This window comes from Nostoc sp. FACHB-152, assembly GCF_014697475.1.
In the GTDB taxonomy this organism is placed as follows: domain Bacteria; phylum Cyanobacteriota; class Cyanobacteriia; order Cyanobacteriales; family Nostocaceae; genus Nostoc_B.
The window spans coordinates 173,015-288,357 of the sequence record NZ_JACJRV010000002.1 but is presented as its reverse complement, the minus strand read 5'-3'; the positions used below and the strand labels follow the sequence as shown (position 1 = coordinate 288,357).

93 protein-coding genes, 1 tRNA gene and 2 pseudogenes (2 of these 96 running past the window's edge) are annotated in these 115,343 nt (G+C 40.6%); 54 read left to right on the top strand and 42 right to left on the bottom strand.

Annotated features, from left to right (window positions below):
* A protein-coding gene (locus H6G76_RS03340) for an AAA family ATPase (protein ID WP_190695297.1) crosses the window boundary here: on the bottom strand, positions 1-1,238 show its beginning. Its footprint begins 4,633 nt before the window's first position; 1,238 of the gene's 5,871 nt are visible here — the first part of the coding sequence; it begins with the start codon at positions 1,236-1,238; its stop codon lies off the left edge, out of view.
* A gap of 144 nt (positions 1,239-1,382) precedes the next feature.
* Here H6G76_RS03340 and H6G76_RS03335 point away from each other — a divergent pair, with 144 nt between their 5' ends.
* Positions 1,383-1,655 carry a hypothetical protein gene (locus H6G76_RS03335; protein ID WP_190695294.1) on the top strand — a complete coding sequence of 91 codons (273 nt, stop codon included), beginning with the start codon at positions 1,383-1,385 and terminating at the stop codon, positions 1,653-1,655.
* A gap of 182 nt (positions 1,656-1,837) precedes the next feature.
* Here the strand turns inward: H6G76_RS03335 and speB are convergent, their stop codons facing one another.
* Positions 1,838-2,875, bottom strand: coding sequence for an agmatinase SpeB (gene speB, locus H6G76_RS03330; protein ID WP_190695595.1), 1,038 nt, complete (start codon positions 2,873-2,875; stop codon positions 1,838-1,840).
* 1,053 nt (positions 2,876-3,928) lie between these two features.
* Here speB and H6G76_RS03325 point away from each other — a divergent pair.
* A complete protein-coding gene (locus H6G76_RS03325) occupies positions 3,929-6,466 on the top strand; it encodes a calcium-binding protein (RefSeq protein ID WP_190695291.1) in 2,538 nt (845 codons plus the stop codon).
* Between the two features lie 188 nt (positions 6,467-6,654).
* Here H6G76_RS03325 and H6G76_RS03320 read toward each other — a convergent pair whose 3' ends face one another.
* The gene (locus H6G76_RS03320; RefSeq protein ID WP_190695287.1) at positions 6,655-7,695 is read right to left on the bottom strand and encodes a DUF2157 domain-containing protein; all 1,041 of its coding nucleotides are present in this window, start codon (positions 7,693-7,695) and stop codon (positions 6,655-6,657) included.
* Positions 7,696-7,967: 272 nt separating this feature from the next.
* The gene (locus H6G76_RS03315) at positions 7,968-9,770 is read right to left on the bottom strand and encodes a WD40 repeat domain-containing protein (protein WP_242056299.1); all 1,803 of its coding nucleotides are present in this window, start codon (positions 9,768-9,770) and stop codon (positions 7,968-7,970) included.
* A gap of 1,486 nt (positions 9,771-11,256) precedes the next feature.
* Here H6G76_RS03315 and H6G76_RS03310 point away from each other — a divergent pair.
* The 7 genes from H6G76_RS03310 (at position 11,257) to cysE (ending at position 18,063) form a co-directional block, all read left to right on the top strand.
* Positions 11,257-11,664: a hypothetical protein gene (locus tag H6G76_RS03310; protein ID WP_190695285.1), complete on the top strand. Its 408-nt coding sequence runs from the start codon at positions 11,257-11,259 to the stop codon at positions 11,662-11,664.
* A gap of 59 nt (positions 11,665-11,723) precedes the next feature.
* Entirely contained in the window at positions 11,724-12,638 is a 915-nt protein-coding gene (locus H6G76_RS03305; protein WP_190695282.1) for a tyrosinase family protein, read from the top strand.
* A gap of 208 nt (positions 12,639-12,846) precedes the next feature.
* Complete coding sequence (locus H6G76_RS03300; RefSeq protein WP_190695279.1) at positions 12,847-13,527, top strand: SDR family oxidoreductase; 681 nt, start codon at positions 12,847-12,849, stop codon at positions 13,525-13,527.
* A gap of 17 nt (positions 13,528-13,544) precedes the next feature.
* The gene (locus tag H6G76_RS03295) at positions 13,545-14,174 is read left to right on the top strand and encodes a GNAT family N-acetyltransferase (protein ID WP_190695276.1); all 630 of its coding nucleotides are present in this window, start codon (positions 13,545-13,547) and stop codon (positions 14,172-14,174) included.
* A gap of 54 nt (positions 14,175-14,228) precedes the next feature.
* Entirely contained in the window at positions 14,229-16,565 is a 2,337-nt protein-coding gene (recJ, locus tag H6G76_RS03290) for a single-stranded-DNA-specific exonuclease RecJ (RefSeq protein ID WP_190695590.1), read from the top strand.
* Positions 16,566-16,632: 67 nt separating this feature from the next.
* Positions 16,633-17,124 (top strand): hypothetical protein, encoded by a 492-nt coding sequence (locus H6G76_RS03285; protein WP_190695273.1) that lies wholly within the window; start codon positions 16,633-16,635, stop codon positions 17,122-17,124.
* Between the two features lie 174 nt (positions 17,125-17,298).
* A complete protein-coding gene (gene cysE / locus H6G76_RS03280; RefSeq protein WP_190695270.1) occupies positions 17,299-18,063 on the top strand; it encodes a serine O-acetyltransferase in 765 nt (254 codons plus the stop codon).
* Between the two features lie 171 nt (positions 18,064-18,234).
* Here cysE and H6G76_RS03275 read toward each other — a convergent pair whose 3' ends face one another.
* A complete protein-coding gene (locus H6G76_RS03275; protein WP_190695267.1) occupies positions 18,235-18,813 on the bottom strand; it encodes an Npun_F5749 family FMN-dependent PPOX-type flavoprotein in 579 nt (192 codons plus the stop codon).
* Positions 18,814-18,933: 120 nt separating this feature from the next.
* On the opposite strand from H6G76_RS03275, the pseudogene nrdJ (H6G76_RS03270) reads away from it, so the two are divergent.
* From nrdJ (H6G76_RS03270) to H6G76_RS03255, 4 genes and pseudogenes are all read left to right on the top strand, one after another.
* Positions 18,934-20,163: pseudogene (nrdJ, locus tag H6G76_RS03270) on the top strand (ribonucleoside-triphosphate reductase, adenosylcobalamin-dependent); the annotation flags it as partial.
* Positions 20,164-20,448: 285 nt separating this feature from the next.
* Positions 20,449-21,522, top strand: a pseudogene (gene nrdJ / locus H6G76_RS03265) (ribonucleoside-triphosphate reductase, adenosylcobalamin-dependent); the annotation flags it as partial.
* 132 nt (positions 21,523-21,654) lie between these two features.
* Positions 21,655-21,876: a hypothetical protein gene (locus H6G76_RS03260; RefSeq protein ID WP_190695264.1), complete on the top strand. Its 222-nt coding sequence runs from the start codon at positions 21,655-21,657 to the stop codon at positions 21,874-21,876.
* 458 nt (positions 21,877-22,334) lie between these two features.
* A complete protein-coding gene (locus H6G76_RS03255; RefSeq protein WP_190695262.1) occupies positions 22,335-22,634 on the top strand; it encodes an RNA-binding protein in 300 nt (99 codons plus the stop codon).
* A gap of 63 nt (positions 22,635-22,697) precedes the next feature.
* Here the strand turns inward: H6G76_RS03255 and H6G76_RS03250 are convergent, their stop codons facing one another.
* Entirely contained in the window at positions 22,698-22,871 is a 174-nt protein-coding gene (locus tag H6G76_RS03250) for a hypothetical protein (RefSeq protein ID WP_190695258.1), read from the bottom strand.
* Between the two features lie 289 nt (positions 22,872-23,160).
* Between H6G76_RS03250 and fbp the strand changes: the two genes are divergently transcribed.
* The 5 genes from fbp to H6G76_RS03225 all read left to right on the top strand — a co-directional run bounded on the left by fbp (position 23,161) and on the right by H6G76_RS03225 (position 29,911).
* Positions 23,161-24,210 (top strand): class 1 fructose-bisphosphatase, encoded by a 1,050-nt coding sequence (gene fbp, locus H6G76_RS03245; protein WP_190695255.1) that lies wholly within the window; start codon positions 23,161-23,163, stop codon positions 24,208-24,210.
* 250 nt (positions 24,211-24,460) lie between these two features.
* Positions 24,461-25,606 (top strand): transaldolase, encoded by a 1,146-nt coding sequence (gene tal, locus H6G76_RS03240; RefSeq protein ID WP_190695252.1) that lies wholly within the window; start codon positions 24,461-24,463, stop codon positions 25,604-25,606.
* Between the two features lie 90 nt (positions 25,607-25,696).
* Positions 25,697-27,226 (top strand): glucose-6-phosphate dehydrogenase, encoded by a 1,530-nt coding sequence (gene zwf / locus H6G76_RS03235; RefSeq protein ID WP_190695249.1) that lies wholly within the window; start codon positions 25,697-25,699, stop codon positions 27,224-27,226.
* 87 nt (positions 27,227-27,313) lie between these two features.
* Positions 27,314-28,678: a glucose-6-phosphate dehydrogenase assembly protein OpcA gene (opcA, locus tag H6G76_RS03230; protein WP_190695247.1), complete on the top strand. Its 1,365-nt coding sequence runs from the start codon at positions 27,314-27,316 to the stop codon at positions 28,676-28,678.
* Between the two features lie 378 nt (positions 28,679-29,056).
* Positions 29,057-29,911, top strand: a complete 855-nt coding sequence (locus H6G76_RS03225) for a DUF5602 domain-containing protein (RefSeq protein ID WP_190695245.1) — start codon at positions 29,057-29,059, stop codon at positions 29,909-29,911.
* A 3-nt stretch (positions 29,912-29,914) separates the two neighbouring features.
* Here the strand turns inward: H6G76_RS03225 and H6G76_RS03220 are convergent, their stop codons facing one another.
* The gene (locus H6G76_RS03220; protein WP_190695243.1) at positions 29,915-30,064 is read right to left on the bottom strand and encodes a hypothetical protein; all 150 of its coding nucleotides are present in this window, start codon (positions 30,062-30,064) and stop codon (positions 29,915-29,917) included.
* A 57-nt stretch (positions 30,065-30,121) separates the two neighbouring features.
* Between H6G76_RS03220 and H6G76_RS03215 the strand changes: the two genes are divergently transcribed.
* Both H6G76_RS03215 and H6G76_RS03210 read left to right on the top strand, forming a co-directional pair.
* Positions 30,122-31,516 (top strand): cobyrinate a,c-diamide synthase, encoded by a 1,395-nt coding sequence (locus H6G76_RS03215; protein ID WP_190695241.1) that lies wholly within the window; start codon positions 30,122-30,124, stop codon positions 31,514-31,516.
* 18 nt (positions 31,517-31,534) lie between these two features.
* Entirely contained in the window at positions 31,535-31,699 is a 165-nt protein-coding gene (locus H6G76_RS03210) for a DUF4058 family protein (protein WP_190695588.1), read from the top strand.
* A 9-nt stretch (positions 31,700-31,708) separates the two neighbouring features.
* Here H6G76_RS03210 and H6G76_RS03205 read toward each other — a convergent pair whose 3' ends face one another.
* Positions 31,709-32,143, bottom strand: coding sequence for a cyclic nucleotide-binding domain-containing protein (locus H6G76_RS03205; protein ID WP_190695239.1), 435 nt, complete (start codon positions 32,141-32,143; stop codon positions 31,709-31,711).
* A 154-nt stretch (positions 32,144-32,297) separates the two neighbouring features.
* Between H6G76_RS03205 and H6G76_RS03200 the strand changes: the two genes are divergently transcribed.
* The 8 genes from H6G76_RS03200 (at position 32,298) to H6G76_RS03165 (ending at position 46,727) form a co-directional block, all read left to right on the top strand.
* On the top strand, positions 32,298-32,783 hold the full coding sequence (locus tag H6G76_RS03200; RefSeq protein WP_190695236.1) for a GNAT family N-acetyltransferase: 486 nt from the start codon (positions 32,298-32,300) through the stop codon (positions 32,781-32,783).
* Between the two features lie 93 nt (positions 32,784-32,876).
* Positions 32,877-35,867 carry a UPF0182 family protein gene (locus H6G76_RS03195; RefSeq protein WP_190695235.1) on the top strand — a complete coding sequence of 997 codons (2,991 nt, stop codon included), beginning with the start codon at positions 32,877-32,879 and terminating at the stop codon, positions 35,865-35,867.
* 75 nt (positions 35,868-35,942) lie between these two features.
* The gene (locus H6G76_RS03190) at positions 35,943-36,644 is read left to right on the top strand and encodes a cyclase family protein (protein ID WP_190695233.1); all 702 of its coding nucleotides are present in this window, start codon (positions 35,943-35,945) and stop codon (positions 36,642-36,644) included.
* A 133-nt stretch (positions 36,645-36,777) separates the two neighbouring features.
* The gene (gene ssuD / locus H6G76_RS03185) at positions 36,778-37,938 is read left to right on the top strand and encodes an FMNH2-dependent alkanesulfonate monooxygenase (protein WP_190695230.1); all 1,161 of its coding nucleotides are present in this window, start codon (positions 36,778-36,780) and stop codon (positions 37,936-37,938) included.
* A gap of 28 nt (positions 37,939-37,966) precedes the next feature.
* Positions 37,967-38,572, top strand: coding sequence for a carbonic anhydrase (locus H6G76_RS03180; protein ID WP_190695229.1), 606 nt, complete (start codon positions 37,967-37,969; stop codon positions 38,570-38,572).
* Between the two features lie 30 nt (positions 38,573-38,602).
* Positions 38,603-39,169 (top strand): NADPH-dependent FMN reductase, encoded by a 567-nt coding sequence (gene ssuE, locus H6G76_RS03175; RefSeq protein WP_190695227.1) that lies wholly within the window; start codon positions 38,603-38,605, stop codon positions 39,167-39,169.
* Between the two features lie 419 nt (positions 39,170-39,588).
* Positions 39,589-45,051: a PAS domain-containing protein gene (locus tag H6G76_RS03170; RefSeq protein ID WP_190695225.1), complete on the top strand. Its 5,463-nt coding sequence runs from the start codon at positions 39,589-39,591 to the stop codon at positions 45,049-45,051.
* A gap of 2 nt (positions 45,052-45,053) precedes the next feature.
* On the top strand, positions 45,054-46,727 hold the full coding sequence (locus H6G76_RS03165) for a response regulator (protein WP_190695223.1): 1,674 nt from the start codon (positions 45,054-45,056) through the stop codon (positions 46,725-46,727).
* On the opposite strand, the gene H6G76_RS03160 is transcribed toward H6G76_RS03165, so the two are convergent.
* Positions 46,719-47,591 (bottom strand): shikimate dehydrogenase, encoded by an 873-nt coding sequence (locus tag H6G76_RS03160; protein WP_190695222.1) that lies wholly within the window; start codon positions 47,589-47,591, stop codon positions 46,719-46,721. The genes H6G76_RS03165 and H6G76_RS03160 overlap by 9 nt on opposite strands.
* 73 nt (positions 47,592-47,664) lie before the next feature.
* Positions 47,665-48,324: a Uma2 family endonuclease gene (locus H6G76_RS03155; RefSeq protein ID WP_190695220.1), complete on the bottom strand. Its 660-nt coding sequence runs from the start codon at positions 48,322-48,324 to the stop codon at positions 47,665-47,667.
* A gap of 136 nt (positions 48,325-48,460) precedes the next feature.
* Between H6G76_RS03155 and H6G76_RS03150 the strand changes: the two genes are divergently transcribed.
* The gene (locus H6G76_RS03150; protein WP_190695218.1) at positions 48,461-49,396 is read left to right on the top strand and encodes an alpha/beta fold hydrolase; all 936 of its coding nucleotides are present in this window, start codon (positions 48,461-48,463) and stop codon (positions 49,394-49,396) included.
* Positions 49,397-49,506: 110 nt separating this feature from the next.
* Here H6G76_RS03150 and H6G76_RS03145 read toward each other — a convergent pair whose 3' ends face one another.
* Positions 49,507-50,232 (bottom strand): hypothetical protein, encoded by a 726-nt coding sequence (locus H6G76_RS03145; RefSeq protein ID WP_190695216.1) that lies wholly within the window; start codon positions 50,230-50,232, stop codon positions 49,507-49,509.
* A 501-nt stretch (positions 50,233-50,733) separates the two neighbouring features.
* Positions 50,734-51,693, bottom strand: a complete 960-nt coding sequence (locus H6G76_RS03140) for an aldo/keto reductase (protein WP_190695214.1) — start codon at positions 51,691-51,693, stop codon at positions 50,734-50,736.
* A gap of 79 nt (positions 51,694-51,772) precedes the next feature.
* Between H6G76_RS03140 and H6G76_RS03135 the strand changes: the two genes are divergently transcribed.
* Positions 51,773-52,363 (top strand): DUF1802 family protein, encoded by a 591-nt coding sequence (locus tag H6G76_RS03135; RefSeq protein WP_190695212.1) that lies wholly within the window; start codon positions 51,773-51,775, stop codon positions 52,361-52,363.
* A gap of 634 nt (positions 52,364-52,997) precedes the next feature.
* Entirely contained in the window at positions 52,998-53,264 is a 267-nt protein-coding gene (locus H6G76_RS03130) for a hypothetical protein (protein WP_190695210.1), read from the top strand.
* Positions 53,265-53,445: 181 nt separating this feature from the next.
* Here H6G76_RS03130 and ggt read toward each other — a convergent pair whose 3' ends face one another.
* A complete protein-coding gene (ggt, locus tag H6G76_RS03125) occupies positions 53,446-55,245 on the bottom strand; it encodes a gamma-glutamyltransferase (protein ID WP_190695208.1) in 1,800 nt (599 codons plus the stop codon).
* Between the two features lie 155 nt (positions 55,246-55,400).
* Here ggt and H6G76_RS03120 point away from each other — a divergent pair, with 155 nt between their 5' ends.
* The gene (locus H6G76_RS03120; RefSeq protein ID WP_190695206.1) at positions 55,401-55,637 is read left to right on the top strand and encodes a hypothetical protein; all 237 of its coding nucleotides are present in this window, start codon (positions 55,401-55,403) and stop codon (positions 55,635-55,637) included.
* Between the two features lie 145 nt (positions 55,638-55,782).
* Here H6G76_RS03120 and H6G76_RS03115 read toward each other — a convergent pair whose 3' ends face one another.
* The 7 genes from H6G76_RS03115 to H6G76_RS03085 form a co-directional block, all read right to left on the bottom strand.
* Positions 55,783-56,523, bottom strand: coding sequence for a phytochelatin synthase family protein (locus H6G76_RS03115; RefSeq protein WP_190695204.1), 741 nt, complete (start codon positions 56,521-56,523; stop codon positions 55,783-55,785).
* Positions 56,524-56,575: 52 nt separating this feature from the next.
* Positions 56,576-57,490: a glycine betaine ABC transporter substrate-binding protein gene (locus H6G76_RS03110; protein WP_190695202.1), complete on the bottom strand. Its 915-nt coding sequence runs from the start codon at positions 57,488-57,490 to the stop codon at positions 56,576-56,578.
* Between the two features lie 3 nt (positions 57,491-57,493).
* Positions 57,494-58,126 (bottom strand): ABC transporter permease, encoded by a 633-nt coding sequence (locus H6G76_RS03105; protein ID WP_190695200.1) that lies wholly within the window; start codon positions 58,124-58,126, stop codon positions 57,494-57,496.
* Positions 58,123-58,881 carry an ATP-binding cassette domain-containing protein gene (locus H6G76_RS03100; RefSeq protein WP_190695199.1) on the bottom strand — a complete coding sequence of 253 codons (759 nt, stop codon included), beginning with the start codon at positions 58,879-58,881 and terminating at the stop codon, positions 58,123-58,125. The genes H6G76_RS03105 and H6G76_RS03100 overlap by 4 nt, the downstream gene beginning before the upstream one ends.
* 155 nt (positions 58,882-59,036) lie before the next feature.
* Positions 59,037-60,737: a hypothetical protein gene (locus H6G76_RS03095; protein WP_190695584.1), complete on the bottom strand. Its 1,701-nt coding sequence runs from the start codon at positions 60,735-60,737 to the stop codon at positions 59,037-59,039.
* A gap of 94 nt (positions 60,738-60,831) precedes the next feature.
* Positions 60,832-62,742 carry an ABC transporter permease subunit gene (locus H6G76_RS03090; protein WP_190695197.1) on the bottom strand — a complete coding sequence of 637 codons (1,911 nt, stop codon included), beginning with the start codon at positions 62,740-62,742 and terminating at the stop codon, positions 60,832-60,834.
* 34 nt (positions 62,743-62,776) lie between these two features.
* The gene (locus tag H6G76_RS03085; RefSeq protein ID WP_190695195.1) at positions 62,777-63,727 is read right to left on the bottom strand and encodes an ABC transporter ATP-binding protein; all 951 of its coding nucleotides are present in this window, start codon (positions 63,725-63,727) and stop codon (positions 62,777-62,779) included.
* Between the two features lie 289 nt (positions 63,728-64,016).
* Here H6G76_RS03085 and H6G76_RS03080 point away from each other — a divergent pair, with 289 nt between their 5' ends.
* Entirely contained in the window at positions 64,017-64,628 is a 612-nt protein-coding gene (locus H6G76_RS03080; protein WP_190695193.1) for a hypothetical protein, read from the top strand.
* A 3-nt stretch (positions 64,629-64,631) separates the two neighbouring features.
* Here H6G76_RS03080 and H6G76_RS03075 read toward each other — a convergent pair whose 3' ends face one another.
* Together H6G76_RS03075 and crtD are read right to left on the bottom strand one after the other, a co-directional pair.
* On the bottom strand, positions 64,632-65,000 hold the full coding sequence (locus tag H6G76_RS03075; protein ID WP_190695191.1) for a Dethiobiotin synthetase: 369 nt from the start codon (positions 64,998-65,000) through the stop codon (positions 64,632-64,634).
* 159 nt (positions 65,001-65,159) lie between these two features.
* Positions 65,160-66,698 carry a C-3',4' desaturase CrtD gene (gene crtD, locus H6G76_RS03070; protein WP_190695189.1) on the bottom strand — a complete coding sequence of 513 codons (1,539 nt, stop codon included), beginning with the start codon at positions 66,696-66,698 and terminating at the stop codon, positions 65,160-65,162.
* Between the two features lie 199 nt (positions 66,699-66,897).
* On the opposite strand from crtD, the gene H6G76_RS03065 reads away from it, so the two are divergent.
* From H6G76_RS03065 to H6G76_RS03035, 8 genes are all read left to right on the top strand, one after another.
* Positions 66,898-67,224 (top strand): hypothetical protein, encoded by a 327-nt coding sequence (locus tag H6G76_RS03065; RefSeq protein WP_190695187.1) that lies wholly within the window; start codon positions 66,898-66,900, stop codon positions 67,222-67,224.
* 464 nt (positions 67,225-67,688) lie between these two features.
* Positions 67,689-68,918, top strand: a complete 1,230-nt coding sequence (locus H6G76_RS03060) for a calcium-binding protein (RefSeq protein WP_190695185.1) — start codon at positions 67,689-67,691, stop codon at positions 68,916-68,918.
* A 311-nt stretch (positions 68,919-69,229) separates the two neighbouring features.
* Positions 69,230-70,513: a pitrilysin family protein gene (locus H6G76_RS03055; protein ID WP_190695183.1), complete on the top strand. Its 1,284-nt coding sequence runs from the start codon at positions 69,230-69,232 to the stop codon at positions 70,511-70,513.
* Positions 70,514-70,572: 59 nt separating this feature from the next.
* Positions 70,573-71,439 carry a fructosamine kinase family protein gene (locus H6G76_RS03050; protein WP_190695181.1) on the top strand — a complete coding sequence of 289 codons (867 nt, stop codon included), beginning with the start codon at positions 70,573-70,575 and terminating at the stop codon, positions 71,437-71,439.
* A gap of 533 nt (positions 71,440-71,972) precedes the next feature.
* A complete protein-coding gene (locus tag H6G76_RS36865) occupies positions 71,973-73,118 on the top strand; it encodes a type IIL restriction-modification enzyme MmeI (protein ID WP_242056297.1) in 1,146 nt (381 codons plus the stop codon).
* The gene (locus H6G76_RS36860) at positions 73,103-74,983 is read left to right on the top strand and encodes an Eco57I restriction-modification methylase domain-containing protein (RefSeq protein WP_313934738.1); all 1,881 of its coding nucleotides are present in this window, start codon (positions 73,103-73,105) and stop codon (positions 74,981-74,983) included. The genes H6G76_RS36865 and H6G76_RS36860 overlap by 16 nt, the downstream gene beginning before the upstream one ends.
* A 58-nt stretch (positions 74,984-75,041) precedes the next feature.
* Complete coding sequence (locus tag H6G76_RS03040) at positions 75,042-75,281, top strand: hypothetical protein (RefSeq protein ID WP_190695179.1); 240 nt, start codon at positions 75,042-75,044, stop codon at positions 75,279-75,281.
* Positions 75,282-75,807: 526 nt separating this feature from the next.
* Positions 75,808-79,194, top strand: coding sequence for a helicase-related protein (locus tag H6G76_RS03035; RefSeq protein ID WP_190695177.1), 3,387 nt, complete (start codon positions 75,808-75,810; stop codon positions 79,192-79,194).
* 56 nt (positions 79,195-79,250) lie between these two features.
* Here H6G76_RS03035 and H6G76_RS03030 read toward each other — a convergent pair whose 3' ends face one another.
* Positions 79,251-80,390 (bottom strand): lipopolysaccharide assembly protein LapB, encoded by a 1,140-nt coding sequence (locus H6G76_RS03030; RefSeq protein ID WP_190695175.1) that lies wholly within the window; start codon positions 80,388-80,390, stop codon positions 79,251-79,253.
* A 90-nt stretch (positions 80,391-80,480) separates the two neighbouring features.
* Positions 80,481-81,119, bottom strand: coding sequence for a sigma-70 family RNA polymerase sigma factor (locus H6G76_RS03025; protein ID WP_190695172.1), 639 nt, complete (start codon positions 81,117-81,119; stop codon positions 80,481-80,483).
* Positions 81,120-81,315: 196 nt separating this feature from the next.
* On the opposite strand from H6G76_RS03025, the gene H6G76_RS03020 reads away from it, so the two are divergent.
* Positions 81,316-81,912, top strand: coding sequence for a glyoxalase-like domain protein (locus H6G76_RS03020; RefSeq protein WP_190695170.1), 597 nt, complete (start codon positions 81,316-81,318; stop codon positions 81,910-81,912).
* Between the two features lie 93 nt (positions 81,913-82,005).
* Positions 82,006-82,194: a hypothetical protein gene (locus tag H6G76_RS03015; protein ID WP_190695168.1), complete on the top strand. Its 189-nt coding sequence runs from the start codon at positions 82,006-82,008 to the stop codon at positions 82,192-82,194.
* Between the two features lie 179 nt (positions 82,195-82,373).
* Here H6G76_RS03015 and lysS read toward each other — a convergent pair whose 3' ends face one another.
* Entirely contained in the window at positions 82,374-84,059 is a 1,686-nt protein-coding gene (gene lysS / locus H6G76_RS03010; RefSeq protein ID WP_190695166.1) for a lysine--tRNA ligase, read from the bottom strand.
* Positions 84,060-84,168: 109 nt separating this feature from the next.
* Here lysS and H6G76_RS03005 point away from each other — a divergent pair, with 109 nt between their 5' ends.
* Positions 84,169-84,726, top strand: a complete 558-nt coding sequence (locus H6G76_RS03005; protein WP_190695164.1) for a Uma2 family endonuclease — start codon at positions 84,169-84,171, stop codon at positions 84,724-84,726.
* A 73-nt stretch (positions 84,727-84,799) separates the two neighbouring features.
* Here the strand turns inward: H6G76_RS03005 and H6G76_RS03000 are convergent, their stop codons facing one another.
* The gene (locus H6G76_RS03000) at positions 84,800-85,222 is read right to left on the bottom strand and encodes a hypothetical protein (protein WP_190695162.1); all 423 of its coding nucleotides are present in this window, start codon (positions 85,220-85,222) and stop codon (positions 84,800-84,802) included.
* 26 nt (positions 85,223-85,248) lie between these two features.
* On the opposite strand from H6G76_RS03000, the gene H6G76_RS37615 reads away from it, so the two are divergent.
* Positions 85,249-85,371 (top strand): hypothetical protein, encoded by a 123-nt coding sequence (locus H6G76_RS37615; RefSeq protein ID WP_277883071.1) that lies wholly within the window; start codon positions 85,249-85,251, stop codon positions 85,369-85,371.
* Between the two features lie 227 nt (positions 85,372-85,598).
* Here the strand turns inward: H6G76_RS37615 and H6G76_RS02995 are convergent, their stop codons facing one another.
* Complete coding sequence (locus H6G76_RS02995; protein ID WP_190695161.1) at positions 85,599-86,561, bottom strand: M48 family metallopeptidase; 963 nt, start codon at positions 86,559-86,561, stop codon at positions 85,599-85,601.
* A 151-nt stretch (positions 86,562-86,712) separates the two neighbouring features.
* On the opposite strand from H6G76_RS02995, the gene H6G76_RS02990 reads away from it, so the two are divergent.
* Both H6G76_RS02990 and H6G76_RS02985 read left to right on the top strand, forming a co-directional pair.
* Positions 86,713-88,269: a helicase C-terminal domain-containing protein gene (locus tag H6G76_RS02990; RefSeq protein ID WP_190695158.1), complete on the top strand. Its 1,557-nt coding sequence runs from the start codon at positions 86,713-86,715 to the stop codon at positions 88,267-88,269.
* Positions 88,270-88,461: 192 nt separating this feature from the next.
* A complete protein-coding gene (locus H6G76_RS02985; RefSeq protein WP_190695156.1) occupies positions 88,462-88,677 on the top strand; it encodes a DUF2839 domain-containing protein in 216 nt (71 codons plus the stop codon).
* A gap of 340 nt (positions 88,678-89,017) precedes the next feature.
* On the opposite strand, the gene H6G76_RS02980 is transcribed toward H6G76_RS02985, so the two are convergent.
* Positions 89,018-90,271 carry a VCBS repeat-containing protein gene (locus tag H6G76_RS02980; protein ID WP_190695153.1) on the bottom strand — a complete coding sequence of 418 codons (1,254 nt, stop codon included), beginning with the start codon at positions 90,269-90,271 and terminating at the stop codon, positions 89,018-89,020.
* Positions 90,272-90,847: 576 nt separating this feature from the next.
* Between H6G76_RS02980 and H6G76_RS02975 the strand changes: the two genes are divergently transcribed.
* Entirely contained in the window at positions 90,848-92,164 is a 1,317-nt protein-coding gene (locus tag H6G76_RS02975; protein ID WP_190695151.1) for an aminopeptidase P N-terminal domain-containing protein, read from the top strand.
* 90 nt (positions 92,165-92,254) lie between these two features.
* On the opposite strand, the gene H6G76_RS02970 is transcribed toward H6G76_RS02975, so the two are convergent.
* The gene (locus tag H6G76_RS02970; protein WP_190695149.1) at positions 92,255-92,797 is read right to left on the bottom strand and encodes a hypothetical protein; all 543 of its coding nucleotides are present in this window, start codon (positions 92,795-92,797) and stop codon (positions 92,255-92,257) included.
* Positions 92,798-92,876: 79 nt separating this feature from the next.
* Between H6G76_RS02970 and H6G76_RS02965 the strand changes: the two genes are divergently transcribed.
* Both H6G76_RS02965 and H6G76_RS02960 read left to right on the top strand, forming a co-directional pair.
* On the top strand, positions 92,877-95,822 hold the full coding sequence (locus H6G76_RS02965) for an EAL domain-containing protein (protein WP_190695147.1): 2,946 nt from the start codon (positions 92,877-92,879) through the stop codon (positions 95,820-95,822).
* A gap of 371 nt (positions 95,823-96,193) precedes the next feature.
* Positions 96,194-96,487 (top strand): DUF4278 domain-containing protein, encoded by a 294-nt coding sequence (locus tag H6G76_RS02960; protein ID WP_190695145.1) that lies wholly within the window; start codon positions 96,194-96,196, stop codon positions 96,485-96,487.
* A gap of 261 nt (positions 96,488-96,748) precedes the next feature.
* On the opposite strand, the gene ftsH2 is transcribed toward H6G76_RS02960, so the two are convergent.
* From ftsH2 to H6G76_RS02905, 11 genes are all read right to left on the bottom strand, one after another.
* The gene (gene ftsH2 / locus H6G76_RS02955; protein ID WP_190695143.1) at positions 96,749-98,635 is read right to left on the bottom strand and encodes an ATP-dependent zinc metalloprotease FtsH2; all 1,887 of its coding nucleotides are present in this window, start codon (positions 98,633-98,635) and stop codon (positions 96,749-96,751) included.
* A 609-nt stretch (positions 98,636-99,244) separates the two neighbouring features.
* Complete coding sequence (locus tag H6G76_RS02950; RefSeq protein WP_190695141.1) at positions 99,245-99,739, bottom strand: hypothetical protein; 495 nt, start codon at positions 99,737-99,739, stop codon at positions 99,245-99,247.
* A gap of 200 nt (positions 99,740-99,939) precedes the next feature.
* On the bottom strand, positions 99,940-101,379 hold the full coding sequence (gene gltX, locus H6G76_RS02945; RefSeq protein ID WP_190695139.1) for a glutamate--tRNA ligase: 1,440 nt from the start codon (positions 101,377-101,379) through the stop codon (positions 99,940-99,942).
* Positions 101,380-101,611: 232 nt separating this feature from the next.
* Positions 101,612-101,685, bottom strand: a tRNA-Asp gene (locus tag H6G76_RS02940).
* A 151-nt stretch (positions 101,686-101,836) separates the two neighbouring features.
* Complete coding sequence (locus H6G76_RS02935; protein ID WP_190695137.1) at positions 101,837-103,363, bottom strand: protein kinase domain-containing protein; 1,527 nt, start codon at positions 103,361-103,363, stop codon at positions 101,837-101,839.
* Positions 103,364-103,407: 44 nt separating this feature from the next.
* Positions 103,408-105,003, bottom strand: a complete 1,596-nt coding sequence (locus H6G76_RS02930; protein ID WP_190695135.1) for a serine/threonine-protein kinase — start codon at positions 105,001-105,003, stop codon at positions 103,408-103,410.
* A 346-nt stretch (positions 105,004-105,349) separates the two neighbouring features.
* Entirely contained in the window at positions 105,350-106,519 is a 1,170-nt protein-coding gene (locus tag H6G76_RS02925; RefSeq protein WP_190695133.1) for an esterase-like activity of phytase family protein, read from the bottom strand.
* Between the two features lie 292 nt (positions 106,520-106,811).
* Positions 106,812-107,255, bottom strand: a complete 444-nt coding sequence (locus tag H6G76_RS02920; RefSeq protein WP_190695131.1) for a GNAT family N-acetyltransferase — start codon at positions 107,253-107,255, stop codon at positions 106,812-106,814.
* Positions 107,256-107,282: 27 nt separating this feature from the next.
* Positions 107,283-108,671 (bottom strand): AtzE family amidohydrolase, encoded by a 1,389-nt coding sequence (locus H6G76_RS02915; RefSeq protein WP_190695129.1) that lies wholly within the window; start codon positions 108,669-108,671, stop codon positions 107,283-107,285.
* 3 nt (positions 108,672-108,674) lie between these two features.
* Complete coding sequence (locus tag H6G76_RS02910; protein ID WP_190695127.1) at positions 108,675-109,298, bottom strand: DUF4328 domain-containing protein; 624 nt, start codon at positions 109,296-109,298, stop codon at positions 108,675-108,677.
* Between the two features lie 99 nt (positions 109,299-109,397).
* Positions 109,398-109,586 carry a DUF4089 domain-containing protein gene (locus H6G76_RS02905; RefSeq protein WP_190695125.1) on the bottom strand — a complete coding sequence of 63 codons (189 nt, stop codon included), beginning with the start codon at positions 109,584-109,586 and terminating at the stop codon, positions 109,398-109,400.
* Positions 109,587-109,860: 274 nt separating this feature from the next.
* On the opposite strand from H6G76_RS02905, the gene mnmA reads away from it, so the two are divergent.
* Positions 109,861-110,916 (top strand): tRNA 2-thiouridine(34) synthase MnmA, encoded by a 1,056-nt coding sequence (gene mnmA, locus H6G76_RS02900; protein ID WP_190695123.1) that lies wholly within the window; start codon positions 109,861-109,863, stop codon positions 110,914-110,916.
* A gap of 821 nt (positions 110,917-111,737) precedes the next feature.
* Here the strand turns inward: mnmA and H6G76_RS02895 are convergent.
* A complete protein-coding gene (locus H6G76_RS02895; RefSeq protein ID WP_190695121.1) occupies positions 111,738-112,388 on the bottom strand; it encodes a response regulator in 651 nt (216 codons plus the stop codon).
* Between the two features lie 244 nt (positions 112,389-112,632).
* Here H6G76_RS02895 and lipA point away from each other — a divergent pair, with 244 nt between their 5' ends.
* Entirely contained in the window at positions 112,633-113,556 is a 924-nt protein-coding gene (lipA, locus tag H6G76_RS02890; protein WP_190695119.1) for a lipoyl synthase, read from the top strand.
* A gap of 193 nt (positions 113,557-113,749) precedes the next feature.
* Entirely contained in the window at positions 113,750-113,887 is a 138-nt protein-coding gene (locus H6G76_RS02885; protein WP_190695117.1) for a photosystem I protein PsaX, read from the top strand.
* Between the two features lie 21 nt (positions 113,888-113,908).
* On the opposite strand, the gene H6G76_RS02880 is transcribed toward H6G76_RS02885, so the two are convergent.
* Complete coding sequence (locus tag H6G76_RS02880) at positions 113,909-114,775, bottom strand: branched-chain amino acid ABC transporter permease (RefSeq protein ID WP_190695115.1); 867 nt, start codon at positions 114,773-114,775, stop codon at positions 113,909-113,911.
* 192 nt (positions 114,776-114,967) lie between these two features.
* On the opposite strand from H6G76_RS02880, the gene hrmK reads away from it, so the two are divergent.
* Positions 114,968-115,343 carry the beginning of a hybrid histidine kinase/response regulator HrmK gene (gene hrmK, locus H6G76_RS02875; protein ID WP_190695114.1) on the top strand. Its footprint extends 1,421 nt past the window's final position, so the window shows 376 of its 1,797 coding nt (coding positions 1-376); the start codon lies at positions 114,968-114,970; its stop codon lies off the right edge, out of view.

The window sequence follows — 115,343 nt, the reverse complement described above, 5'->3', positions numbered from 1 at the left end:
AGAGCTTCGATAATTTTGGTTTTCCATTCTTGAATTACCGCATCTGGTTCTGTTAATAACTGCCCCATCAAATTGCGGAATGCTTGTACAAATGCCGAGAAAGGAATATTGCGATTGAATTGGTCGAATTTCCCTTTGATAAAGTAGCCACGCTGTTTGACTATGGGTTTTTGGACTTCGTTAACAACAGCAGTTTTGCCAATTCCTGAAAAGCCTGCTACTAGCATTAATTCTGATGTGCCATCTGCAACTCGCGCAAAAGCGTCTAGTAATATTTCAACTTCTTGCTCTCGACCATAAAGCTTTTCTGGAATAATAAAACGGTCTTGAATATCTCTTTTACCAATCTCAAAAACTGAGATTTCCCCGGTTTCTTTTAAGCTATGTAAGCAAGTTTCTAAATCATATTTTAAGCCTAAAGCACTTTGATAGCGTTCCTCAGCATTTTTCGCCATTAGTTTAGTAATAATTTGCGAAATTACCACTGCAATCTCAGGATTAATTTGATGAGGTGGTGTAGGTAGTTTTGCAAGATGGGCGTGAACTAACTCCATCGGGTCATCTGAATGGAACGGTAATTGTCCAGTTAATATTTCATAGAAAGTTACACCAAGAGAGTAAAAATCTGTACGATAATCAACTCCTCTGTTCATACGTCCAGTTTGTTCAGGAGATAAATAGGCAAGAGTTCCTTCTAAAACATTGATACTTTGGATTTCTTGCACTTCTCGCGGTAAGGGCGAGGCAATACTAAAATCTATCAGTTTTACTTGATGGGTTTCTGGATTAATTAAAATATTGGCTGGTTTAATATCTTTATGAATGACACGTAAGCGTAGCCCACCGCAGGCATCGCTATGTAGTTGGTTTAAGATATCTGCAATAGGAATTGCAACTTGTAAGAAATTTTTGATGGAAAGCGTATTTCTCTGTTCTATTCCCCATTCTTTTAGAGATATTCCGCCAAAATCTTCCATAACTAAAGCATAACCGTTATGGTAAGTTTCTAAGCTGTAGGGTTTAACTATACCAGGTATTTCGAGATTTTTAGCAATGACGTACTGGTTACGAAATTGTAGAAGTTCGTGAAAGCTGGGGTATTCTAAACGCATCAGCTTAATCACCACAGGTTTTTGATCTTGCTCCCTAATGCCTCGGTAAACTAGTGTTCGTGTACCTGAGTAAATTTTGTCTTGAATAATATAACCAGGGAGTTGAACCTCAAATGTGCTGACCATAGCTGCAATCTCTTACTAACCTGGAGTTAGTGTTCCCGAATCATGGGAATTTGTATCGAAAATTCTTGATTAATAGCTATGCCTGCGGCGGGCTAAGACTACACATCATCAGATGTAGTATAGGTTTAGAGTTCGGTCTAGCACATGAACATCGGAAGAATTGAGCCTTATAATAGCGGATTTCTAGAAATTATACCGGAGGGTGAAGGCAGCGATTATTGGCAAATTGCTGCCGTACACATCAATGGCGCAGTTGTTTGTCCCAGTCCTCGACTTTATCGTTCTGAACAGGCGGCATTAGCAAAAGCTGCCCAAATTTATGATTGGATAGCTGACCAAACACATCAAATTATGGCTGAGAGTTGCTACTGCTCAGGGTTAAAATTATCTTTGTGCTATCAACCCAAATTACCTTAGTTTGTTTTAGCTGTGGGTTTATGGCAGGGCAAACGCATCTAAAGTATAAGAATCCTTTAATAACAAGGGTTTCCGCGTTTTATGATTTATCCTCTTTTTTCGTCAATATCCTGACCTAGTAAGGGTTTCAGACATCCTCTGCGTTCGCCCTGGGGTTTATGGCAGAATGCGATCGCCTGTGATTATCTTTGAGATAAATCCATGAAATTCGCTAGTTTGTAAACAATTCGCGCCCCAACATTACCATCCCACTCCGCATCACCAACTTCACACAAATCAAAGCCAATAATTTTTCTGCCACTATTCACTAATTCCCGCACCAAACAATAAGCTTGTTCTAATTCCAGCCCTCCAGCAACAGGTGTACCTGTATTTGGGCAGAGTTTCGGATCTAAACCATCGGTATCAAAGCTAATATAAACGTTTTCTGGTAAATGATTAACTATTTCCCGGCAGATATCAATCCAGGTAGTTCCAGAATATAGCTTTTGCTTAATCGCTGGGTCGTAATAAGCGACAATGCGACCATGAGATTCATTAATCATTTGCACTTCATCATGGCTAATGTCGCGTAACCCTACCTGCACTAACTTCGAGATTTGCGGTAGTTTTAAGGCATTATACATAATAGATGCGTGGGAAAATTCAAATTCCTCATAGGCAACGCGTAAATCTGCGTGGGCATCAAAATGTAAAATGCCGTAATTATTATATTTAGTTGCTAATGCTTGCAAATAACCTAATGGTGAACTATGGTCGCCACCAATAACGGCAACTCGCTTACCTTTATTTATGGCTTCTTGAGATTGTGTAAATAACCATTGATTTACTTGTTGAGAAGCTTGATTAATTTCATTCAGGACAGGTGTTAAATCTGGCGCATCTGTTAAGGCTTTACCTTGTGCCTGCCTTTCAATAATTTGTGCTGCTAAAGTGCGATAGTAATTATTTTTATCTAAAATATCTTGCGGAATTTCTACTAAGAAAATTCCTTGTTTCCAACCATCGGGGTTATCAAAATCAAATAAATCTAATTGAATAGAAGCATCAAGAATCCTTTGCGGCCCGTTAGCTGTACCTGCACCGTAAGAAACAGTAACTTCCCAAGGTACAGCAAACACAATTAAGTTTGCCGACTCATAATCAAACGGCAAGCCAAAGAGGTTGCCATTAATCTCACCTACACCGCTAGGGTTGTACTCTTGGAGTTGGTTCATCATAGATGTATCTGCTACTGCCTGTTGGACTTCTTTCTCATTGGACTTTACCATCAAAGCTTAATTACTTACTCTTACCAAAGTGCGATCGCTCCCTTGCTTAATTTATAGTTTATATGTCAATACAGTTTAGTTAAACATAACTGTAGGTTGGGTGGAACGAAGTGTAACCCAACAAAACATCCTGAATTTTGGGTTTCGTTCCTCAACCCAACCTAAGTAGTTTAAGGTTTGTGGCACTAACTGAACCGTATTGGTTTATATGTACTACTTTGTCAATATTTAGATGCATAACTTTACTACTAAACGCCATACCTCTTCATATTCTTATTTTGGCAATGGTAGGGTTTAAAATTACCTATTTAGCTAATTATTTAAATAATTTTGTGTTAGTAACTCTTAATCTTTGTTTTGCCAAATTTTAAGTTCAGCATAACCTAATGATTAAAAAATTTTGAATTTTTTGTTGCATATACTGCGTGTAAAATTCAGTGATTACTGAGTAGCAGATGTTGACCGTATAACTGTTATATTCTTTTTTTGCTAGTAGATAGTAGTTCTTTTATGTAAAGTTTTAACAATATTTCCGAAATAATAACATAGCGAAGTGGAAGTAAGTTTGAATCTCTTTAGATAGGTGTGTTTATTTAAAAATGTCTACCTACTTAGAAAGGTGAGCCTACAACTGATACCAATTTGAAAAATGATTGCGACAGATGGATAGCTCAAACGGTCATACAACAAATGTTTTACAATCCAAAATCCGTCTTGAAAAGTTTGCTCAAGTCGAGCCACTTGCTTCTCCTAATTGGAGACGCTACGCGAACAACGCGGGAAACCCGCGCAACGCAGTGTCTCAACTTTTCGCAAAATCTAAAATCCAAAATGGTATGAGTCTGTTGTTTAGTCAGTGCCTAGACTAAGGAACCAGTCTGAGTAGATGCTGTATTTATTTAAACCACTTATCTAAGGTTTCTTCTACTGGCAGGGCTACTCATAGAGGACACCTCTGCCAGCGAATATCTCTGAACCAAACTTATAACCGAGGGGAATGATATGGCAGACCTTATTGGAGACAACAGGAATAACACTCTAATTGGTACCTTTGAGAATGACGCTATCCTTGGTCAGGGCGGTGATGATAATCTCTTTGGTCGGGGCGGCAATGATGACATCTTGGGTGGCACAGGCAATGACTCGCTTGAGGGCGAGGACGGCAATGACCTTCTCAATGGTGAAGACGGCGAAGACACCCTGCTTGGTGGGTTCGGCGATGATACCTTGCTTGGTGGGTTCGGCGATGACCAACTTGATGGCGGGTACGATGACGATCAACTCCTTGGCAGGGGCGGTGACGACACCCTGCTTGGTGGGTACGGTAGTGATACTCTTCTTGGTGGAGCCAATAATGACCTTCTCGAAGGCAATGAAGGAAGTGACCGACTCTCAGGAGAAGACGGTGACGACCAACTCTTTGGCGGAGAAGGGTTTGACACCCTCAATGGCGGGGCTGGCAATGACCAGATCGATGGCGAGAATGGCAATGACAGCTTGATTGGTCAGGCTGGTGACGACACCCTGCTTGGTGGGGCTGGCGATGACCTACTCGAAGGCGGAGACGGAGATGACCAAATCTTTGGTGGGACTGGCATTGATACTGCTGACTATTCAAATACCACTGCCGGTGTCACCGTCAACCTAGCAACTGGAAAAGTCAGTGGAGGGGCTGGCAATGATGTCCTGTTTAATATCGAACAAGTCTTTGGTTCTGGTTTCAACGACTCCCTAACTGGCGGGCGCGGTAATGACACCCTCTTTGGTAGAGGTGGCAATGACACCCTCGATGGTGGAGTTGGCAATGACCTGCTTGATGGCGAGGAAGGCAACGATATTATCAGTGGTGGGGCTGGCAATGACACCTTGCGTGGTGGGACTGGCAATAACCGACTCGAAGGTGGAGCTGGCGTTGATACTGCTGATTATTTCAGTGCTACTGCCGGAGTTACGATCAACATTGGCACTGGAACCGCTACTGGAGAAGGTAGGAATGATGTCCTGTTAGGCATTGAAAGAATCGTTGGTTCTAGGTTCAATGACACCATCTTGGGCGGGGCTGGCAGTGACTTCTTCCTCAGTGGTGGGGATGGTAATGACTCTGTTAATGGTGGTGCTGGCAATGACCGGCTCTTTGGCGATAACGGCAATGACACCATTCTTGGCGGGGCTAACGACGACTTTATAAATGGCGATAACGGCAATGACTCCCTGCTAGGCGGCAGTGGCATCGACACCCTGCTTGGTGGGGCTGGCAATGACTTTCTTGATGGTGGGGACGGGAGTGATACTCTCATCAGTAGAGAAGGCAATGACACCCTACTTGGTGGGGCTGGCAATGACACCCTGCTTGGTGGCAGTGAGAATGACATACTTGAAGGCGGAAGCGGGGATGATCAACTCTTTGGTGGGACTGGCACTGATACTGCTGATTATTCAAATGCCACTGCCGGAGTTACCGTTGACCTTAGCACTGGAACTGCCAGTGGAGGAGCCGGGAATGATGTCCTGTTCAATATCGAGCAAGTCTTTGGTTCTAGTTTTAACGACTCCCTGATTGGAGGAGTCGGCCGTGATACCCTCTTTGGCAGAGGCGGCAATGACACCTTGCTTGGTGGGGGTAACAATGACTTTCTTGATGGTCAGGAAGGTAATGACCTCGTATTCGGTGAAAATGGGAATGACAGCCTGTTTGGCGGGGCTGGCAATGACCGAGTTGAAGGAGGGGAAGGCGATGATACCCTCAATGGCGGGGTCGGCAATGACACTCTCCTTGGCGGGCCTGGAAACGATGTTCTCATAGGCGTTGATACTCAAGGTTCTGGTTCTCCTGGATTAGGGGAGATTGATATCCTAACTGGGGGGCCTGGAGAAGATCAGTTCTTACTTGGAGACGCTACTAATGTCTTCTATGACGATAACAACAGTGCAACTAGTGGTTTGACAGACTACGCTACTATCAGTGGCTTCAATTCCAACGAGGATACAATCCAGCTCAAAGGAACACTGGGAGACTATCGCTTGCAGACGGTTGGAGCCGATACAAGGGTATTTCTGGACAACTCAGGGGGAGAGCTAGATGAACTAATTGGTGTTGTGCAAGCTTCGTCTCTGAGGCTTGATAGTGACGACTTCCTGTTCTACGAAAAAGAAAATGCTCGACAAGGGACAAATAACACATTAGCCACTGCTGAGAAGCTAGGTACTTTAACATCAGGTTCAGAAGTTAATACCTCTGCTCAACTGGCAACACTTCCAGGGAACAATCCTGATTTCGACTTTTTCACATTTTCTTTAGCCAATTCAGGAACTGTAACTATCAACACAGGCAGTTATAGCAATATCTATCCCGTTCTCGGCATATTTAATAGTGCCGGGAACCTACTGAGTTCTGGCAATACATCAATCACCGCTTCACTAGGAGCAGGTACTTACTCCATTTCAGTAAGTGATTATGATTACTTCCCTCAAAATGGCGGGACTTTCTCTGCTGGCTCTTTTAATCCTGGTTCTTATACGCTAGGAGTCACTGTAGTCTAAAGACACAGTTAATAGGACGATCAGCCGAACACAATATCACTAATGACCAAAATTAGGGTGTAGGGGGTGGCTGAGTGGGGTTAGGGAGAAAAGGAAAATCATGTCGTTGGGATACACAATCTACTCCCTTCACAAAGGGAAGCCCCTACTGATTTTCCCTACACCCTACACCCTTCTTTTTGACAACCTTACTCTCTGGGTAAGAGGCGTTTCACAGTATCTGGTAATAAACGTTCTAAGAAAAGCTCAATATTAGTACTGTTGCGTTGATATACAGTTCCTAAATAAATAATGAATATTCCCAAAACTGTGAGCGCGATCGGAAATAAAATTGCATTCTGGAAGATGCTGTAAGCAAGGTGTCCTAGATAAGCAAAAACTCCCAACGCGCCAAAAACAATAAAAACTTTGCGTTTTAACAATACCGATAGTAAGATTAACCCTACATTAATTAAACAATAGATAAATTTTTGGAATTCATTGCTGTCTCCCATTAAAGTTAGACCAAACCAAAAGGCGAGTAACCCAAACAGATATAACCAAAAAGCAAAATCGCCATTGCGTCTACGAATGCGGATATCTACTAAATAAGCGACGACAATACAAGCGATTCCAAACCACAAGGAAACTAATAGTCTTAGTTGCCAATTGTACGTTTTTTCACCAAACAATAATGGTGTGATATCCATCGACATGAAGTATAGCGAAAAGGCGATGGGAGCAGTTAAAAAGGGAAAACGCACAAACATCAGGGCAATTAAACCTGTAATGATAGTTCCCAATTCCATCAAAAACCAACTGCCTTTAATCCAGATATAAAAATCTCGATATGTACCAGGATCGCCTTGAGTCCAAAATCCTGTAGCGCGTTGCAGCCCGTAAATTGCCAAAGGGGTTAACGAAACTGCAATTGTAAATAGCAACCCTCCTGGAATTTTCATGTCTCGTTGCTGCCAAAGATTGCTACCTGCAAGTACAAAGCAGAAGGCATAAATAATGGCTAACCAAAAAATCCCACCACCACCAACTGATTCCCAGGCTAATGTCATGAACCAAGTCATGGCTGAGATGACTATTAAGGCCCCAAAGTAAAAACTAACATTGACAAAATTAAATTGCGGGCGATCGCTGTTACGCTCAGATAGTGCATTCCATAACGCGCTGGCTTGTTCTGCGGTAATTAAGCCTTGGGAAACCGCCCAGTCTAAATCTTCAGGGTAAATTTTCATACCATTTATCTCGACTAGCTCGACTCAATCATGACTTGACTTGAGGAAATAGTCGAGATTTTGCGTTTTGGCTTAAAAATATATTGCACTTATGGCTGTAGTCACATAAATTAGGACATTTTGAGAGAGTATAGCGTTTCTCAGTTTTGTGCAGTACACATTTCAAAGGGAGAGAGGCTAGAGACTAGAGACTAGAAAAATGGATCTCATCCAGATGAAAAATGCTGTAAATGCCAGAAATAGTCATGTTTTACCTCCTGCCTCCTAATATATTAACTACGCTGCCAAATTTTAATGGTTTTATCTAAGCTGGCACTGACCAACATATCGCCCGAAGTTGTAAAGGCTAAGGCTGTAACTATATTGCTATGACCTGTAAATGTGCCTAGCAATTCTCCTGTATTTAAATGCCACAACTTGATAGTTTTATCAGCACTACCACTGGCGATGATTTGCTCGTCTGGACTAAGAGCGATCGCATATACTCTATCAGTATGGCCTTTAAAGGTGCGAACTAATTTTCCTGTCTCTAAGTGCCAAATTTTAATTGTATGATCCCAGCTACCACTAATTAGCCATTGCCCATCATCACTAATTGTTAAGGAACGCACAATGTGAGAATGTCCAGTCAAGCTGTGTAGTGGTTCTATTTCTTGGAGGGTTTTACATTCGCTGAATTGTTCTGTGTGCCAAACTTTGATTTTGCGGTAACTACCAGTTACGAGAGTTTTACCGTCTCGACTTAAAGCTAGGCAATGGGCAGCTGTATCATCTAACGATAGCGCGATCGCTACCTGACGTTCCATCAAATCCCAAAACAACACTTTTCTATCATCCCCACCAGTGGCTACCATACGACCGTCAGGGGTGAAGGCAACACACCGCACTGCACCATTATGCTTGTGTAAAATATCGAGCAGTTCTAATGCGCCTACGTGCCAAATTTTAACTTTCGAGTCTGCGCCAACACTGACTAAAGTATGCCCATCAGGACTAAAGGCGATAGAATTGACATCATCTACTAAACCAGAAACTATCCAAGGATACTCGGATAAAGTATCAATTAATTCGCCTTTGCTTAAATCCCAAAGTTTGGTTTCACCACGACTGCCACTAGCCAAAATTGGTGTAATGTAACCATTATGGCAACGCGAAGCAAAACTTAGGCAATAAATACCTTTAGTGTGTCCTTTTAATGTCTGCCAACATTCCCAATCACCAATAATTTCCTTTCGGGGATGGTCTGATGAGACTATTTGAATAATTTCCGCGATCGCTTGTTCTTCAACTGCTGGCAATGTATCCTTTTTAGGATTCTTTTTAGCAGTTAGGAAATCTAAATACCAACTTAAACCTCCCGCATATAACAAGTTACTGGGAGTTACATAAGATTTTGTTTCACTAAATTCGACTTGATTACTAGGTAAAAAACCAGCAATTACCGCGTGTTTTTCGTAACCCAATTTACCATTAGATGGATAAAATAGACACAAAAATATTAATACTTGGTGGTTACGTAAATCATCTTGGGTAACTGACCACTTAATTTTATCTTTCTTTATACCATTAAAACTTTCTCCATCTGCTGCATAAACTTGAATACTTAACTTTGGGTTATCTGTTAGTAAGTATGTAAATTTACTCTCACCACGTAAATTGCCCTCATCATCTAAAACCATATTTTGTATGGTGTCTTGGGGCAATTTTTTCACCAATTTACCCAAACGTTCAACCATCACTTGCTCAACAATTTGCTCTCGCAAAAGGTAATCTTCTGCTTGCTGTTGGAAGTGTTTGGGAAATGGAATCACCCAGTCTGGCGGTTCGGGATATTCTGGCGGCATGGGTGGCGGATTTTTGGCAAGAACTTCGGCTTTTTGGCGCGAAAATTCGCGGATTTTTGCCAATGGTTCACCCCAAAATGCCATAATTTCGCTGTGGCAACCTTTAACTTGACTGTCTAGCAAAGATAAGTCGTAAGTTTTAGGTTTTTTAACACGTTGAAGGAAATCAGCTTGCTGCGCTTTTAGTAAGCTAATCCAATCCATCTGCATTTCTGCGGCACAATGTTGCATACCTACGGTAAGCTATACCAACGTAATTACTCAAGTTTATAACCTCTAGTAAATTAGAAATTCGGTGATCTTCGCAGTCTAACAGAACACATTTGTAAATTTACGTTTGTGAATTGTATACCCGTGAACATCACACAAAATTCTGCTTGCAACTAATTGATACCAAACGAGACTAACATAAGCCTGTCGTGAGATTGTGAAGTATTCTTTAGGCTAGACTTTTAACCTAAAATTTCAAATCTACAATTGGTATGAGGTATTTAGAATTAAATGATGTTAAACAATTCTAACTAAACTAGAGTCGGAGATACTGTTGCTCCAGAAACAGTAATATTTGTAAACAAGAGTATGATTTAAGAGAAGCTTGCAGTTTATTAGCAAGATTGCTCAAATTAAGGCTAATGTTAACTATTTTTGCTAATTTTTAGAACCTACGCTCTAAAAGTTATCCCACCAAAAATGATAAGCTGTTAAGCACCTAAGAGAGCAGTTTAGACCGCTCTTGTGCAGGAAAGGCAGCGCGTTGCGGGGGTTCTCCCCGTTGTAGCGACTGCCGTGAGCAGAGGGGCAGAGGAGAGGGTTTAAGTCATTTATTCACAATTTCAATAGTGCAGCTTAAATTTTGATTTTAAATTTTTCTAAATCAACATAAGCCTGTGTTTCAAATAAATCTTCAATCTCTGTGATTTACCTGAAAATCAGTATAAATTGTTGCTAGTACCGTTATCCCCATACTGTATGATTTACCGCCAATGGTATGTATCATAAGTTTACCAGGGAAAATTGTTTGTGTAAATTGCTATCAGTGCTGTTATCCCTTATGCTGTATGATTTACCTTCGCTGGTATATATCATCAGCTCGTTAGGGAAATCTTTATGTGTCTATTAATATAAATGCAAAAATTTACTCTCCTAGGTTGATCATTAGTTGAGCAGATGCTGAAGAGAGTATCAATGTGAAGCAAAATTACTACATATATGAATCCGGTTTGATGACTGAACACACTTGTGTAGGGAAGGAACAGGCAACAGAGAATGTCAGCCTCCTTCTTGGACAGTACTTACTACTCTGCAAGAAACGGCGCAGAGTGCAACTATAAACAGGGAAACCCTTCCAATGCAGTGGACAAGTTTGCCGCGAGGTTAGCGCAGCGATATTCTTCCCAGCGGAGACGCTACGCCAACAACATAATAGCTTCTGAGCGACTGACATTAGCGATCTGAAAGCGTTCCCGTAGACACGTAGCGGTTTGCCACAGGCTAGGGTAGGACAATAAATAGCAAATAGGGGACGCATAAATATACCGAATTATTCCAACTCAATCTTATTTTTATAGATATTTTATAGAGAAATTTACTAAAAGGATTAAATTATAAAAATCTTATTAGGATAATTTACAATATTATCCTTTTAAATTAATTTGACTTTAGAATGTTTCAACTAGAAACTATCTTCAAACTCAATTAAATCCAATGGAAAAAAATTATGTTTTCTAGATTTTCTCGTCGGCAAATTATCAGTTTAATTAGCTTTACAGTTGCTGGAGCAGCAGTGACCAGCAGTTTTCCTTTTATGAACAATTTTTTCATTAGGAAAGCCCAAGCTCAGGAAATACCAGATAAGTTATATAAACTCAGAAAATATAAGATCATCACCAAATCCCAGTTCCAGCTTTGGAAAGAAGGATTAATAGACGATATATTTGATGCATCTACAGAATTACTTATTGATAAAAAAGTAATTAAAATTCTTCGACATAAGAAAAGTAAAAAATATGTAACGCCTCTTTTCTTTTGTGATTTTGACAAGCCTGAAGATATTGCTAAAGCCATAATAGATTTAAACTTAGTTTTTCCTGATCAAGAAGTAAAAACAGATCCTACTCTTGATTAAAAAATTAATATAAGCACTTAAATCTGCCAACGAATTCGTGTTATTAACATTAGGAAAATATGACAAATATTCGTAAAAATGTTAGAGATTTAACTAGTTTTGAAAAACAATGCTTCATCCAGGCAATCAAAGGACTAAAAACCAAAATTAGTCCTATTACTGGTCGTAGTATCTATGATGAATATGTGCTTTGGCATATTAACGCAACTCAGCGTAGTGATCCCAGTGATAGTAGAGGATTACGCAATACTGCACATGGCGGGCCTGCGTTTCTTGCTTGGCATCGTTATTACCTTTTGAGATTTGAAAAACAATTGCAACAAGTCGTGCCAGGTGTAACAATTCCTTATTGGGATTGGACTCAAGATACAAACGATCCTTTGAACTCACCAATTTGGGCTGCTGATTTCATGGGTGGTACTGGTGATCCTCTGGCAAATAACGTAGTCAAGACGGGGCCTTTTGCTGCTGGTCAATGGGTAACTATTAATCTGAATGGCAACCCAAAAGGAGGTTTACAACGTCGGCTTGGTCAGTCTACCTCTGCTCCTACCTTACCAACTCAGACAGATGTAAATATATCACTTGGTGAAATTCCTTACGATAAAGCTCCGTGGAATGCAGGCAGTAGCCCTAGTTATCGGAATCGCACAGAAGGCTATCTGAATGCACAAGGTGTCTTTGGTAAACGACAATTACACAACCAAGTACACGCTTGGATTGGTGGTGATATGAGTAGTCCCCATATTTCGCCAAATGATCCTGTTTTCTTTATACACCATGCTAATGTAGACAGGCTTTGGGCAATATGGCAAGCCAAAAACCCGGCTCAACAATATGCACCTACTGGTGGAGGCCCCTCAGGACATAATCTTTACGACCTAATGTATCCTTGGGACGGAACCACCACCAGCCTCACAGCTAGACCTGTAGACGTTCTCAATCTTAGTCAACTCGGCTGTACTTACGTTTAGCTAAAAGCTTTTGATAGCGGACAAAGCATTTTAAGAAAGAGGTGATAGCAGAGTGTAAATTTTGCTATCACTGCTAAAAGATATAGGAATCCGGTTTAATTACTGAACATACTTGTGTATAAGAGAATAGGGTACAGGGAACTGCAACAACTATGAAATTCTGATAAAATCCCTGGAGCGAAAGTAACCAGTAGTTCAGTAATTAATTATGACAAGTGCATCTAGTATTTTTTTAGCAGGAGCAAGTCGGGGTGTTGGTAGAGAAATTGCCAAATGTCTAACAGCACAAAAACTGAAAGTGAAAGCACTCCTGAGGAGTGAATCTACTGCTGCGGAATTAACAGCCTCAGGTGTTGATGTAGTTGTAGGCGATGCGATGAATGTCAGTGATGTCGAAAAAGCAATGCTGACAGATGAACCTATCGACGCGGTTATCAGTACTATTGGCGGGTTACCCACAGATACAGAAAGACCCGATTATCCTGCAAATAAAAATCTGATAGATGTCGCAGTCAAAGCAGGGGTACAAAAGTTTATTCTCGTAACTTCCATTGGTACTGGTAATAGTGTTGCTGCATTGTCTCCGCAAGTATTGGCTGCGCTACAATTAGTTCTATTAGAAAAAGACAAAGCCGAACAACATTTAATTACTAGCGGGCTGATTTACACAATTATCCGTCCTGGTGGATTAAAATCAGAACCAGCAACAAACAACGGTGTGTTAACAGAAGATACACGTATAATTGGTAGCATCCACCGTGCAGATGTCGCCCATTTAGTTTGTCGCTGTTTAAATAACACTCGCACCAATAATAAAATATTGTCAGCAGTAGATAAAAATATGCTGTTTGGAAAACCCGAATTTACCGAATTTAGTTTGGATGAGTAATCAAACCGGATTCCTATATGACTAACTTTGATGACAGCGATGCAGTTTATGTCCGCGAATTAGGAATTGATGATATCGCTCCCGTCTACCATTTAGGAGAAGAATTATTTACCAGCGATTTATATCCATATCTATATCGAACTTGGGATGAATGGGAAGTAATTGGACTTTATAACACAGACCCAGAATATTGCTTAGTTGCTGAAACTAACGGAGAAATCGCAGGATTTATTTTAGGAACTATTATTACCAAAGCATCCTGGACTTATGGTTATATTGTGTGGCTAGGTGTTAGCCCCAAATTTCAAAGACAAGGGGTGGCTGACAAACTAGTTGATAAAGTTGTTGCCCGGATGATTGAAGATGGGGCAAGATTTATGTTAGTAGATACTGATCCCACAAATGTACCAGCAGTTAAATTTTTTAATCGCAAAGGTTTTGGTAATATCCGCCAGCATATTTTTTTGTCGATGAATTTAAGCAAGCACCCATATTATGGCAGACTAATAGATTACGAACACCAAAAAGCAGAAAGAGCAGGTTATAGGCGATCGCGTCCGGCAATTCGCGCTCGGAAAGTTGAAGGTGTGATCAATGAAGTAGTGTTAAATCCCTTAGTAAGTGAACAGCAAATCAGTGAAGATTAGGGGCTAGAGGTTAGAGAGTGAGCAAATAACCAATGACCAATGACCAATGACAAAATGCAATGGATTCTTGCAACAACTGAACAACCACCAGATTGGTTTATTCAAGCAGTAAAAGAGTATACGCCTGCATCAAGTGGTATTTATGCAGCGCAATTATTATGGCAACGGGGAATTAAAGATACTCAACAATTAGCCGCTTTTGTTAACTATCAAACTTATCAACCAGCTTCTCCTTTTGAATTTGGAGAAGAAATGCACTTGGCAGTAAAAAGACTACAACAAGCGCGCAATGCTGGTGAAAAAGTGGCAATTTGGGGAGATTTTGATGCTGATGGTATTACTTCTAGTGCTGTTTTGTGGGATGGTTTAGGGCAGTTTTTTCAGCAAAATGTTGGGTTAACTTATTACATTCCTAACCGCCTCAGAGAATCTCACGGACTCAATAATCAAGGAATAGATAATTTAGCAAAACAAGGCTTTACATTAATAGTTACTTGTGACACGGGTAGCACAAATATTGATGAAATTATTTATGCCAAACAATTAGGTATAGATGTGATAGTCACAGATCATCACACATTACCAGCCCAACGCCCACCAGTTACAGCAATTATTAATCCGCGCTATTTACAGGGCGAACATCCTTTATTTAACCTTTCTGGGGTAGCGGTTGCCTACAAATTAGTAGAAGCACTTTATCAAACTCTGCCGCATATTCCCAAAGACCCATTGGAGAATTTATTAGATTTAGTTGCAGTTGGGTTAATTGCTGATTTAGTGCAGTTAAAAGGTGATTGTCGATATTTGGCACAGTTGGGAATTCAACGACTGCAAGCAGATTTTAAACAACCAGCATCAGCCAGAAGAAGGCCAGGGGTAGGACGATTATTAGAATTGTGCCAAAAAAGTGGCGATCGCCCCACAGATATTTCTTTCGGTTTAGGGCCACGCATTAACGCCGTCAGCCGGATTCAAGGCGATGCAAGTTTTTGTGTTGAATTGTTAACTAGTCGGGATACTAAACGTTGCAATGAACTAGCAGAAGCAACAGAACTCGCCAACACCCGCCGCAAGTCTTTACAAAAAGATGTACAAACCCAAGTCGCCCAAAAGCTGAATCAACTAGACTTATCCACCACCAGCGTCATCGTTCTGGAAGATTCTCAGTGGCCAGCAGGTGTTTTAGGTCTAGTCGCAGGACAAGTTGCCCAAGAAACAGGCAGACCGACTATCCTACTAAGTACAGAAGGGAATGGCGGCTTAGAAACACTCCCAACTCCCAACTCCCAACTCCCAACTCCCCTAGCCAGAGGTTCCGCCCGTTCTATTAATTCTGTTGATTTATACCAATTAGTCAAAGACCAAGCATATTTATTGCATCGCTTTGGTGGGCATCCCTTTGCTGCTGGTTTGAGTTTACCAGTGGAAAATATACCCTTATTTACACAGGCAATAAATCAGCAATTGCGGCAATCTTTGGGTAGTACAAATTTAATGCCCACAGTCCAAGCAGATTTAAAAGTAACTGTAGCAGATTTAGGCAAAGAATTATTTTTAGAACTCAAACTATTAGAACCATGTGGTATGGGAAATCCTGTACCAAAATTAATCATTCAAAACTGTTGGTTTGAAAATGCTTGGCATCGCAATCAACAAGATTGGCAAGGTAAAAAGGTACAGTATATTAAAGCCGAATTTGATATTCGGGATGAATCAACGAGAAGCCCTTTTCCTGGTGTGTGGTGGGGTCATTACAAAGATGAATTACCTCCTGGTCGATGTGACTGCATTGCAGAATTAGATTACAACAGTTTCAAAAAACGCTACGAAATTCGATTAATTGCCGTCCGTCCTAGTGAGGAATTAGAACTCCAAAAACAACACTCAGCACAAATCTTAGATTATCGCCATTTACCCACTCCCTACTCGCCACTCCCCACTCCCACATTCATCTTAGAAGAATGCCCCACTAGTTGGGATAATTTGCGTGCTTGGTGGCAAAGAACGCTCTATAATAATCAACAATTAGTCCTTGCTTGGTCTAAACCTATCCACCAACCACCACAAGAAATTTGGGTCACTCTTGTAGGAATTGCTAAATATTTTAGTCGCACAAACCAACCAGTTACCCGCAGCCAACTTTTAGACAAACTAAAGATAAGCGATCGCTCCTTACTTTTAGGCATCAAAGCTTTAAAATATTGTGGATTCATAGTTATCAGAAACGACCGTTCTTTACAAATCACCAGCAATACCAGCAATGTTTCTCAAACTGATGCTGATACAGCCATTGCCCAATTTTTAGCCACCATCAGCGAAGAACAATTTCAACAACAGTACTTTGCCGAAGTACCTTTATCTACTGTTGTCGCTATGGTTAATGACTATTAGTTATTACGTTTGAGGAACAACCTAAATTGTCGTTTCGTCGTTGATGGCAATACTAATAATTAAAGTTATGCTTAATTACTCTAAATTTATTGCTTTTACTTTAACAAGTTTCAGTTTCTACACTGCAAGTGTATCAATCTTATTAAAGCCTGCATTTGCTGGAGAACCAATTATCGATAGAAACTGCAACCGTCATGAAAGAACGCCAGAAGTATTTCGCAAAATCCTACCACAAAATCAAGCTGTAATCTTACAGTCGTCTCATTTTAAAGTTAATAATCAAAAATACACTCTCCAACTACTAAAATTTCCCAACTCTACAAATGTTTTATGCCTCTGGAAGCCCAATAAACGGCTACCAGAAAGATTAAAAAATGTGTCGATTATTCAAGACAAGGTGATTGAAAAAGTTGGAAGGGAGAACCTTCAAACAGCAAATTTTATAATTACAGTCAAAGGCAAGAAAACAGAAGATATATTAAACACAGCTTATAAATTAGACCTAACTAATCCCAATCAACCAAAGCTGACACCGTTAATTAGAGTTTACAAGAAATAAACGGGTGAATTACGAACAACCGCACAAGCCCACGACGAAGGAAACAAACTACTCAAACCCTTTTCCCTCCTGCCTCCTGCCTTGTTTCTTGAGACATAAAGCAAGAAAATCTAAATAGCACTGAAAAAGATAATATGGTATGGTACTCGTTTTGCTTTCCGAGGGTACTATTTCGTGCTATCTACACTACGTGCTGATTTCCGCATTATCTTTGAACGTGACCCAGCCGCCCGTAACTGGTTAGAAGTATTGGTTTGTTACCCTGGTTTGCAAGCCTTGCTTTTTCATCGGCTGGCGCACTGGCTACATCATCTTGGTTTGCCTTTTATTCCCCGTTTCATTTCCCACCTATCGCGGTTTTTGACGGGTATTGAAATTCACCCAGGCGCAACAATTGGGCAAGGCGTATTTATTGACCACGGGATGGGTGTAGTTATTGGTGAAACTGCGATCGTTGGGGATTATGCTTTGATTTATCAAGGTGTGACTTTAGGGGGTACTGGTAAACAAAGCGGTAAACGTCACCCTACAGTCGGTGAAAATGTTGTAGTCGGTGCTGGTGCAAAGGTACTGGGCAATATTCACATTGGTAATAACGTCCGCATTGGCGCGGGGTCAGTCGTTCTCAGAGATGTGCCTTCTGATTGTACTGTTGTGGGCATTCCTGGGCGGATTGTCTATCGTTCTGGAGTCAGGGTTGCGCCTCTTGAACACAACAACTTACCTGACTCAGAAGCCGAAGTCATTCGCGCTTTAGTCGATCGCATTGAAGCATTAGAACAACAAATTCAAACTATACAAAGCCGACAACCTGCTGCGAAAACACCTGTTTTAGTTGGTGCTTTTGCTGACAATGAACCAGAACCAAAACAAGAAGCTCCTTTATGTAGCCTCAGAGATAAAGCTATACAAGAATTTCTTGATGGTGCAGGTATTTAAACGCCTAAACCCCTTGCTTTAAAACATGATTTTTTGTATCACTGGAAAAGTCCTGTGTTTTTCAATACACAGAAGTTGGCAGAGAAAACTTACAATAGTGGTTTATGTCAATTCTAGAGTTAACTAAAAAGCTCCCCTGCCCCCCTGCTCCTCTGCTTCCCTAGCCCCTTCTTAAGGATTAACCTCCTCACAAAACCATTGTTGATTTTCATCAAGCTGATAAATGCTTCTATTTTGTGGTTCGCCCCGCAACTCTAAATGATCAACCTGCACGGGATCAAGTAATAGTAAGCAAAAGTTTGATACTGGTTGCAAAGGGTCGGGTGCTGGTGGTGTAAAAGCTTCTGGTGCTGCGTCCCTAGGTTTACCAGGATGAGGCCAAGCAAATTGTAACCTAGCCGCATCACTTAATTCTTGCCAAGTAGTGAGGCGGGCTGATTGTAGTACATCGTTATCACTATCTACCAAAGTCAAGCGGCCTGCAATACGAAACTGTTCGCGCGAGTTGGGGAAATACCAGCAGGCTTCCGCCCAATGTTGGGTTTTTATTTGGTCAATTTTATCGCTACGCGTATCAGTGATAAATTTTAGCTGATTGGTATCTTTGAGAAAGTCACGAAAGACAACAGTTCGATTAGCAGGACGATTATCTGCCCGGACTGTAGCCAATTGTAGGTAACGAGCGTATACAAGACTACGGTTGCGATGCAGAGCGCGAGCGATCGCACCTCGCCAAGGAGCAAGAGACATTGTGTGCGTTGCAATTGGTACAGCTACAGACCTAGCGCAAAGTGGAAAATTTTGCAATCTTTTATCCTCAACCTACTTGGCGTATAGTCGTAATCTGTTCAAAACCAACAAGACTTGATTATGGTTCGAGAGCTTGAAAAAAAACGTCAGGGTGCAACGTTTCCCGAAACCGCGCCAGCAGCGAATCCTGTATTTTTTAGGACTTATAGCCGCCGAACTGCGGCAGGTCTGAGAGAATCTTGGGATGAGGTGTGCGATCGCACCATCCAAGGCTTAATCGAATTAGGTAAACTTAGCCCTGAAGAAGTAGCCCTTCTAGAAAAGACACAACGCCAACTCAAAGCTTTACCTAGTGGCCGTTGGTTGTGGGTAGGAGGTACAGATTGGATCACCAAACCCAAGAATTTCTCCGGCGGATATAATTGCACCTCCACCAATCTCCAAGACTGGAAAGCCTTCGGTTTGATGATGGACTTGGCCATGATGGGCTGCGGCACAGGAACCATCATCGAACCACAGTATATTGATCAACTGCCTGCCATCCGTAATCACCTCAATGTCACTGTACAAGGCGAAATCGGCAGCACTCCGAAAAACTTACGTCGTGAATTTACACAAACCGATATAGAAGGCAACCGCGTTACCATTCATGTTGGCGATAGCCGGGAAGGTTGGGTTGCATCTTATCAAACCCTCTTAGAGCTTTCCACGGATGAAAGATTTACTGGTGAAGTAGAAGTATTTATTGATCTGAGCGATGTCCGTCAAGCTGGCGAAACCCTTAACGGTTTTGGCGGTGTTGCCAATCCTGTGAAATTACCGGGACTTTATCAGCGTTGTGCTGACATCTTAAACAAAGCTTTAGGCAGACAATTAAATTCTGTTGAATGCTGCTTATTAATTGATCAAGCTGCTGTAACAATTGTTGCAGGTAACATCCGGCGATCAGCTGGTATGCGTCAGTTTACTGCTGAAGATCAATTAGGAGCTACAGCCAAAGATAACCTCTGGCAGCAAGATGAAAACGGTAACTGGCGCATTGATCCTGAGCGTGATGCTTTACGGATGGCGAATCATACCAGAGTATTTCACCGCAAGCCAACCTTAGAAGAATCGATCGCAGCTGTTCAGAAACAATATTATAGTGGCGAAGGTGCGATTCAATGGGCTGGGGAAGCTGTAGCGAGAGCTAACATTGATTTGCTTTCTACCCAAGCATTGAAAAAAGAGTTTTTACAAGCTTACGAGCAAGGAAAAGCTAAAGATTGGTTACAACAACGCTATCCAGAAATTGATGCTAATGAATTAGAACATCGTTTAGCTCGTTTTGGTTTAAATCCGTGTGGTAAGTAATTTTGCCTCACGTTAAACACCGGGGAAAATCGGTGAACCCTGCGATTGGGAATACCGAGGTAATCAAAGGAACTAAAAAGCCTTAGATACTGTACAGACTAGAGAGTGAAACTTTTTAAGCCCGTGGTTTAAAAAGAATATAATCTAGGTTTTACCTCCGTTCTAAAAACGGCTCCACGAGTCTCCGGCTACTAAATTTTTAGTAGAAAATATAGTCGGATCTACGAGGAATAAAGAACTCGTAGAACTAGAGGATAAAGAGCCTCTGGGTTAACAAAAATGGAAATTATTGGTAGCAATTTTCACTGTAATCTTTCAGAGATTCATCTCAATCAAATTGACCCATTTAACTATAAAGAACAAGAGGAAGCTTTCACTGCTGGGGCGTTATCTGTAGCCACACTTTTGAATCATAAATTTTTAGAACCGCGCTATCAATACAGTCGAGAATTAGACCCAATTGTGGGAGTTTCTTTTACTGGTTTATTTGATTTCTTTGTCCATGCTTTTGGTGTGGACTGGTTGCGCTGGTGGGCAGAAGGTAGACCTGCAACTCCCCAAGGGTTAGCATTTAAGCACCAAGAAGAAAAATATCTCAGCTTTTGGAAAGAAGTAGTACATAAGGCAGTGTGGGATTATTGCGATCGCCATCATCTCAAACGTCCTAATCGTTGTACTACAGTCCAACCCAGTGGAACTAAATCTCTGTTATCTGGTGCTAGTTCTGGTTGGCATCCACCCAAAGCTCAAAGATTTATTCGCCGGATCACTTTCCGCAAAAATGACCCAGTAGCCTTAGCTTGTATTGACTATGGGTATCATGTCATTCCCTCCCAATCTGACAAGGATGAACAGGGAAATTTATTAAATGATCCCTTCGATCCCCGCGTCAGTGAATGGTTAGTAGAAATTCCTGTCGCCGTACCTTGGGCTGATTTACCTGGTGCTGATCAAATTGATGTTTCTAAGTTTTCTGTCTTAGCTCAATTTGATTTTGTTATGCAAGTTCAGCGTCATTACGTCACCCACAACACATCAGCTACCCTAGAACTACGTGCTGATGAAGTTGAACCTTTGGGAGCGCGAATTTACGAAGTCATCCAAAATGATGAGGGCTATATTTCCGCCGCACTGTTAGCACGATTTGACGATTTACAATCATTTCCCCGCTTGCCATTTGAGCCAATAGACAAAGCAACTTATGAGCGTTTATCTCAAGAAGTGCTAGCGCGACGCAAAACTGATGATTTCTGTGCTGTACTCAGTCGCTACGATTCCGGCGAGTTAACAGAAGCCGGCCCCAGTGGTTGCGATTCTGATAAGTGTATGTTCCCAGATCAACAACCAACTTCTTAATTAGGGAGTGGGGGTGGTGAGTGGGAGTAGTAGAAATTACCCTATTCCCTACTGCCTACTCCCTATTCCCCTTCCCTACGTTACGATTGATAAAAAAGTAATAATTTTTATGGCAGTGCCAGGAGATTTTTAATGTTTCTTGATGAATTATCACCCATCTTTAAAGAATTCATTCAGCACCCAGCCTCATTCTTAGGTGGCTTTGCCTCTGGTGTTCTGCGACTCAACCTTAAAGACGATCCCGTCAAAAGTTGGCTAGATCAACAGAGAGGCGTGACTAGCCTTACCACCACTACAACAACTGGAGGTGCTAACGGTAGAGCTACTGGCCCACAAAGCATTTCCATTGAGTAAATTTATTGCTAATTTCAATTCTCATTGCTAATTAAAACCTGCAACTTCTTTTCTCTTAGGTTAAGGGGAGTTGCAGGTAATTTTTTTGTGTTTTCTAGAAAATACCAGTATTTATAAATAGCTATTTTTAATCTTAAATCCTATTAAAAATAATCTAAATTAACAAAGTATCTTAACATAAAATCTCTATTTAAAAAAATATATAAGATTGGCTTATTTTATGTTATTGAGGATTGTAATATCCCATACTTTGAAAAATGTCACAATCAGTTATCATATGAGCGTAAGCGTAAGTTCAGCCGCATGGACAGTTTAGTTGAAGTTATGCCAGCACCACGACTGCTGCCCTACAACATTCGCCATCAATGAATCAGAAGCGACGATGCAAGATTTGCAGTTTGTTTAGATCTGTTTTCTCGCTGAACTAATCGCTGTTTGTTGAAAATTACGTGATCCACATGACTATTTACGTTGGTAATCTCTCCTACCGTGCTACTGAAGCAGATTTAAAAGCAGTCTTTGCAGACTACGGCGAGGTCAAAAGAGTAGTCTTGCCTACCGATCGTGAAACAGGGCGGATGCGAGGCTTTGCTTTTGTGGAAATGGAAGAAGACGCTCAAGAAGATGCAGCTATTACTGAGTTAGATGGTGCAGAATGGATGGGCCGTCAACTTAGAGTGAACAAAGCCAAACCGCGAGAAGACAACCGAAGAGATGATAACCGACGAGGTGACTGGGCGAAAAAACAAGAAATTTAAACAAGCTGGATGCTAATAATAACAAATTGTCTTCTAGTTACGCAAGAACTTTATTTGCTGGAGTTAACTAGAACTCATGGCAGCAGGCTTAATTAGTGAAAAACTGCTGTAAGTATTAAGCAATAATAACGACACCCGACTGGTTTTGAGTAAAAAACTGATCTCATGGCTAGTCGGTTTTTTCCGCATGGGTGTGATTTGGGTGCGTAATATCGTGTCCGGTGAAAGACTTGTCATTAAGACTGCAAGGGGGTAGGGGAGAAAGTTGTACTATTTCTGCACAGATGTATCAAATTACAACTGATTAGCCGGACATAATGTAAGTCCTATGTGCGTCTACGCTTCAAGACGCAACTTTACTTTTTTGCTTTGGAAAACTCAGCCAAAATTTATCCATTTCTTTAGTTTATCTAAAGTCATATCCAGGTTATCTAATTACCTTTCTAAGATAGAAGCAGCAGCTATCAGTTGCTACGGACTATTTTTTCAACCCAACTATTTAGCTAATCACTAGGGAGAAACAAACATGGCTCAAGCGCCAGAATCTCTGGAGTTGTCAATCGAGCATAATACGGACAAAGCTCTAGATCGCGATTGTACAACCTTATCTCGTCACGTACTCCAGCAACTTCAGAGCTTTGGGCCTGATGCCCAAGACTTAAGCGCACTGATGAATCGCATTGCCTTAGCAGGTAAATTAATTGCCCGTCGTCTTAGCCACGCAGGTTTAATGGAAGGCGTTCTCGGTTTTACTGGGGATGTGAATGTTCAAGGCGAGTCCGTCAAAAAGATGGATGTCTATGCCAACGATGTATTTATCTCGGTGTTTAAGCAAAGTGGCTTAGTTTGCCGCCTTGCTTCCGAAGAGATGGAAAACCCCTATTATATCCCTGAAAACTGCCCTATAGGTCGTTATACCTTGCTTTATGACCCAATAGATGGTTCTTCTAATACTGATACTAATCTCAGTTTGGGTTCAATTTTTGCCATTCGCCAACAAGAAGGTACTGATACGGATGGTTTAGCTACCGATTTATTAGCTAGTGGCCGCAAGCAAATTGCTGCCGGATACATCCTGTATGGGCCTAGCACCATGCTGGTTTATAGTATCGGTAAAGGGGTTCATTCTTTTGTTCTCGATCCTAGCCTAGGTGAGTTTATTCTGACCGAAGAAAATATCCGCATTCCTAACCACGGTTCTGTTTATAGTGTCAATGAAGGTAATTTCTGGCAGTGGGAAGAGTCAATTCGGGAATATGTTCGCTATGTTCACCGTACAGAGGGTTACACAGCTCGTTATAGCGGCGCGATGGTAAGTGATATTCATAGAATTTTAGTTCAAGGTGGTGTGTTCCTTTATCCAGGCACAATTCAAAAGCCAGAAGGTAAATTACGCTTGTTATATGAATCTGCTCCTCTAGCGTTTTTAATTGAACAAGCAGGCGGTCGCGCTACCACAGGATTAGTAGATATCTTAGATGTCGTGCCGAAAAAATTACACCAGCGCACACCTCTGATTATTGGTAGCAAAGAGTCAGTTGCTAAAGTTGAGTCTTTTATTCAAAACGGTCACTAGGTTTGGCAAAAAAATAGGCAAGGGAGAATCACTCTTGACTATTGACCAATGACCAATGACCAATGACTCAGTTAATCTTCACTTGGGATGAGGTCTGAGAAATATCGCTACTTACAACAAAAGAAGTAGAGATTATCTCAGCAGGTCGATGTAATAAGTGATGGGCAAAGCCACAATGCAAAAGTCACTATCACACTGATGGATTTGCCAAGTTCGCTTGGAAACATCATTAAACGGAGGAAGTATAGCTATGACCACTAATCATCTACAAGAGATTAAACAATATGGTCAAAGTATCTGGATGGATAATTTGACCCGTGACCTTATTCAATCGGGGGAACTCAAGAATTTAGTAGAAAATCAAGGAATCGCGGGAATTACCTCCAACCCAGCTATTTTTGAAAAGGCGATCGCCGGTAATGCAATTTATGATGCTGATATAGAAGCGGGAGTACGTGCGGGATTACCAATCGATAAAATTTACGAATCTTTAGTTTTTGCAGATATCCGCAATGCTTGTGATATTTTACGCCCCGTATATGAAGCCTCGAATGGACTTGATGGTTATGTGAGTATCGAAGTACCACCAACTATTGCTCATGATACTCAAGCCACCATCAACGAAGCCCGTCGCTATTACCAAGAAATTGGCCGGGAAAATGTCATGATTAAAATTCCTGGTACAGAATCCGGTTTACCCGCCGTAGAAGCAGTAATAGCTGATGGCATCAACGTTAATGTTACTTTGTTATTTTCTGTACAAAGCTACATAAATTCAGCTTGGGCTTATATTGGAGGTTTAGAAAAACGTGCAGCCGAGGGGAAAGACGTTAGCAAAATTGCTTCTGTAGCTAGCTTTTTCCTCAGTCGGATTGATAGCAACATTGACGGTAAAATCGATGCCAAATTGGCGCGTGGCGCGGATGATATTAACTTAGAAGCCAGACTGCGAGCCGTCAAAGGTAAAGTAGCGATCGCTAATGCCAAAATAGCTTATCAAGAATACAAGAAAATTATCAATGGCGAGCGTTGGCAAGCAATAGCCGCTAAAGGAGCAAAAGTTCAACGATTACTTTGGGCTAGTACCAGCACCAAAGACCCCCACTACAGCGATGTCATGTACGTCGATGAGTTAATTGGTCACGATACCGTTAACACCTTACCACCCTCGACAATAGCAGCTTGTGCCGACCACTGCGACGTAGGCGATCGTGTAGAAACAAACGTTGAAGAGGCTTATCAACTTATCGAAAGCTTGAAAGACCCTGACATCAATATTGATATTGATGCCGTAATGGATGAACTATTAGTTGAAGGTATTGATAAGTTCGTTCAACCTTTCAAGTCCTTGATGAACTCTTTAGAAAATAAAGTCAAGCTATTGTCACCTGTATAAGGACTAAGAAGTATGAAGTGTAAAGTCTGAAATTTCATACTTCATACTTCCCTCCTATCCAAACTTCCCAAACTAACATCCGAAATTGTTATGGTCAGTCTGCTAGAAAATCCCTTGCGCGTTGGCTTACAACAACAAGGGATGCCCGAACCCCAAATTATAGTTATCTTTGGCGCGTCTGGTGATTTAACCTGGCGTAAACTAGTTCCAGCATTATACAAACTACGGAAAGAACGGCGCATTCCCCCAGAAACTACCATTGTCGGTGTTGCGCGTCGGGAATGGAGTCATGAATACTTCCGTGAGCAAATGCGGAAAGGTATGGAGGAAGCACACGGTGGTGTTGACCCCGAAGAACTTTGGCAAGATTTTTCGCAAGGTTTGTTTTACTGTCCCGGTGACATAGACAACCCCGAAAGTTATCACAAACTAAAAGATCTACTGGGCGAATTAGACGAAAAACGGGGAACACGTGGCAACCGGATGTTCTACCTCTCCGTCGCTCCCAACTTCTTCCCCGAAGCCATCCGGCAATTAGGCGGAGCCGGAATGCTAGAAGACCCCTACAAGCATCGTTTGGTAATTGAAAAACCCTTCGGTCGAGACTTAGCTTCTGCCCAAAGCCTCAATGTTGTTGTACAGAAGTATTGTAAAGAAAACCAAGTCTACCGCATTGACCACTACTTAGGTAAAGAAACCGTACAGAACTTGCTCGTGTTTCGCTTTGCCAACGCGATTTTTGAACCATTGTGGAACCGTAGGTTTGTTGACCACGTACAAATTACCGTTGCGGAAACCGTAGGTGTAGAAGACCGGGCAGGTTACTACGAAAAAGCTGGCGCACTGCGGGATATGTTGCAAAATCACTTGATGCAACTGTACTGCTTGACAGCAATGGAAGCACCCAACTCAATGGATGCTAATAGTATCCGTACAGAAAAAGTTAAGGTGCTACAAGCTACTCGCTTGGCTGATGTTCATAATTTGTCTCGTGCAGCTATTCGTGGGCAATACAGTGCAGGTTGGATGAAAGGGCAACAAGTACCAGGGTATCGAGAAGAACCAGGAGTTGCACCTAACTCTAGTACACCTACTTATGTAGCGATGAAATTTTTGGTAGATAACTGGCGTTGGCAAGGTGTGCCTTTCTACCTCCGGACTGGCAAACGGATGCCGAAAAAAGTCAGCGAAATCTCCATCCATTTCCGCGAAGTTCCTTCAACTATGTTCCAGTCCGCCGCCCAACAGAGAAATGCCAACATTTTGGCAATGCGGATTCAACCTAATGAAGGAATTTCATTACGCTTTGATGTGAAAATGCCAGGGGCAGAATTCCGTACTCGTTCCGTAGATATGGATTTTAGCTACGGTTCTTTCGGTATCGAAGCCACCTCTGATGCCTACGATCGCCTATTTCTTGATTGTATGATGGGCGACCAAACATTGTTCACCAGGGCTGACGAAGTGGAAGCAGCTTGGCAAGTAGTTACCCCTGCCCTTTCTGTTTGGGACGCGCCCGCAGACCCAGCCACTATTCCTCAGTATGAAGCTGGCACTTGGGAACCCGCAGAAGCAGAACTGTTGATTAACCAAGATGGCCGTCGCTGGCGCAGACTTTAAAAGTATGAAAGCTGAAGGCTAAAGTATGAAAAAATTACAGCCTTCACACTTCATATTTCATATTTCACACTTCATACTTAAATAGCTATGACCCAAGCTCCTACCATATTTTCACTTCAAGCCCCTAAAGATGTTTCGCTTAATGAAATCGAAGCGGAATTGAATCAAATTTGGCAAAGTTATGGCATCACTGGTGAAGATGGCGCACTACCTGCTGCCACTCGTGCTACAACTTTTACCTTAGTGGTTTACGAACCCGAAGAAACTCAATATCTATTAGCATCTCTGGGATTTTATAACGGCCCCATTGATGGCATTTTAGGGCCGCAGACAGACACAGCCCTACGGGAAGCACAAAAGAAATATCAACTGCTAGAAACTGGCACTGCAACACCAGAAACTTTGGCGAAATTGCGAGAAGAATATGCTAAACGCCAAGGTAATGGAGTTGTCAACAGTAATGGTGCGTATAGCCTCAATACCACCAGCCCCACAATTGCTGATGAAATTGCTCTACGTAACCCTTGCCGCATTATTGCCCTGTGTCCGATCGCAGGTGAAGATGAAGGTGTAAAAGCCCAAGTTTCTGCTTACTGTCCCATCCAAAAGCAGACTTCCAGTACCCTTGTTTGTTGCGAATACATCACTCTCTCTGGTACGACCTCGGCTTTAGAAAGAGTTGGTGGGATGATTCCGGCACTATTAATTGGTGGTCTACCTAAGTTCTTGTGGTGGAAAGCAACTCCCGACCCCAACAACACATTATTTAAGCGATTGGCAGCAGTTTGCAACAACGTGATAGTTGATTCTTGCAACTTCAACGAGCCAGAAAATGATTTACTCAGCTTACAAGAGTTGATAGAAAACAGTGTACCTTTAGCTGACCTCAATTGGCGGCGTTTGGCTGCATGGCAAGAATTGACTGCGGAAGCTTACGACCCACCCCATCGTCGTGACGCACTCACAGAAATTGACCGTGTAATGCTTGATTATGAAAAAGGCAACTCTACCCAAGCACTTTTGTTTATTGGTTGGTTGGCCAGCCGCTTAGAATGGATGCCCATTTCCTACCAAAAGGAAAGCGATGATTACGATATCACTCGTATTCGCTTTGTTGCCCAAGACCAAAAACAAATCGAAGTCGAGTTAGCTGGCGTTCCCGTGGCTGATGTCGGCGATGTAGCGGGTGACTTAATTGCTTTGCGTCTGAGTTCCACTAATCCCAAGGCAGACTGTAGCACTGTAATTTGCACAGAAACTGGCGGTTGTATGCGGATGGAAACCCAAGGCGGCGCTCAGTCTGCTGGTTTGTACCAACAAGTAAGTTCACTGTCAGAACAAAAAGCGGAAGCACTGCTGAGTCAGCAAGTACAACGTTGGGGACGCGAAACTCTGTTTGAAGATAGCTTAGGAGTTATCGCTCAAACTCTGAAATTGGCAGCGAAGAGTTAGATTCAACTGAGTCAATTTTTCAAAAAAGCCTCCCTATTGTGGAAATTGGGAGGTTTTTTGCGTTCATTATACTACTTCATTGATGCTTTCTATTTTTATATAAATAAGTCGGTGAGAAAAAACTAACTATGTTACGAAAGATTAACTAAGCTCAAAGCTTCTTCCCTCCTGCCTTCTGCCTCCTGCCTTATCCTGACGGTAAATATTCACAACGACCTACTTAAATTACGTGTTTCTGCGTATGATATTATCTGCCATAGATTTTGAAGAAAATCAGTTTTGAATAGAGGCTAGTAATTAACAAGAATCTATTACTAAATATTTAAGACAGCCTCTATTTTGAAAAATTACCAATGATAAAACAGCTAATAAGCAGCTATGAACATAACAAGCATGAAGAATTTATCCCTGGCTTCTTTGGTAACAACAATAGTTAGTTTAGGAATGAGTGGTGTAGTTCAGGCTGCAACTTTTAGAAGTGTTTCACAAGCAGTAGGACAAGGTACTGTTAGTGCTTATGTGAATGTGGATGATAATAATAAGCCTTCAGAAATTGGACTTACTATATCTGAAGATGCTCTGTTAGGTTTACCAACAGAGAACATTGAGTACGAATTTTCTTTACCAGGACAGGCTTCTGAGACTGCCATTAACCATATTGGTTTCGGCTGGAACCCCCAAGGACATGGGCCAACAGGAATATACAACGTTCCTCATTTCGACTTTCACTTTTACACCATCACACCTGAACAAAGAGAAGAGATTACCGTCACAGGTGCAAATGAAGCTATAGTTTATAAAACTCCTGCACCAGAAATTGTCCCAGAAGATTATGTTCTTGCACCAGGTAGTGGAGAAGAAGGACAAGGCGCACATTGGATTTATCCTGGTTCAGATGAATTCCAAGGGAAGGGTTTTAGTAAAACTTTTATCTACGGTTTTTATGACGGAAAATATTCCTTTTTAGAACCGATGATTACAAAAGCATTTTTGGAAAGTAAACAAAGTTTTACTGAAAATCTCAAACTACCGCAGTCGTATCCAACAGATGCTTATTACCCAACCAATTATAATATTTCATTCAATGAAAATACTCGTGAGTATACAGTTTCTTTGGGTGGGCTGACTCCAAGAGGTTTAGCAAATATTCCTGAACCAACTGCTACATTAGGTATTTTATGGTTTGGTGTGATTGGTGCAGGTTATTTACTCAAAAGAAAGTGTGTAGTTTAACTTTCACCACATAACTAAAGATAGATTTTGGCGATCGCCTCTATAATTCCTGGGTTTACACGCACCTAATGAACGGTGCTGAACAAGGTATGGAGTAGCTTCAGGAAAAATGCGATCGCTTTCACTATTCCTTCCTACACAGCGTATTTTCACGGTGACGGTATACTAATCTTTTAAGATTTAAGCTAGTCACAACCTCTTAACCTTCTTATGGCTTTAGTAATTGCAGGAGAACGTAGTGGGGTGGGTAAGACAACAGTTACACTCACCCTTTTAGCATCTTTATGTCGTCGTGGTGGTAAGGTGCAATCTTTTAAGGTAGGGCCAGACTACATTGACCCAATGTTTCATCAGTATGTCACAGGTCGTGCTTGTCGTAACTTAGACCCAGTGTTGACTTCGGAAGCTTACGTTCAGAAATGTTTTGCTAATCACAGCCAAGCTAGTGAATATGCTTTGGTGGAAGGGGTGATGGGGTTGTTTGATGGTGTAATGGGAAGTGGAGAGTGGGGAGTAGGGAGTGGGAAAGAATTTCCTCAATACCCATTTACTTTTGCTAGTACGGCGCATATTGCGCGGTTACTGGATTTACCTGTAGTCTTGGTAATTGATTGCAGTCGCTTGTCGGGTTCTGTGGCTGCGATCGCTCACGGTTATTGTTCGTTTGACCCTAGAATCAAAATAGCTGGTTTAGTCCTCAATCGCGTTGGAAGCGATCGCCATCTCTCGTTACTCAAAGATTCTTTAAAATCTCTACAATTACCTATTCTTGGTGTATTGCGTCGTCAAGATGATATCACAATTCCTGACCGTCATCTGGGTTTAGTCCCCACAGCAGAACTCAGCGAATTAGATGCGGTGATAGAACGCTTGGCTGATTTAGGGGATACTTGCTTCGATTGGCAACGTTTATTACCTTTGTTGAAGAATGGGGATAATAGGGAAAATCAGGTCTTATCTGCTATAACTTCTCCTGTAGTGAGGATTGCAGTTGCACGCGATCGCGCTTTTAATTTTTATTACCAAGACAATCTTGATTTATTGCAACAATTAGGTGCAGAGTTAGTTTTCTGGAGTCCACTAGAGGATGATTTACCCCAAGGTGTGCAAGGAATATATTTTGGTGGTGGCTTTCCCGAAGTTTTTGCCCAAAAATTAGCAACAAATAGCACCGCCCGTGAATCAGTAAAAACAGCGATTTTGCAAGGTATGGCGACAATTGCTGAGTGTGGTGGCTTAATGTATTTGTGTGAAAAAATTATCGATTTTGCTGGTAATTCTTACCCAATGGTGGGAGTAATACCAACCTCTGCTTACATGGATAAACGTTTAACTTTAGGTTATCGTCGAGCAGTAGCTTTACAAGATAGTCTGTTAGTAGACGCAGGTACAACTGTTTACGGACATGAGTTTCATCGTTCCAGCTTAGAATTAAATTCCTATCAGCCTTTGTTTGAAACTTATCGCTATGATTGCGAAGAAAACATGGGATATGAAGGATGGAATATACCTGTTAATATTCATGCTTCTTATGTGCATTTACATTGGGGGGCGAGTGTCGAAATTCCCCAGCGATTTATTCAGCAATGTCAAAAAAATTGCTGAGATTTTAACCAATATCTCATTCCTCTGCGTAAGGGAGAACCAGAACCATTGTTAGAATTACAACCTTTATTAAATCGGGTGTATGACTGTGCTAGGTTGGAACTGGCTATTAACTACACTCAACCTTGTATTCCTAAGTTATCTCCAGAAGATGAAACTTGGCTGCAAAGTTTGATCAATTAAATTATGATTTTATGAATGATTCACGTCGATACTGTCATTCAATTTACGAATTAGACGCGATAGTTCACGAATAATATTGACAGCTATTTCAGGAGTTTCTTCAATAGCATCATAGAGTTGTTCTTGGGTCAATTCTAGACATTCACAAGGTTCTAGGGTGGTGGCGGTAGCAGAACGGGTTTGAGTATCAAATACTGCCATTTCACCAAAGTATTTACCCTGTTCAACTTCTGCCAAAAGTTTATTGCCAATATGAACTTTAACTCTACCTGATACCACAATGTAAAGCGATCGCCCTTCTTCACCCTGTCTAAAAATGGTATAGTTAGCCGGAAATGACAACTCATGCATCACTGAAGTCAGGCGCACAATAAAATCATCCCGTAATTCCTTAAAAATCGGGACTCGTCGCACAAATAACAAACGGTCAACACTACTGAGCATAATTTAGAGTTAAGTCTCACACCTTAAAAATATCAGGCAATTTTGGTATCTTGAGTATGCGATCGCCATATTAACCGATAAAGATTATAACTAAGTAACTAATTCTCCAAATAAATACTCTGCGCCTAACTTTGCGTAACTCTGCGTTTAAATTATGAAAATCAGAACAGCTACTCCCGATGATGTATCGCTAATTTTCTCATTTATCCAGAAAAAAGCAGAGTTTGATCGCAACATTGGTGCTTTCACTGGCGAATTGCAAGTATCAGAAGGAAAAATACACAAAACCCTGTTTGGCGCAATTCCTTTTGCTTACGTTTTGTTCGCCGAAACTTCCCTGTGTGAGGTTGGGTTTGCTTTATATGGATTTCGCTACTCATCCTTTGCAGGACAACCTAGCATTTGGCTTGATGATTTGTATGTCGATGCAGAAATGAGAAGTCAAGGCGCAGGAATCGCATTAATGATGCGACTAGCTCAAATTGCTGCTGAAAATGATTGTACTCACCTAGCTTGGAATGCTGATGCGCGCAATATTCGGGGACTAAACTTTTACCATCGTCTGGGTGCAGAAATCACACAACAGGAAGGTAATCGTTGTTTTTTAAGATGGGTTCCGAATGATTTAGGTGACAGGTAACAGGTTACAGGTGACAGATGATAAGTAAAATTCTTCCCTGTTCCCTATTCCCTGCTGTAAGATGTCCTGTGCAGATAGGTTAGCTACCGAAAGATGTTAAAAAAATGGTGCTGGCGAATCATAATAGTCCTCCTAGGGCTGTGGTTCTTGTTCGATTTAGGTTCCCGTCTAGGAGCGGAAATTTTTTGGTTCCAAGAAGTCGGCTATCTGCAAGTATTCTTATTGAGGGTGGTAACTAAGGTTGCTTTATGGTTGGTAGTAACTGGTATCAGTGCAGCCTACTTGTTTGGCAATTTATTTTTAGCCCAACGGCTGAAATATTCTCCCACTTTGAAAACAGAAGAAATTGTTTTTGAAGAAGGAGGGCTGAAGGCTGAACTAAAAAACTTCCTCAGTCCTCAATATGCAAAAATTCACGATCGCCACATCACTTATACACACACCCTGCCTTTAAATTTGCGGTGGTTACTAACTCTAGTTTTGATATTGAGCTTGTTGGTAGGGTTAATGCTGGCTCACTACGGTCAGATTGCTGTGGTATATTGGCAAGCTTCTGTCAAAAAAGTTGAGCTACCTGTTTTGTCTGTATTCCGGCTAGAAACAATTTGGCAGTTAGGAACGCAGATTTCTAGTCAAGTTTTATCTATTGGCTTGGTTGCAGGAGTAGCGATCGCTATTTTAATTTATCCCCGACTTTTACTGACAGCGATCGCCTGTGTATTCAGTCTCCTATTTGGTTGGATAGTTGCCCATAACTGGGCAAAAGTCCTGCAATATTTTCATCCTACTGCTTTTAACTATTCTGAGCCTTTATTTGGACATGATATTAGCTTCTATATCTTTTCTCTACCAGCCTGGGAATTACTCGAACTCTGGTTGATGGGTTTATTTCTATTTGGTTTTGTAGCCGTTAGCCTTACTTACCTACTCTCAGCAGACAGCTTAAGCCAAGGGATTTTTCTAGGGTTTTCCTCCCAGCAGCAGCGTCATTTGTATGGTATGGGTGGCTTATTGATGTTGTTGGTAGCCTTGAGTTATTGGCTGAGTTGTTATGAGTTAGTGTATTCCAGACAGGGCGTGAGTTATGGTGCTAGTTATAGCGATGTCAATGCTCAGTTACCAGCCTACACCGTTTTGTGTGTTCTGGCAGTTGCGATCGCCTTTTACCTCCTATGGCGCACAGTTTTTTGGCGATTTACATCTCGTTATCGTTACTTGGTAGTTTATGGCTTAGGCATTTATTTGGTAGTTGGTGTGGCTGCTGGCGTAGTCTTACCAACTGTAGTGCAATATTTAATCGTCTTGCCTAACGAATTACAGCGAGAAGAACCTTACATTCAACGTACTATTGCCTTAACTCGCCAAGCATTTGATTTAGAGATTATTGATGCTAGAACCTTTAACCCTCAAGGAACTTTAACTGAAGCTGATATCCAAGCTAATGCCTTGACAATTCGGAATATTCGTCTGTGGGATCAGCGACCCCTATTAGATACTAACCGCCAATTGCAACAAATCCGCCCCTACTACCGCTTTCCTGATGCTGATATTGATCGGTATACTCTAGCAACTGATGCAACTTCAGACAGATCAATAGCACCTGAAGCAACATCAACCTCAGCAGAAAAACGACAAGTATTAATTGCTGCAAGGGAATTAGACTATACTGCTGTACCGCAGCAGGCGCAGACATGGGTAAACCAGCATCTAATTTATACACATGGCTACGGATTCACAGTTAGTCCTGTGAATACAGTCGGGCCGGGTGGATTACCAGAATACTTTGTCAAAGATATTGCTAGTAATGAAGATAGCGCACTTACAACCTCTAGTGAAGGTATTCGGAACAGCATTCCAATTGGACTACCGCGAATTTATTACGGTGAGATTACGAATACATATGTAATGACTGGCACCAGAGCCAGGGAATTAGATTATCCCAGTGGCAGCGATAATGCTTACAACATCTATGATGGGCTAGGTGGCGTTTCGATTGGAACTGGGTGGCGACGCTGGTTATTTGCCATGTATTTGAAAGATTGGCAAATGCTGTTCACCCGCGACTTTTTGCCTGATACAAAAGTGTTGTTTCGACGCAATATCAATCAACGGATTCGAGCGATCGCACCTTTTCTGAAATTTGATAGTGACCCTTATCTAGTCGCTGCCGATGCTAACTCTGATTTTCCCAGGATCAAAAATAATTTGTACTGGATTATTGATGCTTATACTACCAGCGATCGCTATCCTTATTCTGACCCTGGCAAAAATAGCATTAATTACATTCGCAACTCCGTCAAAGTAGTGATTGATGCTTACAACGGCACTGTTAATTTTTATATTGCTGACCCCAAAGATCCAATCATTAATACATGGGCCAGCATCCTTCCTCAGATGTTTAAGCCCCTGAGTGCGATGCCAGCCACTCTCCGCAGTCATGTCCGCTACCCGGTTGACTTTTTCCAAATCCAAGCCGAGCAGTTGATAACTTATCACATGACTGACCCCCAAGTATTTTACAACCGGGAAGACCAGTGGCAAATCCCCAACGAAATCTATGGCAACCAAGCGCGCCCAGTCGAAGCATATTATTTAATCACCAGCTTACCTACCGTACCTTTTGAAGAATTTCTTTTACTGTTACCTTACACCCCCAGGCAACGCACAAATTTAATTGCTTGGTTAGCAGCGCGATCGGATGGTGACAATTACGGTAAGCTCATGTTATATATATTTCCTAAAGAACGCCTCGTTTACGGGACAGAACAAATTGAGGCACGCATTAACCAAGACCCAGTAATTTCGCAGCAAATTTCTTTATGGAACCGCCAGGGGTCTAGGGCAATTCAAGGCAATTTATTAGTCATTCCCATCGAGCAATCTTTATTGTATGTTGAGCCTATTTACTTAGAAGCCACACAAAACAGTTTGCCCACCTTAGTGCGGGTAGTTGTGGCTTATGAAAACCGTATTGTGATGGCGCAAACTCTAGAACAAGCATTACAAGGCATCTTCCAACCAAAAATTACACCCACACCGCCTATTGTGCGTCCTTTTGAAGATGCAACCGCACCTAGTCAGTGATAAGAAAGGGCGTAGAAGTGATAAGTAAGAAAGATAAATCATACATGACAAAGGACAAATGACCATTGACCATTTATGCACATTACCTACTCACGAGTTATCCACCTTAGCCATGTCATTGACAGAAATATCCCTCAATGGCCAGGCGACCCGCCAGTAGAATTTACGACTGTTGCCGAAATTCCTGATGATGGTTATTATTTGCGGCGTTTTTCTTTGGGGGAACATAGCGCGACTCATATTAATGCCGCCAATAGTTTTTTCGCTGATGGTGCAAGTATAGACAAATACTCTGCTGAATCGTTGATTGTGCCGACGGTTGTTATCGATATCTGCATAGCCGCAGCTAAAAATTCTGATTACGCTTTAACTATTGCCGATATTTTGGCTTGGGAAGCAGAACATGGCGAAATCGCCAGCGGTAGTCTAGTGTTACTTTACACTGGCTGGCAACACAAGTGGGGAGATAGACGCGCATTCTTTAACCAGGATAGTCAAGGGATGATGCACTTTCCAGGGTTTAGCAGCGATGCTACGCAGTTTTTACTCAACCAACGGCAAATTGTCGGCGTGGGAATTGATACTCATGGAGTAGACCCTGGACATGATAGTAGTTTTGCTACTAACCGTCTGGTATTGGCACAGTCTGGTATTGTCCTAGAAAATCTCTCCAATTTAGACCAACTACCACCCAAGGGTACTACATTAGCGATCGCACCTCTAAGACTACGTGGTGGTTCTGGTTCTCCTGTGGGCGTGTTGGCTTTTGTGCCTTAACTTTTATAATTCCTAACCCCTAGCCCCTATTTTCAAAAATCTCTTGCTTACCTAAGTAGGATATGCAATACTCTTATCCAAGATAAAATACGGTAATTCGATAGAGATACCGCTTTTAATAAGGATAGGATTCATGCAGCTACTATGGTTCATCCCTACCCACGGCGATGGGCGTTACTTAGGAACAGCCACAGGCGGCAGGTCTGTTAGCTTTCCATACTTTCGACAAATTGCACAGGCAGTGGATGACCTGGGTTATACAGGGGCTTTGTTACCAACGGGTAAGTCTTGCGAAGATGCCTGGGTTGTGGCATCAACTTTAGTATCTTTAACCCAACGGATGCGTTTTTTAGTGGCGATACGTCCGGGGTTGATGTCGCCAACTTTAGCCGCAAGAATGGCGGCGACTTTTGACCGCCTTTCTGGGGGCAGGTTGTTGATTAATGTTGTGACTGGTGGCGATCCTGTGGAAGCGGCCGGAGATGGCTTGCATTTGAGCCATGATGCGCGTTATGAATTAACAGATGAATTTTTGACGGTATGGCGATCGCTTGTCAATAGCGAAACAGTTAACCTCAAAGGTGACTACCTAGATATTCAAGATGGCAAAATTCTGTTTCCACCTGTGCAGAAACCCTATCCGCCATTGTGGTTTGGTGGTTCCTCGGCTATTGCCCAAAAAATCGCCGCCAAGCACGTCGATGTTTACTTAACTTGGGGTGAACCTCCCGCGCAAGTTGCCGAGAAGATTGCCGCAGTTCGCAGACTTGCAAAGATTGAAGGTAGAAGTTTGCGGTTTGGCATTCGTCTGCACGTAATTGTGCGCGAAACCGAGAGTGAAGCTTGGGACGCAGCCAATCAATTGATTCGCTATGTAGATGATGAAGCCATTTCCAAAGCCCAAACAGTTTATGCGAGGATGGATTCTGAAGGGCAACGCCGCATGAGTCAGTTACACAAAGGCAGTCGGGAAGCTTTAGAAATTAGTCCGAATTTGTGGGCTGGTGTGGGATTAGTCCGGGGTGGTGCAGGTACAGCTTTAGTAGGCGATCCCGATACAGTCGCCGCCAGAATGTTGGAATATGCAGACTTGGGTATTGATACTTTTATTCTTTCCGGCTATCCGCATTTAGAAGAAGCCTATCGCGTTGCTGAATTATTATTTGGGCGTTTACCGTTAGAGAACTTGCCCAAAGTCGAGGAACAACACGTCTTAAGTCCCTTTGGCGAGATTGTCGCTAATGAAGAATTCCTTAAGCAGCAGCGTCAGCCAAAAGCTGCGTCCATATCCTAATGAATAAAGGAATGGGAGATTAGCCGCTATGTTGCATCAACAAATTGACGAAAAACTTGCCCAAAAAGAAGCTTGGGCATTGCGGCGGCAGTTAGGCATACCCAACAATAAACGCTTGTGGGTATTAGCCTGCATGGATGAACGTTTACCAGTCGAAAAAGCCTTAGGCATTGCGGAAGGAGATGCACATATTTTCCGCAATGCTGGCGGGTTAGTTACAGATGATGCCATTCGGTCAGCGATGTTAACCACACAGTTTTTTAACAGCAAAGAAATTATTGTGATTAACCATACCGAGTGCGGCATGATGACAGCTTCCGGAGACTTGTTGAGTGAGATTTTACGCAGCCGAGGTATTGATGTGGATGAAGTTGCAGTCGATCCCGCCTTACCAGAGTTGAAACTACCAAAAGGCGTTTTTTCTAGATGGATTAAAACGTTTACCGATGTGGACGAAATCTGCAAACAGCAGGTGGAATTACTACGTAAATCTCCCTTGATTCCCGATGATGTGGTGATTCATGGCTACATCTGGGAAGTCGAGACTATGAGTTTACGCCGTCCCTACGAACGACTGAGTGAGAAGGTCAACACAGCCGAGGCTATGCAGACCAACAAGACAAAATCACCGTGAATTAATTGTATAAATTAGGAGTTTAATTACATGACTCGGATTCTAGCGATCGCTGGTAGTCCTTCCCATCCTTCAAGAACCTACGGTATTTTGGAATATGCCGCCAAAATCTTAGAAACAGAAGGCTTGCATATAGACATTATTTCTGTGCGCGATTTACCTGCGGAAGATTTAGTGTTTGGCAAGTATGACAGCCCTGCCTTAGAACAACCCAAAGCTTTATTAGCCCAAGCAGACGGTGTAATTATTGCCACCCCAATCTACAAAGCTGCTTACACAGGCGTACTTAAAGCATTTTTAGACCTACTCCCGCAAAAATCATTGACCGGAAAAGTTGTGTTACCTCTGGCGACTGGTGGCACAATTGCCCATTTGTTAGCTATTGAATATGCCCTGAAACCCATCCTTGGGGAGTTAGGTGCAAGGCATATTCTCGCCACCGTGTATGCAGTAGACAAACAAATTCAAAAGCAACCTGATGATAGCGTCCAGCTAGATGAAGAACTCGAACAACGGCTGAAAGATGTGCTGCAAGAATTCGTCAAAGCTGTGAAATTTTCTGCGATTGAATCTCCACAACTAGCACACGCTAATTAATACACAAGTTTATACCTCCGCTTACTAGCTACAGATGGGTAAATTTTATCCATCTGTTTTCTTTTTGAGGATGTGGTGCGATCGCCCCACCCTAACCCTTCCCTTGTAAAGCTACCGTGTACACACAAATCCTCTGATCCCCCTAAATCCACGCCAGTCGCCTCAAGTCGGGAAACCCGCCCACGGCGCTGGCTGCCCTTAAAAAGGGGGACTTGAAGAAAAATTCCCCCCTTGAAAAGGTAGGGGGGATCTAGGTTTCAGGCTTCAGTGCGTAAGTCCTAGCCTATTCCCTCTCCCGCAGAGGGTTAAGTTTTCAAATTTTCACATCCAAGTACAAAACCCATCAAGTTAACATAAGTGGCATAAACGCCTAATCTTCCTTAAGATTGACTTCTGTTGCCCAATAACCACTGATTGAGATGGATATTGCTGAACTGTGTCTCTTGGATGAAAACTATCAACAGTTATTGCTAAAAGTTTCCCATAATACATCTGTATTTGATGTCATCCAGCTGATGAATCAAGCGCAAACTAGCTATGCGCTGGTTTTTCAGCAAGAGAAATTAGTTGGCATTTTCACAGAACGAGATGTTGTGCGATCGCTTGCTAATAATATATCTTTTGCGGACATGGCAATTGCTCAACTCATGTCTCAACCTGTAATCACAGTCAGTCAAGAAGAGGCAGAGAATTTTTCGTCTATTCGGCAACTATTTCACCAGCATTGCATTCGCCACTTACCTGTAATCGACAATCAAGGACAAGTGCTAGATGTGATCACACCTAATGCATTAGGGATCATCAACGCCATTGAATTGTCTACTGTGGTTGAAAATCTCCAGCAAACGATTGATGCTAAAACCGCAGAGATAGAACGAGAAGTCTCTCTGTGTCAGGAAATGACGAAATTGCTGTTAGAAAGGGAAACTACGTTAAATGATATTCTCAACAGTGCGATCGCTACATCAATTGTTAGTTTTCGACTGTTCCCTAATCGTCATGCAGAGTATATTTATCAATCTGTCGGCAGTGAGACTCTCTTTGGCTATACACCCAAAGAAATTATGTCCGATACAAACTTGTGGATGTCGCGCGTGCATCCACAGGATATGGAAACAGTAATCAAGCCATTATTTACCGATATTTTTGCTGGACGCACAATCAAAGTCGAGTATCGATTTGCTCACAAAGATAACTCCTGGCGTTGGATTGGTGCTACCTATGCCTCTCGCTATGATGCACAAGCTAACTGCTGGATTGTTACAGGTACTAGTGTTGATATCACTGAACAGCAAGCTGCGCTACGCGATCGCATTCAAGCAGAAGAAACCTTGCAGCGCAATGAAGAACGTTGGCAATTAGCGATCGCCGGTACAGATGAAGCCATTTGGGATTGGGATATATCGACTAATCAAACCTTCCGGTCTGATCGTTGGTATGAGATGTTAGGATATCAACGCCACGAACTGAGCAATAGTGATGATGAATGGAGCATCCGCATTCATCCTGAAGACTTAGAAAGTGTCATAGCACAACAAGAGGCTTATCTGTCGAGACAAGCTCCAGATTATCATGCTGAATATCGGCTGCGTCGCCAAGATGGCAGTTATGGTTGGTTTCGCTCACGGGCAAAAGCTATCTGGGATGAAGAAGGTAATCCAGTCCGCCTCATTGGTTCTCTAGGGGACATTACTGAGCGAAAACGTATAGAAACAGCATTGGCACAATCAGAGGCACAATACCGTTTGCTGTTTGAAAATAATCCTAATCCTATGTGGATTTTTGATCCTGACACTTTGGTGTTTCTGGCAGTAAATCATGCAGCAACCCATAAATATGGCTACTCTCAGTCAGAATTTCTCTCTATGACATTAGCTGACATTAGCCCGCCGGAAGAGGTTCCTGAACTGTTGCGTACTGTGTTAGATCCGATAATTTTATCCCCTTGTGTTTATCTGTGCGAAGCAAAACATCAAACGCGAGACGGTAAGGTGATTGATGTCGAAATTAACTCGCATCCTATCTCATGGTTAGGTAAGACAGCCAGATTTGTGCTAGCAAAAGATATTACAGACCGTAAACAGGTAGAACAGGCATTACAAGAACGGGAAGCCTTGTTGCGGCGGATTGGTGATAACTTGCCTAACGGTGCAATTTATAAGGTAATCCGCGAACTAGATGGGAGCGATCGCTTTTATTATCTGAGTGCTGGGATTGAGAATTTGATGGAAGTTAAAGCCGAAGATGCACTCAAAGATTCCAGTTTGCTATATCGCCAGTTTATCGCTGAGGATGTCCCCCGCCTCCAAGCAGCAGTTGACCAGTCTATGCGAGATTTATCGGTATTTGATATTCAACTGCGAATCTGCACACCTAGTGGTCAACCCAAATGGTTTCATTTTCGTTCCTCACCCCGTCATTTAGAGGATGGTCGCGTGGCTTGGGATGGGCTGGTAGTAGATGTAACAGACATCAAGCGCACAGAAGAAACGCTCCGCCAGAGTGAAGCTCGGTTAGAAGAATCACAGCGAGTCGCTCGTCTTGGTAATTGGGACTATGATCTTGCTACTGGGAAAATTACTTGGTCAAAAGGGCTGTTTGACTTGTTTGGTAGAGATTTATCCTTACTAGAGCCAAGCTATGAAGAAAATTTAGATTTATATCACCCTGAAGACCGCCAAAAATTAGCACAAGCTGTAGCGCATACCATCTCAACTGGTGAACCTTACAAACTAGTCCTGCGCGCTACCCGGACTGATGGCCGGATGATTTATGTTGAAGGCGTAGGGCAAGCAGAATTTAACGCCGATGGCCAAGCGATTCGTCTTTTTGGTACAGCCCAAGATATTAGCGAACAGCAAACTGCGCTGCGCGATCGCATTCAAACAGAACAAGCTTTACAAGAAAGTGAGCGCAGATTTCGCGCAATTTTCAACAACACATTCCAGTTTACCGGGCTGCTGAGTGTTGAGGGAATTCTGCTAGAAGCAAACGAAACCGCCCTGATTTTTGCTGGACTGACCCCTGAAGATGTAATGAATAAACCTTTTTGGGAGACACACTGGTGGACGATTTCATCCCAAACTCAAGCAGAACTTAAACAAGCAATTTCCCAGGCAGCACAAGGAAACTTTGTCCGCTATGAAGTGGACGTTCTGGGGGCTAATAATCGGGTAGCTACGATTGATTTTTCCTTACGTCCACTGCATGACGAGAATGGCCAAGTTGTTTTGTTAATTCCCGAAGGTCGAGATATTAGTCAACAACGAGCTGCACTGCGCGATCGCTTTCAAGCCGAAGAACAACTGAGGCGTAGCGAAGCACTGTTAGCTACTGCTCAAAAGATCGCCCATGTAGGCAGTTGGGAATGGAACCTAGGTGATGAAAGGCACATTTGGTCAACGGAAACTTTTCGCATATTTGGTCTCAGTCCGGTTCAATTAGCACCAACCCAAACAGAATTCCTGTTAATGGTTCATCCAGAAGATCGCCCAACTTTGCAATCCCAGTTTTTATGGGCAGTTATTGAAGGAACCCACTTTAATGTTGAGTATCGCATTATCCGCCCTGATGGTTCATTGCGCTATGTTGAGTCTAAAGCCGAGGTAGCTTATAACACTCAAGGGCGAATAATTAAGCTATTTGGGGCTATTTTAGATATAACCGAGCGTAAACAAATCGAATTAGAAATCACTCATAGTCGAGATTTCAGAGAAACCATCTTTAATGAATCTACTGATGCCTTGTTTTTAGTTGATGCAGAAACATTACTAACTACAGACTGTAATCAGCGAGCAGTAGAATTATTTGAGGCTTTTGGTAAGGCAGAACTGATAGGGATTGATGGTAGCAGCTTACAAAAACAAAAGTTTACTCCTCAAGAGCGAACAGCCATTATCGAGGAAATTAACCAGCAAGGCTTCTGGAGTCGAGAAATTGAATATGTTACCAAACGCTGTAATTTCTTTTGGGGAAATATCGCAGCAAAACCGATTATCGTTGGCGAACGGGTGATGCAATTAGTACGGGTAACAGATATTACTGCTAGGAAGCGTGCCGAAGCAGAACAGCAACGTATAGAAGCAGCCTTAGCCAAAAGTGAAGAGCAACTGCGCCTCACCTTAGAATTTAACCATATCGGTCTTTGGGATTGGGATATTGCCACAGATGAACTTATTTGGAACGACAACCACTTTCTTTTACTAGGTTTAAACCCAGAAATATCTAAAGCAAATTATCCATTATGGCGTAATGGTGTTCATCCAGAAGATATAGGCCAAGTTGAACAGGCAATATCTCAGGCTTTAAAAAACCATACTAATTATGAGGCTGAATACCGAGTCATCTATCCTAATGGAGAAATTCATTGGTTAGCAGCTAAAGGACAAGCAATTTACAACCCAGCAGATCAGCCAATCAGAATGCTAGGTATAGTCATTGATATTAGCGAACAGCAAGCTGCGCTACAAGAACGCAAACGAGCCGAGCAAGCACTTCAAGAAAAAGAACATTTCTTACGCAGTATTTACGATAGCGTCGGACAGTCGATTTTTGTTGTCGATGTTGTAGATAATGATTTTTATTGTGTGAGTGTGAATTATACCCACCAAGAATTAATAGGCTTACACATAGATGAATTGCAAGACACAACTCCTGAACAGGTTTTTCCTCCTGCTGTAGCAAAAGTAGTCAGACAGCATTATCAGGATTGTGTAACTGCTGGAAAAACCATTACTTATGAAGAGTGTCTACCTTTTAAAGGTCAAGAAACTTGGTGGATTACTAGCTTAACTCCCCTCAAAGACGAAAATTCCCACATTTACCGCATCGTCGGTAGTAGCCTCAATATTACTGCACAAAAACGCGCCCAAAAGATGTTGGAATTGCAAGCAGTTATTACCCGCAACATGGCAGAAGGAATTTGCTTAGTGCGGGTAGTGGATGGCATTTTTGTCTATACCAACCCAAAATTTGAGCAGATGTTTGGCTATGAACCTGGTGAATTAATCGGTCGCCATGTATCAATAGTCAACTACAGAGATGAAAATACTACCCCAGACGAAGTTACTCAACGGATAACGCATACTATCCTGCAACATAGTGAGGCGACTTACGAAATCCATAATGTCAAAAAAGACGGTACTGGGTTTTGGTGCCAAGCGACTGCATCTGTTTTTGAGCATCCTGAATACGGTACAGTTTTAGTGGCTGTACAACAAGATATCACCGAACATAAGCTAGCTGAAGAACAAATTAAAACATCTCTCAAAGAAAAAGAGGTGTTACTCAAAGAAATTCACCATCGCGTGAAAAATAATTTAGGCATTGTCAGCAGTTTATTACAAATGCAGTGCCGACGCACTCAAGACCCACAAGCAACGGCAATTCTACGTGACAGCCAAAACCGCATTGCCTCTATAGCCTTAGTTCATGAAAAACTCTATCGCTCAGCTGATCTAGCAAATATTGATTTTGCACAATATATTCCAGACCTGACAACTCATTTATTTGATTCTTACAATGTTAGTTCAAATTTTATTAAACTAAATATTCAAGTTGATAATACCAGTTTAGACATTGAAACTGCTATCCCTTGCGGATTAATTATCAATGAATTAGTCTCTAACGCTTTAAAATATGCTTTTCCTGATAACCGGACTGGTGAAATTCAGGTCAGCTTAAGTCAACAAAACAAGTGCGATGTAATATTGATAATTCGGGATAACGGCATTGGTTTACCTGCTGACTTTGATACTAAAAAGATAAAGACGCTGGGTATAACTCTTGTTCAGGGATTGGTTAAGCAGTTAAGAGGAACCCTTGAGATTAACTCTCATCAGGGAACAGAATTTAAAATCAAAGTTACAAAAAGCAGGGCATGAATATGATAAACAACTCTTCAAATATTAGCAATAAAAAGATTAAAGTTCTTATTGTTGAAGATGAGTATATTCTTGCCATAAACTTACAAGAAAGTTTAGAATCTTTAGGATATATAGTTGTTGATATTGCAGATTCTGGAGAAGCAGCGATTGAGAAAGCCAACGAGCTGCACCCGAACTTGATTTTGATGGATATCCGATTGCGGGGTGAGATAGATGGTATTGACGCGGCAGAACAAATCTGGGAGCAATTGCAAATTCCTGTAATTTACGTCACCGGACACTCTGATCAAAGTACTGTAGAGCGAGCTACCCTAACATTTCCCTTTGGTTATATTCTTAAACCTGTCAGAGAACAAGAACTTTATGTTGCTATCCAAACGGCACTGAATCGCTATGAACGTGAGCAATTTTTGAGTACTGTTCTTAAGGGAATGGGAGATGGGGTGATTGTGGTTGATTCCCAGTTGCAGGTAAAGTACATGAATCAAGTTGCAGAAGCACTCACAGGGTGGCAATTAGATGAAGCCAAAAATCAGGAGGTAAGCCAAGTTTTGCCACTCATCGAAGAGCAAACTCAACTTCCGCCAATCCATCCGGTTACTTTAGCCTTGCAACAACAACAAACTGTATATTTAGGCGATCGCATTTTACTGCTGACTAAAGACGGAAAAACTATTCCTGTGGCTGATAGTGCCGCTCTTTTGCGTGATAACAACGGCACAATCACAGGTGCGGTGATGGTATTTCGAGATGATACGCAACGCAGATTGAAGGAAGAACGCAACCTAGCTGCGGAACGCACCCGTCAACTAGAAATTCAAATGGCAGAAATGCAACGGCTGAATCAGTTGAAAGAAGATTTTTTAGCAGCCGCTTCCCACGAAATGCGAACGCCCTTGTCAAATATTAAAATGGCAATTACGATGCTTGAAAGTATTCTAGATAGACGACGCATAAACAAAACAGGCAAACCTCCAGAAATAAAATCTGTAGCACATTACATTAATATTTTGCGTTACGAATGCGAACGCGAGCTAAATTTGGTAGACGATTTATTAAATATGCGCTTCCTTGATGCAGATATCTATCCTATAGAATTAACTTCTATTCGTCTCCAAGACTGGTTACTGCATATTACAGAAGGCTTTCAAGAAATTGTGCAAGCTCAACGGCTGATTTTAAACGTTGAGGTAGCCAAAGATTTACCAAATTTAGTAACTGATTTGGAAATTTTAACTAGGATTGTCTCAGAGTTGCTGAATAATGCCTGTAAATTCACTCCATCGGGAGAAAGGATAGCCATTACTGTTGGTCTAAATTCCTTAACTAATCTCTCTATCCCTAAAACTGAATCACCTGAACCAGAAATTTCTTATATCCAAATCACAGTTAGCAATTCTGGAGTAGAAATTCCCGCAAAAGAACAACAACGGATATTTGACCCTTTTTACCGGATACCTGAAACTGAAAGTCAAGATAAAACTTCGATTTTTGACGCTAATCAACAGATTCCTGTGGCGGAATCTGTACAATATAGCGGCACAGGATTAGGTTTGGCTTTGGTAAAAAAGTTAGTAGAATACCTCAAAGGTGCGATCGCAGTTAGTAGCGGTCAAGGTTGGACAAGATTTACCGTTGAGTTACCATTAACTTTGTCGCCAGATTCAAACTAAGCCTAAATGCTGGCTTAGTGCTTCGCGCATCACATCTACAGGTACAGTTTCTTTTTGTAACCAAATTTTCAACGCGGCTGCACCTTGCTGAACAAGCATTTCTAACCCATCAATCGCAATCGCACCTTGTTGTTGAGCTTGTTGCAAAAATTTTGTAGGTTGGGGAATATATATTAAATCGTAGGCGATCGCACCTTCAGGCAGATTCTCTATTTCTGCTGCATTTAAAGGTGAGTCATCTACCTTGGGATACATCCCAATCGGAGTTGTATTCACCAATAGATTAGCATGGGGAATAAGTTTTGCTAATGCGTCCCAGGTATGAACTTGTAAATTATCCGCTAGTGGTGAACTACCCCAACTATCACGAAACTCTGTTAATCGCTGTTGGTTGCGTCCGACAACATGAATTTCCGCAAAACCCAGTTGATGACAACCTGCAACCACCGCCCTCGCTGCACCACCATTACCTAAAATTACCGCCACCTTTTGACTCCAGTCTTGGTGATAGGTGGTTTGCAAAGGTGAAATAAATCCTGCAATATCTGTATTTGTCCCTACCCATTGATTATTTTGGCGGGTGACAGTATTAACTGCACCTATAGCTTGAGCTAATGGAGTGATTTCTGCAAGTAGCGGCATAATTGCTTGTTTATGCGGGATTGTCACACTAAAACCTTTTACCCCAATTGCCGCAAAACCTGCGATCGCAACTGCCAAATTCTCTGGGTCTATGGGAAAAGGAAGATATACATAATCTAAGCCTAACTGCGTAAGTGCTGCATTGTGCATAATCGGTGACAGCGAATGTTCTACCGGATGCCCAATTACCCCTAAAAGTTTAGTTGTGCCTGTTATGGTCATTAGTCAATGGTCATTGGTCATTAGTCATTAGTCAATTGTCATTTGTTATGAGTTAATAGTCTATAGTCAAAAGTTATTCTCCCCTGCTCCCCTGCTCCCCTGCTCCTCTGTTCCCCCTGTCTTGGTTGCCAGATTGAAAAACTTGTTCAGCCGTCAAGTTTAATTCTGGGAAGGTTGGCGAGATAATGCGTTCATTACTTTTAAATTGGTTAACTTGGTACTCGCCATCAACTAAAAAGTTAACTGAGATAGTTGGTTGTTTAGGATTACCAATAAATTTACGACCGCCAAGCGCAAGATAATCAACAATCCAATATTCAGGAATACCAATCTCCTCATATTGACCTAATTTTGTAAAATAATCATCTCGCCAATTAGTACTAACTACTTCAATAACTAGAGGAATTGATGCAGCTTGAATTACAGTTGATGATTTCTGCCATAGTGGTTCATTTATCAAATTAGTTTGATTCAATATCAGCACATCTGGTAAATAACCAGATTCATCTTCAGATGGTTTAACCAATGCTTGATTAGGAATAAAGAAAGGAAGATTTAATCTGTCAAATTCTACAGTTAGTTTTCTAGACAAAAACCCGGTAACTTCTTCATGTCCTCCTAATGGCTGTGGGATTTCAATAATTACTCCATCATGTAGTTCGTAACGTCCATTCTCAGGTTTCCAATCGACAAATTCTTGAAATGTTGTGATTTTACGTAAAGCTTGAGTCATGGCTTTATCCCTCGAAGAGTCAATAGTCAATAGTCATTTGTCAAAAGGTAGAATTTCATACTTCATACTTCATACTTCATAATTCATAGTTCTCCTGCTCTACAATTATTAAAGATACTTAACATTTGTTTAAATCATGCAAGTAAGTACAGCCCCCTCTACAAATCCAATTCCTGGGCAATACTGGCAGTGGCGTGGGCATAAAGTTTACTATGTGCGTGCGGGAGAACCAAAACCGCAACGTCCGCCATTGCTGTTGGTGCATGGGTTTGGTGCTTCTACAGACCACTGGCGGAAGAATATCAGTGGATTGTATCAAGATTTTGAAGTTTATGCGATCGACTTGTTGGGATTTGGGCGATCGCATAAACCGAAATTGCAATACAGTGGTGATTTATGGTGCGACCAACTCCATGATTTTATCAGTGAAGTCATTGGTCAAAAAGCCGTGTTAGCCGGAAATTCTCTTGGCGGCTATGCTAGCTTGTGTGTTGCAGCTAAACATCCTGATAGTGCGGCTGGGGTGGTGTTACTCAATAGTGCTGGCCCCTTTAACGACAACCCACCCACATCGGAACCAGAAGCTTTACAATCACAAATCCAACCGCCTAAACAACCTTCACCTATACAAAAACTATTGGGTGATAGTGTGAAATGGATTTTTCAACAACCCTTATCTCAGTTTTTGCTATTTCAATATGTGCGCCAACGTTGGGTAATTCGCCAGACTTTAGAAAAAGTTTATCTAGACAAAACTGTAATTACAGAACAACTGATAGATGAAATTTCTCGGCCTGCTTACGATGAAGGCGCATTTGATGTATTTGTTTCTGTATTTAGCAGTCCTCAAGGCGAAAAAGTTGATGTGCTGTTAAAGCAATTAACTTGTCCTTTATTAATTTTATGGGGCGAAGCCGATCCTTGGATGAATGCTAGAGAACGTTCTCAAAAGTTTCGCCAATATTATCCTGATGTTACCGAATATTTTCTCACAGCCGGTCATTGTCCCCACGATGAAATACCCGATCAGGTAAATAAACTTTTTCGTGATTGGGTTTTGTCTATGAGATGAGAGGCTAGAGATTAGAGGTTAGTTTAAGGAGTAGGGTGCGTTGCGCTTCACGACAACGCACTATCTTTTTATCAATGTGCATTAGCCTACGACATAACACTAAATTTTAACTATTGCTGTACGTATGATTTAATCTCTTTTTCTAGGTTTTCACTAATAATTTCACTACCAACACTTGGCTTCTCAAGGCTTACCCTCACAAAATTTGTTTGGTCTTCAGATGTAAATTTATTATCATTGTTAGAATCTTTAAGAATTTTGATAAAAATTGCATTTTGACTAGGAAGCACTACCCAATTGATAACTTTAGACTTATTAGGCGTAATTTGTTGAAAATTTTTACCAGATAAATCAGAAATATAGCCAATAATTGCATCATCCGTGTTTAGGGTTTTATCTTGATTTGTATCTTGGTCAATAATTTTATATAGCCAAAATTTTATAGACGGCTTACCTGCTATCTTTGATTCTAAAAAATCAAAGGAGTCGATAATTGCTTTTTTATTGAGAAGAAGATGAGTTTCACCATCTTGTTTACGATAAAACACTATGTTATATAATATGCCGTTATCTTTCTCGTAAGAACGCGATGCTATACTAAATCCGCTTTCTTTCTCTTTATTTTGCTCAATGGCATTTACGGGAATCATCAAATAATCTGATTGTTCTTTAATGATCAATTCCCCATAGGCAATTTTTGGCTGAGACTTTTGTTGTGCAGTTGCTTTTGCTCTAGATTCTTCTGTCTTTCTAGTTACAGTAGTGTCACAAGATAATGCAAGTGTAGCGATAATAATTGCTGAAGTAATTGTCTGTAAAAATCTATAATTGCTCATCAAAATGTTCCAGCAGGCTATGTAGTTTTACTATTTTATGCGCTACTGAAAAATTGCCAAGATATCTCTAAAAACCATAAAACCTGGTTCGGGGGAACCAGGTTTTTGGGAATTCACAGGTTTCAAATTTTTTAAACTAACTAATTAATTGAGAGAGTAAACAACTAAGGTGGACTTAACAACTAGCAAACTCAGCAATCTTCGTTTTTCCGCTTTGGGATTTGGTTTTGCCTTTTAAATCTGTTGGCTTTTACCACTTTTAACCATAGTATGCTGAACATTTGCTTGGGCTGATGACGGGAGACATCATAGTCAGTTGCCCTTTAAATTTGGTTATATCTTGTTTGATGTCTTGATATTTAATTTAGCACTCACTTATTGAGGAGTCAGCCCTAGTTTACTAAAGTTGACATTTTGTTTACTTCTGCAATCTTTGTCATTAGTTATTTGCATCAAGGCATAGATCCCCGACTTCTTAAACAAGTCGGGGATCTAATCAGCTTACCAACTCCACATGACTGGGTTTTGATCTAAATGATCGGTGACAATTCGCCCGATCGCATCGATTTCAGCAATTTCATCGGCTGAGAGTTTAACGTTAGCAGCTTCAGCATTATCTTTTGCTTGTTCAGCATAACGCGCACCAGCGATCGCATTTGCTTGGGGTTGGGCAATTAACCAAGCCAATGCTAACTGCGCCAATGTACAATTATGGCGTTCTGCTATCGGACGCAGTTTATCTAAAGCTTGTTGAGCGCGTTCAAAGTTTTCGCCTTGAAATAGTTTATTTGCAGAGCGGTTATCTTCTCGCGGAAATGTTTGTCCACGTTTAAATTTTCCGGTTAACAATCCTTGGGCTAAGGGTGAATAAGCCAAGATAGAAATTTGATTTTCGATACAATAGGGTCTAGCATCTTGTTCAACTTGCCGCCAAAATAAACTATATGGAGGTTGCAAGCTATCAATGCGTCCATATTTTGATGCTTCTGCCAATTGCGCGCCTGAAAAGTTAGAAACACCTATGGCTCTAATTTTTCCTTGCTGTTTGAGATGATTTAAAGCACTGATCGTTTCTTCTATTGGCACAACTTCACTATTATAAGTACCGGAAGGCCAATGAATTTGATAAAGGTCAATATAATCGGTTTTGAGGTTTTTTAAAGAGCGATCGCAAGCTTCAATCACCTGATCATACTTAAGATGGTTGGCAAAAACTTTTGTGGCATACTGTACTTGGTCGCGCACATCTGCTAAAGCTTCGGCTACAATGCGTTCAGAGTGACCTTCACCATAAACTTCGGCTGTATCTACAGTGGTGATTCCGGCTTCAAATGCGGTGCGGATGGCTTTAATCGAATCAGCGTCTTCAATTCCCACCCACATCTTTTTCCCAGCTTGCCAAGTTCCCACAATAATGGGTGTGATTTCTACTTCCGATTTACCTAATTTTCGCTTTTCCATGATGCTTCCCTAATTCATTTCCCCGGATAGTTTCATACTTTAACGGTCTTAGCTAGAAATTAAATCAGAGTTACAGTAGATGCTGATGGATTTGACTACGATATCTGCTCTCAAAGAATGGTCTGTGGCGATAAATGCCTTAGAAAGTGGCAAGACAATCATGTTACTGCGTAAAGGCGGTATTCATGAGAAAAACGGACGTTTCCAAGTTGCTCATGAACAGGTTTTACTTTACCCTACCTATGAACATCAACAGCCGTTCCTGCTAAAATCTGAATATGCCAATCTCGTCTGTCCAGTAACTTCTGGTTGGCATCCAGAAACGGTTCGCATCGGTAGTTGGGCTGAAATTACAGATATTTTGCCAATTAGTGAGGAGTCTACTGTTAATGCTTTACTCCCCTTTCATATCTGGAATGAATATTTTATTAGCGATCGCCTGAAATGGAAACCTCGTCAGCCTTTGTATGTTCTGCTGCTACGAACTTATAAACTACCTAAAGTGCAAGAAATAAGTTATCTTTCGCAATATGGTGGTTGCAAGTCATGGATTGATTTAGCACAGCCAATTAACATCCAAGGTGCAACACCAGTTTTGTCAGATTTTGACTACGCAGAAATCGTCAAGGAAATTCGCACGATTATTGGTGAAGCAGGAGGCATAAGGTAAAACTATTGCTATTGCTAGCATTCACTGTGTCAAAATTTCCTAACGTATCTAACTACGACTATAACTTTTAAGTCTCATCGCTGTGAATATCAACAGTCATCAGCATTTGATGCTTGCACTCAAAAAAATGTTTTGAGCAGATTAAGTATAAGGAGATAAGAAAATTTTACTAGTGTAACTAGCAAAACAAATCATTCGTTATTCAGACATAAGCCAAAAACGTAACTCTTGCTACATACATTCGCAATAACCGCAGATACCATGAGAAAAACATTGCCCTCATAGCCAGTGAACTATCCCTGAGAGGCGTTATATTATCGCGCCTCTCAGCGATTATGAATCATTAAAAGTCACGGAGTGAAAGATATTGAGTTATCAACAGCTTTTTAGCCAAAAAATCGCAGCAAATAGAAATTTTAGAAAGTATTCTTGGTTGATGATGGAGTAATCTTGTTGTGCTGCACATTAAAAAGTTGGGCTGGAGAATCTATCAATTGACTTACGTAATTTTACTAAACCAATTTGTAGGTATATGGACACATACTAAGGAAATCAAAAATTATCCCATAAGGGTGATGTAAGACTTGACAAAAGTCTGTAATTATGCATTTAGCTAAACAATAAGGAGTTTACCATGCATCGACAAATGTGCTGGTTATCTAAGTCTGGCGACAACAGTGAGAAGATTTTATATTTGCAAGTTGAGGCCAGTAAAGGTTGGCGACCCTACACAGCTTATCCTCAATTTGCAGTACGAGATTATCAAATTCCTGGTGGTTCTAAGGGGTGGGCAACTTATCAAAAACTGCTGAAGGCTGGTTGGACATTAGTTCCTAGTGCCAGAGCTAATGAGTTTGGCACTCAAGTTGAATACTCAGAATCAATGGTGCAGAACCAATAGTTGCAATTAGAAAATTGAGTCTTCAAGAATTTTGAAACATCCAACAACGGCAGTACTGCATCATTAGGTGATCTAGCAATAGCTCAGGTAGTTAGAACATTGACAGATGAGAAAATTTAGATAATGAAAGGCTTTTAACCCTGTCACCTGTCACCTGTTCCCTATATCCTGCTATAACTGTCTACCAGCCTCTAGGCGAACCTTCACCGCGAGGATCGGCCGCTGCTTCTAAGCTGCCATCTGCTGTAACTGCGATCGCGTTAGCATTACCCCAAGGAGCTTTTTCTTCCTTGATGTTATGTCCACGGCGGCGTAAGTCTTGCAGAGTTAAAGCATCCAAACCCCAAGGTTCGACACGCAACTCATCAGGAAGCCACTGATTATGTATGCGTGGAACGGAGACAGCTGCACCAACGTCCATGTTGTATTCCAGCACATTGAGAATCACTTGCAAAACCTGCGTGATAATTGTGCTGCCACCAGGGGCCCCCACTGCCATTCGGAGGTGATTATTTTCTGTAATAATTGTCGGAGTCATGCTCGACAAAGGAGTTTTGCGGGGTGCGATCGCATTCGCTTCATTGCCAACTAAGCCAAAGTTGTTAGGTACTCCTGGCGCAGAGGCAAAATCATCCATCTCGTTATTGAGTAAAATTCCTGTTCCTGGTGTCACTACCCCAGAACCAAAACCAAGATTAACTGTAAAAGTCAGGCTGACAGCGTTGCGTTGTTCATCCACAACGCAAAGATGGCTTGTTTCTAGAGATTCGTAGCGAGTAGCTTGCAGTTGTAATATTTTGTTAGGTAGGGGGACGATTTGATTCCCCACCTGACCGAAACCTTTGAGCGTTTCTGGATCTATTGGCTTGATTTGTGATGCCGGTTTCGCCACATCTAAATTAATTTCTTGACGGCGTTTTTTGGCGTAAGCTGGACTGATGAGGGCTTGTACAGGTACTTTAACAAAATCAGGATCGCCTAAATACTGTGAGCGATCTGCGTAGGCAATCTTCATCGCTTCCGTCATTAAATGTAAAGCGTTTGGATAATGCCATCCCCAAGATTTTAAATCAGTGTCACCGATAATATTTAAAATCTGCAATAGATGAACGCCACCTGATGATGGTGGTGGCATTGAACAGATTTTAGCCTTGCGAAAACTACCGCAGAGAGGATTTCGCCAAATTGGTTTGTATGCCTTGAGGTCATCTAAAGTAATTAGACCACCTTTTTGTGCCATATCAGAAGCGATCGCACGAGCAATTTTTCCAGTATAAAAATTTTGGTGATTGTCAGCAATGCTTTCTAAAGTGCGTGCCAAATCGCGTTGCACTAATCTTTCTCCAGGCTGATAAAATTCGCCATTTCGGGTAAATATGGCACTAGCGGCTGAATTCTGGAGGATTACTGGCTTACGGTTTTCGTAAACTTGAATTGAGCGCCAAGTTAGCTGTTTACTTAAAATAAAACCATTTTTAGCCAGAGCGATCGCAGGTTTGACAACTTCCTTCCACGCCAACTTACCATAACGGCGATGCACCTCATACATCCCCGCCACCGTTCCTGGTGTCGCCACCGCCAAATAACCATTCACACTTGCATTCGGACGCACCTTTCCTTGTGCATCCAAATACATATTTCTTGTTGCTTTAATTGGTGCGCGTTCCCGGAAATCCAAAGCTTTCATCTCGCCAGTTTTCTCAGAATGCAGTAGCAGAAATCCACCGCCACCAATTCCGGCTGAAAAAGGCTCAACTACAGATATTGCAAAAGTTGTGGCGACTGCTGCATCAACCGCGTTCCCACCTTTGCGTAACATCGCCAGTCCCGCCTCACTAGCCAGAGGATTAGCAGATACTACCATCCCCTTTTTGCTGCGTAGAGGTAAGGTGGTAGTCGCTGATGCAACTTGGCTGTAACAGAGAACGCTAAGGGAAAAGACAGTAAATACAACCTGTTTGGGTTTCGTAAAGATAGACATTTGTATACTGTTTGGTTTGCTATGTCTTAGCCTATCGCTTGATCTCGCAGTTAATTATTTAAATTTTCATAGATCAATACTTTATAAATTCATGTCAATAACATCATCTCGTTACAATAGAGCAACGAGTGCTTAAACCAGCAGAAGATAATTTTATGGAATCAAAACCACGCGTCTTCAAACAAATCGCTAAAGAAACAACTCTACTGTTTGCCGGGGGGGCTACTGCTGGACTAATCATCTTTGCCCTGTTCGGCGGCCTATGGCACATCGCTCACTTTTGGTGGGTGATGGCAGCAACTACAATATTCTGCGGTTTGTTAGCTGTAATGTTCCGCCAAAACTTCCAGCAGATGTTAAATGCTTTGATTGAGAATGCTCCGTGGATTTAGTAACAAAAGGTTAAATATTTCCTTTCTAATAATAAATGGTTATTTAAAGAAACCCAACAAAAACATATTTACTACACTATATTTATAGCAATTAAATGTAAAATTAAGTACGTATCGAGTAAATAATAAATAAAAATTGATACCTTTAATTAACTTTACTCACTACAACAAAGCCGCGTGTCTTACCTGAAACTATATCTTTAGTATTAATAGCCTTCCATAAATCTGCGGCTTTCACCCACACTGGCGGATATTTATAACGAGAAACATCCATAATCAAAAATCTATCTGTCTGCTCATTGTAAGCGGCAATAGGTGAAATATGCCCACCTTTTTCTTGACCAATTTCTTTACGTAAATAGTTAATTATTACAAAATTATTAGGTTGCTTCAAATTTTCTGATACTAGCTTACGAAACTGTTCTAAATTAGTATCAGCCGCGTGGTAAACCTTGGCTTGGACATCATAACTAGCAATTAATCCTCCTAATTGATCTAAAGTCAAACCTTGACGAGCAACAACTTCAGGCGTGATAACTTTTTTAGTTTTTTCGTTGCTAAAAAAGTTTTCTTGAGTAAACACTCTATAGGGAGAATACTGTGGTGATTCTGGTGCGAGAACTCCCAAACCATTCAGCACCATTACACTACTTGCAACGCCACAGAATGCTTGATTATTTTGAGTGACAAACTGCATACTCAAAGGAAAAAAATCTTCTCTAGCGCGACTTTGAATTAATAGCTTTTCTCCTTCATCGGAATTAAAGGTAATCAAGTTAGATGAGACAGGTAGTGTTTGAGAAATAACCGTTCCGCTTGAAACACAAAACCAAATAATTGCAGCCTTAACAGTTGTTTTAAAAGTTTTATGTAACTTAATATTCATAACTTCTCCATTTAAAAACTTTGCGCCTACCCTGCGGGAAGCCGCTTCGCGTCTATGCGTCTTTGCGTGAGGCTAAACTCTTAGATTTACGAAACTCACGCACAACTTCTTTAATATCTCTTAATTCGCCTTCAACTAAATAATTTAATTGCCGCATTTCATCTGCGGAAATTTTACCAGAAAGTTGAGCGATCGCCTGTCCCAACTCCGGGTATTTATTTAACACTTCTTGCCTTACAATTGGCGTTGCTTCGTAAGGTGGAAAATATTTTTTATCATCCTTTAACACAGCTAAACCTAAACGAGCAATCTGTCCATCAGTAGAATTTCCTGCTACCATATCGACTTGCTTTTGTACTAACGCCCGATATATTAAACCCAAGTCCATAATTTGCGGTGGTTTAGAAAAACGTAAATCGTAAGTTTTCGCTAACCCCGGAAAACCATCATCTCGTTCTAAAAATTCGTAGCCAAAACCGCCGCGCCATGCGGGTGTATATTGTGCAGCCTGAGATAAAGTTTGAACATTGTATTTCTTCGCGTCTTCGCCGCGAATTACCATTGCGAAAGTATTTTCAAAACCCAAACTAGGCATTACTTCCAGCTTAAATTGTTGGGCATAGGCTTGTTTTAATTTCTTATAAACTTCTTTTGGATCATTCAGAGATTTCTGTTTGAGAATACCAGTAAAAGCTGTGCCTGTATACTCGATATAAGCATCGATTTTGCCAGCCAGAATCGCATTATGACAAACAAAAGAACCGCCTAAACGAGGACGACGCGCAACCTTGAGATTGGTTGTTTCTTCTATTTGTTGGGCTAAGAGTTCGCCTAAAATATCTTGTTCTGTAAAATCTTTAGAAGCAACAACAATATCGCCAGTAGTATTGTTAGCGTTGGGGTTACAAGCGGCGATCGCTACTAATAAAGCAAAAGTTAAAATGAAAAACATCAAAAATCTTTTCATTTTTTAAACTTTGATTTTCAATTTTTTTTCAAACAAACCAATTAGCCAATCTGCAAATAATGCAATAATAGCGGCTGGCACTGCCCCAGCTAAAATTAAATCATTATTCACCACTGCAATTCCGCGAAAAATAAACACGCCTAAACCACCAGCACCAATGGCGGCAGCAATAGTGGCAATTCCAATAGCGATGACTGTGGCGACTCTTACCCCAGCTAAAATTACACCTATAGCTAAAGGCAGTTCGACTTGTAACAACAATTGTTGATCAGTCATACCCATACCCCTGCCAGCTTCAATAATCGCTGGATCTACACTTGTAATTCCTGTGTAAGTGTTACGAATTATCGGCAGAAAAGAATATAAAGTCAAAGCTACAATTGCTGGCACAACACCAATACCACCAATTACACGTACAGGAATTAGTAAACCAAATAGTGCCAAACTTGGAATAGTTTGCAATACATTGGCAATACCGAGAATTGGTTGGCGTAGGCGAGTTTGACGCGTGATTAAAATCCCTAAAGGAATGCCGATAAGTGTTGCAATTGTGATAGCAATGCCTACCAAAAATAGATGTTCTAGCGTGTGCTGAAAAATTTCTGGGGCATACTTGATAAGGAAAAAGTCTTTCATAAATTGTCTTGCAGAGAACGCAGACATTGAATAAAAGCTAGGCTTTCTGGATGTTGCGATCGCAGAAATTCCTCCTTTGTCCCTAATACTAGCAGTTCTCCGTCAGACATTAAACCTATCCTTGATGCTAAAACAAAAGCCTCTTGAATATCGTGGGTGACAAAAACCACAGTCTTACCTAGTTCTTGCTGTAACCGTCGAAACTCCTGTTGCAATTCTAAGCGGGTAATGGGATCAAGTGCGCCAAAGGGTTCATCCATCAATAAAACTGGGGGATCTGCGGCTAAAGCCCTTGCTACGCCTATCCTTTGCCTTTGCCCTCCCGAAAGTTCATGAGGATAACGCCCAGCAAACTGTACGGGATCTAAACCTACCAATTGCAACAATTCACTAACTCGCATTTTTATTTGTTTTGGTTTCCATCCTTCTAAACTAGGGACTAAACCAATATTGCGTTCTACAGTGAAATGAGGAAATAAACCAGTTTCTTGAATTACATATCCAATCTTGCGCCGCAGTTTAATTTCATCCCATTGATTTGTAGAAATGCCATCAAATATTACCTCACCTTTTGTTGGCGTAAATAGACGATTAATTAACTTCATTGTCGTGGTTTTGCCACTACCACTACGTCCAAGTAATACTAAAGCTTCTCCTTGATAGATAGAGAAATTGAGATTAGATACTAAATTGCGATGGTTACGGCTAAAGCTGACATCGCGGAATTCAACAGCAATTTGGCGATTTTGCGGCATGGTTGACTGTTGGTAGCTGACTTTAAGTTATTATTGCTGATTTTGGTAGACTCAGCCTTAGCAATTAGAATTCCCTCTAAAAAAGCAAAACCCGCCGAAGCGGGTTATTTCATAAAGTTCACTTAGGTAAATTGAGTTTCTGTACTAGCTATTTCTCAATTTACCGCTAGCAATACTTTAGTTGCAGACTCTCCTGCTTTTTTCAATTTTCGACTTAGTTGAGATACCAACAAAGCCGTGATAGTAAAATGTCCTAAAATTGCCAGAAAAGGTGCAAATGATATTTTATAGTCTCCTGAGGGAGATAAAGCTAATATGGGGGCTAAGACAGAGAATAGCCAGACAATAGGGTGATTACTAGGATTAGAGAAAAACAGAGCTAATATGATTGGTGGTAATACAATGACAGCAATTAGTACTCCACTTGCCCATAATAGCCGTTGCTCATTTTTCATGAACAAAATTAATTGCGTTAAAGCTGCATAAATTACGGCTAAACTACCAGCAAAAGACAATGCAATTAAGCCATTTAGTTTATTATCGTTGCTGGCTTGAGAAATTAAAACCAAGAATGATAAACCTGTAATTGCGATTGCTGCATTAATGGCGATCGCTAAAATTCCCGGACTTTTATCCCCCCAAATTAAATCATAGATTAAACTACTACGTTTAGTTCCTTGGATATAAGAAATGTGTCGATAACGCGCCCATTCTTGTAGTGTTTGACGGCTAGGGCTGACGGCTGCAATTAAATATAAAAATAGCCCAAAGTCTAAAACCATTAGAAGTGCTATATTTTCTTGCAGCAAATAATTGCCAGTTTCGTTAGTAAAAACTAATTTTTGCCAATTAGCACAGCCTAAAGTGATGAGAGTAAAGCAAGCCGTCAGTAAATAACTCTGCTTTTTACTTAAGATTGTAGTGGTAGAACCTTGAAAACAACGCTGCAAAGATTCCCAAATAAAATATGCACCAGCAAAATAAAGCAATAAAGCAAAGCAAACAGTCAGAGCGAAATTATCTCCTAATGGGAACAGAAACCAACTAAAGCCAGTGAATTGCGGGATATCGCTGATAAATTGACGCTCAATTTCAGCATTGGGAATCAAAAAGTATGGGTTAAGTAGCCCAAGTATAGTAACTGGAGTATCAGTAGAAAAATTAGGTGCGATCGCTTGTTTAGTAAATATGAGATAACCTAATAATGTGCCACTACCTAACCAAGCTTGAAAACTTCCTAGCCAAGAACCAACTAAACCAAATAGCAATGCAGCACTGAAATATAAAAAACTAGCACCAAGTATTGCTGCATAAAAACCCAAAATTTGAATTAATGGGAGTTGAGCATTTAAACCTAAGCATAAATGTAACGGAATTGCTACTAGTACCGCAACATAAAATAGAATAGGAACCCCAAGCATTTTTCCCCATAAAATACTTTGTGGTGATTGGGGACTAAGGCGGATAAAATTAAGCGTATCTCGCCTTTGTTCAGTAGCTAAATCATGAATGAGGAAATATGTTCCTGCTACTAATAATCCAAAGCCAGCGATAATACTCAGCCAATTAAAGGCATCAAACGACCACAATTGCCAGTTAATAATGATATTATCTAATCCATCTCTGAGGCATTGGGATGAACCATATTCTGCTGCACCTGTACAATATCTATGGGCAGATATGTTCAACACACGCGAACTTGCAGGTATCTGGGTTAGGAAAGACATAAATAAGATAAATTGACCCAGCAAAGATATAGTGGTTGCTAACAAAATGTTTCGGGTTTTAAGGCGACCTTTCAGTTCTCTAAATAGCTGTGGATTCAAGTTACCTAATTGGTTGATAAAATTTTGCATGGACACTATTACTCTCAATGATTAGTGATGATTTATGCTTTAAGAGGCTAGATATTTATGAGTGATGTCTAACCTCTAATTACTAGCTGCTGACTTATCGCCCCGCTAATAATGCTTTTGTAGCTGACTCTCCTGCTAATTTAACCTGATTGGTCAAATGTAAATTTAACAATCCTAAAACAGTTAACTCAGCCAAAAATGCCATAAAAACTGTTGTTGTTGCTGAGTTTTCTATTCCTAACCAAGGGAATGTAGAAAATAGCCATAAGAAAGAATTAGTTTGGGGCGTGATTTCTAACATTCCTAAAATTATCGGTGGAGTAAACATCACTAAACCGATAGTTCCAATTGCCCATAATGCACGCTTAGGTGTTTTTAGTAATAGCATTCTCTGAGCTATGGTCGTATAAATCATCATCATACACATAAATAAAAGCACTCCTAAAAGAGCTTTCATTCTGCCAATACTGTTTACCCAATCTATGCTGTTGTTATGGTTAATATTTAAAGCTGGAGCCATAACAATCCAAATTAAGTACGGAATGGTAACCATCATAAGGTTAATTGCGATCGCTATTATTACAGGACTATGATCACTCCAAATTAAATCTCGCCACCAAGAGTTATTTTTAACATTATTATGACTAGCAGCTTCTTGATGACGATATCTTGCCCAATCTTGTATTTGTTGACGATGGGGAGACAAAATAACCAGTAAGCCCAATAGTAGAACTAAGTTGAAGAATACTAAAAAGCTAAAATTTTGACTTATCTGGTAATTTAAATCGTAATAGCAGTTCTTGGGTTGATATGTAGGGTTATATGGGCAATAGTTTTTCGTATATTGCAGAGTAAATCCCCAAAAAACTATCTGAGCGCAAGTTACTAGTAAATAACTCTGAGTTTTGCTAATTAGTGTCGCATTAGAACTACGAAAGCGTCGCTTTAATGCTTGCCAAATCCAATATGACCCAACACCATAGTTCAATAAATGAATTCCCAAAAAAGTGTTTGAATTTTTAGCTATTGGTAGATAGAAAAACTGTACATCTTGTACTGTAGATGGGCTACCTGCTTGCATTAAACTTGGGAACAAATACTTGGTCATATCAAAAGGGCTTAACAGCCTTAACCAAGTTGCTGTATTGTGGAGGTCTTGATTATACGATGACATCTGCATGGTTATCATCAAAAAGACCATAACTACACCACTAGCTAACCAAGGTTGAAACCCACTAAACAAAGGGTTCAGCAAGCCAAATAATAGTGTTGCACTATAGAAAAAGAAACAACTAGCAGCCAGAACTATATAAAAGCTAAAAATGGAACTTAAAGCAATTTTTGCCGAAAATCCTGACCATAGATGTAAAGGAATAGCAGCAACAATCATCAGATAAATAACAATTGGTACTCCTAGCATTTTGCCAATCAAAATACTGGCTTCTGATTGAGGACTGAGACGGATAAAATTTAGAGTACCACCGCGTTCTTCTTGTCCTAAATTATTTACTAATAAATAAGTGCCTGCTACTAAAAGAGTATAGATAAAGACTACACATAGCGTCAGAAAAATGTATTGCCAGTGGTCTTGCCACCATATTTGGATGTTTAATTGCTCAATGGGGCAAGATTGTTTATACAATGTATCATTTAACTGCTCTTTTTGTGCTTGTAGAGATACTAGTTCTGTTTTGAATTGTTGAGTTATTGCTATATCATATTTTTTGTTACCGCTATAAAAATTAATTTTTTGCTGAACTTGTTCGATGAGTTGGGAAACTGAACTTAGTTGTTGTTCATAACCTTTACTCAAATTACAATAATTCCCACTCATAGGATATTTATCATTAGGATATTGTCCAATATGATAAAGAAAAAGGATTAATTGAATAACAAAAGAAATGGCTAAGGATAATAAGACGTTAAAACCTTTAAGGCGACCTTTAATTTCTCGAAAAAATTGTGGATTCCAGTTGCCTATTCTGTCTAATAGATTAAGGTACATAGATGAAATTCTCTAAATGTATGCAGATAATGTTTCAGGATGCTTGTTTATGACCCATCTTGAGGAAAATAGTTTCTAAATCTTCTTGAGTGCAATGGAAATCGCTCACGGGAATGCCAGCTTGAATAAGTGATCGCAAAAATTCCGCACAAGCTTCTTGGTTTCCAGAAAAGTTGATTCGGATGCTATTTTTACTAGGAAGAATTTCCCATTCTTCCACTAAAGGATGATTTCGCAATTCGCTAATAACTGCGTCTACTTTCCCCAATGTTGACAACACAATTTGCTGACGTGCGAGGCGTTGGTACAGTTGTTGGAGTGAGGCACTTTCTACCAAAAAACCCAGTTCCATAATGCCAATAGAAGTGCATAATTCTGCTAAGTCGCTAAGAACGTGGGAAGAAATTAAGATTGTCATCCCAGCTTCTTGCAACGCTTTGATAATTTCGCGGAACTGCATCCTGGCGATGGGGTCAAGTCCAGATACAGGTTCGTCTAGTAATAGTAAAATTGGCTCATGGATGATGGTGCGTGCTAAACTCAATCGCTGCTTCATCCCCCGCGACAGGGTAGAAATCAGACTGTTGCGTTTATTACCCAGTTGGATAAGTTCTAAAACTTCATGCAGACGTTGAGTGCGGCGTGGTTCTCGCAAACGATACAGACGCGCAAAATAGTCTAAGTAATCCCAAACTGTCAAATCTTCATACAGAGGATAGTCATCGGGTAAGTAACCAAGATAACGCTTGATAGTTGCATTACTCTTGCCACGTACCATGCGATCGCCATTAATATAAATCTCACCCGTTGTTGGTTCCTCAGCTGTCGCCAACATTCGGATGAGAGTTGTTTTACCCGCGCCATTTGGGCCAATTAGTCCGTATACTTCACCCGCCTGAATTTCTAAATCAACATCATTAACGGCTATATGCCGCTCAAATTGCTTAATTAATCCACAGGTGCGAATTGCTAATTCTTTTACCATAGCTATTAGTGTGCGGCAGTAAATTATACACTAAGCTAGCCTGTTTCTCTAGTTATTGTTCAGGTTGTTTCCAAAATTGAAACTAAATTGATACAAAAGTTATTTCAGCAAATAGCTAGATCCTCGACTTGTTTAAGAAGTCGGGGATCTGAAGTAGAGATGCGAAATTGCTTGTTTCTATAAGGTGAAATACCCATTCGTAACAAAATTGAAATAATCTCACAATAAAACGGGAAAACTATATTTAACCCATAACTGGGCAATTTCCGTGTGAGTCCCGAATATAAAAATGCTAAAAAAATCTTTGGTTAATGCTTTAATTTTGTCTTGTTCTCTAGTTCCCTGGCTGGGCGTGGGAATAGGTTTTGATTATCCAGCCAATGCTTTACCAGGGCAAAGTACGGAAGAAGTTACTACTTGGATGAACGCCCATCCTACATTGCGTCCTGGAAGTGGCGAAAAATTGTATGTTCAGAAGAGTGATACAGCCGCCCAACGCTTTACTTTTCAAGCTTCGGTGTTACCTCCGGGTAAGGTGGAGTTTTCCAAAGACCGCAGCCGGATTCGTTATGAACGCTTGGCTATGTATGATGCTATTAACGGCATGAGCTTTCAACGCTTGCAAGAATCTTTGCGGGTGATTTACGGCTACGATATCTATCAAGATTTTAATCAAGCTCAAGTGGCCTATGACTACCCTAGCCAAGGTGAAGTCAACTCGGCTCGTTTTGCGAAAACTCCGATTAAAGAAGCTTTACAGGGACAATTACGTGTGGGCGATCGCTATGCTTATTGGATAGAAATAGCTAAACCTCGAAACGGTAAAGCTTTTACTGGACAAATGACAGTTTTACTCAAAACTGATGTAAATAAATTACTCACAGAATTGCAAACTCGTTGAACTTTATCCCCCGCCCAAGCCTCCAGATGGCGGGGTTTGCCATACACCAGAAAAAATACTTTCCGTAGCCAGAGAAATTCTAATTAAATCTTCTTTAAGTAGCGGCGGCCAATCTACCCCAGCTTTGCGTCCAGCTACATATAAATGTTGCGTCTTTACACCTAACTGATAAAGCGCATAAATTAATTCTCGGTCTAGGCTGGGTACATCTTTGAGGGCTTCAAACAAAACTTTTAATGCCAACAAAATTGAGGTAATCTGGCCAGGAACAGGTGGTTTTCCCTGCTTCATCCGCATCAATAAAGCATCAGGGTTGTCTTCAGTTGTGATTGTTTGAGATATCAGCAATTTACGGGCTGTGTCGTAATTCATTAGTTAAACACAGATAGACACTGCTAATTTATCAGTGTTTATCTGTTGTTTCAAATACGTTGGCTGGAAGATGGGGCTAGAGGCCTGTGTTTCTTAGGCGCATCTGCACTGGCGGCACACCACCGCAATGAATGAAACAAACAAGTCAAATCCTCTTCCCTATTGCCTATTACCTATTGCCTTGTTTCTTTCTGCCTGAATTTGTCTAACTACTGTCAATGCGGAATAACTCACTCCAGCTGTACCTTCGCCGGGATGGGTGGAGTCGCCAACTAACCACAGGGAATTAATCGGTGTGCGGTTGGCGAAACCAAAGGGGCCAAAAGTGGGTATTCTTTGACCGATGCCCCCAACTATACCGCGATCGCGCCCTGTGTAATGGGCAAAGGTGCGGGGTGTGGCGGCTTCTTGATAAATGATGGTTTCGGGTTTGAGATAAAAATATTGGTTGAGACGAGCGATCGCTTCTTGGGTATATTGTTGTTTCAGCCCTTGATAATCTGGAGTCTGCCACCATTGTTGATAATCAACGAAGGAAGAAGCAATAATTGTCGCTTTACCTTGGGGTGCGCGGCCGTCACCAGGATGGCTGACGGAAACAAACAGGGAATTATTCTCGCCTATGGGGCCGTTGGCATCATACATAAATTGCAGGTGGGGCGGACAATCTACAGGAATGGCACTGGCATCTACACCCAAGTACACAACAAATGCCCCTGATGCTGGTGGTAGTTTTTCTACGCGCTGTTTGTAACCTGATGGAACTTTGTCGCCCAATAGTTGCACTAGGTTTTGGACTGTCACGTTAGCTACTACATGGTCGGCTGTTTCTGTCCAGACTTCGCCTGTTTTCTGGTTTCTGATGACAATAGCGGTGGCTTTGCCGTTTTCAACTTTGATTTGTTCGACGGTATGACGCATTAATAACCGCCCACCATCTCTTTCTAATGCTGCGACTAGGCGATCGCTTAACACCTGCATACTACCTTGCAGATGATACAATCCCTGGGGTAATTGCGACACACTCAATGCCGTTGCTGCATATAGTAACGCTGTCTCTTCCGCACTCACCTGAGAATATAACTTCAATTGCAAATCTAAAAACGTTCTCAAACGCTGGTCATTACCCACTCCGCATAACCTTAAGGCATCACCCACCGTCAACAACGTGAAAGGCGCAGTCATAAAAGTATTGGGACGTACTGCTTGAACTAGCTGCCACAAGTCCCACAAGTTACGCGGCGGTAAAACTGGGTCACGCCCTTGGAATTCCCAACTAGCATCAAATAAAGTCGCTAATAACTGCCAGAAAGGTTCACTTCCTGGAAACTGCCGTTGTCGTTCCTCCCGCCATTTATCTGGGTCGCGCCAAACATTAATAGGCGTGGTTTCCCCTGGGAGATAAACTGCACAAGCAGGGTCGCAAGGAGTAGCTGCTGGTAAATCAATTTCTAGTTCCGAAAAGATGCGGTGGTGAATTCCACCTGCTTCCAACCCGGCTACTTGAGTTGCACCGACATCAAAAGTGAACCCTTGACGCTTAAATGTAGAAGCACAGCCTCCCGGTACAATGGCTTGGTCAAGGACTAAAACGCTGTAGCCACGATGCGCTAATAATGCCGCAGCCGTCAGTCCTCCAATACCTGCACCAATCACCACAACACGAGATTTACTTTTGTCAATAACAGCACTGGACATTGATATCTACTTTATATTTCTTAATATTTCTATTCATAATTTTAGATTACCGAGAAACATTAATTAGGCTTTAACCATTGACTCGTCTCTAATCAAAGCCTTCTACCGTTGTCAAAAACACATAGGAAATTTAAAAGATTCTAGATATCATCTATCCAAATGCATAAATTTTCTTATGTAAATTGGGAGAGATATCAGTATGTTAAAAGATAGTAAAATTTTGGATGTTTTACTCATACCACGGCAAAAGTCTACAAATATCCTGACTTTTGTTCATTTTTGCCGTGACATATGGTTAATGGTTCAAATTCGCGTGATTGCTCATGGCATCCCTCAAAACCTAATCGAATCCGACAAGGGATTGCAGGATACAGAAGCTAAAACAATTAAATTACCCAGAGTCCCAAGCTTAGGAGAGTACATTATTTGGCGAAATCAGAACTTTAGAATTACAAAAGTTACATACTTTCCTGATAATTATGCTTATACGGCAGCTATAGAAATGGAATGGTGCGAAACTGTCTAGCTGCAAAGACTGTGATTAATGTTGCTTGGCTTTCTAGGTTAGTCTTGAAATCGACTTAAAGTATTAGTATTTTTATATACCAATTTTATTGTGTAAAAATTGCTGGGCTTTAGATGCCCGACTTGTCAAAGAAGTCGGGCATTTTTGTTGTCTTATACCATTAGCAAGACTGACGCACCCAGATTGATTGTTGAGATTGCGGAGTCAGCAAGTTTTAAGCTTTGTAACAAAATTCCAATTTTACAGAAATTCTATCTAGCGAGATTGATCAATAAGTATACCTAAGTAGAAATACGAGGTTCCAATCTTACCGTAAAAATGTAGCGTAGCTATTTTGCCAAAAAATAGTAGTACCGCTACTGAGAATTTCACATTTATATCAAAATCCGGCAAAGGTAAATAACAGATTTAAATAATTTTAAATCTGCATAAAACAACTTGACTTTTTACAGGAAAAAACTGGTATGGCGACTATTTTTGGGACTAATTTCAATGACAACAACACAACTCAAAATGGAGTACTTTACCCTAGCCTAGAAGGTACTGCTGCTAGCGATACTATCTATGGACTAGCAGGCAATGATGTTCTAGGTAGTTATTCCACTGCCAACACCGGAGAAGACAAAATGTATGGTGGCAGTGGAAATGACCGATACTATGTCAATAGCAGTGGTGACGTAGTAACTGAGTCTGCAAATCAGGGTACTGATACTGTTTACTCTTCTATTTATAGTTACACTTTGACAGCAAATGTCGAAAACCTAAGCTTGTTCGGTACTGCCTACAGTGGATATGGCAACGGACTCAATAACACCATCTATGGTACGAATTCCGCTAACTATCTCAATGGTGGGGCTGGGGTGGATACTATGTATGGTTACGGTGGCAATGACTACTATGTTGTTGATACTAGTTCTGATGTAGTTACAGAGTTTGCTAACCAGGGTACGGATACTGTTTATTCTTATGCTTCTACTTACACTTTGACAGCAAATGTCGAAAACCTGAGCTTGTTCGGTACTGCCTACAGTGGATATGGCAACGGACTCAATAACACCATCTATGGTACGAATTCTGCTAACTATCTCAACGGTGGGGCTGGGGTGGATACTATGTATGGTTACGGTGGTAATGACTACTATGTTGTTGATAACAGTTCTGACGTAGTTACTGAGTTTGCCAACCAGGGTACAGATACTGTTTACTCTTATGCTTCTACTTATACTCTGACAGCAAATGTCGAAAGCCTGAGCTTGTTAGGCACTGCCTACAGTGGATATGGTAACGGACTCAATAATACTATCTATGGTACGAGTTCCTCTAACTACCTCGGTGGTGGTGGAGGCAATGATACTATTTATGGTGATGGTGGTAGCGATCGCATCAATGGTTATAATACTGCAACCAGCAGCACAGAATATGACACCTTATCTGGTGGTAGTGGGGCTGATAGCTTCATACTCGGCGGTTCCTGGGGTGTTTCTTATCTAGGCGCAGGCTACGCTTCAATTACAGACTGGTCATCTATTGATTATATTGAAGCTAAAGGTACTGCTAGCCAATACACCCTTGGTTATGGCAACTATGAAGGTACTTCTGCTCTTGATACACGAGTCTTCTATCAAGGTGACTTGATTGCTTTAATTCGTGATACAACCAATGTGAACATTGCTACTGATTTCAATTTTGTATAAAAGCTTTTATAGGAATCAGGTTTAAGCAATAGGCAATAGGCAACCCAAAAGAAGACAGGTAATAATGGACTGATTTTTTTCAAAAATCAAATACTAGTCCTATATTTATCAATCAGGTGAATAATTAAAAGGAAAAGGTTCAACAGCATCACTGTGAAAATCTTTTCCTTTTCTTGATGATCACTGCAAACTTGGTAACTCTTGGCAGTGGTGATAATCACAACCAATCAGATTATAGGTATGATTTGGGTGATGGATTTAAGTGACAGATAAGATAAAGGAGTAAGAACTCTGTTCACTCACCACGACCCATGACTTCAACCCTGTTAAAAACTCCGCGTCTCAATTCCCCAACACTACATCAACTGCCCAATGGCTTGACAATCATTGCAGAGCAAATGCCAATTGAAGTTGTCAACCTCAGCCTGTGGATTAGGGTTGGCTCAACTGTAGAATCTGATGCCATCAACGGTATGGCTCACTTTTTAGAGCATATGATTTTTAAAGGAACTGAGCGACTCGCCAGTGGTGAGTTTGAACGTCGAATTGAAGAGAGAGGTGCTGTTACTAATGCTGCTACCAGCCAAGATTACACTAATTACTATATAACTACGGCTCCGCAAGACTTTGCCGAATTAGCACCATTACAAATAGATGTCGTATTTAATCCTAGTATTCCTGATGATGCCTTTGAACGTGAACGTGCTGTAGTTTTAGAAGAAATCAGACGTTCCGAAGATAATCCCCACCGTCGGACTTTTCGCCGCGCTATGGAAATGGCTTTTGATGTACTACCCTATCGCCGTCCAGTGTTGGGGCCAGAATCGGTAATATCTGGGCTGCAACCCCAGCAGATGCGAGATTTTCATACTAGTTGGTATCAACCCCAGTCGATTACTGCTGTGGCGGTGGGTAATTTACCTGTAGAACAATTAATCGAAACTATTGCTGAGGGGTTTACACAGGTACATAACCGTCAACCACCAGCTATATATAGTCAAGCGTCAACTATCAATCCCGAACCTGCATTTACAGAAATTGTACGTCGAGAATTTGTAGATGAAAGCCTTCAGCAAGCACGAATAGTCATGGTATGGCGGGTTCCAGGATTAGCCCAGCTAAATCAGACTTATGCATTAGATGTATTAGCTGGAATTTTAGGACATGGTAGGACATCAAGGTTGGTGAGAGATTTGCGAGAAGAACGCGGATTAGTTTCTTCGATCGCAGTTAGCAATATGAGTAACTTACTCCAAGGTACATTTTATATCTCTGCTAAATGTGCAGTCGAAAACATAGCCGCCGTTGAAGAAGCGATCGCTCAACATATCCGCAGATTACAAACAGAATTAGTCACAGACAAAGAAATTGATCGTGTCCGTAAACGCGTCGCCAACAGATTTATTTTTGGTAACGAAACCCCAAGCGATCGCGCCGGCTTATATGGTTTCTATCAATCATTAGTCGGAGATTTAGAACCAGCCTTCAACTACCCAGCCCACATTCAACAACAAGAAGCCAACGACTTACTCCTCGCCGCCAATCAGTATCTCTGCCCAGCCGCGTATGGTGTAGTTGTCATGAAACCAGTGTAAATTTTAGTCAATGGTCAAATGACAAATGACCATTGACCATTGACTATTGACAAAATCTCATGAATTGGACTGAAATTGATGCCCATATTAGTCGGGTAACTGGCGAAAAATTCCAAACTCAACAACGGCGTTCTGTGAGTGGCGGATGTATTAACCAAGGCTACGCCGTTTCTAACGGTGAAACAACATACTTTGTCAAACTCAACCAAGCATCGCAAGTCGCCATGTTTGAAGCTGAGATGTTGGGATTAAAGCAAATGTTTGCCACAAATAGTATTCGTGTACCAAAGCCGATTTGTTGGGGAACAACTGGTGATTCTGGCTATATCGTCTTGGAATGGCTAGAAATGGGTAGCGGTAACACCAAATCTTGGGTAGAAATGGGACGCAAGCTAGCCGCCATGCACAAAGCAACCAGCCAAAATGGTTTCGGCTGGGAGATGAATAACACTATTGGTTCTACGCCCCAAATCAACACTTGGACAGCAGACTGGGTGGAATTTTATTGCAAACATCGCCTTGGTTATCAATTTCAGTTAGCTAGAAGGCGGGGCGGTAACTTTCCGAAACAAGATGAATTACTAGCAGCAATTCCTGAATTATTAGCCCAACACGAAGTACAACCATCCTTAGTACACGGCGATTTATGGGGCGGAAATGCTGGGTGTACTGTGTTAGGAGAACCAGTAATTTTTGACCCAGCAACTTATTATGGCGACAGAGAAGTTGATATTGCCATGACTGAACTTTTTAGTGGTTTTCCAGCAGCTTTTTATCAAGGTTATAACGAAACTTTTCCCTTAGATTTCGGCTATGAAAATCGCAAAATATTGTATAACTTGTATCACATTTTGAACCACTTAAACTTATTTGGTGGTGGCTATGGTTCCCAAGCAAATCGGATGATTGAGCAAATTTTAAGGTGATTTGGGAGTGCGATCGCCCAGCAATTAAAACAGCTTGTAGGGTGTGTTGTCGCGCAGCGCAACGCACCATTCTATTTACAGGGTGTTAAAACTAAAATCCATAACGCACCCTACTTGCTTACATATAAATCTACATATAATTACTGAACTTTTTCAGTCTCTGTATAATCGCGGTAGGCGTATATTACATATGTAAATTAAATTGAGATGAAGTTGCTCAAGAAAATATATTTATCCTTTAAAAGGTGTGTATAGCAATCATAAATTGATTGCATATATTTATTATTTTTGTTTCCCCTATCTTTTTAATTTAAGGTACTAACCTCGGCTATAAATTAATCAAATACTTATTACCCAATTGACTAATTAGGGTAAATAATTTGGTATGTATTCATCAATATAAGCGCAGTAGATTTTTATCTAACTAGCACCAACTTGTCATACAAATAATTTTATTCAATTACTGCAAGTTATCAGCTTGGCGGTCATTTATGTTGCGCTTATAAAGCCACACAACAAATACAAACATACACATGATTGCCACATCTACACTACAACAATCAGTACAAAATTCCCTCAAGAATTTAAACAACCTTGATTCATTAAAAAAATTATTCTGGAGTCAACTAAATTACGAACGAATAAATCAAGAACTTTCTCGCCGCAAATTCACGGATATCGTTAAAGATGAGATTGAAGGCGACCCTTTATTATTAGCGGTTGGAGGGGCTAACAATGCTTTTCATGTAATTTATACAAAACTAAAATCAGAAAACTTATCCAGAGAAGCTGAAAGAAGAATTGTTAATCAACTTCTCAAAGAACATCCTTATACATTATTCATATTTTCTAACCAATCACAATCGCACTGGCATTTTTTAAACGTTAAATACGATAACTCAATACAAAAGCGTAAACTCTTTCGCCGGATAACAGTTGGACAAGGGGAACAACTACGCACAGCCACAGAAAGAATTAGTTTATTAGATTTAGAACAAATACCCAACGCATCACCCTTAGATATTCAAACACGCCATGATGAAGCTTTTGACGTAGAAGCTGTAACGCAGGAGTTTTTCAGAGAATATCGGCGTACCTTTGAGAAAGTTGAAGCATTAATTCAAGGAATTGGTGGTGATGAACATAAGCGGTTATTTACGCAAAAGTTATTTAACCGTTTGATGTTTATTGTTTTTATTGAGAAAAAAGGCTGGTTGCAATTTCAGCAAAGAAATGATTACTTAAAAGCTTTATGGGAAGACTATAAAGTTAATCAAGCTGAATCTAAATACAATTTTTATCGAGATAGACTTTCACACCTATTCTTTTCCGGACTAAATAACAGCCCAGAATATGACATTACCGGAATTAATAACGGTGGTTTTCTCAAAGACTTAATTGGTAGTGTTCCGTATTTAAATGGCGGACTTTTTGAACAAGACAAAGATGATAAAAATCCGCAAATAATTATTCCTGATGAGTGTATAGATAGTATTTTGCATGAATTATTTCAACGCTTTGCTTTCACCGTTACCGAAAGTACACCGCTTGACGTTGAAGTGGCTGTAGATCCCGAAATGTTAGGCAAAGTTTTCGAGGAACTTGTTACAGGTAGACATGAATCTGGAAGTTATTATACACCTAAACCAATAGTTTCTTTTATGTGCGGGAGGCATTAAAAGGATATTTAAAAACTCAAGTTACAACAGAATCAAGCGATAGTATAGATTTATTTGTTGATGAACATAATCCAGATAATTTAGTTAACCCAGAGGCAATATTAGAAAGTTTACGCAAAGTCAGATGTTGTGATTTAGCTGCCGGAAGTGGAGCCTATTTATTAGGTATGCTGCACGAATTACTAGATTTACGCCAGTGTTTGTTTGCCATAAAAGGATTAGATTCAAATACTGTTTATCGGCGCAAGTTAGAAATTATCGAAAATAACTTATATGGAATAGATAAAGATGTATTTGCAGTTAATATTGCCCGGTTGAGATTATGGTTATCACTAGCTGTTGAATATCAAGGTGCAAAACCAAACCCACTGCCAAACCTGAAATATAAAATTGAGATTGGTGATAGTTTAACTGCACCTAGCCCTGCGACGACTGGAATGATTAGGACTGAATTAGTTAATCAATACAGTCAAAAGAAAGCGGAATATATGCGAACCCATGAAGGAGGTAAAAAGCGAACATTAGAAGCAGAAATCAATGAATTAAAAACACAAATTCGGCTAATAACTAATGGAAGCACTCAAGCACCAACAGGTTTTGATTGGGCGGTAGAATTTGCAGAGGTGTTTGCAGATGGTGGGTTTGATATTCAGGTTGCAAATCCGCCTTATGTTAGACAAGAATTGATTAAAGATTTAAAGCCAACATTACAAAAAGTTTATCCATCTGTTTATACAGGTACATCTGATTTATATTGTTTCTTTTATGCCCGTGCTTTGCAGCTTTTAAAACCAAGTGGGATGTTAGCGTTTATTTCATCTAATAAGTGGTTTCGCGCAAAATATGGGGATAAGTTGAAAAAGCATATTGCTGATAATTGCCAAGTTCACAGTATTACTGATTTTGGAGATTTACCAGTATTCCAAAGTGCTGCTGTCTTAGTGATGATTTTTATTGCTCAGAATCAACAATCAAATGATGTTTTACCCACTTTTACACAAGTAAAATCTTTGAAATCTCCTTACCCTGATGTAAAACAAATTATTCAAGATAGCGGACATATATTACCTTATAATGCTTTAAAAGGTGAAAATTGGACTTTAACTGATACAACCTCTGTCAATCGTTTACGAAAGATGGAAGCAGCAGGTATCCAATTGGGCGAGTATGTCAACGGAAATATTTATTACGGTGTAAAAACTGGTTTTAATAAAGCATTTATTATTGATGGGGCAAAACGGGCAGAACTTATTAATCAAGACCCTAAAAGTGCAGAAATCATTAAACCGTTAGCTATTGGCGATGATGTTCGTAAGTGGCAGATAAATTATAAAGATAAATGGTTCATTTATTCTCCTTGGGATTTAAAAATAGATAATTATCCTGCTGTAAAAAATCATCTTCTTAAATGGGAACAAGAACTAAAAGCACGCCCTGAATGTCGAGACGGTCGATATAACTGGTGGTGTATGGCACGTTATGGAGCAGAATATGTAGATGCTTTTAGTAAGCCTAAAATTATCTATCCTGTTATCGCTAAAGAACCGCGATTTGCCCTAGATACAAAAGGAGTATTTATTAATGATAAATCTTTTATTATTCCTATCCCAGAACTTTACCTCTTAGGAATACTAAATTCTTCATTGATATGGGATTACCTTAAAAGCCACTGTTCTGAACTATTAGGTAAAAGCATCGAATTACGCAGTATTTACATGAATAAAGTACCTATCCCCAACGCATCAACTTCTGAACGCGAAGCAATATCCAAACTAGTGCAAAAATGCCTAGACGCAAAAGGCGTTAACTGTGAAGTATATGAGAAAGAAATAGATCAACGCGTCGCCGCCCTCTATGGACTGTAGGACAATAGAGAAAACAACAATCTCACCTACAGTATTAAGAAAAATTGAGGAAAAAACTATGCAATCAGCTTTACGTATCACCACCAAAGTTTTACCAGGAAACAAAATAGAAATTGAAGTCCCCGAAGCACAAATAGGCGATAGCGTAGACGTATTCGTGATTTTGCCAGAGAAAGCAGCAACTAAAAAGCGTTCAGCAGTAGATATTCTTAACGAGTTACCTGGGAGACAACTTTTCAAAACTGCTGAAGAAGTAGACAAGTATCTAAAAGAGGAACGTGAATCATGGGAAGATTAAATATTCCAGATTCAAGTTTAGTATATGTCGATACATCACCAGTTATTTATAGCGTTGAAATGATAAAGGCTTTCGCAACGTCTCTAATTTATCTGTTGTAATTCTTAGTGAAGTTTTAACATCTTGAAACTAAAATCATATCCCCGACTTCTTGAAGAAGTCGGGGATATATACATCAGTAGTAAATTTGGCTAAAAAAAGTAGAATTCCACTTACATAACTTATTGATTACGAGATTCTAAGTATTTCAATATCTAAATTGCATTAGAGATTGTTTGAAAAGTATCAAACTGGATCTTGATCCCCCCTAGCCCCCCTTAAAAAGGGGGGAATCATTGCTCAAAGTCCTCCTTTTTAAGGGGGATTTAGGGGGATCTAAAAATATTTGATACATCACTAGCTACTTTTATAAAAATCCTCTTGGCTAAATTAGTTAAAGCTTGAATTGCTGTAGTGTTAGATTCTATCAACTTCTCAAGCTCTTCCGAATAACTCATATTTTTATTCAAACTACCATATCAAGATTATGCCTATACATGACATTATAGACAATCGCAACCACAAGCTAGTAGACCAAATAAAACGCATTCTCGACTCATCAGAAGCAGCACATTTCGCAGTAGGTTATTTCTTCATTTCCGGCTTTACAGCCATTGCAGAACGCCTTGCTAATATTAAAGAATTACGCTTATTAATTGGCAACACTAGCAACCGCGAAACTATTGAACAAATTGCCCAAGGCTATCGCAGATTAGAATTAATTACCGATAAAATAGAAGCGCAAAAATATCCTAAGCGTAGTCAAGAAAAACAAATAACAGATAAAACAGCAGAGAATATTCGTTCCAGCATAGAACTAATGGATCAAACTGATGAAGCCGAAACACTAGTCAAAAGTTTAGTACAAATGATAGAAGAAAAACGGCTTCAAGTTCGCGTTTATACTAAAGGGAATTTACACGCTAAAGCTTATATTTTTGACTACGGTACTGTTTTTGATAATAAAGGTAGACCTTTAGAACGTACCGAAAAAGGAATTGCCATTGTCGGTTCATCTAATCTTACACTCTCTGGAATTACTCATAATACAGAATTAAATGTCATGATTCATGGTAACGATAACCATACAGAATTAACCCAATGGTTTAATGAACTCTGGGATGAAGCGGAAGATTTTAACGAAGCCTTAATGAGAGAAATGAAGCAATCTTGGGCAGGTTTACCTGTTCGTCCTTATGATGTTTATTATAAAACTCTATATACTTTAGTCAAAGACAGGTTAGAAGATACCGCACCTAAAAATTTAATTATAGATGACGAAATTAGTAAACAACTAGCTGAATTTCAAAAAGTAGCCGTTAATAATGCCGTCCAAAATATCAGAGATTATGGCGGTGCTTTTGTTAGCGATGTCGTAGGGTTAGGTAAAAGTTTTATTGGTGCTGCAATAGTTAAAAGGTTTGAACAAGAAGAACGCGCCCGTCCTTTAATTATTTGCCCTGCACCACTAATAGAAATGTGGGATAGATATAATGAAGTTTACCACCTAAACGCTCGTGTTCTTTCAATGGGAATGTTGAAAGAAGATGATGAAACCGGAGTCAAAGTTTTATTAGATGACTTTCGATTTAAAGATAGAAATTTCGTGCTAATAGACGAAAGCCATAACTTAAGAAATCACACAACTCAAAGATACAAAGTAGTCGAAGCTTTTTTAGCTGCTGGTAAACGTTGTTGCTTATTAACAGCTACTCCGCGCAATAAAAGTGCTTGGGACATTTACTACCAGTTAAAATTATTTCACCAAGATGATAAAACCGATTTACCAATAGACCCACCTAATTTAAAAGAATACTTTCAATTAGTAGATAAAGGAGTTAAAAAATTACCAGAATTACTTTCTCATATTCTAATTCGTCGTACCCGCAATCATATCTTACGTTTTTACGGTTTTGATTCTAAAACTCATCAAAAAGTTGACCCGTCTAATTTTAGAGAATACCTAGACGGAACCCGACGTGCTTATGTCATCGTTGGTGGTCAACATCGCTTTTTCCCGAAACGCGAACTAGAAACTATTGAATACAGCATTGAAGATACATACCAAGGACTTTATCAAGATTTACGCCAATACATGGGTAAACCGCGTAAGAACCTAACCCCCAAACCCCCTTCCCTACAAGGTAAGGGGGCGCAAAATCAACTTAGCTATGCGCGTTATGGACTCTGGAACTATGTTTTAAAAGATAAACAAAAGCAAGAACCTTATAACACTTTACAACGTGCAGGTTCTAACTTGCGGGGTTTAATGCGAGTATTATTATTCAAACGCTTTGAGTCGAGTGTTTACGCTTTTAGACAAACTATTAAAAAATTACTGATAGTGCATGAAAGGTTTTTAAAAGCATTATCTCGAGGATTTGTACCTGCTGGAGAAGAAGCCCAAACTCTGCTGTCGGAAGATTATAACCAAGCAGAAGAACAAGATTTGATGGACGCATTAAAACAAGTATCTAATAAATATGATTTATCTGATTTTGACGCGGAGAAATTACAACAGCATATTGAACATGATATAAAACTGCTGGAAAAAATTTTGGTTTTAGTCGAACCCATCACCCCTGATAAAGATACTAAACTACAGACTTTAATTCAATGGTTATCTAAACCCAATCTTCGAGATAAAAAACGATTGATATTTACTCAATATGCTGACACCGCCAAATATTTATTCGATAATTTAAACCCAGATGGTCAACATAAAGATATTGATGTAATTTATAGCGGTAGCAGCAAAAATAAAGCAAGGGTAGTAGGCAGATTTGCGCCTAATGCAAACAAAGAATATAAATTTAAACCCGGAGAATCAGAACTGAATACATTGATTGCTACTGATGTATTAGCAGAAGGTTTAAACTTGCAAGATGGTGATTTAATCATTAATTATGATTTGCATTGGAACCCAGTTAAGTTAATTCAGCGTTTTGGGCGTATTGACCGCATTGGTAGTGAAAAAGATGTAATTTATGGCTATAATTTTTTACCAGAACTCGGAATTGAACGTAATTTAGGATTAAAACAAAAGCTGAAAAACCGAATCCAAGAAATTCACGACACTATTGGCGAAGATGCTGCTATTCTTGACAAAACAGAACAACTGAATGAAGAAGCAATGTATGCCATTTACGAACAAAATGGTAAACAGTTGAGTCTATTTGATAACGAAGATGAAGATAATTTCTTAGATTTGAATGAAGCCGAAGAACTTTTGAGAAAGTTACAAAAAGAAGACCCTGGAGAATTTGAACGCATCGCCAATTTACCGCATGGTATTCGCACGGCTAAATTTTCGATGAACAAGGGTACATATATTTTCTGTGAAGCTTCTGATCCTAATCGACCTGATATTAAAGGCTATCAGCAACTATTTTTATTAGATAATCAAGGTGAAATAGTTTCTAGAGATATCCCTCGGATATTAGGTGCAATTAAAGCTGATGATACTACCCCTACTTTGATGCTTCCCAAAGACCATAACGCTGCTGTGATGCAAGTCAAACGTCTATTTGCAGAAGAAGTGAAACATCGTCAAGCCGAAAGAGAGTTTAGTCAAGGTTTAACTCAAGGACAGAGATATATTCTGCGAGAATTGAGGATGTTTTTTAAATCAACTGCTGACGAAAATTTAAAAAGCCAAATCAATATTTTAGAAAAAGCTTTTCGTGCTTCGGTGAATCAAGCTATTAATAGAGAGTTAAATAAACTGCGGCGAGATGCTTTCACAGGTGAAGAATTGTTTAAGCAACTCGTACATATTTATAATCAACATAATATGAAAGAGTTGCTAGAACATGATTTGCCGAGGTTATCGCAGGCAATTCCTATAATTATTTGTAGTGAGGCTTTGGTTTAGTAGAAAGCGGTGCGTTATCCGCATAACGCACCCTACCAAACCCAATCAGAATAATATTAATTTCGCTTTTTATGCAATTTAGTTAATCTATCTTTCAAGACTAGTTCTTGCTGTGTATATTCCAATGTCTGCGCGATCGCAATTGCTCTTTCGTAAAAATTACGCGCAGTAGAATAATTACCTAAGTTCTCGTATAACTGGGCATAAGATTCAAAAGATTTCAATTGTTCTGGTAGATTTTGTAATTCTTGCGCCAAAATTAAACGCTGTTGCAGTAATTCAAAAGCGCGTTCATTGCGTCCTACGGAACTGTGCGCTTTGACTAAACCATCAATGGCGCGTAATTGATTGGTGCGATCGCCATTCATTTTCGCCATCCGCATTGCCGCCCCATAAGTACCAATGGTATCTTGATAATTTCCAGCAGCAAGATAGGCATCACCTAAATTATTGAGAGTGTTAGCTTCACCAATAGCATCACCTTTTTGACGGCGATAAGTTAAAGCGGTTTCATAAATTTTAATCGCTTTATTGTAATCACCCAATCTGGCAGTTACTAAACCTAAATTACTCAACGAAAGTCCTTGACCTTCGATGCTTTTTACATCTTGAGCAATTTTTAATGCTTCTTGAATTGTGCTACCAGCAGCTACAGTTTCACCCTCTTGCAGGAGAAGTGCAGCTATATTATTTAGTCCGAAAATTTGCGCTTGAAAATCTTTGGTATCACGCGCGATCGCTAATCTTTTACGTAAAGCATCTTCTCCTTCTTTATAACGTTCTTGTTGAATATAAGCCTTGGCTAGTAAATCATAAGTTAAACCTGTAGCTCTATAGTCGCTAATTGAGTGATAAATTTCTAAAGCTTGCAAGCAAGAATCAATAGTTTTATCAGCGCGTCCTGACTTATATTGTTGTTCACCAATCCGTAGCAAACTATCAGCTTTATCTCTCGATTGTTGCCAACTGGAACTGCTTAACGGACGATGAAGTTGTTGTGTAATATCGCTAGCCTTCGCTGCGATCGGACTCAATAAAAAAGTAAACAGTAAAAAAGAAAAACTAAAAAATTGAAATGAATCCACTCGTCGCCAGGTAGCGACACCCTTAAGAAGCCAAAATCCATAGCTTCTGGAGTCAAACTTGGTAGCGGAATCCAAAACAGGATGTTTTGGGAATAAATGCCGTTGCTGCATAAAACTTACCCGTTAAATTTCGGTTTAGAGTATAAAGTTTCTGTAAAAGTTTTATTTGTTGCGGCATAATTACCATTAACATCTGCAATATTACGTAGTAGATGATGAAACTAAATCTTCGCCCAAGTATATAGCGCGGATGTCAGCAGGTAATTTGTCCTCTAGCATACGATAGCCTTCCTGAAGAAAATTGGCTACTTCGGCAGGGGCAATTCTTTCGCCTTCTGCTTGCAGATACGCAGCAATTCTCGTTTCACTCCAATGAAAAGTTTGCGCCATCAACACCATCAATCTTAATATTGGCGGTAATTGGTCTAACGCCTTTTCTACGTAGCACCATAAAGGTGGAGAAGTAGCTTGCAAAGAATAATGAATAGCTTCGGTTGGTGGTAATTCAATCTCGTTAATACAAAAAGCTGTGATGTTAATCAGCCAATTTTGTAAAGTTAAGCCTTCATGGCCTGGCGGCGGGTTTTCTAAGTCAAGACCGCCGAGTTCGTAATAAATATGTCGCCAAGTCATGGCAAACAGATAATCTGCCTGTACAGGCGATCGCGCCGAATGTTGAATTAAGGTGTAGACTATCGGGCTATAACGGCAAAAAATCGCCGTAAAATACTTGCCAGTCTCAGGATATCGCTGAAATAAACTCAGCAGTTCTTGGTCACTGTGATGAAACAGCGACTTCACAAGCGGATGATTAGTTTCTGGAAAATGAGGAATTTGCATAAGCCTTCAACTGATAGTTGTTAAGATAATGTTTATAACAACAGCCCCACAGTCAAACCCGTAAAGTCTTAATGTAAGTCTGGTTGCTACCGAAGCTCAGACTACTTTAGTATTGGTACACTAGAAACGAGGACTTAATTTTAGTCTTTATCGATAAAAATAAAAGCGGCTCCCTTATACAATCTTTCATTTGTTCATGGTTATAGCAGCTAATGTAATGCAGTTTTCGCTTGCTCCGTTGACTCTAGGCTCATTTTTACCATCCCTGCCCTTGGATAGCTTATTCTCTACTCAAGGCATCATGGTGATGCTGCTAGCAGCATATGCTGGTGCAATGTGGATGTTTCTCACTAGCGCACCCAAAGTCCACACCGTCATGGTGTCAGATTTAGAAATTGCGCGACAGTTGTACGAAGGGCTGTTAGATTTGCCAGCCGCCGAAGTGCCTTTGCACTACTACTACAACTATGAACAAACCATTGGCGCGGCGGGGATTGACCCTTTATATATGTCCGCAAGTCCCAGTTGGTCTAGCAAAACAATGAATAATGCCAGCGAAGGGCTGTGGTATCAATTAAAGAAAAATACCCAATTACACGTTATTACAGGGGCAAGTCTAGGTAACAAAAACCAGCAGCGTCACGTTTGTTTCGATCGCGACTGCTTAGAAATGATTTTGATGCGGGTAGAAACCCGTGGTTTAAAATTCAAAATTCGCAATCAAAAGCCACTAAATTTTTTAGTTAAAGACTACGAAGGGCGCGTCATTGAATTGGCTGAAGTAGCTAATTAATATTAGTTATTACAAGTAGGGTGCGTTGTGGCTTTGCCCAACGCACCTTATTTATTAGGCATCAGTTCTTTTGATTTCTGAATTGGAGAGTGAATGAAAACCGTTGAACAATTAAAAACTCGCATTCAAGAACTAGGTAAACAAGCAGTACATTTTAGTCAACAAGCGGTAGAAATTAGTAAAACCAACCGCGAACAAAGTAAAAGTTTAATGAGGCAAGCTAAAGAAGCTAGTAAACGCTGCCAATTGTTAATACAAGAGTTAAAAAGACAAAACGGGTAAATATTCAGTAGGGGAGTCAGTGCTTTGTGTGGGTTCCCTGCGTTGTAGCCAGTGGTGTTGTGTTACTGCTATGCAAAGATTTAGGCGTTTCTGAGAATGAGGAATAGCCGTAACGTACCAATCAATATGGTACGTTAAGCGTTACTATAACGCACCATACAATTTAAGGGTTTACTGCCTTAACTCAATTGTTCATACTTAAATTTCCCTTTAATGAACTTGTTGAAGTATTGACCATCAGACGGTGCGTTCTCTAGACCGACTTTGACTTCAGGTGGTACTTTATAATATTCGTACACACCTCCACTGTTAAATTCAATGGTCAGTGTTTGAGTTTTTGCATCATAGCGAAATTCCTTAATAAAGCTGCCTTCCGGCTTGAGTAAGGGGAAAGCAATCACATCCCGAATACTGGCAGAATCAGTTAATAACATTACTAACCGATCAATTCCAATACCTAAACCGCCTGTGGGTGGCATTCCATATTCCAACGCTGTCAGGAAATCTTCGTCTACGCCTTGGGCTTCTAAATCACCAGCTGCTTTTCTTGCTGCTTGGGCTTCGAGACGTTCTCGTTGGTCGATAGGGTCTGTCAATTCTGAGAAACTGTTAGCAGTTTCCCGTCCCACAATAAATAACTCAAATCGTTCTACTAAACCGGGTTGAGAACGGTGCGGTTTTGCTAATGGCGAAATTTCTACCGGATAGTCAATGACAAAGGTAGGCTGAATTAAGTTAGTTTCTACCTTTTCTTCAAAGGCTAAATTTAGTACCTTACCAATTGATTGGGCTTCATCTACTCCAGGAATCCCAGCATTTTTAGCTGCGGCTTTTGCGTCTTCCAAACTTTGGAAGGAATTGAAATCTAAGCCTGTAGCTTCTTTAACTACATCTTGCATTGTCACCCGTCGCCAAGGTGGTGTTAAATCTACAGTTTCGCCTTGGTAGGTGATTTGCAATGTGCCGAGAACTTCTTGGGCGACGGTGGTAATAATTCCTTCCGTCAACGCCATCATATCGTTGTAGTCGGCGTAGGCTTGGTAAAGTTCGATTGTGGTAAATTCGGGGTTGTGGCGGGTAGAAATTCCCTCATTACGGAAAATTCGCCCTAATTCAAACACTTTTTCAAAACCACCGACAATCAACCGCTTGAGATGGAGTTCTGTAGCAATTCGCAGATACAATTCCATTTCTAGGGTGTTGTGGTAAGTGATGAAGGGACGTGCATCTGCACCCCCGGCTTCACTTTGCAAAACTGGCGTTTCAATTTCGAGAAAATCTCGCTGTTCTAAATAGCGGCGAATACCTGCGGTAATTTGGGCGCGACGGCGAAAAGTTTGCCGGACTTCGGGGTTAACAATCAAGTCAACGTAACGCTGACGGTAGCGTTTAGCAATATCTGTCAATCCATGCCACTTGTCGGGTAGGGGCAGTAAGGATTTTGTGAGGATGGTGTATTGTTTGACGTAGACTGATAACTCGCCCTTTTCAGTCCGTTTAATAGTACCTTTAACGCCTAGAATATCGCCTACATCTGTAAGTTGCTTGAGGTGGTTGAAAGCATCAGCATCAATCTCTGCCATGCTTTCTTGAATCCGACTTTTCTCTAGATAAAGCTGTATATTACCAGTTTCGTCTTGCAAGGTGAAGAATGCTAATTTACCAAAAACACGCCGCGCCATAATCCGTCCGGCGATCGCAACGTCTAAATCAACTTCTTCACCGTTGGCTAAATCAGCAAATTTATCTTGCAACTGTGCTGCGTGATGGCTAGATTCCCAACGATAGGCATAGGGATTAGCCCCTAACTGCTTGATCTGGTCTACTTTTTCCAGCCTTGCGGCACGGAGATCTTCTTCCGACATGGTAACGAACTAGAATAGGGCAAGATTAATTATAGATGCTGCAAAAGTAGACAGTAAGAGATTTTTGCGCTTGGGAAATTTGAGATGCGATCGCTTAAGGAATCCCATTATGACACAAACCAATGTACGCCTATGGAATGTAGATGAATATCATCGGATGTTGGCAACAGGTATAATTACAGCCGATGAAAGAGTGGAACTGATTGAGGGGCAAGTCATACCCATGAGTGCGAAAAATCCCCCCCACGCCGCTACAACTCTGTGTGCATCTGACTACCTGAAGCGGCTGTTGGCGGAAGTCGCTTTAGTGCGTGTACAAGACCCCATTCAGTTAAGTCAATACTCGGAACCTGAACCAGATATTGCCGTTGTCCGCATCAATTCACGAAAGTACGTTGATCATCATCCTGCGCCTGATGAAGTGTTTTTATTGATTGAAGTGGCGGATACAACACTAGAAAGCGATCACCAACAAAAAGCTCCTCTTTATGCTCAGGCAGGAATTATAGAATACTGGATCTTAGATGTAAATCAGCGTCAGGTTGATGTTTTCCGGGAACCTAATTTTGCAGATTACAATCAACAGTTAATTTTAGATGAAGATGTATCAATAAACTTGGTTGCCTTTCCAGAAATTGCAGTTCAAGTTAGTCAACTGTTTCCATAAGTTGAGCGATCGCTTTTTGCTGACACAGATGTAAACTTACAAATCTCATCACTTTACTGTGCAATTACATCAGCTATTTTTGTCCTATTTGTAGAGAATGCCGAGATAAAATTCCCTTCATTTTCAAGTTTGTCAATTGCATAACAGCTTTAATCATACTTTCTTGATCTGGATGTAAATCTAAACTTTCTAAAGCTTGATAAATATTATTTCCAGCCTGTAACTTTTCTTTGAGCTTGTCACGTTGTGCTGAACTTAAAATTTTAGTAATTTCTTTGTTGCGACGTTGACGCAAAGCCTGAAGTTGTTGGCGTTCTTGCGGAGTAAAATCAGCTTCAGAATCAGAAATTAAGTAGCTGGGAACAAAGCTAGCTTGAGTCAAAATCATACTAGAGTTAGCCTGAAAAGGTGTAGCTAAGGCAATTCCCGGCATGAAGATGACAAGGGCCAGAATATTAGCTAACACAGACAGCCATTTGGGAAAATTAATTACCATTTTGAGGAATGCCTACAGGAAATTTCATGCTGAAGTTAAGCAAGATTCAAGTTAAAATTTTGAATCTTGATGGTAGTTTAGATAATATTGCTGCCAATGTGCAAAAGGCAAACAGCAGGATACAGAAGGCAAATTTTCTGGAATATTGATTTCTGCCAAGCTGTCCTAAAAGTATTATCGGTGATTAGGGAATCTCAAAATATAAATCAGGCTACAGAAATTTTGCTTAAATAAGTAGGTCAAAAGCCTATGTTTAAAAAATTCTTATTTAAAGCTCTATTTTATAAAAAAGTCTTATATTTTACTAAACTTAATCAATAAGTGTAAATAAAAATAACCCAGTGCAGGATGGGCATTATAACGCCCATCCTGCACTCTACTGAGAATTTTTCATTCTATTAATTTCCTGTTGTAATTCTTCAATTTGCCGACGTAAATTTTCTGCTTCAGTTGCGGAGGTTTCGGATGCCACATTTACTGCACCTTCGGCTGGCGATCGCGGATAGTGACCTCGGCGAATTTGCTGATATTCTTCGGATACTGACCAATCCCTTAAATAACGTATGCGTTCTACAGCAAAGGGATGGGTCAACATGATGCCCTGTGCGCCGTTGTACATCAAAAACTTATATATTTGATTCAGCCCATCTTGGTCTAATGCGTGATAACTTTCTGACTGCTGAATAAACTCCTGTAAACTACATTCGTGGGCATATTTGTGACTACCGCCAGACACCTTCATCATTGAAGACATTACAGTATTTAAGTCATCAACTACTAACAATGCGGCACGATCTGCTGTCAATTCAGCCTTCCGCCGCCATTCAAAAAAGGCGTAGATCAAGGCTTGTGAAACGAAATTCCCGATGCCAAAGGTTAATTCACCCAAAGCAGAAGCAGCACTCATCGCCCACATCGCCATTTGAATTAAAATAGTATGACCACATTTAATATGCCCCAGTTCATGGGCTAGCACCGCCCTAATTTCGGCTTCATCTAGTAAGTCTAGTATGCCTGTATTTATGACAATAAAAGGGTTCTCTCGCCCTAGAGCATAACTATTTGCTTGCGGGTCTTGTGAAACAAACAGTGCTGGTTCTGGATAAATGTCCAAATCTCGCACACATTCCCGAAATATCTGATAAATAGTGGAATATTGCCTCGGCCCTACTTGGATGGCGTTACCCATTAGATAAACTAACTGCGGGCGTTCGTAGACAAATTCCACAAACTTACGGGCAATTAAATCGAATCCCGGTAAATTGCGTAAAGCTTGTTCAGCTTGGCGATCCAGTGGATGCCTGAAGGCTTCACTGGAAATTCCTGTGTAAGTTGGCATAATTTAATTCAGTGAACAGTGAACAGTGAACAGTGAACAGTCTAAGTTATCAGTTTAATAACTGGTAACTGATAACTGTTCACTGATAACTGAATAATAGAAATGGGGCTAATGGAAATAAACACATCATTTTGTATGGGATTGGAAGCGTGTGATTGAGGCAGAAGTTCATTTGTCACTACATAACTTCCTGCGATCGCAGGCGGGGTTCCCTTCCTGGCCCCATCATTTGACGATGGCACGGTTGGTGGCACGCGCCTTGCGTTTAGGACGTAGTGCTTTAATTCAAGTCGGGGCTGCTTGTGGTTATCAAGGACGATATCGCACTAGTTTTGTCGCATCAGCATTGATGTGGCAAGGCCCTGTAATTATTGTGGCTCCAGAAACAGTGCAACAACGTCTGTTGCAAGTAGAAATTCCCCGCTTACAACAGTGGTTACAAGTTCAAAAACCAATCAGGACAGGTGACGCTTGGCCTAATTCGGAGTTCCAAGGACTACTCCTCACTTCCCCAGAAGCTTGGTTAAAAGGGCAGTTAACATCTTCTGAAGCTTTTCCCCCAGGTATTCCTACAATTATTGACGGAGTAGATGATTTAGAAGATTGGATACGTGATCAGCTAGTCCAAACTGTGCAACCTCAAGACTGGGATGAACTCATGCTTGCTTGTCCCAATCAAGCCCAAGCAATTGGGACTGCTAGAACACAGCTAACAAAAGAAGTATTTAAGCACCCAGCGAACCCTTATGAGTGCTATCTCATCTCCCAACCAGAAGCAGAAATTATTAATGGTCTTTTTTCGGAATTAGAGCTACATAAGATTCCTGAAGTTTGGCAAAATTTCTGGGAGCAATTTCAATGCAGTAATGAAAATTCTTTTGTCGATTGCCCACCCCATCTTTTTTGGACGACTATTGCCCGCCGGCAAGGCTTATTTTCGTTAAATTATGCCCCGATTGAACTGGGCGAAATTCTCTCACCGATTTGGCAACGACAGCCAGTAGTTTTAATCGGTAGTGCCTTAGAACCAGAAACAGAAGCTCCTGTGTTTCGGCAACGCCTGGGATTAGATGATGTAACTTGCTTGAAATTTTCCTCCGATAGCCAAGCCGAAGCTATTCAACTGTATGTACCCCATCAGTTACCTTTACCTAACACACCAGAATTTCAAGCAGCCTTTGTTCACAAAGTTCGCACTTTGCTATGTCTGAGTGCAACAGCCCCAGGATTAACTGTGGTTTTAGTGGGGGATGTGCCACTTAAGGCTCAAGTAGGCGCAATTTTGGCATCAGAGTTTGGTTCACGGGTGCAGGTAGAAAAAACCTGTTTAGATGAAAATGGGATTTTAATTAGTGGTTGGGAATATTGGCGAGAACATCAAAATGTTTTACCCGCGCCCCATCTATTAATTATTGCTACATTACCCTTGCCATCTTTAGAAAATCCGCTAGTGGCTGGGAGGGTAGCACATTACAAGCGATCGCACCAAGACTGGTTTCGTTTATATTTATTACCATCGGCTTTAAATGAACTGCAACGAGCGATCGCTCCTGTCAGAGAAAATCAAGGTGTGGTAGCTTTACTCGATAGCCGAGTCGTCAACCGTAGCTATGGCTCACAAATTCTAGCGGCTCTAAGTCCCCTAGCACGCATTAACTACCTAGATCCCAGCCTATTTGCCAACCCTGACAAAGAAAATTCTGCTTAAGAAGAGTCCAGAGTCAACTATTGCCTATTGCCTCTAACATTTACATTTTTTCAACATAAGTGCGATCACCTCTGTACAAACGCTATCATCAGCTTGTTCGCACATTTTGAACCTCATAAATTGCCTTAAAGATGCGATCGCATCTTTGGCATGATAAACATAAACGCAATTTGAATTTTTGAATTAGTAATTATGGGTGAAGCAAAACGTCGTAAAGAAACACTGGGAGAAAAATACGGTCAAGAAGAGCGTATTTTAACTTGGATTCCGATTACAAAAAGGCAATCCGAATTGTTTGTGACTTGGACTACTCGTGGAGCCTGGATTGGAATTGGCGGTATGGTTGTTGCTTGGGTAACTATCCGTTTTATTGGCCCTGCTTTTGGTTGGTGGCAAATAGTAGGTTAAAAAGGGTAAAGAGGTTAGAGACTAGGAGCTAGAGGCTAGATGAGTCTACTTGATGTAGATAAACAATGCTGTGATACAGCCAAGAATTCTGAGTGTGTAAATCTCAATAACAGTAATGCTTTATATCATGTCCGGCTGATCAGTTGTGATTAAATGCATCTGTGCAGAAACAGCAAACCTTCTCCCCCCCTCCCCTGCGGTCTTAATGATAAGTCTTTAACCGGACACGATATTACCTCCTATTATCAATAAAATAGGCAGTTGCTCCAGATACCTAGAGCAACTGCCTTAGCAGAAGGATAATAAATTGCAAAAACTATTGCCTTCTACTATTAAATTATTAGGCTGTATACCAACCAGCACCCTGTCTGTCTTTTTCAGCTACAGTAGTCTCTGTTGCTTTGGTGCCATCCATTGTCCAAATTTTATCTGTACCTGTTGTTTGATCGCGCCAGTAGGCATCAGTTTTGCCATCACCATTGAAGTCGCCAAACGATGGTGTTAAGGCTGCACTATTGCTGGGGAGGAAGGCTTCAGAACTAATTGCTGTACCATTCATCAACCAAGCGGTGTTAGCACCAGTCTTCTCGTTGTGCCAGAAGACATCTGTTTTGCCGTCACCGTTGAAGTCACCAATGTTAGCTTTCCAAGATGAATCAAGTTTTTTGACTGCGCCTTCAGAGACTAGGATACCGTTTACAGTCCAAACTTTGTTTTCACCTGTGGAAGTATTTCTCCACAGAATATCAGTCTTTAAGTCGCCGTTGAAATCCCCAAGAACTGCGTTCCAGCCAGCAGCTTGAGATTGGAGATTAAATTTACTAACTTTCGCGCCATCCATGAACCAAGCAGTATTAGCACCGGTGCTAGGGTTGCGCCAGAAAATATCGCTCTTACCATTGCCGTCGAAATCAACAACGGTAGGAGTTAAGCCTACTGCTGTTGTCTCTAGAACATTGGCACTGACAACTTTAGTGCCATCCATTGACCAAATGGCATTTTGACCAGTTTGGGCATTATTCCAGAAGATATCAGTTTTGCGATCGCCATTGAAATCACCAATCAAAGGATTCCAATTAGGATCAACTTTCTCTAAAGCTGCTGTACTAGCAACTTTAGTGCCATCAATTAATGCAATTCTATTTTCGCCTGTTTTGAAATTACGCAATAAAAAGTCAGTTTTGCCATCATTATTAAAATCGGCAATTTTGTAAGTCCAAGAGTTGATGTCCAATTTACCCATAGAACCTTGGGATAGGACTTGAGCGCCATCCATTAAGCGAATGATCACTTCACCTGTTTGAGCATTAACCCACAGTTTGTCAACTTTGCCATCACCGTTAAAATCAGGTGCGATCGCTGCACTTTTTAAGTAAGGATTGGGATTAGGATTACTGCTGCCTGTTGGAATTTGAATTTGTGGGATTGTTGGAGAACTATTGCCTGCTAGTGCAGATGAGCTTGAAGCACTAGGTTTTAAATCAGTACTGCTAAAAACATTGTTGCTTAACAATGCATTTGATTTAGCAATTGATGCAGAAAAAAGGTTGTTATTATCTCTAACAAATGCTGAGGAATTTTGATTTGCAGGCATAGTGTGTTTTTATCACTGGTTGTTCTCAAAGTTTTAACCTGCTGACCACTTTGATTTCTGTAATTAAATAACAGTTATTCATCTTTTATTGTTCTGTTGTAAACATTTTCTAAAAATGAATATTTGTCTTTATTTACATAGAAAATTTGCTTTAAATGATTTCTTGATTTTTTGCAAGCCCTTGATAATCAATATCTAAATTTGTCAGCATATTTTGTCTATGTCATGTTTTTTATATATAAAAAACATTTGTTATTTAGTTAGCAGTAATAAAAAATATAGCTGCTCAATAAATACAAAATATTCATAACAAAATGCTGATTTCAAAACATTTTTTCTATAAATATACAAAAAATTGATGCTTTATACTGCATCTTTGAGGCAGTCAATGGGGGATCTAATTTAGATCAATCCTCAAATCAGTAACATCTGCACTCTGAGATAATTAATGACTAGAAGAGCGATAAATATTTAGTTAAAATAACTTAAACAAGCAACTACACAGAGGCTTTATCTGTTTAGCCTATAGTTGTTAAATGTGTAAAATAATACAATAAGTTCACAAATTGAACCAATATGCAATTAGAATATCGGCAGCGCCGCGAACAGTTAATGGCAAAAATTGGTAATGGCACTGCAATTTTTCGGAGTGCGCCAATGGCAGTAATGCACAACGATGTCGAATATGCTTATCGTCAAGATAGCGATTTTTTTTATTTGACTGGATTCAATGAAGCCGAAGCGGTTGCAGTATTAACACCTCATCATCCAGAACATCGATTTGTTTTATTTGTTCAGCCAAAGGATCGGGAGAAGGAAGTTTGGTCTGGTTATCGTTGTGGGGTAGATGCAGCCAAAGAGATTTATGGTGCGGATGAAGCTTATCCCATCAACGAACTAGACGAAAAGTTGCCGCAATATTTAGAAAAAGCCGATCGCATTTATTATCACTTAGGCCGCGATCGCGGTTTTAATGAAAAAATTCTCCATCATTACCAAAGTCTACTGCGGACTTATCCCAAGCGGGGTACAGGGCCAATTGCTATCGAAGATACCTGTACAGTGCTTCACAGTATGAGGCTGGTGAAAACAGAAGCCGAATTAGAACTGATGCGCCAAGCAGCTGCGATCGCTATTGAAGCACATAATCAAGCAATGGCGATCGCCAAACCCGGACGTTATGAGTACGAAATCCAAGCCGAGATTGAACGCATCTTTCGTCTGCGGGGTGGAATGGGGCCAGCTTATCCTTCTATCGTGGCTTCTGGTGTGAATGCTTGCGTTCTCCACTACATCGAAAATCAACGTCAAATGCAAGATGGAGACTTGCTATTAATTGATGCTGGTTGTGCTTATGGCTATTACAACTCTGACATCACCCGCACATTTCCTGTCGGTGGCAAGTTTACCCCAGAACAAAAGGCATTATATGAAATTGTATTAGAAGCGCAAAAACAAGCGATCGCTCAAGTCCAACCAGGTAATACTTTCAAATCAGTTCACGATACCGCCGTGCGCGTCCTTACCACAGGTTTAGTTGACCTTGGCATTCTTAAAGGCGAAGTTGATAAACTCATTGAAGAAGAAAAATACAAACCATACTATATGCATCGCACCAGCCATTGGTTAGGCTTGGATGTTCATGATGTAGGTGTGTATCAACACGGTGATGATAAACCGCAGATTTTGCAACCCGGTCAAGTGTTGACAGTGGAACCGGGAATTTATATTGTCCCAGATACGAAACTAGCCGAAGACCAACCACCAACAGACCCGCGTTGGATTGGTATTGGGATTCGGATTGAAGATGATGTGTTGGTTACACCTACAGGACACGAAGTGCTAACGGCTGGGGTTCCCAAAGAGGTAGATGAAGTAGAGAGAATTTATTAACTTTTTCAGTAGTGCATGATCAGATCCCTGACTTCTTAAAGAAGTCAGGGATCTTAACCAGCGTGAGTTTTGATCAACGATAAATCTTGATTATGAACATCCTTCAACATATTCAACTTCCGGTAATTGGCCTGAACGAAACCCAGTTACACGCTTGCCATCCGTCTCAAATATTACCCGATAATTCTGATCGCTAGGGTCTTTAGGTACAAAAGTTAGGTAATGTCCTCCAGGAACATATTTATGGAGTGAGACTTGAATTTGTCCTGGATAAAGTGATTTGATTCGCGCTTCAGGATCACCGATTTTCGCACCTTTAACAGTGGTAATTTGACTATCTTTATATACGTCTACTCTGGCAACACGACCGCCACTGATCATCAAACCTATATGCTTTTCTTCTTGAGGCCTGACATAGTAGCAGATTTTATTTGGGCGATCGCCAACTAATTTAGTCCCTGCTGCTTTGGCTGCTTGGGTAACGCTCATCCCGACTCGCACAGGGCCAATACCATTAATAAATACTTTGGATTGGTGTGTCAGTTTTGCCTGTTGTGCTAACACTAGTTCAGCCAGAGATAATAGGGCAAGGGTGACAGTAGCCAAGGTCAAAAATTTTACTGTGCTATTCATTGTCTGCAAAAAATTGGTAGATGTTTATCTACACTACCCTTACTTCTATTTTCGGCATTCTTATGAATAAAACTCTGTTATGACCTTTGAAGATTCTGTTGCCTCCATCGTGAATAAATTGGTTTTATCAGAAGAAGCCTTTTTCTTTGAGCGATCGCTAGATCTACTTTCAGTCGTTGGTCTGGATGGCTACTTTAAGCGGATCAACCCGATGTTTACCCAAATCCTCGGATACTCGCAAGCAGAATTATTAGCCAGTCCGTTTTTAGACTTCGTACATCCAGACGACCACTCCATCTCGCTGGCAGAACTGGAAAAGGTAAAGGCAGGCGCACCCACGCTCAATTTTGAAAATCGTTACCGAACAAAGGATGGTTACTACCGATGGCTGGCATGGACAGCATCACCGCAGCTTGACAGAGGCGTGATGTATTGCGTTGCTCGTGACATCACAGAACAAAAACAAACCCAAGCCGCTCTAAAACGTGCCAACGAAGAATTAGAACAGCGCGTTGCCGAAAGGACTGCCCAGTTACAGGAAAGCCAGGCAGAGCTGCAACAGCAACTGATAGAAATTGAAAGCATCTACCAGTCTGCACCCATTGGGTTGAACGTTCTTGATACCGATCTGCGCTTTGTGCGGATTAACGAACGACTGGCTCAAATCAATGGATTGTCTGTAGAGGAACATATTGGACGGACGATTCGAGAGTTGTTGCCTAACATCGCGGATATTGCCGAAGATCTGCTGCGCCCTATCTTTGAAACAGGAGAACCAGTACTAAACATCGAAATTCGAGGGGAAACTCCCGCACAACCAGGAGTAGAACGTATCTGGTTAGAAAGCTTTTTGCCGTTAAAAGATGGCGAGCGAGTGATTGGCATCAATACCGTTTGCGAAGAGATTACGGAGCGCAAAAAGGCAGAGGAAACCCTGCGTCGATCTGAAGAACGCTATCGCACGCTGTTTGAAACGATGGAAGATGGCTTTTGCGTGATTGAAATGCTGTTTGATGAGAACAATAAGCCGATAGATTATCGTTTTCTAGAAACTAACCCGGCATTTGAGCGGCAAACCGGACTCCTGCAAGCAGAGGGTAACACAGCACGCCAACTTATTCCCTATCTAGAAGAATTTTGGTATGAGACTTATGGCAGAGTTGCTCTCACGGGCGAACCTGTGCGCTTTGAAAATGGCTCTGACGCAATGAATCGCTGGTTTGATGTTTATGCCTTTCCCATTGAGGAGCCAGAGAGACGCAAAGTTGCCATCTTGTTCAAGGATATTAGCGATCGCAAACAGTCTGAGAAAGCCCTGCGGGATAATGAAGACCGTTTGCAGATGGCGATTACCTCTGCCCAATTAGGAACCTGGGATTGGAATCTGGTAACCGGAGAATTGAAATGGGATACTGCCTGCAAAGCCATGTTTGGGCTACCGCCCGATGCCTACATTTCCTCAGAGATATTTTTTGCAGGTTTACATCCCGATGACCGCGATCGCCTTCAAGGAATTGTTCAATATACATTTAACCCAGCATCGGGTGGCTTTTATGACACTGAGTATCGCACAATCGGTCTCCAAGATCAAGTTGAACGCTGGGTCAGGGCAAAAGGCCAAGTCTACTATGATGCTAACGGCAGACCGCTTCGCTTTATTGGTACGGTGTTAAATATTACCCAGCAAAAACAAGCCGAAGCCCAATTAATTCATGATGTTTCTCACGACTCACTTACGGGGCTACCCAACCGGGCTTTATTTGTAGAAAGGTTAGAGCGATCACTAGAGTTAACAAAACTTAATTCTGGCTACAAATTCGCTGTTTTGTTCTTAGATGTGGATCGCTTTAAAGTGATTAATGATAGCCTTGGTCATTTGATTGGGGATCAATTACTCATAGCCGTGGGGCGGCGATTAGAAAGGTGTTTGCGTGTCGGAGATATAGTTGCGCGTTTAGGTGGAGATGAGTTCACGATCCTGTTAGAGGATATCAAAGACTTAAATGATGTCATACTTGTAGCTACTAGAATCAATACTGCTTTAACAAAAACTTTTAATCTTGGTGGCAAAGAAGTTTACACTACTGTCAGTATTGGTATCGCTTTAAGCACCAGCACTTATAACCATCCAGAACAACTCATCCGTGACGCTGACATTGCCATGTATCGTGCTAAAGCATCAGGAAAAGCACGCTACGCCATCTTTGATGAGAGTATGTATACTCAAGCTGCCCAGCTATTACAGCTAGAAATGGATCTGCGACGGGCAATTGAACGCCAGGAATTTCAGGTTTACTATCAACCAATTGTCTCGTTAGAAACTTATCACATTACTGGCTTTGAAGCACTATTGCGTTGGCAACATCCTGAACTAGGATTTGTTTCACCAGAAAGGTTTATTCCGTTAGCGGAAGAAACGGGGATGATTGTACCGATTGGTTATTGGGTGTTACGTGAAGCTTGTCATCAGATGCGGACTTGGCAATTAAGACATCCGACTCACCTACCCTTAACCATCAGTGTCAATATCTCTAGTAAACAGTTTTCCCACCCGCATTTGATTGAGCAAATTCATCAAATTCTCCAAGAGACTGGTCTAGAAGGCAGCAGTTTAAAGTTAGAGATTACGGAAACTGTACTGATGGAAAATTCTGAATCAGCCACTGCTATGCTTTTGCAATTAAGACAAATGGATATTCAGTTACATATAGATGATTTTGGCATCGGTTATTCATCATTGAGTTACCTGCACCGTTTTCCCTCTAGCGCATTGAAGATTGACCGTTCATTTATCAGCAAGATTGGTGCTAACGGCGAAAACTTAGAAATTGTTCAGGCGATTATTTCCCTAGCACAGAGTCTGAAAATCGATGTGATTGCTGAAGGTTTAGAAACAAAAGAGCAATTAAGACATCTTCAAAACCAACAATGCCAACTCGCCCAAGGATACATTTTTTCTCAGCCACTTGATAGCACATCCGTAGATAAATTAATCGCATCTAATTTGCACTTTTCTTCAAGTTAATTCCTGGTAACGTGAGACTGATGAAAGTATGTGCGATCGCACTCTGCCTAAATAGGAATATAAGTCAATCCGGTTCAGTTAGTAATTTTTTCTTCTCTTGGCGACGGTAGTCGCTACCCTGCGAGTTCCGCTTTAGCTGTACAAGTCTGGCAACCGAACGCGCTGCCCTGCCTCCTCTTTGGACCCTTTGTAGTACTTTTCTCCTGACGGAGACGCTACGTGGTCTATGTTAAAAAATGACTTTAACAAAGAGTTTGAGTCTTAACTGAACTGTATGGGAATATATGTTAAAAATTGTAAATTTATTCCGGGTTTGCGTAAGTCTATAATTAGCCCCTGTTGAATCTATTAACAAGTATTTTAGAGGCAATATGAAACTTTACTATCGGGGACAGACTTATGAATACCAACCCAGCCAAAAAGCAAAACAACCATTTCAGCCAGTTCACCCTTCAGGAAAACCTTATAACTTAAGATACAGGGGGATTACTTATCATGTTGATCCAAATAATAAGTCGGCTGAAGTTCCTGTATTATCAACAACTTATAAATTAATGTATAGAGGTGTGACTTACATTATCAACAAAAATGCACAGAGAGAAGTTACCATAGTTTCTCAAGCTGCAAGCTTTGCAAACCTTGAGTCAGTAGTTTTAGAAAGTTAACTTCTCAAGGATAACTTGCCATTAAATTACATAAATTAACTTTATCGTTAATTTCTACAATAGACTTCTTGCATACATACAGCGTTTTTCGTTTGAGTGCAGTCAAGAAAACCCAACTTACAAGAGGGACTTTTGCCGGAAGTCTAATCATTAACTCTTTAATTTTGACTATTTAAATAAAAAAAGAGAGATAGTAAGTACTATCCCCCTTTGTTGTTTAGTTGCTTATTTCTAGGTCACAAACCAGAAAAGAGTTAATGATTACAGTTGTGGTACATACTGAGCTTTATCAGGCACATCAGTATACTCAGCAACAATTTGGCGGAATTCTTCGCCGTCAATAGTTTCTTTTTCGATGAGTAAATCGACTATGCGATCTGTGACGGTGCGATTTTCACGGATGAGCTTCTTAGCATTATCGTAACATTCTTCTACGATCGCTCTTACTTGAGCATCTATCCGAGATGCGATCGCTTCGGAATATTCAGATCGGGTTGTCCAATCACGCCCTAAGAAGACTTCTCCCTGTTGGCTTTCTAAGGACAGAGGCCCTAAATCAGACATCCCAAACCTTGTTACCATTTGCCGTGCCATTCCAGACAATTGCTGCAAGTCTCCACCTGCACCAGTTGTTACTTCCGCAGCACCAAACACTACTTCTTCGGCTGCACGACCACCCAAAGCACCAGTAATTCTGGCTTTTAGTTGACCGCGAGAAATTAATCCTTGTTCTTCGTTGGGAGTAAACCAAGTTAAACCTTGTGCTTGCCCCCGTGGAATTAGAGTAACTTTTTGTACGGGGTCGTGGTCTTTAAGCAAAGTACCAACCAAAGCGTGTCCAACTTCGTGGTAAGCAATTAAGCGTTTGCTCTTGCTGTCTACCAAGGGAGTACCTTCCATACCAGCTACTACGCGGTCAACTGCATCGTCGATTTCGCGGAGGGTGATTGCGTCCTTACGTCTTCTAGCGGTAAGAATTGCCGCTTCGTTGAGTAAGTTAGCTAAGTCAGCACCAGTAAAACCAGGAGTACGACGAGCGATCGCTTCTAGTGATACGCTGGGGTCTAATTTCTTGTTCCGTGCATGAACGCTTAAAATTTCCAAGCGTCCTTTGATGTCGGGTGCATCGACAGTTACTTGTCTGTCAAAGCGTCCGGGACGTAACAAGGCTGAATCTAATACATCGGGACGGTTGGTAGCAGCAATAATGATAATGCCTGTGTTACCTTCAAAACCATCCATTTCGGTGAGCAACTGGTTGAGGGTTTGTTCCCGTTCATCGTTACCGCCACCGATACCTGCACCCCGTTGTCTACCAACTGCGTCGATTTCATCGATGAAGATGATACAGGGAGCGTTATCTTTGGCTTTCTTAAATAGGTCACGGACGCGAGAAGCACCCACACCCACGAACATTTCTACGAATTCCGAACCAGAAATACTGAAGAAAGGTACGCCAGCTTCCCCAGCGATCGCTTTTGCGAGTAATGTTTTACCTGTACCTGGAGGCCCAACCAACAACACACCTTTGGGAATGCGTGCGCCTACAGCAGTAAATCTTTCTGGCTGTTTCAAGAAGGTGACGACTTCTTGTAGTTCTTCTTTAGCTTCTTCAATACCAGCCACGTCATCAAATTTTACGCCAGTTTTGGCTTCCATTTGAAAACGCGCTCTGGATTTACCAAAGCTCATTGCTTGACCAGGGCCACCAGGGAGATTGCTGGAGCGACGGAACAAAAAGAACAATCCGGTAATCAATAAAATTGGGAAAATAAGATTACCCAACAATCCCCAGATTGCGCCATCATTCCGCATGGGGTGAGCATCAAAACTAATTTGTTTTTCTTTGAGTTTGCTAATTAACTCAGGTGCGCTAATTGGCAGGTCTACCCGCCACCTCTGAATCCGATTCTCGATATCAGGATCGACAGCTTCGACAATTGCTGTTCTGCCGCCTTCAAACAGATCTACACTAGTGACGCGATCGCTATCCAAGTATTCGAGAAAGCGGCCGTATGTCATGCGTGTATTAGCGGCATTCTTACCCATATCCGCAGGAACATTAGCAAATGCTCCTTGCCAGAAGAAAAAGCCAATTACCAAAGCAGGCAATGTCCAGAGTACTAGTACTCTCCAGGAGAATTTCATCTTAATTTGCCTCTGCCAATACAATTAATTATCTCTAGGAACCGATGGTGTAATCACCAAGTGGTTTGGCAGTCGTTGATGAGTTAACCCCAATCTACTTACCTCACGGCAGTTGCTTCAACCGGGGGAACCCCCTTCGGGGACGGGAAACCCTTCCACCGCAAGTGGTTCACCGCAACGCACTGCCTCACCTTGTTACCCAGATTAAGTTTGCAACGGATGTTTATTAATCCATTTTGTTTAATCTGATGTCTAATCGTGCATCGCCATAAAAACCATAAAGCTTCAACAGCCTTATGATAATTGTGCGACGCTGACAAGAATCTTAATTAAATTTAACTTAATTTTAATACAACATTGCACGATAAAAGCAATCCCAAAAGCATAGAAAGAAGCTGAACCCGCCTAAAGCCAAGCTTTTTGCTTCCAAAAGTCCTGAGTTAATCATTTTTAATCAAATGCTACTACTGCACCTCGCGCCTCAATGCTATGCCTTTTCTCAACTTATACCAATTCTCTGAGATCTGGCTCAACACCTATTTCCACTTAGTCATTGAACACCAAAACACTCCTGAGAACAGCACCTTTGTTAGATGCAGCCTGCCAAAATTACTTGACTTCTGTAATTTTTAATGTGTAGGGGAAATACTGACCTTGATCGTAAGAACCTACCCAAACTTGATAATTTCCTGGTAGCCACTCACCAGTTATACCCGGATTTTTACCATCGAGATCATCATTGCACCAAGTACCGCCAGGGCCTTTGACAATCATTGTTACATCCTCAGGACTCTGCACTTGTAGCTTCAGGTAATCAAATTTGGTCGTGAGTTCTAAGGTATGGTCTGGTGCTTCATCCACAAATCCAGTACATGGGCCTGTGGCTGTTGCTGTCCTGCCGGCAACTTCGCTTCCAGAGATGGAACCGCCACTCATACCCCTAACATTCATCGGATCTGGAGAAAATGGGTGGTTGAGAGTTACATCTCCAAATATTGCTGGTGCTTCTTGAGCATTAGTTATGGTATTTGTTACTAATGTGACACAAAAAGCCACTACCACCAAAGATAGTCTAATCCCTCTATTTAAATATGTTTTAGACATCGTAATTACATAGGTTTATCAGTGGATTGAAAGACACGAATTTTACCTAGTAAGTTCCCAAGCAGAGAGGATTTGACTATTATTTTAAATTTGGTATGAGATAGCTAAGATTTCTCGTAGCTTGTAATTGCTTCATCTCAAAAAAATAAATTCGTAATTCGTCAAGACTCAATTACGAATTACGAATTACGAATTAGAAATTACGAATTAATCGCTTGATTCAACCTTGGCTTGTCTAAACCAATCTGATTTAACAGTAACCAGGATTGGATGAGATCGGGGCCGTGGACATCTCCAGTTAAGGCGGCGCGGAGCGATCGCATTACTAACCCTTTCTTCACATTCTGTTGTTTTACCACCTGTTTAATAATTTCCTGGGCGGTGGCTTCTGTTAATCCGGGTTGACTTTCTAAGGCAGCAATTACCGCACTCAACACAGCACTAGAACCTTCTTGTTGCAGTTGTTTACTGCCCTCGTCGCTAAATTCTACAGTTTCGCTGAAAAATATTTTACTCATTTCTACAGCTTCTACCAGACGAGTCAGGCTAGGGCCAATCACAGCAGTTAACTGCTCTAACCAAGGACGATCCTTCGCTCCGTCTAGTTGATATCCAGCTTCTTGCCAAAAAGGGATGAGTAAATCTGTCAGTTTATCCACTGGCATATGGTGGATGTATTGACTGTTTAACCAATCAAGTTTTGCCCAGTCAAACTTAGCACCTGCTTTATTGACTCGCTCAAAGCTAAATACCTTGGCAGCTTCTTCTAGAGTAAATATTTCTTGGGTGGACTCTGGTGACGACCAACCCAACAGAGTCATGTAATTTACTAAAGCTTCTGGCGTAAAGCCCATTTTTTGAAAGTCCGAAATAGAAGTCACCCCATCTCGCTTAGATAGCTTGCGCCCATCCATATTTAGAATTAGGGGCGAGTGGGCAAACTCAGGGATTGTTGCCCCTAAGGCTTCATATAAAAGAATTTGTTTGGCGGTGTTAGCTATGTGGTCTTCTCCCCGGATAATATGGGTGATTTGCATATCGATGTCATCGACCACAACCACAAAGTTGTATAGGGGTTGACCTACCCCGTCTTCTGAGGCACGGGCAATTACCATATCACCGCCAAGGTCACTACCCCGCCAAACCATTTTTTCCCGTACTAGATCATTCCAGACAATTTCGCGGTCATCGTCGATTTTGAATCGAATGACAAAGTTACGCCCTTCTGCTTTGAAAGCCGCTTCTTGTTCTGGGGTTAGGTTACGGTGGCGGTTGTCGTAACGAGGGGCTTCGTTTCTAGCTTTTTGAGCTTCTCGCAACGCCTCTAATTCTTCCGGGGTGGTGTAGCAGCGATAAGCTAAACCTTGATCTAAGAGCTTCTGCACTGCTGTTTTGTAAAGGTCTAATCGTTGGGATTGGTAAAACGGGCCTTCATCCCAGTTCAGACCCAGCCAGCACAACCCAGCTAGAATATTGTCTGTGTATTCAGGGCGCGATCGCTCTAGGTCTGTGTCTTCAATGCGTAGAATAAACTTACCCCCGTGGTGGTGGGCAAATAGCCAGTTAAATACAGCAGTTCTAGCTGTACCAATATGTAAATTTCCAGTTGGACTTGGAGCAATACGGACTCTAACAGTCACAGTTAATTCTCTCTTTCACAAAGCATGATCAATATAACAATTGCTGAGTCACCTCAGTTCAAATGTCTGTGGCAAGCCACACCCCAGGAGTGTATTTCGATAACTCGGTCTTGAGCTTCTCTCTCAACGCTGAGTTTTGAGCAATTGCTTAAAATACTTAAAATAAAAATGTGGGTACTGGTTATGATTACTTGCTTCATCAGAAGCCAGCATTAATTATTCATTTTTTTAACGGGACTGACGGGGCTCGAACCCGCAACTTCCGCCGTGACAGGGCGGTGCTCTAACCAATTGAACTACAGTCCCTTAATTCGCAACTTTATTACTATCGCGCGTTTCTTTAGGTTTGTCAAGTGTTTTTTTCTTTGCTTGAGCTTTGGTAGCTGCGGCTTTTACTCGACGATTAACAATATTAGCATTTAAACAAAATTATGCAAGTGGTTGCGAAGGTAATTTTTTAAGTTGAGCTAGTAGCAAAAACCTGTGGTTTAGCTGCCAAGTGCTGTAGGATACGAGACTGCATTTGTTTATACTGCTGCTTTAACAAATTCTTGCTTAATAAAGCTTGATTAGCTGGTGGTAGAGTTTTGCTTTGTTCTACCCAGAGTTTTAACCTTTGTCGTTGGGTGTTAACTATGTGACTGCTGAGAACATTGATACAACTGTGAGGAGCTTCTAAAGTAAAGCAAATTAAGGGGTAGCGTCCATGTTCTGCCAACGAATAAACCACCTGCTGGTTTTGGGGATTTTGCATATCTAAATAGCAGGGTAGCCATTTTGGGCCGATTTCTTGATCGTAGAGCAGTGTTACCCAAAGCAACATGGGGTGTGGGGATGTGATGAAAATAAATTGGTTGTAACGCTGGCACAACACTCGTTTTTTAATTTCTTGTTTAGGTAGCATCAACCATAGTGTTCCGAGAGTGCCTTGCGGAGTATTTAATAGATGGGGAAAGACAATTTCTTGAATAGGTTTATTTTGTGGCCATGTAAGATTTGCAAAGTTAGCTTTGAGGAGGGGAGATAACTCAGCACCCACAGGAAATTGCGGATTGTATTTTGAGGCTAAAGGTTTAGGTAAGCTCTGACAACTCGACTTTTCCAAACAGCCTAAAACTTGGAGAATTTCTGCTACATTTTGTGGGCGATCGCTTGGTTTTTTTTCCAAGCAAGCCATGATTAAACTATTAAGTTGTTGTGGTATTTTGAGTTGAGGGCTGACAGTAGCGATCGTTCGGGGTGCTTCAAAGTGATGTGCTTTATACCAAGCACCAAATAAATCAGTTTCTGGCTGCCAAGGTTTAGCACCTGTCAGCATCTCAAACATCATGACACCCAAACTATAAATATCCGAACGGCTATCAATTTCTCCTCCTTCTAACTGTTCAGGAGAACAATATGGCAAAGTGCCGTTAAACCCTCTGCTAGTACTAGCTGTATTTGCATAATTAATAAATTTAGCAATCCCAAAATCTAGGATTTTGATTAGCTCTCCTAAGATCGGATCGGGAATAACTAAGATATTTGCAGGTTTGATATCTCTATGAACTAGAGGATAAGTTTTGCCATCAATATTAATACCTTGGTGGGCGCATTGTAAGCCTAAACAAATCTGACGTGCTAAAATCAAAAACTTCGGCAATGGCATCGGCAGTAAATCTTTCAAACTTTTGCCATTTAAATATTCCATTACATAAAATGGCTTTCCTTCTGCACTCACACCATAGTCATAAGCTCGCACAATATGCAGACTCTTTTGGCTTAAAGCAGCACTCAGCATTGCTTCACGAGCAAAGTCTTGTTGCATCTTTGAGGTAAAGAAAGTTTGAGCTAAAAATTTGACGGCAACTGGTGTTCCTCCTAGTAAAATATCATCAGCTAAAAAAACTTCACCCATGCCACCACTACCAATCAACTGCTTTAGTTGATAACGATTGGCAAGCAATCCTGTAATGTGTGTAGAGATGAATGAGTTTTGATTCACTTTTACAACCTCTGCTGTTGCCGTAATTGAAACTTTGTTATTTTTTAAGAGCGTGAGAGAATTTGCAGAAATTTTTCAAATAGCTGAGAAATCCAAACTCTGAATCCCATTTTGGCAATTTGTTGTTTTTCTACTAATTTTTGCAAAATATCTGTTTTGAGTTTTTGATATTCTGATTTTAAAATAGCTTTAGCTTGTTCAGAAGCCAGATCATCATGAGATTTTTGCTCTAATTCTAACCAATCTGTTAACTGCTGTTTTTGCTTGGCTGTCAGAGTTAACGTCATGACATGAGCGCACTGTGTTGGTTCTTCAAGCGCAAAAAAGAGTAGATGATAATAGCCTCTATCTGCTAATATCTGCACTATTTTTTCTCCTCGATTATCTCTTAAATCTAAAAAGTAAGATAACCACCTAGTAATAGAAAGTTGGGCATTATATAGTACAGTAACCCATAATAACATTGGATATACGTTCATTTTAGAAATAAATTCTGTACTATAAGCCTTGTCTGAAAAGTTATTAATTTCTTGTTTGGGTAACATAGCCCAAAAAGTAGGAATAATACCTTGAGTTGTATGTAATAAGTAAGGAAAACCAATAGATGCTATTGGTTTATTTTTAGGCCAAACTTTTTGTAAACACTCTTTCTCTGATATTGATGTTACTGGTATTAGTTTTACAGGAGATAATTCTTGAAAGCTATTATTTAAGGGTGCAGTTTCCTTATTAACCTGTCGCTTAATTTTATCTAAAATTGCCAAAATTTGACTAATTGTTTGTGGACGATCTGTTACTTCTTTAGCTAGGCAATTCATCAATAATTTTTGTAATGCCTGCGGTATTTTTAATTGGATGTTTACTTCCTGTGGTGTAGGTGGAACTTGAAAACGATGAGCCTGATACCAACTTCCAAATGAGTTACTATCTGTTTGAAATGGATGTTTCCCTGTCAGCATTTCAAACATCAACACACCTAAACTGTAAATATCAGAGCGTACATCTAAAAGTTTACGTCCTTCCATATGTTCGGGAGAACAGTAAGGTAAACTCCCAATAAAAGAATCTGTTAGCGTCATCCCGCTACGTTCTGTTAAAAATTTAGCAATACCAAAATCTAGAATTTTGACAATCTCGCCTTGTTTATAATCATCAATAATGAATATATTTTCTGGTTTGATATCTCGATGAACGATGGGATATATTTCGCCTTTATGAGTAATACCTTGATGGGCGCACTGCAATCCTAAACAAATTTGATAACAAATATCTAAAAATCTTTCTAGTGTTAATGGTTGTACTTTGAGAATCTGCTTCAAGTTTTTACCTTGAAGATATTCCATAACATAAAATGGTGTTTTATCATCCGTTATTCCATAACTTAATACACGGACAATATTTTGGCTTTTACGGCCTAACTGCGCGCCAATAAAAATTTCTCTGGCAAAACGTTGAGATATTTGCTGGCTTCCTAGACTCAGCATTAAGATTTTTATAGCAACTAACATACCACCTTTAGCTGCATCTTCTGCTAGGTAAACCCTACCCATCCCGCCTTTGCCAATTAAATCTTTTATTAAATAGCGATTATTTAGAAACTTTCCAATATAAATATCAACTTCGGTTTTGGGAATTACCATATTTGGAAATATTACGCTATAAAATAATTGGAAACTATTATTCAAGCTTTAATTGTAACCATGCTTAATTACTCTAAATTTAGAGATTTGTTTATGATTTACAAAAGTTACTTTAATAATATATAAACGTTTAATAAAAATGTGGGATATTTCTCGGCAAAATTTCTTAGTTATTATGTAACATATTAATGAAAGAAAATGGATGAGGAAATCCACTTAAACAAACAATAAGTTGAAGGTTTATAGTACCTAATAACAGTGATTCTACGGTCAAAAGGCAGTAATAACCCCAAATATGACCAGAAGCGATCGCTTGCTGTGTCTAACTAAACTTAAGCTATTAAGATCAATTGAAAAGCCGACGGAACCACCTAAGCAGAGGGGGGTCAATTTTGAGTTGAAAAGCCAGGAATTGAGTACGTTGTATAGAGTTAAAATTGTTATCGCTGACAAGGATTAAAGAACGCTGTCCATTAGGTAGCCAAGGGCCGAGGGTTAACCCTTCAATGTTATCTAAAGCAACGTCTAAAGTACGTAAATCTAACAAGAGTTTTTTAGCAACTGGTTTGATACTTTGAGAATTTACTGCTAAAAGGCTATTGATATTTTGGATATCATCAGCTTCAGCTAAGGAAGTCTGAAACAGAAAAACAGCAAATCCTAACCCAGTAAAAGACCTTTCTAAACTCAAGAAATGTCCTTGATTATCTAAAGCTAATAAATCTGGTAATCCACTAGCAAACTTGCCAGTTATGTCGAATAATGGTGCAACTGGTTCAGTTTGGTATAAATATTCTTTTTCTGCTTGGTGAGTGAATAGATTATATTGCAATATTCGGCAAGATGTACCAAAGTTGGGTTTTGCTGCTGGCCCGTCTTGGATGAGGGCATTTTCCGTGGCTGTAAATAAATACTTGTGATTGGGTGTAATAGTCAAGCTTTCAAAGGCCAAATTATCACGGATACCTTTTTGCTCACTCTTGTCTGGCAAGAATTTGTTTGGGATGGGTAATGTTGTAATTGTTCTACCAGATGATAAAGAAAACTCTTGGATGAAAGGATTAATTAATTTGCCTGCATTTCCTTCGGAAGAAATAAAGACAGTATCTTTATCAGTTATAGCAATGCCTTCTGTATCAGTCTCGCCAACCGGAAAGTTTTGACCATTATTATTTAATAGCATGGTCACGCTGACAGTAACAACACCACCGCTTTTTAAAGAACCTTGTCTTAAATCGATTTTGAAAGTGTAGAAACGGGCTGGAGCTTTTTGTCCTCGGTCATCGGAAATAGCATAGTAAAGGTCATTTTTGGCATCGTAGGTGATTCCTGATAATCCGCCTACTTCAGTTGTTTGAAATGTTAATCCTTTAGCTAATGTTGCTTCTCCAATAAAATCTATGGAACTAATTTCAACAGAATCGCTGAAGAGGTTGGTAAATATAACAATAATAATTAAAATAGCAATTCCTAAATAAATAATTTTAGGAAATTTCCCAATTTTGGAATGATTCATAGTTCCGTTAAAACAAACCAAATACTTGCTCAAGTGAAAGCGTTCAATCTATCTTTCTAACACTGTCAATATATCTGCTCCAGTTAACAAATCTGGCAGGCGATCGCAATGATAAACTAAAATCGAACGTTCACTTGGCTTTATCAGCTATCCTATCTGATTACCATTTCTCAGACAGTACGAAATATATCCATACCATTTCCGTAACCCAGTCAGTGTTTGAGTCTGCTGTATTTTATGTCTAGACTATACACTTAAATCTAGATTTTAACTATTATAAAGTGTTAAGCCACTACTGCAATCGTAAAGCGTAATGATAAAATTCTGTATTCTTAGTATATCCTTGTGATTCATAAAGTTTTTGAGCAGTTATGTTAGAAAAATGAGTTGCTAAAATAACTCTAATTGCTCCACTTTGTTTTACATATTCTTGTGCAGTATTGATTAATAATGTTGCCACTTTCTTTCGGCGATATGATTCTTGCACAAACAAGTCATTTAATATCCATACTCGCTTCATCGACACTGAAGAAAAGCTGGGATAAAGCTGAGTGAAACCAACTATTTCTTCATTATCCTTAACTGCAAATACTAAGGAGTCATTATTCTGAAAACGTTCTTGCAGAAAGTTTCTGGCAGCTTTAATATCTGATGTCTGATTGTAAAAAATACGGTAATTATCAAATAATATTGCCAAACCTTCCAGATGCACACTATTAGCTAAGAAAACTTTCATCTGCTTTTCTGGTTTCTTAAATCTGATTTATTCTACTACTGATGCGGTAACTACACCTTGCTTCTCTAACACATTTGCTACCCGTAATATCAATGCTTCATTGTAAGGTGCGGCTATTAATTGCACACCCAAAGGTAAAGCATGAGAACGTTGAATTGGTACTGATAAAACAGGTAACCCAATAAAAGATAACGGTTGTGTAAATAACCCTAGATGGGGACGAACCAGAATTTCTTCACCATCTAAAATCATTGTTTGCTGACCAATCAATGGTGCTGAAATTGGTGTGGTTGGTGCAAGAATTATATCTACATTTTGAAAAACTTCTCGGATGCGATCGCGGTACCATCGCCGAAACCGTTGTGCTTGCAAATACCAGCTACTAGGAATTAATGCCCCAGCCAAAAAGCGATCGCGTGTTGCGGGGTCAAAATCTTGCGGACGCACTTTTAATTTATCTAAATGCAGATTTGCCCCTTCACTAGCTGTAATCACAAAAGCAGCTGCACGGGCGCGTTTTGCTTCTGGTATCGTGACATATTCAGTTACACCTAAAGCCTCTGCTACGATTTGAACTGCTTCTAATGCTTCTGGTGCTGCACCTTGAACAAAATAATCATCTGCAATGGCAATTCTAATATTAGATATATCTTGATTGAGTTGTGGTAAGCAAAATTCCGGAGGACGTTTTGTACAAATTGGATCGCGATTATCTTCTCCTTGCAGCACATCAAATACTGTAGCGATATCTTGTACAGAACGGGCAAATGGCCCAATGTGGTCAAAACTACTAGAAAATAAAGCGACCCCCGCACGAGATGAGCGTCCGTAAGTTGGTTTGAAACCAAACACACCGCACAAAGCCGCAGGTACGCGAATTGAACCATTAGTATCTGAACCTAGTGTGAATGGAACCAACCCAGCCGCCACCGTCGCCGCAGAACCACCGGAAGAACCACCAGCTACTCTTTGTAAATCATGAGGATTATGAGTAGCACCATAATGGGAGTTTTCTGTAACAAATCCATAGGCGTACTCATCCATATTTAAAGCACCAACCAACACAGCACCAGCTTTTTTCAACTTCGCCACTGCTGTTGCATCTTGGCTGGCGGGAGGATTTTCGGCATTAATTTTTGAACCAGCTAAGGTTGTTAAACCAGCAATATCAAAAAGATTTTTGACAGCAAACGGCACACCAGCCAATAATCCAGGATGATTACCTTGGGCTATTTCTCTATCAATTCGCGCCGCATCTGCTAAAGCTGTTTCTGTAGTGATAGTAGTAAAACAGTTAAGTTCATTATTTTGCGCCGCAATCTTGGCTAACGCAGCTTGAATCACTTCCACCGCGCTAAGTTTACCAACGCGCACGGCGGCTGCTATTGATAAGGCATTGGCTGAGTCTAAATCCATATATTAGGCAATAACGCGTTTAGATTTTTGAATAACAGCAGTCCCCATATTTTTTGTAAGTTGTAACAAAACAAAAGCGATTCCTAAATCTAAAGCAGTAGATAACAAATACCAAACCGTAAGAGATTCATTTTGAGGGTTGTTAAAAGATTCCTTTAAAAGAAACCGAGTCAAAGCTTGTGAGACTATTGTAAAACCATACAAAAGTCCTATGGATGCCCTAACTTCTTCACTAAAACTAGTCAAATCACCACCTTCTGGCTTAAATTTATCAGCAAAGGTGGATAAAACATTTGCCATTCCCCAAATGTTGTATACAGGAATTAAAAATCTTGCTACTGCACCTCCTGGTGTAATAGGGTATTCCTGAAAAAGATTTTTTAAATCAGCATGAAGCCGATGAAGCCAAATCAAAAAAAGAATAACTGAAATTATATTAATAATCAACGCAACTATTGATATTAGTCCATCTATTCCTGCCACTAGTTGATAAATTGGTTTTGCTATCACGTCCAACAAAGAGAATAGAACAGCAACACCAGCAAAACCTAAACGTACCCACAGTAAACGCAATAATAATTTACCGACACTCGCAGACTTCAAGGAAGCCGCATTGAAATTATTCATGTCATATTTCCAATAGCAATGTCGGCTAATATCTTAAGCTTACTAGTGATATTTAAAACTCAGTGACTTTACTAAAGTATCAAAGTAAGCACTAGCATACTAAGGTTCAAATATGGGTGCAGCTTCGATTTCTTCAGGTAGGGGAAAAGAATTGACGAGTTGAGCGATCGCTTTAATTCTCTCAAAATTTGCTACCACCCCATCACGATACTCATCTTTTATTTCCAAGTCCAACAATAAGGACATTTGCTCAACATATTCACCCACATCAAAACTTTGACTTTCCATTTCTGTTGTTTTGCATACTTGGGGATTAGTTTAACTTGGATGTTTAATTAGCGATACTCTGTTGTGAGCTACTGTAATTACGGATTACTAATTATTCAGTGACTAGCTCAAGTGCTTAATTACCAAGGGTTTGAGATATATATGCTATAATTTAGCAGTCGCGCAGCTGCCGTATTGTGCTTGTATGAAAAGCCTCTACTAGCACCTTGAGTAATGAAATTATTGGTTTTAATCTCTGTCGCCAGCTGCTGCTAGCTTAAAAAAATATAGACATATGAAAAAAGTTGTCGTTGGTCTTTCCGGTGGCGTTGACAGTTCCACTGCTGCTGCTATCCTGCACAATCAGGGCTATGAAGTGATTGGTTTAACCCTTTGGCTAATGAAAGGCAAAGGGCAATGTTGCTCTGAAGGAATGATCGACGCGGCTTATATTTGCGAACAGTTGGGAATTCCCCATCAAGTTGTCGATATTCGGGATGTCTTTCAGACAAATATCGTTGATTATTTAGTGTCTGGTTATAGTGCGGGAATCACACCGTTGCCTTGCTCACAGTGTAATAAAACGGTAAAGTTTGGGCCAATGGTAGAGTATGCCCGTGAACAATTGGGATGCGATCGCATTGCCACGGGTCATTATGCCCGGATTAATTATGACGAAACAACTGGGCGTTACCAATTATTAAGAGCAGTTGATCGCAACAAAGACCAGTCTTACTTTTTGTATGATTTGTCTCAAGATTTACTAGCAGCTTCCGTATTTCCCTTGGGTGAACTGCAAAAAGCTGACACGCGCCGAATTGCTAATGAATACGGTTTAAAAACCGCCGATAAGCCTGAGAGTCAAGACCTGTGCTTAGTAGAAAGCAACGGTTCCATGCGGGCATTTTTAGATAAATATCTTGCTCCCAAAAAAGGCGATATTGTTGACACTACAGGCAAAGTTTTAGGACAGCATGATGGTGTCCATCACTACACCATTGGTCAGCGCAAAGGTTTGGGAATTGCGGCGGCTGAACCGTTATATGTAGTTGAATTAGATGCTGTAAATAATCGTGTAGTGGTGGGCGATCGCACTAAGGTAACTCAGCCAGAATGTACAGTAGGGCGGGTCAATTGGGTTTCTATGGCTGAACCAGCCACTCCAATTCACGCCGAAGTGCAAGTCCGCTACCGTTCTACGCCTGTACCCGTGACAGTAATTCCTTTGGGAAATTCCCGCGTCCGCTTAGTATTTGATGAACCCCAATTTAGTATTACACCTGGACAAGCTGCGGTGTGGTACGACGGCGAAAAAGTTTTAGGCGGCGGAATTATTGAGCAATTTAGTTAAATTTAAAATTTCTTTTTCAAAATACTCTTACTCGTGACTGAGTAGGGGTATTTTATTCATGATGTTAGGTTTGTGGTTGCGATCGCTTAGTTTGCAAGCTCAGTCACTCCATAAATCGTGATAATTATAGGCGCATCCCAGTTTTTATTTAGTTAGCAAAGCTTAATCATATAAATCCGGTTTAATTTCCGAATTTACTTGTGTAGACATGGCGTAGAGAGTAGGAAAGAAGCCTTATCTGAGCTTACTGATTTTTTTAGAAATCAAATATGATTCCTATATCATACTTACAGCACATTGCAGGTAAATGAGATACAGATTTTAAGAACAAAGCCATATACCAACAGGCTTTCACCCCTATTGCCTATTGCCTATTGCCTGTTTCCTGCTGTATTTTGACTGGAATATCTATAAACTAAAGTATTTTCTATTTAATTGTCGAATGCTATGAGGAGCAAACATAAACTAATTTAAGCAAGTTACTCATACAAATTATGTATGAAGTTGCATTTTATCGCTCTATCAGCTAATAGATAAATAACCGTCACTAACTTAAGATAAGCTTGCCTTTCCAATATACTAGTTCGGCTCATTAAATATTAGGTAGGTTAATTATATGCACTCCATACATAATTTATCCAAGAAGTAATATTTTTTAGTATTGGTAAGCACTAATTATATTACATTACAAAAAAACTTAGTTACTATTTGTACTTTTTACAGATGGTACTAGTTCAAATTACTATTTAGAAGCAATATTGACTGAGTAATTATTTGACAACAAACTATTAAATACACACAAAGAAAAATAGGAGCAAATACTACTTAACTTTCTGCTTAATAAAAGTTACTACCTGAGCCAACTGTTTTTTCAAGCCTTCAATCTCAGCTTGCATTTTAACTATTTTCTCATTCAATGCTTGGATTTCTGCTAAAGAAGTGGCTTCAGTTTCAGATTTTGTTGCTGAGGCAGTCTTTTCAACACTGACTGTGGCTACTGTAGCATGATCAGCGATCACCTCTGTACTAGTATGCGTAGTTGTACTACTGATATTTTTAGCGGCAACTGCTCCTACCAAAGCGGGTTCTGGACGGGGTAGCTTGGCTTTAGCCATTGCTAATTTAATAGCATCAATTAATTGTTTTTTATCAAATGGTTTACCCAGGAATTCAAAGTATTCAAAAGGTGCAGGGATTTTTTCGGTCACTTCTTCCTTGCGACCCGACATGATTACTAAGGGAATCTTTCTTAACTCTGGGTGGGCTTGAATTTGTTGAAAAACTTCCCAGCCACTCATTTTGGGTAGTAAGAAATCTAACATAATCAAACTGAGCTTTTCTTGACGGATAAAATTAAGCCCTTCGACTCCGTCTTTAGCTTCTAATACCTCGAAATTGCCCGGAGGCAACATTTCTCTAACTTTAACTCTAACAACGGTAGTGTCATCAATAACTAAAATTTTGTTTGCCACGACTGGTTACTCTAACAGAAAATTTAAATTGAATAACGGCTTACGCCACTTGACTTTGAAAGTCCTCTTACTATATCCAAATTTATGATGAATTGGGGGATAGTATATTTCGGTATAAATGGCTTTATTGCCAGTGTTCTATAAAACTTACCTCCGTAGTATTAGCAATTTGTGTCATGGTGATATTTAAGGCTTAAATCTTGCTTGATGTAGAACACTATTTTTGGATTTTCCTGAGATACTTATGACTCCGTTACAACCAGCCCAATTTAAGTCAGAGATTATCGCTATGCCTAGCTGGTTACGTCGCTCTATTGGCAAAGCCAGCGAAATTTCTACGGTGCAACGCATTATTAAGCAGCGTCAAATTCACACCATCTGTGAAGAGGGACGTTGCCCAAACAGGGGAGAGTGCTACGCCCAAAAAACGGCAACTTTCTTACTTATGGGGCCAACCTGCACCCGTGCTTGTGCCTTTTGTCAAGTGGATAAAGGTCATGCACCAATGCCTCTTGATTTAGAAGAACCACAAAAGGTAGCCGAGTCGGTACAGCTTTTAGGATTGCGTTATGTAGTTTTGACTTCTGTAGCACGGGATGACTTGCCAGATCAAGGTGCAGGCCATTTTGTAAAAACAATGGCAGCTATCAGGGAATTAAATCTAGAAACTCAGATTGAAGTATTAACTCCTGATTTTTGGGGTGGTGCAGGTGCGGGAGAAGCCGGACAACGCCAACGGCTAGAGATGATAGTCAAGGCCAAGCCAGCTTGTTTTAATCACAATATTGAAACAGTACAAAGGTTAACTAGCAGAGTACGTCGGGGAGCAAAATACGATCGCTCGCTCCGAGTCTTGGCTATAGTTAAAGAAATTGACCCGACTATTCCCACAAAGTCAGGTTTAATGCTGGGACATGGAGAAACAGTAGAAGAAGTTATCCAAACAATGGCAGATTTAAGATCTGTAGGATGCGATCGCTTAACAATTGGTCAATATATGCGCCCTTCCTTAGAACATCTGCCAGTACAAAAATACTGGACTCCGAAGGAATTTGATGAACTGGGCAGCCTAGCATGGAAAATGGGTTTCAGCCATGTCCGTTCCGGGCCGCTAGTTCGCAGTTCTTACCACGCAGGAGAAGAGACAAGTGAGAAGTCTGAAGTCTGAAATGCTTGTTCATTAGTCATTTGTCATTAGTTACTTTCCTCTGCCCCCCGCACCTCTGCCCCTCTACCCTGTTCCCTGTCCCCTGTCTCCTATCCCCTACTGTTGAGCTAGACAAATATTTCTTACGAATGTGGGTAATTGGTGCAGCTATTTGGTATTTCTGAAAAAGTCATAACATTTAGGAGAACTTTTAATGGCTGATCAAACTCCGAACTTACCAGTTGCACAAAGTGGAGCAAAACCCCCCTACCCATTTCGCACAGGTTGGGCTTTGTTGCTTTTAGCTGTTAACTTCTTGGTAGCCGCTTACTATTTCCACGTGATTGAATAGTTAAAAGCGGACTGGTGTTGCTCAAATCGTGCCTTTGAATAAACCTTTGGGACGAATGAGCAACACCAAAATCATAATCAGCAGGGCAATACCTTGTTTGTATTGAGAACCTAGCCAAATAGTGCTGACTTCCTGAGCAATACCAATGATAAAAGCTGCGGCGATCGCGCCGTAGGGATTCCCGATTCCGCCTAAAATTACAGAAGCAAACAAGGGCAAAATTAAAAACCATCCCATATTGGGGCGCACTGCTGTAATTAAACCGTACATACTGCCACCCAAAGACGTAAGTGTACCAGCAATCACCCAAGTCCAAAGGATCACTTGCTCAACATTGATACCGGAAACTCTGGCTAAATCTAAATCATCTGCCACGGCTCGCATCGCTTTACCAATTTTTGTGTTTTGCAGGAGGTAATGCAAACCTACAATGGCTAATACTGCTAGACCTAACACTAACAATTGATTTTGCGGGATTCTTACACCAAAAAATTCCCAAGCAGAAGTTACAGGAAGATTGTAATTTTGGTTTTTGCCTCCCCAAATCAAAATAATACCATTGCGTAAGAATAAGGCTAGACCAATCGAAATAATAATCAGTGTTGTCGAAGTAGCGCGAATCAATCGCATTTTTGACCACAACAACTTTTCTGATAACAGCATCGCCGCTACTGTGCCTACCGTTGCCAAAATCATCGATAGCCAAATATTTACGCCGCCAGTATTTATCAAGAAAGTCAAATAAGCTCCCAAGGTGAGGAAATCACCATGAGCGAAATTAGATAACCGTAAAATCCCGTAGGTTAGGGTCAGTCCTACAGCAGCAAGAGCAATAATACTCCCCAAAGCAATGCCATTGACAATCAGTTGTATAAGCTGTGTATCCATGAGTTTTAACTAAATAAGTTACTTTAAAAAGGTTTAAGCTGGGTGTCTTTGTCGAAAAATATTGTTACGTCGTTTACCATTAATAGTAAAAGTTATGATTTATCAACAAAAAAGATTTGTGAGCTAATATACATAGAATCTTGTTCGCATTTTTGCATAAGACTACATTTGTTCAGAGCGGTCTAGTTGACCATGCAGCAGTATTCAAGCTTACCAGAACGAAACTCCCAGGTAGATACAACGCCAACACTGTTGGCAACAATTCAACAACTCCGTGCTGAGTTGTGGTTGGAGCGCAGCTTGAACAAGCTGCAAAATCGCCTGCATGATTATCTCCTTTCTGCTGGGGCTAGTACCTTACAGGTAGAAGTTATAGAAGCAGAAATTTTTCAAACTGTGGTCAACGAACTCGATGTTGCTTTGAACAATAGTAGAGTAGCGATCGCCTTAGCTCAACCAACATCAACATTTGCTAAAGTTTGTTACATTTCTGCTTCACCATCTCCAGCCATAGAAATCATGCCTAAAAAAGGCAAAAAGCTGCGGTTGAAATTAGCAGACACAATCA

What these genes read in the sequence shown, in the direction of transcription:
- H6G76_RS03285 (WP_190695273.1), top strand. Translation starts at nt 16,633, where the DNA reads ATGCTTAATTACTCTAAATTTATTGCTTTTACTTTAACAAGTTTCAGT.
- H6G76_RS03155 (WP_190695220.1), bottom strand. Translation starts at nt 48,324, where the DNA reads ATGACTCAAGCTTTACGTAAAATCACAACATTTCAAGAATTTGTCGAT.
- H6G76_RS02930 (WP_190695135.1), bottom strand. Translation starts at nt 105,003, where the DNA reads ATGGTAATTCCCAAAACCGAAGTTGATATTTATATTGGAAAGTTTCTA.
- H6G76_RS03120 (WP_190695206.1), top strand. Translation starts at nt 55,401, where the DNA reads ATGGAATCAAAACCACGCGTCTTCAAACAAATCGCTAAAGAAACAACT.
- H6G76_RS03170 (WP_190695225.1), top strand. Translation starts at nt 39,589, where the DNA reads ATGGATATTGCTGAACTGTGTCTCTTGGATGAAAACTATCAACAGTTA.
- H6G76_RS03015 (WP_190695168.1), top strand. Translation starts at nt 82,006, where the DNA reads ATGAAAACCGTTGAACAATTAAAAACTCGCATTCAAGAACTAGGTAAA.
- H6G76_RS03055 (WP_190695183.1), top strand. Translation starts at nt 69,230, where the DNA reads ATGACTTCAACCCTGTTAAAAACTCCGCGTCTCAATTCCCCAACACTA.
- H6G76_RS03020 (WP_190695170.1), top strand. Translation starts at nt 81,316, where the DNA reads ATGGTTATAGCAGCTAATGTAATGCAGTTTTCGCTTGCTCCGTTGACT.
- H6G76_RS03190 (WP_190695233.1), top strand. Translation starts at nt 35,943, where the DNA reads ATGCACATTACCTACTCACGAGTTATCCACCTTAGCCATGTCATTGAC.
- H6G76_RS03135 (WP_190695212.1), top strand. Translation starts at nt 51,773, where the DNA reads ATGCTGATGGATTTGACTACGATATCTGCTCTCAAAGAATGGTCTGTG.
- H6G76_RS03100 (WP_190695199.1), bottom strand. Translation starts at nt 58,881, where the DNA reads ATGCCGCAAAATCGCCAAATTGCTGTTGAATTCCGCGATGTCAGCTTT.
- H6G76_RS03295 (WP_190695276.1), top strand. Translation starts at nt 13,545, where the DNA reads ATGACTAACTTTGATGACAGCGATGCAGTTTATGTCCGCGAATTAGGA.
- H6G76_RS03040 (WP_190695179.1), top strand. Translation starts at nt 75,042, where the DNA reads ATGCAATCAGCTTTACGTATCACCACCAAAGTTTTACCAGGAAACAAA.
- H6G76_RS03315 (WP_242056299.1), bottom strand. Translation starts at nt 9,770, where the DNA reads ATGCAACATTGTGCCGCAGAAATGCAGATGGATTGGATTAGCTTACTA.
- H6G76_RS03025 (WP_190695172.1), bottom strand. Translation starts at nt 81,119, where the DNA reads ATGCAAATTCCTCATTTTCCAGAAACTAATCATCCGCTTGTGAAGTCG.
- H6G76_RS03335 (WP_190695294.1), top strand. Translation starts at nt 1,383, where the DNA reads ATGAACATCGGAAGAATTGAGCCTTATAATAGCGGATTTCTAGAAATT.
- crtD (WP_190695189.1), bottom strand. Translation starts at nt 66,698, where the DNA reads ATGTCCAGTGCTGTTATTGACAAAAGTAAATCTCGTGTTGTGGTGATT.
- ftsH2 (WP_190695143.1), bottom strand. Translation starts at nt 98,635, where the DNA reads ATGAAATTCTCCTGGAGAGTACTAGTACTCTGGACATTGCCTGCTTTG.
- H6G76_RS03035 (WP_190695177.1), top strand. Translation starts at nt 75,808, where the DNA reads ATGCCTATACATGACATTATAGACAATCGCAACCACAAGCTAGTAGAC.
- H6G76_RS02925 (WP_190695133.1), bottom strand. Translation starts at nt 106,519, where the DNA reads ATGAATCATTCCAAAATTGGGAAATTTCCTAAAATTATTTATTTAGGA.
- opcA (WP_190695247.1), top strand. Translation starts at nt 27,314, where the DNA reads ATGACCCAAGCTCCTACCATATTTTCACTTCAAGCCCCTAAAGATGTT.
- H6G76_RS03180 (WP_190695229.1), top strand. Translation starts at nt 37,967, where the DNA reads ATGTTGCATCAACAAATTGACGAAAAACTTGCCCAAAAAGAAGCTTGG.
- H6G76_RS02960 (WP_190695145.1), top strand. Translation starts at nt 96,194, where the DNA reads ATGAAACTTTACTATCGGGGACAGACTTATGAATACCAACCCAGCCAA.
- speB (WP_190695595.1), bottom strand. Translation starts at nt 2,875, where the DNA reads ATGATGAACCAACTCCAAGAGTACAACCCTAGCGGTGTAGGTGAGATT.
- H6G76_RS02970 (WP_190695149.1), bottom strand. Translation starts at nt 92,797, where the DNA reads ATGAATAGCACAGTAAAATTTTTGACCTTGGCTACTGTCACCCTTGCC.
- H6G76_RS02880 (WP_190695115.1), bottom strand. Translation starts at nt 114,775, where the DNA reads ATGGATACACAGCTTATACAACTGATTGTCAATGGCATTGCTTTGGGG.
- H6G76_RS03030 (WP_190695175.1), bottom strand. Translation starts at nt 80,390, where the DNA reads ATGCAGCAACGGCATTTATTCCCAAAACATCCTGTTTTGGATTCCGCT.
- lysS (WP_190695166.1), bottom strand. Translation starts at nt 84,059, where the DNA reads ATGTCGGAAGAAGATCTCCGTGCCGCAAGGCTGGAAAAAGTAGACCAG.
- H6G76_RS03075 (WP_190695191.1), bottom strand. Translation starts at nt 65,000, where the DNA reads ATGAATTACGACACAGCCCGTAAATTGCTGATATCTCAAACAATCACA.
- H6G76_RS03310 (WP_190695285.1), top strand. Translation starts at nt 11,257, where the DNA reads ATGTTTTCTAGATTTTCTCGTCGGCAAATTATCAGTTTAATTAGCTTT.
- tal (WP_190695252.1), top strand. Translation starts at nt 24,461, where the DNA reads ATGACCACTAATCATCTACAAGAGATTAAACAATATGGTCAAAGTATC.
- H6G76_RS03140 (WP_190695214.1), bottom strand. Translation starts at nt 51,693, where the DNA reads ATGGAAAAGCGAAAATTAGGTAAATCGGAAGTAGAAATCACACCCATT.
- H6G76_RS03300 (WP_190695279.1), top strand. Translation starts at nt 12,847, where the DNA reads ATGACAAGTGCATCTAGTATTTTTTTAGCAGGAGCAAGTCGGGGTGTT.
- H6G76_RS02885 (WP_190695117.1), top strand. Translation starts at nt 113,750, where the DNA reads ATGGCTGATCAAACTCCGAACTTACCAGTTGCACAAAGTGGAGCAAAA.
- H6G76_RS03095 (WP_190695584.1), bottom strand. Translation starts at nt 60,737, where the DNA reads ATGCAAAATTTTATCAACCAATTAGGTAACTTGAATCCACAGCTATTT.
- H6G76_RS03320 (WP_190695287.1), bottom strand. Translation starts at nt 7,695, where the DNA reads ATGAAAATTTACCCTGAAGATTTAGACTGGGCGGTTTCCCAAGGCTTA.
- H6G76_RS03225 (WP_190695245.1), top strand. Translation starts at nt 29,057, where the DNA reads ATGAACATAACAAGCATGAAGAATTTATCCCTGGCTTCTTTGGTAACA.
- ggt (WP_190695208.1), bottom strand. Translation starts at nt 55,245, where the DNA reads ATGTCTATCTTTACGAAACCCAAACAGGTTGTATTTACTGTCTTTTCC.
- ssuE (WP_190695227.1), top strand. Translation starts at nt 38,603, where the DNA reads ATGACTCGGATTCTAGCGATCGCTGGTAGTCCTTCCCATCCTTCAAGA.
- fbp (WP_190695255.1), top strand. Translation starts at nt 23,161, where the DNA reads ATGGCTCAAGCGCCAGAATCTCTGGAGTTGTCAATCGAGCATAATACG.
- H6G76_RS03325 (WP_190695291.1), top strand. Translation starts at nt 3,929, where the DNA reads ATGGCAGACCTTATTGGAGACAACAGGAATAACACTCTAATTGGTACC.
- H6G76_RS37615 (WP_277883071.1), top strand. Translation starts at nt 85,249, where the DNA reads ATGCTGAAGTTAAGCAAGATTCAAGTTAAAATTTTGAATCTTGATGGT.
- mnmA (WP_190695123.1), top strand. Translation starts at nt 109,861, where the DNA reads ATGAAAAAAGTTGTCGTTGGTCTTTCCGGTGGCGTTGACAGTTCCACT.
- H6G76_RS36865 (WP_242056297.1), top strand. Translation starts at nt 71,973, where the DNA reads ATGATTGCCACATCTACACTACAACAATCAGTACAAAATTCCCTCAAG.
- H6G76_RS03215 (WP_190695241.1), top strand. Translation starts at nt 30,122, where the DNA reads ATGGCTTTAGTAATTGCAGGAGAACGTAGTGGGGTGGGTAAGACAACA.
- H6G76_RS02975 (WP_190695151.1), top strand. Translation starts at nt 90,848, where the DNA reads ATGCAATTAGAATATCGGCAGCGCCGCGAACAGTTAATGGCAAAAATT.
- H6G76_RS02905 (WP_190695125.1), bottom strand. Translation starts at nt 109,586, where the DNA reads ATGGAAAGTCAAAGTTTTGATGTGGGTGAATATGTTGAGCAAATGTCC.
- H6G76_RS02915 (WP_190695129.1), bottom strand. Translation starts at nt 108,671, where the DNA reads ATGGATTTAGACTCAGCCAATGCCTTATCAATAGCAGCCGCCGTGCGC.
- H6G76_RS03200 (WP_190695236.1), top strand. Translation starts at nt 32,298, where the DNA reads ATGAAAATCAGAACAGCTACTCCCGATGATGTATCGCTAATTTTCTCA.
- lipA (WP_190695119.1), top strand. Translation starts at nt 112,633, where the DNA reads ATGACTCCGTTACAACCAGCCCAATTTAAGTCAGAGATTATCGCTATG.
- H6G76_RS03105 (WP_190695200.1), bottom strand. Translation starts at nt 58,126, where the DNA reads ATGAAAGACTTTTTCCTTATCAAGTATGCCCCAGAAATTTTTCAGCAC.
- H6G76_RS03085 (WP_190695195.1), bottom strand. Translation starts at nt 63,727, where the DNA reads ATGGTAAAAGAATTAGCAATTCGCACCTGTGGATTAATTAAGCAATTT.
- H6G76_RS03110 (WP_190695202.1), bottom strand. Translation starts at nt 57,490, where the DNA reads ATGAAAAGATTTTTGATGTTTTTCATTTTAACTTTTGCTTTATTAGTA.
- H6G76_RS02910 (WP_190695127.1), bottom strand. Translation starts at nt 109,298, where the DNA reads ATGAATAATTTCAATGCGGCTTCCTTGAAGTCTGCGAGTGTCGGTAAA.
- H6G76_RS03060 (WP_190695185.1), top strand. Translation starts at nt 67,689, where the DNA reads ATGGCGACTATTTTTGGGACTAATTTCAATGACAACAACACAACTCAA.
- H6G76_RS03255 (WP_190695262.1), top strand. Translation starts at nt 22,335, where the DNA reads ATGACTATTTACGTTGGTAATCTCTCCTACCGTGCTACTGAAGCAGAT.
- H6G76_RS03160 (WP_190695222.1), bottom strand. Translation starts at nt 47,591, where the DNA reads ATGACCATAACAGGCACAACTAAACTTTTAGGGGTAATTGGGCATCCG.
- H6G76_RS03130 (WP_190695210.1), top strand. Translation starts at nt 52,998, where the DNA reads ATGCATCGACAAATGTGCTGGTTATCTAAGTCTGGCGACAACAGTGAG.
- zwf (WP_190695249.1), top strand. Translation starts at nt 25,697, where the DNA reads ATGGTCAGTCTGCTAGAAAATCCCTTGCGCGTTGGCTTACAACAACAA.
- H6G76_RS03150 (WP_190695218.1), top strand. Translation starts at nt 48,461, where the DNA reads ATGCAAGTAAGTACAGCCCCCTCTACAAATCCAATTCCTGGGCAATAC.
- H6G76_RS03305 (WP_190695282.1), top strand. Translation starts at nt 11,724, where the DNA reads ATGACAAATATTCGTAAAAATGTTAGAGATTTAACTAGTTTTGAAAAA.
- H6G76_RS03000 (WP_190695162.1), bottom strand. Translation starts at nt 85,222, where the DNA reads ATGGTAATTAATTTTCCCAAATGGCTGTCTGTGTTAGCTAATATTCTG.
- H6G76_RS03275 (WP_190695267.1), bottom strand. Translation starts at nt 18,813, where the DNA reads ATGTCTCTTGCTCCTTGGCGAGGTGCGATCGCTCGCGCTCTGCATCGC.
- H6G76_RS03005 (WP_190695164.1), top strand. Translation starts at nt 84,169, where the DNA reads ATGACACAAACCAATGTACGCCTATGGAATGTAGATGAATATCATCGG.
- H6G76_RS03115 (WP_190695204.1), bottom strand. Translation starts at nt 56,523, where the DNA reads ATGAATATTAAGTTACATAAAACTTTTAAAACAACTGTTAAGGCTGCA.
- H6G76_RS03080 (WP_190695193.1), top strand. Translation starts at nt 64,017, where the DNA reads ATGCTAAAAAAATCTTTGGTTAATGCTTTAATTTTGTCTTGTTCTCTA.
- ssuD (WP_190695230.1), top strand. Translation starts at nt 36,778, where the DNA reads ATGCAGCTACTATGGTTCATCCCTACCCACGGCGATGGGCGTTACTTA.
- H6G76_RS03250 (WP_190695258.1), bottom strand. Translation starts at nt 22,871, where the DNA reads ATGACAAGTCTTTCACCGGACACGATATTACGCACCCAAATCACACCC.
- H6G76_RS03065 (WP_190695187.1), top strand. Translation starts at nt 66,898, where the DNA reads ATGTTAAAAGATAGTAAAATTTTGGATGTTTTACTCATACCACGGCAA.
- H6G76_RS02980 (WP_190695153.1), bottom strand. Translation starts at nt 90,271, where the DNA reads ATGCCTGCAAATCAAAATTCCTCAGCATTTGTTAGAGATAATAACAAC.
- H6G76_RS03050 (WP_190695181.1), top strand. Translation starts at nt 70,573, where the DNA reads ATGAATTGGACTGAAATTGATGCCCATATTAGTCGGGTAACTGGCGAA.
- H6G76_RS02920 (WP_190695131.1), bottom strand. Translation starts at nt 107,255, where the DNA reads ATGAAAGTTTTCTTAGCTAATAGTGTGCATCTGGAAGGTTTGGCAATA.
- H6G76_RS03205 (WP_190695239.1), bottom strand. Translation starts at nt 32,143, where the DNA reads ATGCTCAGTAGTGTTGACCGTTTGTTATTTGTGCGACGAGTCCCGATT.
- H6G76_RS03165 (WP_190695223.1), top strand. Translation starts at nt 45,054, where the DNA reads ATGATAAACAACTCTTCAAATATTAGCAATAAAAAGATTAAAGTTCTT.
- H6G76_RS02985 (WP_190695156.1), top strand. Translation starts at nt 88,462, where the DNA reads ATGGGTGAAGCAAAACGTCGTAAAGAAACACTGGGAGAAAAATACGGT.
- H6G76_RS02995 (WP_190695161.1), bottom strand. Translation starts at nt 86,561, where the DNA reads ATGCCAACTTACACAGGAATTTCCAGTGAAGCCTTCAGGCATCCACTG.
- H6G76_RS03145 (WP_190695216.1), bottom strand. Translation starts at nt 50,232, where the DNA reads ATGAGCAATTATAGATTTTTACAGACAATTACTTCAGCAATTATTATC.
- recJ (WP_190695590.1), top strand. Translation starts at nt 14,229, where the DNA reads ATGCAATGGATTCTTGCAACAACTGAACAACCACCAGATTGGTTTATT.
- H6G76_RS02965 (WP_190695147.1), top strand. Translation starts at nt 92,877, where the DNA reads ATGACCTTTGAAGATTCTGTTGCCTCCATCGTGAATAAATTGGTTTTA.
- H6G76_RS02950 (WP_190695141.1), bottom strand. Translation starts at nt 99,739, where the DNA reads ATGTCTAAAACATATTTAAATAGAGGGATTAGACTATCTTTGGTGGTA.
- H6G76_RS03090 (WP_190695197.1), bottom strand. Translation starts at nt 62,742, where the DNA reads ATGTACCTTAATCTATTAGACAGAATAGGCAACTGGAATCCACAATTT.
- H6G76_RS03260 (WP_190695264.1), top strand. Translation starts at nt 21,655, where the DNA reads ATGTTTCTTGATGAATTATCACCCATCTTTAAAGAATTCATTCAGCAC.
- H6G76_RS03195 (WP_190695235.1), top strand. Translation starts at nt 32,877, where the DNA reads ATGTTAAAAAAATGGTGCTGGCGAATCATAATAGTCCTCCTAGGGCTG.